The organism is Moritella sp. Urea-trap-13 (assembly GCF_002836355.1).
Classification (GTDB): Bacteria; Pseudomonadota; Gammaproteobacteria; order Enterobacterales; family Moritellaceae; genus Moritella.
The window spans coordinates 1-115,343 of sequence record NZ_PJCA01000030.1 but is presented as its reverse complement, the minus strand read 5'-3'; the positions used below and the strand labels follow the sequence as shown (position 1 = coordinate 115,343).

Genomic DNA, 115,343 nt, shown 5'->3' with positions numbered 1-115,343 from the left:
TATTAACGATGCACCAGCAATGAAAAGTGCGAGTTTAGGTATTGCGATGGGTGGTGGCACGGATGTGGCGCTAGAAGCGGCAGATGTTGCCTTGATGCATAATCGTTTAGTTGAATTACCACAAATGGTGGAATTAGGTCAGGCGACATTAACCAATATTAAGCAGAATATTACTTTGGCGGTTGGACTTAAAGCAGTGTTCTTGGTGACAACCTTATTAGGATTTACCGGACTGTGGGTGGCTATTTTAGCTGATTCAGGTGCGACAGCATTGGTAACAGCAAATGCATTAAGGCTATTACGTAAATAACACTCGATGCGACGGGAAGCTGTTCTATACTCAATGAAGCTCATCAAATTTGATTTGGTGAGCTTTTTTTATTTGATATTAAGTTTACTGTTATACAGGTCTTCATCAGCAAGTTTGAATAAACTATCTATTGTTTCACCAGCTCGCCACATTGCAGAACCAATCGCTGAGGTAATATTAAACTCGCTAAGTAACTCGTCATTTTGAATTGCACTATAAATTCGTTCGATGACTAAATTTGTTGACTGCGATGATGCAGGTTGCAAGATAATGGCAAATTCATCACCGCCTAGTCTAAACGCTACATCACTATTACGAATACTACGCTGTAATAGACGCGCATAATGTTTCAAGATGCGATCACCAAACTGATGACCATAAGTATCATTGATACGTTTGAAGTCATTTAAGTCAGTAATCAACAAAGCCATGTTGGATTTATGACGTTGGCACAGACTGTAAGAACGCAGAATGTTTTCATCAAAACTAGCGCGATTATCTAAACCAGTTAAATGATCTTTCATGATCCGAATTTGCATTTCTTGTAACATCAAAGCATGCATGAGGTTGGTTTCTAGTAGTTGATGTAACTCTTTTAATATACTTAGTTCATTAATCTTTAATGGTTTTACCGAGCTATATAACAAAGACCCTAGATCTTTACCCATTGTCGTTAAATGGTAGTTTTGTTGAAAAACAGCCGTGCAATCGGTCTCTAATTGGATATTGTTAGTCGCGTCAGTAAAGCTTAAACCGGTAAAGCGGACATGTTGTGCCGCTATAGCGGCAAAGTTAGATAACAAAGAATTGACATCTAGACAGGTCTGTAACTTTTTCAAGGTAGCAATGGTTTGTGCAGGTGTCAATTTCTGCTGCCGTTTGGGCGCAGTAAATACATAATTTGTATGTATTTTCGGGGTATTGATGATGCTCAAGTTATCCATTTTTACCTCTGTCAAAAAAATTACAGTATTGAGTGTAATTATAAAATATGCATATTGCGTACCATTTGTATATAAATGCACAGTTAAATTAACGATGATCTTTTTATTGATCCTCGGGTGAACTTGTTAAATCACCGCCTAGTACATATTCTTTAGTGACATTGTTTTTATGATCCTTGGTTACTGTATTGATAACGTCTATTTAGCTGCAGGGGAGGTAATAATTTGTTTATTGATATCATTCTATTACTTTCTATCGCGGTGGCTCTGGTTGCGTTATTTCAGCGTTTTCATCTACCGCCAATCCTCGCTTATCTTGCGACGGGGGTGATTGCTGGGCCTTATGGTTTTCAATTGATTGTCGAACAAGCGGATATTGAATTGTTTGCTGAGTTGGGCGTGGTTTTCCTGATGTTTTCCTTAGGGTTAGAGTTCTCACTGCCACGCTTATTGTCGATGCGGCATCTGGTATTAGGCCTTGGTGGCGGGCAGGTGATGAGTGTTGGTTTACTCTTTACTGCGCTGGGCATATTCGCGTCATTGTATTGGTCACAAGCATTTGTAGTTGCCTCGGCGATGTTAATGTCATCGACGGCGATCGTGATCAAGCAATTGGCAGAATCGAAACTACTTAATACCCGCATGTCTAAATTGTCGATCAGTGTGTTGTTATTCCAAGATATAGCCGTTGTGCCTTTCCTTATCATGATCCCCTTGCTGGCGCAGCAAAGTGGTGACGTCATGCTGATAGCGGAACAAATGGGCTGGGCATTGGTTAAGGGCTTGTTGGCAGTATTCCTGATCCTGTCGATAGGGCGTTGGATCTTACCGACGGTATTTAAAGAAATAGCATTAACTCGTTCGGATGAGTTGTTTGTGATGTCGACATTATTAGTGGCATTAATTGCCGGGTTGATGACCCATTGGTTAGGGTTGTCGATGGCTTTGGGGGCATTTTTAGCGGGTATGATGTTAGGTGAGGGGCCTTATCGACATCAACTCGAAGCTGATATCCGGCCGTTTCGTGATGTATTAATGGGGCTGTTCTTTATTACTATCGGCATGTTACTTAACTTACCTAGCTTGCTGGCAGATTGGCCGCGGTTGCTCATCGTACTCGCGGTGATGATGTTGAGTAAAATTGCGTTAGTGTTTGTATTAGCGAAACTGCTTGGTGAGAGTAGCAGTAATGCCCTTAGTACTGGCTTAGTCTTAGCGCAAATGGGTGAGTTTGGTTTTGTATTGTTGGCGCTTGCTGGCAAGTTAGAGTTATTGCCTCTGCCGCTAATCTCGACCCTTGTCGGTGTCGGGGTGGTGAGCATGGCAATGACACCTTGGTTAATCAATTGCCATGAGGAAGTTGTTCGGCGGTTATTGTTTCAGTCTAAACCAATATCGAAAAGCGGACTGTCCCCGCCCCTACCAGGGCAATACATTGACCATGTGATAGTTTGTGGTTATGGTCGCGGCGGCCAAACTATCGCTCGCTTCTTAAAAATTGAAGGCATTCCTTATACGGTTATCGATCGTGATCCAGTGCGTGTGCAAGAAGCCTTAAATGGTGGTGAAAAAATTGAGTTTGGCGATGCCAGTCGCCGCGAAATTCAAATGATGTTAGGGGTCGAGAAAGCTAAGTCGATTATTATTACCTTCAAAGATACCGAGAAAGCCATCGAGCTATTAAAGATCGTCAAGCCTTTAACCGACGCCAAAGTATTAGTGCGTACCACTGATGATTCGAATATGCAGCGGTTGCATGATGCGGGCGCGACAGACGTGGTGCCGGAATCGCTAGAAGGCAGCTTGATGATGGTATCGCATGTATTGGCTATATCTGGGGTGCCGATTAAGCGTATTTTGAAGCGCTTACAACACGAACGTCAAGGTCAGTATAACCATTTACATGGCTTTTATTTTGGTGGTGAAAGTAACGTGTCTTTTGAAGAAAACGAAATGCTGGAGCGGCTACATGCGATCCGGCTTGAATTTGGCGCTTACGCAATTGGTAGAACCGTGGCAGAAGTAAAACTAAAAGAAGTCAGTTACCGCGCAGTACGCCGGCAAGGAGTTGAGCTTACTCGTGTTCATCAAGATTTTATCTTTGAAGTGGGTGATGTAGTGCTGCTTTGTGGGCCTTCCCGTTATATAAAAAGGGCGGAACATTGCTTGTTAGGAGGCTGGGCTGGTTAGCTTATATATTTAAAAATATTCTTAACTCCTGCTCTTGTTTTAACACATCTTGATAGCCTAAGTTAATTAACTCGCGGGTATAGTTTTGTTCAAACATCAAATAAGAGGTGATGGAAGAATTACTGCCTTGATGAACGCCGATCGTATGTAATAGGGTGCGGATGGTGATCGGCAGATCGTGAAAATATTTATCGGCAATGGCATTAATATCATGCTCATTGGCTAAACGGAATAAACCGATTTGTTTCATTTTTAACGATGATTGTAGTGATGCTTGCTGCAAATCAGGTGTTAATGCCAGCGTATCATTGATGCGAGTTAAACGTTCGATGTCGGAGTTTAAGGTGTCGGTAAAAATAGTATCAAGTAGGTGTCCGGCAATGTCAGCGCCGGATGGGGTTTGACGTACTTCACCGGGCTTGAGTATCTGTGGTGGTTGTTCAGCCCCTATGACTAATAGCTTCTCTGCGCCAAGGTGGATAGCTGGGCTCAGTGGTGATAACTGATGCACCGATCCGTCACCGTAAAAATCTTGACCAATCTGGGTACAAGGAAAGACTAACGGGATCGCCGATGAGGCTAACAAATGACTAGGGTGTAAGCGTGTACGACGACCACTACGGCGGGCGCGTTGCCATTCTTGTAGCTGTGGATTGCCTTGAAAAAAACTAATGGAATCACCGTTGTTATAATCGGACGCGGTGATCGAAATAGCATCCAGATGTTGGCGTTGAATGTTGATGTCGATGCGGCGCATATCCAAATATCGATCGAGTAGGTGATGTAAGGGTTTGTTGTTAAACAGCGATACCGGTTGACGGGCCATGTGCGGCGATTGAAACTTGGATAAAAACGTCAGCAGCAAGTGCCTTGATATTTCATTAAAACTACAGTGAAATACTTGGTTGGCGTGGAAGTTATTCCAGATATACTCGAGCTTTTTCACTCCTAACCTGAAGCAACTGGCGTAGCAAGCTATGGCGCAACTGTTGATTGCGCCAGCTGATGTACCAGCGATGATCTTAAACGGGGTACCATGATTACGCGGATAGAATTCCGCTATAGCTTTTAACGCACCGACTTGATAGGCCGCTCTCGCGCCACCGCCAGTTAATAACAATCCTTGTTTAGTCCCAGTCATAAACCTCCAAACCCAGTGATAAAGCCCTGTTTAATCAAAGATGCTGTGCTATCTCTTAATTATTGTTAAATAGTAGCGGCTTCGCCAAATTAATACTGTGGAGTAGGGGGGAGTTTGAGGGATTAAAGGTTAATCAGTTATAAATCCGACCAGCATGTTTCAACCAGCCGTGCTGATGATGATTACCGGGGTCTTTATGGGTCCAGTGAATAACCCCACCTTTGCTATTCCACTCGTATTCACCGTAAAACTGCACGGTATCACCAACTTTCAGATTCTTAATGCGTGGTGCTAAATCAATATTATGAGCGATTAATATAGTCTGACGGCTTTTCAGCTGTAACAAGAATTTCTGATGGCGAGAGCCTTTATTATCATCGGCAAGTATACGGGTGACTTTTCCAGAGCCTTTAACTTGCACATCACTTTGTTGCGTATTATAAGCGCGTTTTAAGACGCCGTCATTTGCCCAAGCATTGAAAGATAATAGACTTAAAAGTATGAATAAGTGAGTGAAAACCCGTTGCATGTTTGATGACCTTTGACTGTAAATTGAAAGGATAAGTTTAAACTCTTTAAGACATCAATGTATTGATACTTATCGAGTTATTTGCAATGCTTAGCTTTATTGTATCGACATAAAACACACTATCTTTATTATTAGCTCGAAATGTGTTTAACGAACAAACCACCAGATATGAAAAAGCCAAGCAGATGCTTGGCTTTGATCTTTATTTAACAGAAGTCATTTAACTGCTGTCACTTAACCGAAGTTAGTTAATCGCGTATTAGCTTATGCTAGTAGGCTTTTAACGTGCTCAACGATGTCTGTAAGAGCGATCTCAGTCTTATCACCAGTCGTACGAAGTTTGTGGTCAACTAGACCATTCTTCAGACTACGATCACCAATGATGATGTTGTGTGGGATACCGATAAGTTCTGAATCCGCAAACATCACACCTGGACGTTCTTTACGATCATCGAACAATACTTCGATGCCAGCAGCTTGAAGGTCAGCGTAGATTTTCTCTGCTGCTTCTTTTACTTCTGCTGATTTGTGCATGTTCATTGGGATGATAGATACTTTGTATGGTGCGATTGACTCGTTCCAGATAATACCGTTTTCATCATGGTTCTGTTCGATTGCTGCTGCAACGATGCGAGAAACACCAACACCATAACAACCCATTGTCATAGTCTGCTGTTTACCTTGCATGTTCAGTACGCCAGCACCCATTGATTCTGCGTATTGAGTACCAAGTTGGAAGATATGACCAACTTCGATACCACGTTTAATCGAAAGTGTACCGTTACCACATGGGCTCGCTTCACCTTCAACAACGTTACGGATATCTGCAACTGTGTAATCGCTAATATCACGATCCCAGTTAGCGCCAGTAATGTGCTGACCATTAATGTTAGCACCACAAACAAAGTCTGCTAGGTGTGCAGCTGAATGATCAACAACAACAGGGCAGTTCAGACCTTGAGGACCGATAGAGCCTGCATCGCAGTTTGCAGCGGCTTGGATTTGTGCGTCGTTAGCAAATGTTAACGGCGAAGCAACGCCAGCAATTTTTTCTGCTTTCACTTCGTTTAGTACGTGATCGCCACGTAGAACGAGTGCGATAACGCCTTGTGCTTGGCCTTCTTCAGCTGCAACAAGCAGCGTTTTCACTGTTTGCGTTGCGTCAACTTCTAAGAATTTGCACACGTCTTCGATGCTGTGTGCATCAGGAGTTGCAACAACTGTAAATGCTTGTGTTGCTGCAGGACGGTCACCAGTAGGTGCTAGCGCTTCTGCTTTTTCAATGTTTGCTGCGTAATCGCTGCCGTCAGAGAAGACGATATCGTCTTCGCCGCTTTCTGCAAGTACGTGGAATTCGTGAGATACAGCACCACCAATTGAACCCGTATCAGCTAGTACCGGACGGTATTCTAGGCCAATGCGTTCGAAGATGTTGCAATATGCTGTATGCATTTTGTTGTACGTATCGTTTAGACATTCATCTGATATATGGAAAGAATAAGCATCTTTCATCAGGAATTCACGCGAACGCATCACACCGAAACGAGGACGAACTTCATCACGGAATTTAGTTTGGATCTGGTAAAGCGTCAACGGCAGTTGCTTGTAACTGTTGATTTCTTTACGCGCGATATCTGTGATCACTTCTTCGTGCGTTGGACCTAAAACAAAAGGACGGTTGTGGCGATCGTTAATACGTAACAACTCTGGACCGAATTTGTCGATACGACCTGTTTCTTGCCATAAATCAGCGGGCTGAACCATAGGCATTAGAGTTTCAACAGCACCTGCTTTATCCATCTCTTCACGTACGATGTTTTCTACTTTACGTAAAACTCGTAAGCCTGTCGGTAACCAAGTGTATAGACCTGATGCAAGACGACGAACCATACCTGCACGAAGCATTAGCTGGTGGCTAATTACTTCTGCGTCATTTGGAGTTTCTTTCAAAGTTGAAAGCAAGTAGTTGCTGCTGCGCATAACGTTCCTTTATTTACTAATAAAATCGATATAAGAGAGCGATTTTAACAGGGCGCAGCCAGAGTAAACAGTAAAAGTTAATGATTAGTTTTATTTATTTTTGACTGCTGTCCTTTTATTCGTTTCTCTGAGGTCCTATACTGGCGGTCAAAATTGGATTTGTGCTATTAAAAATGAATAAAATACTGAGATTTACTGCACTTATAATTGTCAGCAGTGGATTATTTGGTTGTGCTTCGCAACCGACTAATCCGGAAAATATTTGCGATATCTTTATTGAAAAATACGATTGGTATGAAGCTGCCATGGACAGTAATGAAAAATGGGGTGTGCCTGTACATGTGCCAATGGCAATGATGTATCAGGAAAGCTCATTTAAGCATAACGCCCAGCCGCCGATGCAGTATTGGTGGATCATACCCACTGGTCGTGCCAGCTCTGCTTATGGTTACGCACAAGCAAAAACCATGACCTGGGATGATTACGTTAAAGAAACCGGTAACAGCTGGTCAAGTCGTGCTGATTTCCACGATGCCATGGACTTTATGGGCTGGTTTATGAATAAAACCCAAAAAATCAATGGTGTATCTAAATGGAGTGCAGAGCAGCAATACTTGAATTATCACGAAGGTTGGGGCGGTTATAAGAATAAAAGCTATAACAAGAAACCTTGGCTGAAGAAAGTTGCCAAGACAGTAGATCAACGCTCGTTACGTTATGCGGGTCAGTATCGCGGTTGTAAAGACGATTTAGATTCGAACTGGTTATGGCGTTTGTTCTTCTTATAAGCACTCATATTTGCATAACATGAGTTTTAAAATCTTATTTTTAAAACATTATTTTGCAAGCATAGTGTTGAAATAAAAAGCCGATTGACTGCTATAAACAGTTAATCGGCTTTTTCGTATTCCAATTACACCTTCGCGAATCAGTCTGCTATTTTTGTGTCGATACGAGTGTTGTTGGAGTATCAGTTTTAATGACAGATACGACCGTGGTGATATCGCTTTCGACTACCCAACGTACGTTAAAGTCGTACAACTTAACTCCGTACTCTTGGCGTGTGGTTTTATTCTTTTTATAAGCAGGGCGTGGATCTTGAGCTAATACCTGCGCAATAAAGTCGCGTAATTCTGGGTGTTTTCTATGCTGCGCGGTAATTTGGGTTACCGCTTCATCGGCAAATAATACCGGCATATCTGCAATTGGAGCCGCACTGGCATAACCCGCTTGGGCATCCGCTAAACTATCGGCATAAGGCACATACGGTTTGATATCTAAAATGGGCGTGCCGTCGACCAAATCAATGCCGGATAAATTCAAAATACACTGATTATTTTTAATGCTGATGCCATCGAGTTTGGCTACCGATAAACCTAATGGATTCGGGCGAAATGTCGAACGGGTAGCAAAGACGCCCAAGCGTTCGTTACCACCTAAACGTGGCGGGCGTACGGTCGGGTTCCAACCTTTATCCATGGTTTCATGAAAAGCAAAAATCAGCCACACATGACTAAACTGTTCAATGCCGCGCAATGCATCCGCTTCATCATACGGCGGGCTTAAAATCAGTTGTGCTTTAGCAGCAGAAACCAAACCTGGTTGACGTGGTACAGCAAATTTTTCTTTATACGGGGTATGGATGATCCCAATAGTATCTAGTTCTAGTTTCATTATTGGCTATCGTCATTACTGCGAGTTAAAGGGGTTACTTTGATCGCATCGCCATAACACACATGACTGCTCAGGCAGGCTTTTGATGCGGGTGGTGCGATACATGAACGGATAATAATACCATTGGCATTGAGGGCTGCGGCTTTGCGCTTTGCAGCTATTTTCGCTTGTTGCTCTTCTGCTGGTGGCAGGTTGTCAGCCGTTTGACAGCTTTCGCCTTCGACTAAACCTAATTGTTCAACGCGGTCATTTTGCAGTGCACTGGTGGTGTAATACTCGACATCCGAAATAGCAAAGTAATCGGTAAAGTTGTCTTTATCTAGGTTTGTCTGTAGCGGGTATGTACTGCACCCGCTTAAGAGTATCGTCAGTAGTAATAAGTATTTCATGGCATGTCATCGAGTGAAATTATGCTGTAATTATAATTCTATCACTGACTTAAAGACATTTATTTTTAGCCTGATTTCCTGTCTAGGTTGCTTTGTTAGGGTGTTTATCAGTATTACAGATGAATAATTGCAGTTTTTACTAGATAGCTAGGGATTTATAGTCTTAACTTATATTGGATAAACGCAATATGAGGGAAGCAACACGATGACAAACACACGCTGTATGATCACGCTATTATGTTCACTAAGTTTAGCCAGTATTAGTCTATCTGCCCATTCTGGGATTGATAAAGTACGCCTCACCGCTGAAGAGCGTAATTATCTTACGAGTCGCGCGCCGATAAAACTTTGTATCGATCCTAATTGGATGCCTTATGAAGCGTGGGATCCTAAACTTGGTTACATTGGTATTGCGGCTGATTATGTTGCGGTATTTTCTCAGATGTTAGATGTTGAGTTTGAAGTACGAGAAACCAAGACTTGGCAGCAAAGCTTAGATGTTACCCGCAGTGGTGGCTGTGATGTACTGTCATTTATCAACCAAACCCCAAGGCGTTCGCAATGGCTAATTTTCACCGCGCCTTATGTTGAAGCTGAGGCGGCATTAGCGACCTTGAAAAACGTTTATGGTATCCGTAACTTAAAATCTCTGCGCGGTAAAACAGTGGCTGTCGTAGAAGGTTACGTGTATGAAGAATACTTACGTAACAACTACCCAAGAGTCATTGTTAGTCGTGTCGACAGTACCGACGATGCTTTACAGAAAACTGCCAATGGTGAGGTTGTCGCTACCATCGAATCCTTGTTTGTACTGCGTTATAAAATTGCCAAACTCGGGCTGAAGAATTTAACCGTATCGGGGCGTACTAAATACGTTAATCGCTATCGTTTCGGGGTGCGTAAAGATCAAGCTATGTTACGTAAGATATTAGATAAAGCGATAATGCAAATTGAGCCGAAAGTTGAAAACAAAATTTTACGAAAATGGAGCTTAGAGCATAACTATTGATTTTTAGCTAAAATTTATCCGTTATCCAAGGTAAACTAGTCGATTAACCCACAGGCTGGGTATTCATCTTGATATTTAACGAAGAGAATTTAGCATGATAGAACGTATGGAAACTAAACCAAGAATGAGCCGTATTGTAAAGCACAATGGCACTATCTACTTATGTGGCCAAGTATGCGCAGATGCAACGTATGGTATTAAAGAACAAACTGAAACTATGCTAGCAAAGGTAACTGAGTTATTAACGCAAGCAGGCAGTGATAAAAAACACATACTTTCAGCAACTATCTATATTAAAGACATGGCTGATTTTGCTGAAATGAACGCGGTGTGGGATGCGTGGGTACCAGCTGGCTATGCACCTGCACGCGCATGTGTACAAGCAAGTATGGCGCGTGAAGCGTTATTAGTTGAAATTTCTGTGGTAGCAGCTGAGATCGTATAAACGAGAATAGCGTGTACAGATGACATAAAGAACAGGCCTATATTGATGCTAATGAGTATTGGCCGTTCTTTTCATTTTTCCGTATTTCTATTATTTTTATATGCATTATTATTAGCTGCTATGATTTTGTATCACTTCAAGTCTGATTATCCTCACCTTTATTTCATAAAATACTCACTTCACAGTTTATTATTTTAATCTTGTCGACATTAGAATCCGTTGCATGTTTAGACTTAGATCAAATTTAGATTTTAGAATTACGCTAATATAGCTCCAAATGGGTATCTCTTGAGGCGGAATCGCTATGTTAGCGTTTAGATTTAAAACTGTGTTGCGATCGATAAACGTATCGTATTTATTATTAACCTTGGCGTGTGTGTTTTTAGGCTTTAGCGCGGTAATAGCAAATCATGGTGATGTGAACGGCTATGTATTAATTGCGGCGTGTATTGCGGCTTTTATTGGTCATGTGAGTATTTGTACATTCCATGAGTATTCAGATTTAAAAAATACTTGGGCATTTAAAGCCAACAGTAAAAAGCATCATGGCCATCCGCGTGCACGTGATCAAGTGAACTCTGCATTCTTGGCTGGTGTTATTGCTTTGGTCGCGAGCTTGTTGTGTGGTTTATTTTTGGTAATGCAATTTGGCTTAGGCATCTTGCCTGTGGGCATTGTCGGGCTCATGGTATTGCTCAGCTATAGCAGTATTATCAAGAAACACCCGATTTACTCATTACTTGCACCAGGTTTTGGTTTTGCATTATTAATCGCTTTAGCGACTGAGTTTGTGTTGGTCGGCCAATATACCCAGCTGGTTTGGGTGATTGCCTTGATCCCGTTCTTCTTGGTGAATAACTTATGGCTGTTGAACAATTATGGTGAGATGAATAAAGCGGCAATTGAGCAGAACGCGGAAGATTTTCCAATGGCGTATGGCATTAAGATCAGTAATTATGTCTATGCTGTATTTGCCACGTTAGCGACAGTATTGATTATTAGCTATGTAGTCATTGGCTATTTACCTGTATTGAGTTTGATTTCATTAATACCAATGCCGTTAGCATTTTATGCACTTTATGGTGGCATTAAATTTGGTCAGAATATTGCGCAGCAACCTAAGTTTTTACGTTCAAACTTAATTGCGACAGTCGCAACGCCGGTGTTATTGGGGTTAACGCTGATTTTAGATTAGATTAGATTGATCAGATAGGTCGTGCTTATTGTATTAAGTCGATAATGACCACCCGCACGCGTATTGATGTGGGTGGTATTCGTTAGCTATTAATCAATTTATGCATCAATTTATGAATAGTTGACTACGCAATTTGTGCGAATGCTAAGTATTTAGCATCGTCGTCACCGAAGATCTCTGCACCTTCTGCTTCGAATGCTTTTGCTAATTGTTCTTTAGCAGGTTCCATATTGCCTAGTTCAAAGTGTGCTTGACCTAAACGCAGGTGTAAATAAGGGTTTACTGCACCTTCAGGGCATAACATAGCAAAACCAGTCGCTTCTTCTAATGAAGCCCAGTCGCCTAGCATAAAGTGAGCATCACCTAACGCCGTTAGGATCCAGGTTGAAACGTTCCAATGGATCTTAGGTTCAGGAACAAGATCATAAGCTTGCATAAAGGTCTCGATTGCCGTTTCGTATTGTTCAGCTTCGAGTTGCCCTTCACCTTTCTCACAAATGATTTCAATTTTTTTAAATAGCGTAGGGTCAAGTGCTGTCTTGGTTGCTGTCATCTTATTTCCGTAATAAAAGCCTGATAGGGTCATCAGAGATATGTATTTTGTAAGTATATCGTATTGCAGCACATAAATTGTAAAAAAATGGCTAAAAATGAAATCAACGAGCTCAACGACTAAACTTGAAGAGTTAGTCGAACTTAATGAGGTGTTTCTATGGAAAGTACCAACAGTAAAGTTTTCATTCTCGATACCAATGTGTTGTTGCACGCCCCCTTGTCTATCTTCACCTTTCAAGAACATGATGTCATGATCCCCATGACTGTTTTAGAAGAGCTGGATAATATTAAAGATCGAGGAAGAGACGTCAGTCGTGATGCGCGTGTGGCTATTCGTGCGCTAGAAGATATTTTTTCAAATGCGACCCCCGAAGAAATAAGCCAAGGTGTGCCACTACAAAAAGTCGAAAGTAAAAATAAGTTGGGTAAGATCTCTATTTTTGCCGATCATAGTGTCATGAAGCAAGATGCTTTTTTTACTGATAACGAACCTGATAATCGCATTATCAACGCGGCGTTGTTTTTACAAGGCCAGTCAGAACGCGAAATTGTATTAGTGACCAAAGACATCAACATGCGCTTAAAAGCCAAAGGCGCAGGACTTAGGTACGTTGAAGATTATCGCTCTGATCAATTGATTGATGATATTAAATTTTTGGCCACTGGATTTCATAAATTCAGTGGTGATTTCTGGCAAGAGATTAGCGAATGCCACAGTGAAAGCATGAAAAGTGAAACCATGGGTTCTAAGACCATCCACACCGTCGAAACAGAACAGTTAAAAGACAGTTTTATTAACCAATATTTGATTGATGAAACCGATCACTTTGCGGCCCGTGTCGTTGGTAAAGATAAGGGCGAGATCAGCTTTGTTGATTTAGGCCGTGAACGTCTGATGTCGCAAAAAGCCTGGGGGATCCACCCAAAGAATATTTACCAAGGCATGGCGATGGAAGCGTTACTTAATCCGCACATCGATTTGGTGATCTTAACTGGACCTGCGGGCAGTGGTAAAACGATCTTAGCGATGGCAGCGGCGCTGGAACAAGTGATTGAACGGAAGATGTTTGATAAGATTATTGTCACTCGTAACACCCCAGAAATAGCCGAAAGTATTGGTTTTTTACCCGGTACCGAGGAAGAGAAAATGTTGCCTTGGTTAGCGGCGATCACCGATACCTTAGAGGTATTACATAAACACGATGAGTGCAAAGATGGCTCGGTGGAATATATTAAAGAAAAAGCCAATTTACAGTTTAAATCGGTTAACTTTATGCGTGGACGTTCAATTCAAAATGCCTTTGTATTATTGGATGAGTGTCAGAATCTCACTGCTGCGCAACTGAAAACCATTATTACTCGTTGTGGTGAAGGCACCAAGATTGTCTGCTCGGGTAATCTATCGCAAATTGATAGCAGTTATTTAACCGCGGTCACCTCGGGTCTTACCTATGTGGTGGAGCGTTTTAAAAACTTTGATGGTAGCGCTAATGTGTTCTTAAAAGGTGTGCAACGTAGCCGTCTGGCATCCTTCGCTGAACATAATATGTAGTTCATTATATAAAAGACGATGTCATACATTTATCCATAAATCGTCAATAGTACTAAGCACAGCCGATGTCTAAATTAGCTGTGCTTTTTTGTCTAACAAATTGATTATCTGTTTTTTTATTATTTATACTATGATGGTATTAATACGTCTCACTAATGGCATGACTAATGGCATGACTAATGGATCCGATTATGCGAATGAAACTACTAACCCCTTTACTATGTCTAGGTATAACAGCATGCAGTGCCACACAACCTGAAGTAATAGGTGGCGATCGTGATGCTCATGGTTGCTTGCCTGCTGCTGGGTACTTGTGGTGTGAACGCACGCAAACCTGTGAACGATCATGGGAGCTTGCTGATGCCGCCAAGATTGAACATAGTGAAGCTGAAGTTGAGGCCTACTGCGAGATCATTGATAGTGATTTGATTCATAATGAAGAAGAATGGTAAGCCGCTGGTTATAACGTATGTTGTGAATCATTTTAACGAAATAAGAATAAAGAATAAAGAATGGAGAACATAGTGTTCTCCATTTTTAGTTAAGTATTATCAGTTAAAGTTTGTTAAAGCGTTGCATTCACTTTAAAGCATTAGATACCGTCCGTGCGCCCCATTTCAGGTTGTGCGAAAGTTACCTTGGTTGCTGCTGGCGTCGGCGCAGCTGTTCCTGGCATCATCTCGAAAGTCGGGGTGAAGTTGATTAGCATTGCTTTAAGTTGATTGAGTAGCTTGATATCACCTTGATGCTGCACTTTTCCCGCTGCTATTTGTTCATCAAAGGTTTTTACACCCATCATAATAGGCTCAAGGTCGCTACGATTTAATGTCAGGGTTAAATTGGCTTCTTTAGCTTGTATCCCTTTGATATTAGTCAGTGTCGAGTTACTTAGTTCGACAATAAACTCTTCCTTAATATCCGGTAGTCTCAAGTTTATGGTGAAGGACTTGCCATCGGCTTTTTCGCTATCTAAACGTATGCCTAAGAAGTCTAACCAAAGTTCTGTCGCCATTGCTTTGGTGGTATCTGGTCCAGCTGTTTTCGGTATCGAACCTTGCGGGATGTTATTACGCAGTTCGTAGGCGGCGGCAAGGAAGCTGTTCCGTACACTCGGGCTTTCTTGTTGATAACCGATTTGTTCGAATGTGTCTGCGAGTAAATCTTTGCCCTGTTGATTATCCGGCTCACCGTAGACTAACTTGTTGAGGATCTCTTGTGCCATTCGATATTTACCTTGGTCGTATAGCGACTGGCCTTTGGCGATGATCTTTTCTGCGCCGCCCATCATTTCAACATAAAGTGGTCCCGAATCTCGTGGTGATAAAGGGATCAATGTCGCGGGGTTACCATCCCAATAACCCAAATAACGATTGATAACGGCGCGGCTATTGTGTTGCTCTGAACCGTGATAACTGTGTGCAGCCCATTTTTGTTGCAAGCTCTTCGGTGGTTTGTATTGATTATGGACTTCGTTAACCGTCACGCCTTGGTTAGCAAGGTGCAGTACTTCGTTGTTTAAGTTGGCGTATATATCACGTTGGGTGCGCATGATTTCTTGTACTCTGTCATTGTTCCAACGCGGCCAACTGTGCGAAGCAAACATCACATCGGCTTCTTGGCCATAGCGATACAATGCGTTATTAATTTGTTTTGACCATTCCAGTGCATCACGTACTAGCGCGCCCCGTAAGGTATAAATATTGTGTACTGTCCCGGTGATGTTTTCCGCCGCCCAGAATGCTTTTAGTTCGGGGAAATAGGTATTCATTTCTGATGGTGCTTCTGTGCCTGGGGTATTTTGGAATTCCATCTTTATACCGTCGATGGTCATCTCTGTGAAGTCACCGGTAATGGTGGTATTGGGGGCGATTAAACCCAGATTACCTGCAGCGGTATTCTTACCAATAGATTGATCAACGTGACCAAATGGACTGCGAGGCAATAATACCCCATATTGGAAAAACATACGGCGGTTCATCGCGTTACCCGCATAGACATTTTCTGAAACAGCGTGTTCCATGAAGCCTTCGGGGGCAATGACTTTTACTTTACCTGATTTAACATCGGCTTCATCGACGACACCGCGAACGCCACCATAGTGATCGGCATGAGAGTGAGAGTAAACCACGGCAACCACTGGGCGCTCACCGAGTTGCTCATTAACAAATTCTAACGCGGCTTGCGCAGTCTCTTTGGCGGTGAGGGGATCAAAGACAATCCAACCAGTATCACCTTTAATAAAAGTGATATTGGCAAGGTCAAAGCCACGTACTTGATATATCTTATCTGGGAGTACTTCATAGAGACCATAAGCCATATTTAAAATAGCTTGGCGTTGTAGCGAAGGATGAATACTGTCGAAGTCTTTACCCTCTTCAAGTAGCCATTCATAACTGCCCATATCCCACGCTACATGCCCAGCTTCCGCCATAATTTGTTTATATTTAGGCGCAGCAATAAAGCCTCTTTTGGCTTCTTCAAAATCTTGTTTATCAGTAAAAGGTAAGGTCTTTTGGTTTTTAACCCATATCGCTTTGGTAAATTCAGATGGGTATTTACCTTTTTCATCGAAATGTTTTCCGTCTTTAGCTCCGGCATCAGATAAGACACCACCACCGCCTGCTGCTATCGCGAAGTACGATGAGCATGAAAGTGTTAATGCAATGAGGTAACTGAGTTTATTTTTCTTCATTGTTATCATCCTTGGTTGCTTAATCTCGAGAGTCGACGCAATTAAGCATAGGCAACACGATGAAATATAGGCAACTTTGATAACAATATTCAGAATATAAAAATGTCAATAACATGACTTGAATAGCGATATAACCGTATTGGCTTCGTTAACGTAAATAATGTAAATTAAATGCCAATGAAAACGATTATCAATTACATTGGCTGTACTTTAATCCCATAAGCAGCAGTGTTATTACGATCATGTCTTCTATCAGTCAACAACTTCACCAGACTCTTGATCAGGCACCCAATCAGAAACAGGCAAGATCGAAATACCAAACTGAGGCGGCAAAAAACAAAACCTTTCTAAAGAATAAACAAGTGCAAGTATGGGCGCGTCGTCTGCATATCTATATTTCGATGGCGTTATTGCTGGTGGTATTATTTTTTTCGATTACCGGTATTACCTTAAACCGTCCTAGCCTGTTTGTTAGCAGTCAGGCTGATGTTGAAGAAACCATTCTTAGCTTACCTCAAGCCTTATTCAGCGATGCCAATGGCGCCGTTGCTGTCAATAAACCCGGTATCGTTACTTACCTGACCGAGCACGCTAACCTTTCTGGCCAACCTTCTGCCTTAGATGTTTTTACTGAAATTGAAGATGGTGAGCTAATCGAAGGTGAGATCGCTATGGATTACAAAGGCCCTGGTTATAACGTCGCTGTATTTATTGACATGACGACCACTGAAGCGGTTATTGAAAAGACCCATTACGGTGTTATCGCGGTATTAAACGATCTACATAAAGGGCGTAATAGCGGGGATGTATGGAAATTGTTTATCGATATTACCGCGCTGTTGATGGTGTTCTTTGTATTAACTGGCGTGTGCTTATTAGTACCAAAAAAGAAAACCTTCGCAACCTCATTAAAATGGACCTTGTTTGGTTCGCTCGTTACTTTGGCTATTTTTGTCGTGGCCGTTCCTTAAGGATCTTGTATGACTTTGTTATTTAAACGTCTTGGTCAGTGTATTGCACTATGCCTTGCATTATTAAGCTGCCTGTTCATTCCGACTTTTTCGGCAAGTGCTGCGCCAATCCCTGCGACTGCTGAACTCGCGGTTGAATTTAGCTTACCTAAGATTGATTCATCTATGTATGCACGTCCTTATGTGGCGGTATGGATCGAAAATTCGAAACGTAAATCAGTGCGTACAGTAGAGCTATGGGTTGGTAAAGATGAATGGCTAAAGGATTTACGTAGCTGGTGGCGCAAAGTCGGTCGTTATGATCGTGCATTGGTTGACGGCGTTACATCTGCAACACGTCCAGCCGGTGATTACCGTTTCACCTGGGATGGTTTAGATAATGATGGTAATAGCGTTGAAGCGGGTAATTATACATTTTATGTTGAAGTGGTACGTGAACACGGCGGTCGTAATTTCATCCGCCAAAAAATGACGTTAGCTGACAAGCCATTTAGTCACAGTATTGCGCCGACTGAAGAAACGGGCGATATCCGCATCAACTACCTCATTAAATAATATAGCGAGTAAAGATAATGTCTAAAATAAAAAAGTTAAAAGTATTAGGTTTAGCCTGCACCGTTATCGCAGGACTAGCTGCTACAACAACGGCTAACGCCCATCCACGTTGGGTATTGCCATCGCACTTTACTGTATCGAAGGAAGGCGGAGATTGGTTAACGTTTGATGTAACGGCATCACACGGTACCTTCGTGTTTGATAAACCTGCAGGCAGTGAATTTGCCCAAGTGATCATGCCGGATGGTCGTAAAGAACGCCCTAACTTTGTGATCCGCGGTAAACGTCGTTCTATCTTTGACTTCTACTTTGAAGAAGAAGGCACGCACAAGGTTGCTATTAACAATGTACCGTCTTACTACACGGCTTATAAAGCGGGTCGTCGCGATACCGTTAAATATGTAAAAGCTAACAAAGCTGAACGTGCAAAGCTACTGCCAGAGAAAGTGCGCGATGTCAGCACACAATTAAGCTACACCCGCGCAGAAAGTTATGTGACGGTTGGTATGCCAACAGAAAAAGCATTAGAAATCGAAGGTCAATACCTTGAAATGCGTCCACTGACTCACCCATCAGATATTGTTGAAGGCGAAGAGGTTAGCTTCCAGTTCTTCTTTAACGGTGAACCGCAAGCGGGCGTTATTGCTGATATTACCCGTGAAGGTACGCTATACCGCAACCATCAAGAGCAAATTAACGTAGAGAGTGACAAGAACGGTAAAGTAACATTTACGCCGAATGTTGCAGGTCGTTACTTGATGAAAGCTAACTATAAAGGTGAATTGAAAAATGATCCTATGGCTGACAAAGCAAATGTGAACGTGCACTTTACGTTTGAAGCGTTACTACAATAATCTTTCACGTTATTGCCAGTTAGTCAGTTTATAGCCTGTAATCGATACGATCTGATTACAGGCTTTTGCTTTTCATTACTTACTTATTTATCGATTAGCCATGAGTTATTAATAGAAAATTATTAATAGGGAATTGTTAATTTCGAATTGTTAATTGAGGTTTCCATGACAAAAATGCCAATCAAGCCAACGGTTTTAGCACTTTCATTAATGACGGGTTTATTTTCTGGTGCGGCAAGTGCCCATTTTCCACTAATGAGTTGCTGGTTCGAGTCTGAAAAAGTGGTTTGCGAAGCAGGCTATAGTGATGCCAGCACCGCAGTAGATTACGCTGTAAATATGTATGACTACGATGATAACTTAATTGCCAAAGGCGTGACTGATAAGCGTTCAATTGCTGAGTTTAGCAAGCCAGACACTGATTTCTATTTAGTATTCGATGCCGGTCATGAAAATCCAGTTGAAGTTGACGTTGTTGAGATTAGCGAAAAATGATCAGTCAATCAGTTCATCCAGATGATGGCGGGCGTGAAGGTAAATGGGTGGCATTAATCATCATTGCCATTCTTGCAACAGCAGCACTGCTGTTACCTTATCACCAAACTGCATCGAGCGAAAAACAGCTCGCGAGTCATCAAATATCGATTAAAGACCTACCCACTGTAGAACTGGCGATGATCGGCGAATTACGCTTAGCGCATGAAGAGATCCGTAACATCCATCAAGACCGTATTGAGTTTGAACATGTCGAATTAGAAAGTATTGAGTTTACAAATCCCGACTTAGAAAGTGCGGATGCTTGGCCAGATATGACTGAATTAGATGAGTTGTGGTTAGCGCCATTTATCATAGATAAAAGCTGGGAACGTAAGGGTAAGCATGCGTGGCGTAAAGTTGCTCCGGCGCTATATCAAGGCATTCCAGCGCTAACAACGGGTAGCGTTGCGGTGATATTGAATAGCCAAGCTGCAAGACCTGATGTGTGGTTAGCATTAGATATGCAGAAGCCTGCGCCAATGATGGGCAGCACGCTTAATACTGCCGAGCTTATCAGTGCAGGTTGGAAGCAAGTTGTATTTACGGGTGATGCTATTTCTGGTGTAGAGCAGGCTAATGTAGAGCATACAGATACAGACAGTCACTAACGCGTAACGCCAGTTAATAATGGAACGTAGCTATGTTAATTACAAGAATGCCAATTACAAGAATGAAAAATAAAACAATGAAAAATTTAATCGTCGCTGTTACTACAAGTGCTGTGCTGCTAATGAGCGTCGCTGCTCAAGCTGCAGAAAAACTCACTATCGGTATAACCCTACAACCTTATTACAGCTATGTGAAAGCGGTCGTGGGTGATAAAGCGAATGTACTGCCACTGGTCGATGAAGGTTTTAACCCGCACAACTACCAACCACAACCAAATGATTTACGTCGCCTTAAACAGATGGATGTGATCGTGGTGAACGGTATTGGTCATGATGACTTTGCCTTGAAAGTGATTAAAGCGGCAAACCGTGATGATCTTGTGGTGATCCAAGCCAATAAAGATGTGCCGTTATTACCAGCGATAGGTCAATCTGTTGGTGAAGGCGCAGTAAACCCACATACGTTTGTGGGTCTATCAACGACTATTCAAAAGGTCTACACCATCGCTACTGAACTATCCAAGATTGATCCTGATAACGCCCGTACTTACCGTAACAATGCGCGTAAATATGCGACTGAATTCCGCAAAATGAAACGCCAAGCGATGCTGACTTTAGGTGACCTAGATACCTCGGGCATGCTGGTGGCCACAACGCATAATGCGTACGGTTATATTCTGCAAGAGTTTGGCGTCGATGTTGCGGCGGTCATTGAACCTGCTCACGGTGTTGAGCCAAGCGCAAGTCAGTTACAAGAAACTATCGAGAAGATCCGCGCGTCGAAGATTGATGTGTTGTTTTACGAGTTAAACATGCCCAGCCGTTATGTTGAAACGATTGAAGCGGCGACAGGTGTAGAACTTTACCGTTTCTCACACATGACTCATGGCGCGTATGAAGAAAGTAAAGTGGCTGTTGAAATGAAAAGTAACCTTGATACCTTAGTTGAAGCAATGAAGTTTGCAGCGAAACGTTCATCGGCAGATGCAGCTGCAACGACTAATACCGCTATTAATACAGTTACCAATATCAAGCAAGGAAGTTAATCGTGGGTCCTGCAATTCGTTTACAAAATGTTGGTTTGCAATACGGTGATAATGTCATTTTAGAAGACATTTCACATTATTTAGAAGCAGGCCAATGCCATGTGATCATGGGACCCAATGGTGGTGGTAAAACATCGTTATTACGTTCTATTTTAGGCTTAACACCTTTCACGGGTAATATTGATATTCAATGGCCTGAACATAAAGGCAATATCGGTTATGTGCCGCAAAAGGCGACGTTTGAGTCGAGCTTACCGTTTACGGTGATGGATTTTATTCTGTTAAATCAGAGTCGTAATCCGCTGTTTTGGCGCAAGCGTAAAAAAGAACAAGATCATGCGTTAGCGCAATTAGATCGCGTTGGCATGGCGAACCGTACTGATCGCCGTATGGGACAGTTATCAGGTGGTGAACAACAAAGGGTGTTATTCGCGCAGTCATTATTGGATAACCCCGATCTATTAGTTCTTGATGAACCAACAACGGGGATGGATGAACAAGGCGTACGTTACCTTGAGTCGTTAATTCATGAATTAGTGCGTGAAAATAAGACCATATTAGCTGTGCATCATGACGTCAGTGCAGTGCGCCGTTTAGATGGTCAAGTGCATGTGGTTAATCGTCAGTTAGTTGATTCAGGACCCGTATCTGAGGTATTACGCGCAGACAAGATCGAGCGTTTATTCAATCATTATACTGGTGGTAATGTATCTGTTAGTGCATCAAGCGTTAACCCTGCACAAGGAGTTAAATAATGGATACTATCCGTCATTGGGCACAACTGGGTGTGGATGCTGGTTGGTTGAGTGAGAGTTTCTCTTATTCGTTTATGGTGAATGCGGTTGTTGCTGCCATCTTGCTTGGTCCGCTATTAGGTGGCCTTGGTACTTTGGTGATCGCCAAGCGTTTAGCGTTCTTTTCTGAAGCGGTTGGCCACGCGGCATTAACGGGTATTGCCTTAGGTGTATTACTGGGTGAACCTGCAGAAAACCCGATTATTGGTTTATTCAGTTTCTGCATGATCTTCGCATTGCTACTGCATTTTGTACGTAACCGTACCAATGTACCTTACGATACTTTGGTGGGCGTTTTCCTTGCCTTTGCATTGGCGGTCGGTGCGGCGTTACTCATGTATGTGGCGCGTAAGATTAACATTCACATGTTAGAGAATGTATTGTTTGGTTCGATCTTAACGATCACTGATTATGACCTGTTGATCTTGGCTGTGACCTGTGGGGTTATTTTACTGGTATTGATACCGACCTTTAACCGTATTTTGTTAACTTGCATTAGCCCTGACATTGCCAAAGTACGTGGTTACGCGACGAACTTTTATGACTACTTATTTGTCATGATGATCACGTTGGTGACGATTGCATCGGTGAAGATTGTCGGTGCGGTGTTAGTGGGCGCCTTGTTATTGATCCCGGGTGCAACAGCACGTTTGTTAACCAAAAATATGGGCAGCTTTGTACTGATGTCGGCATTATTAGCGACGATAAGTTGTTTGATTGGTACTATTTTACCAATGGAATTAAAACTACCAATCCCTTCTGGCGCGGCGATCATTATTGTATCGACGAGCTTCTTCTTAACGGCAACCTGCTACCGCATTGTGCGTAAAGGATAATTGATTATGACTTCTTCATTATTAAGCGTTAGCGCGGCAGTATTATTGCTGACATCAACATTGGGCTTTAGCCAAAAGGTGAGCGCGGCAGACATTCTTACCGCGACGCCTGTGACTTATATGTTAGCGACTGAGTTAACCAAAGGCACGGATATTACCACCCAGTACTTACCGCCAAAGCGTTACGGCATATTGCGTTTGCCGAACTGGTTTAGTTCGAAAGGTGCGGCGTTAACAGAAAAAGTGGCAATTGATGCGCAAGTAGCAATTACCTTAGGTGCTGTGTGGCCACTAGACCCATTATTTGTGCATGCCCGTAAAGGTAACATTCGGATGATCGAAGTGGATGCGTCACAAGCTATTTCACCACGTGCACAAGGGGTTGCAGCGCTGCGTTTAGACGATGGCAGTATCTCTCCCTACACTTGGCTTAATCCGACTAACTTGACCCGTATGACCGCGATTGTGAGTCAAGATTTGCAACAAGTATGGCCACAGCAAGCGGCTGTAATTGCCAGTAATCAACAAGCTTTGATGATGTCGGTGCGTCATTTGATTAACCAGCAGCAAGCTATGTTGTTAGACAATGAAATTGACTCTGTGGTGTTGTTATCAACAGAGCTAGAAGACTTTGCCTCGGGTAATCAGTTGTTTGTGGTTGAGCGTTTAACTAAACCTGAACTAGAATGGACGGCAGAAGATAAACTGGAATTGGTTGAGCTATTAACTGAAGACGATAGTTTATGGATCTTGACCTCGAAAAGAGCCAGTAAACAGCTTAAAGCATTAGTACCAAACCCGGCACGTATTTTAACCATTGATAGTATCGATCGCTGGGGTCGTGGAATTGAAGCTGATAAGCCATTACAACGCTGGCAGTTAGCGCTTTAACAAGTGGTTTAATGCGTAAAGCATTCGGCGGTATTATAAATAAAAGTCCTATGTCATTATTACTATTTTAGTAAGAAGACATGAGGATTTTTTGCTCTGAGTCTGTGTGCATTTCGGATATTCTGTTTAACTTGTGCCTAGTAGTAGGTATAATGTCCATAGCTTAAATGAGGAAATATAATAATATGAAATATCACCGCTTAAATGAAATCATCGAATTATTACAGCCAGAATGGCAGAAAGAACCTGATACTAATTTGCTGCAGTTACTTAGCACTTTGGCTGATGAGATGAAATTTGAAGGCGAGTTAGCCGAACTGAGTGATGATGCGCTTATTTATCACTTAAAAATGCGTAACAGTGCGAAAGACGAAATGATCCCTGGTTTAGCCAAAGATCACGAAGATGATTTTAAAACGGCTTTGCTTAAAGCCCGTGGTTTTGCGTAGTTATATTATCTACAGTATGTATGGCTATCATTTTTATTTATGATTGAAATTTTAGCCACTATTCCCCCTTTACTTGATTTATAGCGACCTCCGCATTTCCCCTAAAATTATGGTTGGTTAATTTATACCAATTAAGTTAATAAAAATTAATTAAGTAAATAAAAACTACTGTCCATATTTCAAACCCTTACATTGATCATTGGTTTTCCGGTTCGACCCTATATTGCAGCTGAAAATGGTGCTTGTTAGACTCATTTTTTTGAAATCTAATAATGGCTAAAATGATTAATAAGCAAATTTCTCGATATGTTTTAACTGGGTTATATCTGTCTATTATGTCATTTTCGGCAGTCTCAGCAGATTACAACAAACTAAAAAACATGTGCATGGCATGCCATGGTGATAACGGTGTTAATCCTTATCAATCCATTCCAGATCTGCAAGGCCAGAGTTTAATCTATCTCAGAAACCAGATGGCAGCTTTTAAAAGTGGTGAACGCCAAGACATCACCATGGGCAAGGTTGTACAGCTACTTTCTGATGATGACATTATCAAACTCACCAAATACTTCAGCGAACAGTAAGGTTTAATTAAGCATGAAACGTAGAGATTTTATTAAAGGAACATTTGCTGTTGGCGCAACGGCTATGCTACCGATTAATTGGGTATTTGCAGGCAACTTACCGAAAGGTCTTTCGCCATTAGAAGTTGAGTCGATAAAATGGACTTCGGTGACTGATTTACCTGATTATTACAAGGTACTCAACAGTACACCGCTAAATGCTTATGTTGCAGATCATATGTTAGATCCGACGGTTACACCTGCTAATGTTCCCTTTGTTCGTTGGAATGGTTTACTGCCAGACTTTAAAGCGATGGATCCTAAAATTTGGGAATTCACTGTCGATGGTGAGTCATGCGAAACGCCAAAAACATACACGATTGCAGATCTAAAAAGTAAATTTAAACAGCATACCTACGCGTTGACGTTAGAGTGTGGTGGTAATAGTCGTAAGAATTTCTACCCGTCAACCAAAGGTAACCAGTGGAGTGATGCTGCTGTTTATTGTTCTGAATGGACTGGTGTATTAGTAAGTGACGTATTAAAAGATTGTGGCGTTAAAGATGACGCTGTTTATACAGGACATCATAGTGTTGATCGCCATCTAAGTGGTAAAGGTGATGCTGTCTCTCGTGGTGTACCGATTAAATACGCATTGGAAGATAACGCCTTGATCGCATGGTCAATGAATGGCGAAGAGATCCCGTACTTACATGGTTACCCATTGCGTATCGTATTTGGTGGTCGTCCTGCATCTGTATCATCAAAAGCAGCAACGGGTATCAGTATCCGTAATGTTGAGCATGACGGTACTAAAATGGGCTCACCAGCTTACCGTGTACCTAAATATCCAGTTGCGCCGGGCGAGAAAGTAGCACTCGATGATTTCGATATCATTGAGCATATGATTGTTAAATCATTGATTACGCATCCGCAAACTGGCAGTGAATTGAAGCTAGGCGAAAAAACAGAAGTACGTGGACATGCGTGGGCTGGCCCGCTGGAAGTGGTAAAGATGGAAGTCAGCTATGACTATGGCGCGACTTGGCACCTAGCTAATTTGAAAAAGCAGCCGAACCAAATGGCATGGCAAGATTGGTCTATCGAGCTTAATTTACCGCAACATGGTTATTACGAAATATGGTCAAAAGCGACAGACAGTGAAGGTACGTCACAACCTGTTGTGCAACCGCAGTGGAATCCAAAGGGTTACATGTTTAATGGTTGTCATCGTATTGCGGTGCGGGTGCAAAAATGAATAAACTCCGCTATTTAATATTGGTACTTTTGCTTGGTATCAGCACCACAGCTACTGCAAAGGTTGAAAGTTATTTAGTCGATAAAAAATCGGGTTTGATCATGGCGCCAGGCTGGGAACTGGTTAATAAGCAATGTAACGCTTGCCACACTAGTTTAATTATTCCTCAAAACCGCGGCAATAAAGATGACTGGCGTGAGACACTGGAGTGGATGGTCGATAGCCAAGGTTTGTGGGATCTGAGTGATACTTGGGAACCTGTTCTAGATTATTTGTCGACGAATTATAACCAGCAAAAAATCGACTTAACCACATTTAGACGGCTACCGTTAGCGGTTGACGATATGCCGCCTGAGGCAAAATAGAGTGAGTATTTCTAACATGATAAAAAAAATAGTATTCGCTACTGCCTTAATGTTTGCTTCTGCCACGGTAATCGCAACTGATACAGATGTTGTTAAACCTAATTTTGCTAATGGTAAGCAGCTTTCTGAGCGTTGTTTAGCTTGCCATAATGAAAGCCGATTAGAAGAATTTAATTACTTTCCGTATCTGGAAGGGCAAAAATACAAATACATCGTTCGCCAATTAAATAATTTCAAATTGGATTTACGTAAGAGCCCGTTTATGGAAGGCGAAGTAGCGTATTTATCTGGGCAAGACATGATTGATGTTGCCTATTTCTTTAGTCAACAACCGAAGAAAAAGCATAAGTAATAATCGTAATTAAAAGCTCACATGCGGCGAGTCTATATAGTGTATATAGGCTCGTATCATCTCGTTTTACTTCCCTTTATTTCACGTCTCTATAAGCCTACTATAGCTCTCCCCTTAGTTCTTAATTTTTACTTTAATGCCTAACTGTTAGCTAGGTAATATTACCGATAGCCAACTATGGTTACTTGCCTAAGTAACGTTTCAACATGTCTGGTGCATTATTATCCGTCAAAATAGCGGTAGGTGCATGTAGTGCAATTTTACCATCCTCTACAAAGGCAATATTATCGGCTATCTGTAAGGCATCATCGGGATTATGAGTGACCATTAACACCGTAATGCCATGTTCTTTATTTAGCTTGGCGATCAAACGTAACATCTCTTGACGTAAGGCTGGGTCGAGGGCGCTAAACGGTTCATCGAGTAATAACAAAGGTTGTTTACGAGCGAGACAGCGGGCAATGCCAACGCGTTGACGCTGGCCACCACTCAAGTCACCGGGAAGGCGGTTGAGTAATTCGGTGATATCGACTTGTTGCGCCGCTTTCTCAAGTGCAGCTTGTTGGTTTGTATCAAGTTTCATACTCGGTGCTAAACCAATGGCAATATTCTGCTTCACCGTTAAATGATTAAACAGGTTATGCTCTTGAAATAGCGTGGTGATTGGGCGCTGCGCGGGTGCTTGTCTGATGATCGAGTCGGTTTGAAAACGAATATCACCAGACAGTGGTTGATTAAAACCAGCAATCAAGTTTAGCAAGGTCGATTTACCCGAACCACTGGCGCCGAGAATAGCTAAGGTTTCACCACGATTAACCTCGAGAGTAAACTGCATCTGCATTTGTTCATAAGCGAAGGTTACATTGTCTACTTGCAATAAAACACTATCTACCGGTAATAATGCGCTGACATTACTGCTCGGACTCGTGTTGGCATCGCTTAGAGGAATCGCACTTTTTAAGCTGGTGGCATTAGGCATTTTTGCCTCCAATAATTCGTTCGAACAAATAGAAAATAACACCGCAAAGCGTTAATAAGAAGATTGCCGTTACCGCAGCTGCATCAAGTTGATAGCTGCCGAGCTGACGATAGAGCACCAAGGGTAAGGTTTGCATATCTTGGCTACCAAATAACGCAATGACACTTAAATCTCCCAGAGATAACACACACGCTAGCCCTAATCCCATCGCAATCGGTTTACGTAATAATGGCCATTCGATAATCCGCAGGCGTTGCAGACGTGATAAACCTAAGCTGATGGCGAGTTTGTCGTATGAGGCGAAACTATCTTGGATCGGTTGGTTCAATACGCGCAGTAAGTAAGGTAATGCCATTAACGCATTGACCAGAATAACTAACCAAGCAGCGATACTAAAGACATCGACATAGGGACGTAATAATAAGAATAAACCAGTGCCCAGAACCAGCGCGGGAACCACTAAAATAATCGCGCCAATATTTTCGATACCATAGGCTAACGTCATTAATTTAAAGCGTACTTTCAATATACGGGTCGAGAACAAGATAGCGCAGGCGAGCAATAAACTTAATAAACCCGAGCTCAGGGCTATTTGTAATGATATGCCCGTTGCTTGCCATAACATTGGCTGGCTAAGCACGCTGAGGGTATTGCTATTGATACCACTGCTTAAAATTGCCAGCATTGGCGGCGCTAACAAACAACTGGCCACAATAAAGCTAAGTCCATCGCTGAGCTTACTGCTGAGGCTATGACAGTCAGGGCGACGGAAGTAATTGCCTGATGGCGCTGACATAGGTTGTGACTTTAGAAATATCGCGCTAAACAACATTAAGGCCACGGTGATCGCCACTTGGATAATCGCTAACGCCACTGCTTGCTCAATATCAAATTCAAACTTGAGAGCTTGATAGATAGCCACTTCAAGGGTGGCGTAATCAGGCCCACCACCGAGCGACATGACAATCGCGAAACTGGTAAAGCACAGCATGAAAATAAGGCTGATTAACGAGGGTAATTGCTGCTTTATCTTCGGCCATTCTAAGGTGATGAAAATGTGTCGAGATTGCATGTTTAGCTGACTAGCCAAGCGCCACGATTCACTGGGAATAGAGTCGAGGGTTTGTAGTAAAATACGCGTAGCTAACGGCACATTGAAAAATAAATGCGCCAGTAGAATACCAGTTAAGCCATAAATATAATGACCTGTTTCGATATGAAATAAAGCTAAAATTTGGTTCACCCAGCCATTTTTACCGTGCACGGCGACAATACCAAAGATGGCAATGATGATGGGCAGTACTAACGATAAGTTAAATAGTTTGATGATTAATTGCTTACCAACAAATTCTCGGCGTGAAAAAGCCCGTGCCAGTGGGATCGCCAAACCAATACTTAAGCCCGTAGATAAGGCTGCTTGGTAAAAACTAAAGGTAATGACATGTTGGGTGTAGGAGTCAGCAAGCACACTGCTAAAGTCTAACTCGGCTTGTGAAAAATTAAGCAGGGCAGTAAAACTACCGCCTACCAGAAGTAAAATGATGCTGATGGCGAGCAAAGCGCTACACCACCAGTATTTATGCGAATTCGCGATCATAATTTTGATTAATTATTTACTCATAATGGACTAATTACTGAGTAACAGCGTTACGCCATTCCTTCACCCAAGATTTACGTGATTGTGCTACTTCTTCAGGCGTGAATTCGATAGTTTTAGCTGGGCTAATCAGTTGTTCGAATTCGCTTGGCAGTGCAGATGCTTGTTTTGCTGGTAGCATCCAGTTACCTGTTGCGATCACGTCTTGGAACGCTGGGCTAAGCACAAATGCCATGAATTGATCGGCTAATTCAGGGTTTGCCGCATCTTTCAAACGCGCCACAACTTCGGTTTGTTGATAATGGCCTTCAGTGAATTCAACCGCTTTATATTTAAATTCGCTTTCTGCAATCATGTGGTAAGCCGGTGATGTGGTATAGCTTAATACCATATCTGATTCGCCTTTTAAGAACATACCGTAAGCTTGGCTCCAGCCTTTAGTAATAGTCACGGTTTTGTCTGCTATCTGTTGCCATGCTTGTGGTGCTTGATCGCCATAAACTGCTTTAACCCATAGCATGAAGCCTAGGCCAGGTGTGCTGGTGCGTGGATCTTGATAGATGATGCTCAGATCTTTACGTTCGATCAGTTCCGCTAAACTCTTTGGTGGATTAGCGAGTTTTTCACTGTCGTAGATAAAGGCAAAATGACCGTAATCAAATGGAATGAAGTATTCGTTAGTCCAAGCGTTTGGCAGAGATAATTTGCTGGTATCTTGTTGGTGTGGTGCTAGCAGGTTGGTTTTTACCGCTTCAGCCATCAAGTTGTTGTCTAGGCCTAATAGTACGTCAGCCTTAGTGTATTTACCTTCAAGTTTCACACGATTAAGAATGCTCACGCCATCTTCTAAAGCGACTAAGTTCAGGGTGCAATTACAATCCGCTTCAAATGCGGTTTTGACTTTTGGACCAGGGCCCCAATCAGATGCAAATGAATCGTAGGTATAGACATTCAATACTGGTTTTTCGGCAGCGTTAGCTACTGATAGCGAAGGTAATAGTAGGGTTGTGCAAAGTGCTAGTTTTTTGATCGTGTGCTTCACGTGTTCTCCTAGAATGTGAAGCATAGAACTTATGACTCGGTAATGCGTACTTATCTGCGTATTAATTCTTAACGCTGATATGAACCAGTCTGTCGAATCTCATTCCTATGCCAGCATTATCTGGTTCAAGTAATTACGGGTGTTATCTCAGCCACTGTGACTCTGTAATAAAAAGCCTGGTAGCACCCCGATGAGTGAGCGCCTATTGTATTTTTATTTGTTCTAAAGTGCTAGTCGCAATATTGCGATTAGCCGATATTTAATTATCCCTTAAGTAGTGCAGCTGGATTGTTTGTTGCACCAACAATAAACATACTCTTGATAGTGATTTTATTTTATAACTTCAAAGTCAATTTTAAGTCTATGTTTTAAAACTTTATTTCCTTTTTTCATAGCTATCTGAATATTATTTGGCATAGCATTTGCCTATTTAGAGTTAGGTTCATAATAAGGAAGTTAAATCATGGTTACAGTTAACAAAGCTAAATTTACTCATCTTGCAGTTACGATCGCGTTATCACTGAGTGCTGCTTCATTTAATGTGGTTGCAGCAGAAGACAGTATTAAAGTCGGTGTATTACATTCACTTTCCGGCACCATGGCGATCAGTGAAACCACATTAAAAGACACCATTTTAATGATGATTGAAGAGCAAAATAAACAAGGCGGAATTTTAGGTAAAAAACTAGAAGCCGTGGTGGTTGATCCTGCGTCAAACTGGCCACTGTTTGCTGAAAAAGCCCGAGAACTGATTGAGAAGGAAAAAGTAGACGTGGTATTTGGTGGTTGGACATCAGTATCACGTAAATCGATGTTACCTGTGTTTGAAGAACTCGATGGTTTGTTATTTTACCCTGTGCAGTATGAAGGTGAAGAGTCATCGAAAAACGTATTTTACACTGGTGCAGCGCCGAACCAACAAGCGATCCCGGCTGTTGATTACCTGATGAATGATATGGATGTAAAACGTTGGGTCTTAGCTGGTACGGATTATGTTTATCCACGCACGACGAATAAGATCTTAGCGGCATACCTTAAGTCTAAAGGCGTAGCTGATAGCGACATAATGGTGAACTACACCCCATTTGGTCATTCTGATTGGCAGTCTATTGTTGCTGATATTAAAAAATTCGGCTCAAAAGGCAAGAAAACTGCGGTTGTTTCGACCATTAATGGTGATGCTAATGTTCCCTTCTATAAAGAGTTAGGCTCGCAAGGTGTGTCTGCTGAAGATATTCCGGTGGTGGCCTTCTCTGTGGGGGAAGAAGAGTTATCGGGGATGGATACCTCGGCGTTGGTGGGTCACTTAGCGGCATGGAATTATTTCATGAGTGTTGAAACTCAAGCCAATGATGAGTTTATTGAGAAATGGCAGAAATTTACCAAGGATGAAAATCGAGTAACCAATGACCCAATGGAAGCCAGCTATATCGGCTTTCAGATGTGGGCGAAAGCGGTTGAAAAAGCCGGTACCACAGATGCGAGTGCTGTTCAGGATGCCATTATTGGCGTAACTGTGCCTAATTTAACAGGTGGTTACGCGACGATGATGCCAAATCACCACATTACCAAGCCGGTATTACTCGGTGAAATTCAAGCTGATGGTCAGTTTGAAACCGTGTGGGAAACCACAGGCGTTGTTGCAGGTGATGCTTGGTCTGATTATCTACCAAGTTCTAAACCACTGTATTCAAGTTGGTTAGCGCCATTATCTTGCGGTAGCTTTAACGTGACGACTGGCAAATGTACAGGTTCGTCAAAGTAATCACTGATTAGTCGTTAAACTCAGGGGGCTGATGATGGTCATTGGCTACCCTGCTGCTCAGTTATTCTTTTTAACAGGGAAAGTTATGAATAAATATGCCGGCATAATATCGCCATCGTCGACCTTATTATTCACTGCATTGATATTGCTACTATCAATGGGCAGTATTAATAAGAGTTGGGCTGCAGTGACGATAAATTCATTTTCAGACGTCGAGAAACAGCTTTCTCAGCGCAACTTTGATAATAAAATCGCGGCGGTTAATTGGTTAAGTCAAAAGGTATATCCAAACCCATCTCAAGCGAAGCTGTTATTCAATGATTTACTTGCAGGTCGCGTTTTCTATCATAAAAAACAACAGTCCTTATTTCTAATTGCTGATTATGCCACTGGCCAATCGGCAATTAAGTTAACGTCGACATTCTTCTTAGATGCCGATGCTACCCTTGTTTCTGGTACGCCAGAATCTGTGCTGATCGCCAAAAAACGTAATTTTAAGAAAGTGTCGCTTAACAATAAATTACGAAAAAGCATTCGCTTAGGTATCGCTACATTAGACTTAATGTCCAGAGATACAGTGTTACGTGGCCAAGCAATCCACCATTTATTGGGTGATGTTGATCCCGCGATCCAAACCTTATTACGTCAACGTCTAGCCGTTGAAGATGTTGAGGAAAACAAAACTTTGTTAACGTTAGCCTTAGCTATCGGCACGACAGCTACATCTGAAGATAAAACGGCATTGTTGGCCGCTGTTAATTTATTAGCTGATTCGATAGAACCTACTGCATTTACTGCCCTTGATCAAATTGTTAATAGTACTTCTGATGTTGTGTTACGCCAGGCTGCGCAACGTGGATTAGATCATTATGCACAAAGTCAGAAGATATATTCTGTAGTAGAAACCTTGTATTTTGGGCTGAGTCTTGGTTCTGTATTAGCGTTAGCGGGACTTGGTCTTGCTATAACCTTCGGGGTGATGGGCGTGATCAATATGGCGCACGGTGAGCTCATTATGCTCGGTGCTTATACCACTTATGTTATGCAGCAATTAATGCCGGACAATATTGGACTGTCGTTAGTATTTTCTATCCCTGCGGCGTTTATTGTTTCCGGTTTAGTCGGCATCGCCATTGAGCGTGGAGTGATACGTTTTCTTTATGGTCGCCCATTGGAAACATTGCTGGCAACCTTTGGTATCAGCCTTATTCTGCAGCAAGCAGTACGCAGTGTATTCTCGCCACTGAATCGCTCTGTGGTTACCCCGGATTGGATGAGTGGTATGTTGGAGTTTAATCCAATGTTGGCGCTGACTTATAACCGTTTATACATCATTATTTTCTGCTTATTAGTGTTCTGTACACTTATTTTTGTATTAAAGAAAACGCCATTGGGTTTACAGGTGCGTGCGGTATCGCAAAATCGTTCGATGGCGCGAGCGATGGGCGTGCGTTCGGAATGGGTTGATGCCATGACCTTCGGCTTAGGTTCTGGTGTGGCAGGTATTGCTGGTGTGGCCTTGTCGCAATTAACCAATGTTGGACCGAATATGGGCCAGAGTTACATTATTGATTCGTTTATGGTCGTGGTATTTGGTGGGGTAGGTAACCTGTGGGGTACCTTGGTTGCTGGTTTAAGCCTAGGTTTATTCAACAAATTATTAGAACCTTGGGCTGGTGCGGTACTGGCTAAGATCTTAGTACTGGTATTCATTATCCTATTTATTCAAAAACGCCCGCGTGGACTATTTCCACAACGTGGCCGTGCGGCCGAGGAATAACCCATGTTACACAAGCTATTCGCGAATTCAATACTAAAAACAGACCGTGGTGGTCAGCTATTAATGCTGCTACTGACGACGCTGTTAATTCTGGTGCCAGCACTTAACTTATTGGTGCCCCAAGGTCATTTTTTACATGTTGAAACTTACACTATTACCCTGTTAGGTAAATATCTTACCTATGCATTACTGGCGATGTCTGTGGACTTGGTATGGGGTTATTTAGGTATTTTAACCTTAGGTCACGGGGCATTCTTTGCCTTAGGTGGTTATGCCATGGGCATGTACTTGATGCGTCAAATCGGTGATCGTGGTGTTTACGGTAATCCTGAACTACCTGATTTCATGGTGTTCTTAGATTGGCAGGAATTACCGTGGTTTTGGCAAGGATTCGATATGTTCTGGTTTGCCTGTTTGATGGTGGTTTTAGTGCCTGCAGCACTGGCGTTAGTGTTTGGGTTTTTATCGTTTCGAGCCCGTGTTTCTGGGGTGTATTTATCTATCATGACCCAAGCCCTTACGTTTGCGCTGATGTTGGCATTTTTCCGTAATGAGATGGGTTTTGGTGGTAATAATGGTTTAACCGATTTTAAAGATATCCTCGGCTTTAGCTTGCAAGCCGATACCACCAAGGTGGGCTTATTTATGGCGTCAGTAGTAGCGTTAATATTGGGTTATCTTACTTGTCGTAAAGTGGTTTCAAGTCGCTTAGGTAAAGTGGCTGTGGCAATACGCGATGCCGAAACACGGGTGCGATTTATTGGTTATAACGTGGCTAACTTTAAACTGGGGATCTTTATTTTATCGGCAATGTTAGCTGGGATCGCCGGTGCTTTGTATGTACCGCAAGTCGGGATCATTAATCCGGGCGAATTCTCACCACTTAATTCGATTGAGATTGTGGTTTGGGTCGCTCTCGGTGGTCGTGCGACTTTATTTGGCGCGATCATTGGTGCGCTGTTAATTAATTATGCCAAAAGTTGGTTCACCATTGAACTACCGGAAGTGTGGTTATTTGCCCTTGGTAGTTTGTTTGTCTTGGCGACATTGTTTTTACCGAAAGGGGTGACTGGGTGGTTTACCGATCGATCTAACCGCAATAAGAAGTCTAACCGTAATAAGGAGTCTAACCGCAACAAAAGCTTGGCGACGAAGGAGAGTACCTCATGAGTAATTCTAATCAGGTAGATATGCAACAGGTGAACACCGCATCGGTATTAACTTCACAATTTACTGATCAGGCAATACCTGCTAGTTCACAAGATAATGAGCAAGGTTTTACCGCGCCTTTAGCCAAGCAGCTCCGTGACAACGTCAGTCAGTTAGCCCGTCGTGATCAGGTATTTGAATTTCTGAAACCGCCACATAATCCACTCATTGATACTCGTCATAATATCTTGCTGTATTTAGAAGGCGTATCTGTGTCTTTTGATGGTTTTAAAGCTATTAATGATCTTAATTTATACATTAAAGAAGGGGAGTTGCGCTGCATTATTGGTCCTAATGGTGCGGGTAAAACCACCATGATGGATATCATTACCGGTAAAACCCGTCCTGATAGCGGGCAAGTCTGGTTAGGCTCTAAACTGAATTTATTAAAAGTGGATGAGGCGCAGATTGCTAATGCGGGAGTGGGACGTAAATTTCAGAAACCTACGGTATTTGAATGTTTATCGGTCTGGCAGAACTTAGAGTTATCAATGGCGGGTAGCCGTAACGTTTGGTCGGTATTTCGTGCCAAATTATCCGGAGAGCAGCGCGATGAAATAGAACGGGTATTAGTTTTGATTGGCTTACCAGAACAAGCCGCAATGGACGCGGGTAGTTTGTCCCATGGTCAAAAACAGTGGCTGGAAATTGGCATGTTACTGATGCAAAAACCCAAGCTGTTGTTAGTCGATGAACCTGTTGCAGGGATGACACACCAAGAAATGGATCGCACCGCAGAGTTATTGAATTCGCTAGCAGGTGATCATTCAGTCGTCGTTGTCGAGCATGACATGGACTTTGTGCGCTCCATTGCCAGTACCGTGTCGGTATTGCATCAAGGCAGTGTCTTAGCTGAAGGTTCAATGACTGACATTCAAAATAACGCCAAAGTTAAACAAGTTTATCTGGGAGAGTAGCCATGTTATCGATTAAAGGTGTGAATCAGTTTTATGGTGAAAGCCATACCTTGTGGGATCTTGATATGCAGATACCAAAAGGTAAATGTACAGTATTAATGGGCCGTAATGGCGTGGGTAAAACCACCTTACTGCAATGCGTGATGGGATTATTACCGCTTAAAAGTGGCGAGATAGTATTGCAAGGTAAAAATATTGCCCCGCTGAGTGCGGAAAGCCGCGCGCGTCATGGCGTTGGTTATGTACCGCAAGGCCGACAAATATTCTCAGCTCTCACGGTTGAAGAAAATTTACAGATAGGTTTACCCATTCGTGCCAAAGGTGATCGCAAGATCCCGGAATTTATCTATCAGTTATTTCCGGTATTGAAAGAAATGCTGCACCGCCGTGGTGGTGATTTATCTGGTGGTCAGCAGCAACAGTTAGCCATTGGCCGAGCGCTGGTGATTAACCCGCAATTGCTGATTTTAGATGAGCCGACTGAAGGCATCCAACCTAATATCGTCCAAGAGATTGGTGACATTATCCGTAAGCTTAATCAAGAATTGGGCTTAACCGTCTTGTTGGTCGAGCAGAAATTACCTTTTGCCAGAAAGGTCGGTGATAACTTCTGTTTACTGGACCGAGGTCGTGCAGTCGCCAATGGTGATATGGCGATGTTAACTGATGAACTAATTCAGGAATACCTCACTGTGTAAATAATATGTTAAATCTACAACATCTATGTCACAGTAGTGTAAACAATCTAAAAAACAGAAAAGCATTGCTAATCTAATACTTAAACGGAGATGTAAATGGAATTAACGCCGAGAGAGAAAGATAAATTATTGTTGTTTACGGCGGCTTTAGTGGCTGAGCGTCGTTTGGCGCGAGGGTTAAAGTTGAATTATCCGGAATCCGTTGCCCTGATTAGTGCTGCCATTATGGAAGGCGCTCGTGATGGCCGTACTGTGGCTGAATTAATGGCGTTTGGTCGCACTGTGCTCACTGCCGAGCAAGTCATGGAAGGTATCCCTGAAATGATTTCTGATGTGCAAGTTGAAGCTACATTTCCTGACGGTACCAAACTTGTCACGGTACATGAACCAATCATATAGGGATGATGATGGCGAATAAAATACACACAGGATCAGGTATGATCCCAGGACAAATGCAGGTAGCGAGTGGTCATATTACCTTAAATGCGGATATGCCCACCGTGTCAGTAATCGTCGCAAACATTGGTGATCGTCCTATCCAGATCGGTTCACATTATCATTTTTACGAAGCCAATGATGCACTGACCTTTGAGCGTGAACTTACCTTAGGTTTTCGGCTTAATATTGCTGCCGGTACTGCTATTCGTTTCGAGCCGGGGCAAAGCCGTACTGTTGAATTAGTCGCTTTTGGTGGCAATCGTATGGTTTATGGTTTTCAGGGCAAGGTCATGGGCAGTATTGATGAATTTACGGCACAGCATGCTGTGACAGACAAGGAAGCATGCTGTGAAAACAAGGATGAGGGTAAATAGATGGCGAAAATTTCAAGGCAAGCCTACGCGGAGATGTTTGGCCCTACCACTGGCGATAGATTACGTCTAGCAGATACGGAACTGTGGTTAGAAGTAGAACATGACTATACCCGTTATGGTGATGAAGTTAAATTTGGCGGTGGCAAGGTTATTCGTGATGGCCAAGGTCAAAGCCAGCTAACGTCTAAATATACGCCAGATTTAGTGATAACCAATGCGGTTATTCTCGATCATTGGGGCATAGTTAAGGCCGATATCGGGGTTAAAAATGGCCGGATTATCGCGATAGGTAAGGCGGGGAATCCAGACGTTCAGTCAGGTGTTGATATTATCATTGGTCCTGGTACTGAGATCATCGCAGCAGAAGGCTCAATTATTACTGCTGGTGGTGTTGATTCACATATTCACTTTATCTGCCCACAGCAAATTGATGAAGCGCTGACTTCCGGTATTACCACTATGATCGGTGGTGGTACAGGGCCAGCGACCGGTACCAATGCCACAACGTGTACACCTGGACCGTGGAATATTCACCGTATGTTGGAATCGCTGGATAACTTTCCAATGAACTTTGGTTTGTTAGGTAAAGGTAATGCCAGTGTGCCAGCTCCTTTGCATGAGCAGGTCGCCGCAGGTGCGATAGGTTTAAAACTCCATGAAGATTGGGGCACAACGCCAGCGTCAATTGATAACTGTTTAACGGTAGCTGACGAAACCGATGTACAAGTAGCTATCCACACCGATACTCTAAATGAATCAGGCTTTGTCGAATCAACCTTAGATGCTATTGGCGATCGCGTTATTCATACTTACCATACTGAAGGTGCAGGTGGCGGTCATGCGCCAGATATTATTCGTGCTTGTGGTGAATCCAATATCTTACCGTCATCAACCAATCCAACCCGCCCTTATACCGTGAATACCATCGATGAACATTTAGATATGTTAATGGTTTGCCATCATTTATCACCGTCAATTGCTGAAGATGTGGCTTTTGCAGAATCGCGTATTCGTCGTGAAACCATTGCTGCCGAAGATATCTTGCATGATCTGGGCGCTTTTTCGATGATCGCGTCGGATTCGCAAGCAATGGGACGGGTAGGGGAAGTCATTTCACGTACTTGGCAAACCGCGCATAAGATGAAAGTACAACGTGGTAGTTTGCCACAAGATCCACCGCACCATGATAATTTCCGTATTAAGCGTTATGTTGCCAAATACACCATTAATCCTGCAATTACACACGGTATGAGTCATGAAGTTGGCTCAGTCGAAGTGGGGAAATTGGCTGATTTAGTATTATGGAAACCGGCATTTTTTGGTGTTAAACCGAGTTTAATTATCAAAGGTGGCATGATCGCATCTGCACCGATGGGCGATCCGAATGGCTCTATTCCCACGCCACAACCGGTTCACTATCGTCCTATGTTTGGTAGTTTTGGCCGGGCTTCGCAGAATACCTCTATGTTGTTTATTTCTCAGCAAGCGAAACAGGATGGCATTCCCGAGCAGTTACAGCTCAATAGTCTGATTGGTGTTGTTAAAGATTGCCGCCAGTTACGTAAAGCAGATATGGTACTCAATGATTGGCTGCCAACCATTGAAGTGGATTCACAAACCTATCAAGTACGCGCCAATGGCGAATTGTTAGTGTGCGAACCTGCAACGGTACTACCGATGGCGCAACGTTACTTTCTATTTTAGCGTGTCGGTATCATCAGTATTTCTAGGTATACATTTTGTAGCAAATTATTTTAAGGAAAAAATAATGTTTAAATCTCTATTTTCAGAACACGGTGTTTCAAAGCAAACTGTTTCAAAACCGATCTTTGCAAAACAGTTCGTTGCAAAAAAAAACGTCTCAAAAAAAGTCATGTCTCTTGCCGCATTATCAACTGCGCTATTTTCTGGTTCTGCATTGGCGCATACCGGTACTGAAACCTTCATGGCGAGTACGTTTGCCAATGGTTTGTTGCATCCATTAACGGGATTAGATCATTTGATCATGCTGTTGGGCGTGGGCTTTTTAGCAGCGCAAATGAAAGGTAAACAACTCAGTATTATTCTTGGCGCGTTAGTCACTATGTTAATAGGGACTGGTTTTGGCGCGTTAACTGGTTTGATAACGGGGATGGAAAGCTTAATTTTAGCGTCGGTATTTATTGTTGCAGTTGCGGTCTGGAAACAAAGTCAGCAAGTGACGGTAAAGGTTAACTTATTATCGAGCGCTGCAGTGGTAATGGTGTTGTTCCATGGTTGGGCACACGGTGTCGAAGCACCTGCTGCACAGTTAGTACAGTTTGTACCGGGTATGCTCATCAGTGCGGTTGTTTTACTGACGCTTGGCGCTGTTATTGGCCGTCAAGTCAGTGCTAAGTGGTTAAGCCCATCACTGGGAATTAGTGGAGTATTAGTCGCCTTTCTAGGGGCGTAGTTCGATGAGTATTCCGTCGACTATCCGTTTCTTACGCCCTGATGGTGATCAGGGCTGGCGCGCTGAAATTCGCCTTAAATATGGCAGTAAGGGTGGTAAAACACGGTTACTGGAACGCCAGCAAGTTGGTCCTTTGACAGTGCAAAAACCCTTTTATCCGGAAGGCGAAACTTGCCATACCTATCTGTTGCATCCACCGGGAGGTGTCGTAGGTGGAGATCAACTGCGCTTTGATATTCATGTCGATTCAGGGGCTCACGCGTTATTAACCACTCCTGGAGCGACTAAATTCTATCGTAGTAATGCTGATTCGGCTTGGCAGTCTCAGGAACTAGCTGTTGTGGATGGTGCTTTTCTTGAATGGTTGCCGATGGAGAATATTTTCTTTCCCGGTGCCCAAGTTAAACTTAGTACCGAGATTAATTTGGCCGGAGATGCCCGTTTTATCGGCTGGGAAATGCAGTGTTTTGGCCGCCCTGTATTAGCTGAAGACTTTACTCATGGTCAAATATTAGGGCAGACACATATCTTTCGTGACGGTAAGTTACTGCTTGCAGAGAGTCTACGATTGCAGAATAAAACCCAGCTTGAATACGCGGCTTCTTTACGCGGTTATCCCATGACGGGGAGTCTGTATATTAGCCCCGTGGATGATGCGTTGGTGTGTCGAATTAATCAGATAATTGATGAGCAACAAGCACGTTTCGGGGATGCGGTACTACTAGGGGCAAGTGAACTTGAAGGGTTGTTAGTGATCCGCGCTTTAGGGCAACACACTGAACCTATGATGGCCAGTTTTGTGCAGATTTGGTCTGCTGTCAGGGAAGCTTGGCTTGGTTATATCCCAGATGCCCCAAGGATCTGGTCTACGTAATTTTATAATAAAGGAATTGGAATGATCAAATTAACGCAAATATTAACCCTAGCAGCTAATCATGTTGATGCTTATGTGTGTTTGACCATGTTACAACGCACCAAGAGTCGTCTTAAAGTACAACTTGAAGATGGCCGCGATGCGGGGTTATTTTTACCGCGTGGTCAGCTATTAGAGCATGGTACACAACTCACCACGGATGATGATTTTATCGTCCAAGTGATCGCTGCAAAAGAACGCGTATCAACGGCACGTTGCAATGATCCGACATTATTCGCACGTGGCTGTTATCACTTGGGTAATCGCCATGTGCCGTTGCAAGTCGAAGCGGGTTGGTGTCGCTTTCTCCATGATCATGTACTCGATGAAATGTTGATTGGTTTAGGTTTAGATGTGACAGTTGAAGATGCCGCATTTCAGCCCGAACCCGGCGCATATGGCGGCACTACAGGTGGTCACTCCCATAGTAGTGAGGAAGAGTATGTGCACCCGCATAACCATGCGCATGAACATTAATCGTCGCAAACGAATAGGCAAGTCGTATGGATAATATGTTAGCTGAATTAAAGCTATATCAGTTGATCAGTCCATCGCTCCCTGTGGGCGGATTTACCTACTCTCAGGGGCTTGAGTGGGCAATTGAAAAAGGCTGGGTAACGGATGTGAATAGCTTAGACAATTGGTTGTCAGGACAAATGTCAGAAAGCTTAGCCAGTCTTGAATTACCCATTCTTATGCGTTTACAAACGTGCTTAGCCAATAATGATCATCAGCAGGCGCAGACTTGGTGTGACTATTTAGTGGCGAGCAGGGAAACCAAAGAGATGCGCTTAGAAGAACGCCAGCGTGGACTTGCATTTGTACGGTTATTACCAAGATTAGGGATATCACTGGATGATAGTGAACTGGCTAACATGGTTGAAACCACACAGCTTGCGGCGTTTGCTTTGGCGATTAATCAGTGGGCTATTCCATTAGAAAAAGCGCTAGGTGGTTATCTTTGGAGCTGGTTAGAAAATACTATCGTTGTGGGTATTAAATTAGTGCCCTTAGGGCAAAGTGATGGCCAGCAACTATTAATGAAATTAGCAGCGTCGATACCTGCCGCTGTGCAACAAGCATTAGTAACAGAAGATCAAAACATTGGCAGCTTTACGCCCGCTCAGGTGATGGCGAGTTGCCGACATGAACATCAATATACGCGATTGTTTCGCTCATAAGGATTTGCAATGACAGAATTTAAACAACCATTACGCATTGGCGTCGGTGGTCCGGTAGGCTCAGGTAAAACCGCATTATTAGAAGTCTTGTGTAAAGCTATTCGTGATACTTATAATATTGCTGTGGTAACCAATGATATTTATACCCAAGAAGATGCGAAGATCTTAACCCGAGCAGGTGCGCTGGATGCTGACCGTATTATTGGAGTAGAAACTGGTGGTTGTCCACATACCGCTATCCGTGAAGATGCGTCAATGAATTTGGCAGCAGTTGAGGAGTTAGCAAAGCTACACAAAACCCTCGATATCGTCTTTGTCGAAAGCGGTGGTGATAATTTAAGTGCGACTTTTAGCCCTGAATTAGCCGATTTAACCATTTATGTAATTGATGTCGCTGAAGGTGAAAAGATACCACGTAAAGGTGGCCCTGGTATTACTCGCTCTGACCTGCTGGTGATTAATAAAATGGATTTAGCCCCCTATGTAGGTGCCTCGTTGGAGGTGATGGAGCAAGATACCAAGCGTATGCGTGGTGATAAACCTTATGTGTTTACCAACATGAAAAAGCAAATAGGTTTGCAACGGATAATTGATTTTATTGTTGATAAAGGCATGTTAGATTGCGAGTAAACTGTAGTTTGATTGTAGGCAAATAGCTAACAAAATAGTTGTTTAGATCGCATTATTGACTTTGCTCTGTCCCGGCTGAATAAATGATGACTATACTCAAAAAATAAACTAATCATTCAGATTTGTGGATAATTTATAATTTGCTAAGCATTGATAAACCTTTGCTCGGCATGTAAAAACTATAGTAATAAGAGGGATATTGATGTGCTAAAAGCTAATTTAGAACGACGTAGTTATCACCGAATGTTAATCGACTCACCGGTGCAGGTGACGGATGAAGAGCGTAATATTACTGCTATTTGTCGTGATTTAAGTGCTAGCGGCATGTCGTTAGATGTACCTGAAAGTTACTTTTCATTAAACGACAACGTGAGTATTTTTCTACCAACGGGCGATAGCCGAGTGCCGCCGTTACAAGCCGAAGCAAAAGTAACACGCGTTGATAATGATGGCGATAATTACCAAATAGGTGTCGAGTTTACCAGTTTGACTTAAGTTATTTTGGTGACTTAAGTTATTTAGTGATAAGTCGATAGTCAGCAGATAAAAAAAGGCCGAAAGTGGAGTTCACTTTCGGCCTTTTTACTGATACGACTTAGATAAGTGCGACTTAAATAAGTTTAGCTACTGGCTTATGTGGGATTAATTAAGCGCCAACTTTAGCGGCAATTAAATCGCCCATTTGTGCCGTGCTTTGTACCGGTTTAGTATTGCTGTCACTGTGCAAATCGCCAGTTGCATAACCTTCTTCAAGTACAAATGAAACCGCTTGCTCAATTGCTTGTGCAGCGTCTTCTTGTTTGAGTGAATAACGTAGCATCATAGCTGCAGATAAGATCTGTGCAATTGGATTGGCAATGCCTTTACCGGCGATATCTGGTGCTGAACCACCTGCTGGTTCATATAAACCAAAGTCAGAATCGTTCATACTTGCAGACGGTAACATACCCATAGAGCCCGTGATCATTGCACATTCATCAGAGATGATGTCGCCGAATAAGTTGCCGCACAGTAGTACGTCAAATTGCGATGGGTCTTTGATTAGTTGCATTGCTGCGTTATCTACATAGATATGCTCAAGTTCAACTTCAGGGTAATCTTGTGCTACTTCAAGTACCACTTTACGCCATAAAACAGAGGTCGCTAGTACATTTGCTTTATCAACCGATGTTACTTTATTACCACGTAATTTTGCTGCTTCAAAGGCGATACGTGCAATCCGATCAACTTCCGCACGGCTATATAACATAGTATCAAAACCAGTTTCTTCAGCGCCTTCGCCTTTGTTACCTTTTGGTAGACCAAAGTAGATACCGCCAGTTAACTCACGCACTACAACAACGTCAAAACCATTATTGGAGATATCAGCACGTAGCGGTGAGAACTTTTCTAGACCCGCATAGATCTTAGCTGGACGTAGGTTACAGAATAGTTTGAAGTGACCGCGTAATGGTAATAGTGCACCACGTTCAGGTTGTTCTTGTGGTGGCAGACCTTCCCATTTTGGACCACCGACAGAGCCGAATAAGATCGCATCTGAATTTTCACAAGCAGCAAGTGTGCTTGATGGTAATGGTGTGCCGTGGTTATCAATCGCGATACCACCAACATCATTAAAATCATAAGTTAATTCTAAATTAAACTTACTTTGTACAGCAGCAAGTACTTTAATTGCTTCCGCCATTACTTCTGGACCGATACCGTCACCTGGTAATACAGCAATATTATGTTTTGTTACAGTCATCCTTAGCCGCCTTTTCTATATTATTGATTTTGTTTTTTAAGTTTTTGTTGTTCTACCGCATTTGCGCGATGGATATTATTCATTACGTGGATATAAGCCAGCGCCGAAGATTCAATGATATCTGTTGCTAAGCCGATACCGTGGAACTTTCGGCCTTCATACGTTGCGACTATATCCACTTGACCCAATGCGTCTTTACCTTCACCTTTTGCAGTAATGTGGTAATCGGCGATATCGATATCAAAGCCAGAAATACGGCTTAAACATTTATAAACGGCATCAACAGGACCATTTCCTATCGCTGCTTCCGTATCTGTACGTGGTTCATCAGCGGTTTCTAGTTGTGAGATCAAGCTAATAGTCGCGGTTGCTTTCACACCAGAACCAGACTGCACACTGAGATAATCTAATTTAAAGTGTTCTTTATCTTCGTGTAAATTATTAAAGAAGATTAATGCTTCTAGATCGTAATCGAATACTTGGCCTTTTTTATCGGCAAGTTGTAAGAAGCTTTCGTATAGCTCATCAAGGCTATAATCATTGTCAGCATAACCAAGTTCAGCCATACGATGCTTGATCACATGACGGCCTGAACGTGAAGTTAAATTTAACTTGTTTTGGGTTAGACCAATGCTTTCAGGAGTAATTATTTCATAGGTATTTTTGGCTTTTAACATGCCATCTTGATGAATACCAGATGAGTGTGAGAAGGCATTGGCACCGACAATCGCTTTATTACTCTGTACCGGCATGTTGCATAACTGGCTAACAAGCTGACTAGTACGGTAAATTTCTTGCGGATTGATATTCGTGGTTTTACCTAATAAATCCTGGCGAGTGTGCAAGATCATGGCAATTTCTTCTAGTGAGCAGTTACCTGCGCGTTCGCCAATACCATTAATAGTACATTCGATTTGACGTGCGCCTTGTTCTACTGCTGCAATTGAGTTTGCAACTGATAAGCCAAGATCATCATGACAATGTACTGATATGATCGCTTGATCAATATTGGGTACGCGATTAAATAAGTCAGTGATGATGCCGCCGAATTGCGATGGCACTGTATAACCAACTGTATCTGGGATATTAATTGTTGTTGCACCCGCTTTAATCGCTTCTTCAACCATACGACATAAGTTATCTATGGGTGTTCGGCCTGCATCTTCACAAGAAAACTCAACGTCGTCGGTATAGCGACGCGCATGCTTAATGGCATGGCGGCCCATATTGAGGACATCGTCAAAGCTACGCTTTAGTTTGCTTTTAACGTGAATATCGGATGTTGAAATAAAGGTATGAATACGGAAGTCTTTGGCGACGGAAAGCGCTTCGCCTGCAGCATCAATGTCTTTTTCTAGTGCGCGAGAAAGGGCACAAACACGGCTGTTTTTAATATTCCGTGCGATGGTCTGCACTGATTCGAAATCACCAGGTGATGAAATTGGGAAACCAACTTCCATTACATCAACACCTAAACGCTCAAGCGCAAAGGCGATTTGTAACTTTTCTTTTACGGTTAAGCTCGCAGATAATGCTTGCTCTCCATCCCTCAAGGTCGTATCAAAAATAATAACCTGGTCTGACATTATGAATCCTTCAATTTGCCGTTATATAGACACGCTTTAGGCATCTATATGTATAAATTAATTCTATGCCTTAATCATTACAGGCTTGGTTGTTTTTTGTCAATTAATTTATCCCTAGTTACAGTAACTGGCCTAATTAAATAGGCCGTAATACAGAGGGGAATCGTAGTTATTACATGGATAAACTCGACCTTTCTTTGATCTATGCCACACTTAAAATAGGCTTTTTATTGTGAGGTGCGATATGTTATTTAAAAATGAACAAGGTGAGATGGTTGAGCTTGCTGATGATTTAACATTAAAAGAATTAACCGAGATGGGAATTGATATATCCCTCGTTGAAAATACCCGTGATGAGCCATTGGATCATTGGTCACACTTAGCGAGTAACTAGCTATATTTAGCGTGTTATTAACCCATGTTTAGTAAGTCATTAGTTGTGTTAACGACTAAATATGTTATTTATTGCGGCGATAAACGCAATTTATCAATGTAAATGACGCTATTATTGGCTTTTTGAGTGTGAAATAGGTTATAAAATCTTCATTTATTTTACAAATGAAATTTTACAGGCTACCCTCTCTGGCTTACATCTGTAAGCCGAATTGAGTTTGCGCCCGAATTAACATGAGACATAGACATGAGCCAGCATTTCGTAAATCAGATCCTTGATAGGATCGAAAAATATCAAGACAAAACGGCCCTAAAAAGTAAAACGAAAACAGGCTGGGATTGTGTCAGCTGGAAACAGATGGGCGAGCGTATTGAAGGTCTTGCCAATAACTTACTTAATCGTGGGCTTAAAGTTCAAGATGCTGTGGGTATTTGGTCAAATAATTTACCAGAATGGACTATTGCCGATCTAGCTCTACAGCAATGTCGTGCCGTGTCTGTACCACTTTATCCAAGCAGTACCTCATCGCAAGCTGAATACATTATCAATGATGCCAAGATGACCTGTATGTTTATTGGTGATAAAGCCGAATTAAAACTCGCCTTACCTTTACTGGATAAATGTGAATCGCTGCAATCATTAATCGTGTTCTCTTCGACAGTGACCTTACCGGATGATCCACGTGTCGTTGCTTATACTGACCTGTTAGACTTTACCCCAGGTAGTTCATCATCGATGGCGCTTGCACATCGTATCGAACACGCTAAAACGGATGATCTGGTTACGTTAATTTATACTTCAGGCACCACAGGCGAACCGAAAGGTGTGATGCTAGATTATGCTAATATTCAAGCGGCGCTAGCCTTGAATGAACCAGAAACGCGTTTAGAAGAAAATGATGTGTCGTTAGCATTCTTACCGTTGAGCCATGTATTTGAACGTATTTGGACATTTAATGCCTTGTTTTGGGGTGCCGAAAATACCTACCTTAAAGATCCTGCTCGCATTCAAAAAGCCTTAACAGATACGCAACCAACAGTCATGTGCGCAGTGCCGCGTTTGTATGAAAAAATCCACACAACCATGATGAATAAAGTTGAAAATGCACCTGAAGCACGTAAAAAATTATTTCATTGGGCTATCGGTGTTGGTAAGAAACGCTTTGCTGCACAGCAAGCGGGTACGTCTGTTTCACCATTATTAAAACTGCAGCATATGCTTGCAGACAAGTTGGTATTCACTAAACTGCGCGCAGTATTTGGTGGCAAGGTACGTTTCTTCCCTTGTTCTGGCGCGAAGCTTGATGATGAAGTTAACTTATTTTTCCAAGCAATCGGTATTCATCTAAAATATGGCTACGGTATGACAGAAACAGTGGCGACTGTGAGTTGTTATTCAAAAGACTTTAAGCTTGGCTCTATTGGTTCGGTATTACCTGGTATTGAAGTTAAATTGGGTGCTGAAAACGAGATCTTGATTAAAAGCCCGACGGTTATGCGTGGTTACTTTAATAAACCAGAAGAAACGGCCAATACTTTTGATGGTGAATGGCTGAAAACCGGTGATGCCGGCGCGATTGATGAAAATGGCTACCTGTATATTACTGACCGTTTGAAAGATTTAATGAAAACTGAATGTGGTAAATATATTGCGCCACAACTAATTGAAGGTACGTTAGGTCGTGACCGTTTCATTGAACAGGTTGCGGTATTTGCTGATGCGAGAAAATATGCTTCAGCATTGATTGTACCTGCACAAGAAGCAATTGAAGAACATGCAAAAACGCTTAATCTAAAATACGAATCATACGTTGAATTACTTAAGCACACCAAGATCGTCGAACTGTTTGATGAGCGTGTGAAAGAGATGCAAAAAGAGTTAGCTAAATTTGAGCAAGTGAAGAAATTTAAGCTAATGGCATCACCGTTTACCAATGAAAAAGGTGAACTGACACCCACGCTTAAGTTAAAGCGTAAAGTGATTCAACAGCGCTATAGTAGTTTGATTGAAAGTATGTATAGCACTGTTAAAAAAGGAAAAAATATAAAGTCTTAAGGTTTTATTTAGCATATTTAATCCCGTTGCGCAGTTTTTAAGTGACTGACAGCGGGATTATTACGCCTAGATCGCATTTATGACTGAGGGATCTTTTACTGCACTAGCACTTTCTTCTATTTATTTCTAAGCCCCTTAAAATATTTAAGCCATTGTTATGTATCTGCACTAATCTTAATTTTATATGGATAAATAGATTGGTAACAATGGATAGTGCTAATTATGGACAAGCTCAACACTAGTAATTTGTCACGTCAACGGCGTAAAATAATACTGACCTTAATGGCCGTAGCTGGTTCATGTATGTTATTTTCGGCCGTCTATTTATTAGCATTTTCGAGTGATTCAATCTGGTTGTTTTTGTTGGCACTACGCCGTACCATTATCTTAACCCCTAACGCTGTCATCGTGACGATTATTGTCAGCATTATAGGTGTTATTTGTATCTATAAAGCAAGTTATTACAGGCGAGTTCTTCGCAAAACCAATCTGGAATTATCCCGCTTACAAGGAAGACTTGTAGAGTTGGACTTGTCGGTATATTTAGATAATTGTACTGGACTCGCTAATCGATTTAAATTTTTAGAAATACTTGATACCCGAATGGCAGAAGGCAAAGGCAAGACTGCATTATGCATTTTGGATCTCGATGATCTTAAAAATATTAATGATACTTTAGGGCATAATGTCGGTGATCAAGTTATCGCCATCATCGCGCAACGCATTAAGCTGTCGTTAGAATATTCTCTGCAACCTAGCCGGTATAAAACGGATGTCTTTCGAATTGGTGGTGATGAATTTGCCATTTTAATCATGGGGATATCAGATGAAAATGATATCGCGCCTATCTTGAACCAACTACTTAAAAATATCCGCCGTAAAATTGAATTGTCTGGTGAGCGTATCTCTGTCGGTGTCAGTATTGGCGTTAGTATTAGTCCTGAGCATGGCACCTGTAGTGACTCATTATTGAAAAAAGCCGATATGGCAATGTATAAAGTGAAAGATTCAGGTAAGCATGGCGTCGCCTTCTTTAAACCTGAGTACATGCGTGAACTGGAATATCGAGTTAATCTAGAGCAAGAGCTTAATCAGGCCATTATCAATGGTGAATTTGAAATTTATTATCAACCCGTTATTGATATATCAACAGAAAAAGAATTAGGTTTTGAAGCATTAATTCGTTGGAATCATCCTGTTCGTGGTTTAGTTCCCCCCGACGATTTTATTCCGGTGGCAGAACAAACGGGTCTTATTGTACCTATGGGGCAGTGGATCATTAAGCAGGTTTGCAGTGATTTATCTATTTTACAGGTAACCAATCCCGATTATTTTGTGGCTATTAATATCGCCCCTCAGCAGCTTGCAGATTATGGTTTTGTGCAAAATGTACGAGCCATTTTAGCCTGTTATTCATTAACACCTGCTCAGGTGCATTTTGAAATTACTGAAACGACATTGATGAATGCTGGCACCGATAATTTACGGGTATTACGCGAATTAAATAACTTAGGTATTAAGCTATGGATTGATGATTTTGGTACTGGTTATTCATCTTTTAGTTATCTGCATAAATTTCATTTTTATGGTATTAAGCTCGATCGTAGCTTTATTGAAGGGATAGTAGATTCAGAGCGTAGCCAAAATATTGTCAAAGGTATTTGTGCTATGGGAGAGGCTTTACAGTTAGAGTTGCTTGGTGAAGGTATTGAACACCCGGAGCAAGCTGAATTTTTGTTAAAACAAGGCTGTTCTAAAGTCCAAGGTTACTGGTATGCAAAACCTATGTCTTTACCCACGTTAAATATGTGGTTAGCAAGTCGAAATGAAAATGCGCAAGTAGAAACCATAGAACGGCCATCAGCATAACTAAATATCTTGGGTTATTTAGTGATTAGCTAATATGGAACATTTTTAAGTAAGAGTGTGTCATTACGCTGATAATTTTCTATAAATTAAATTTTTCATTTTAAATCAAAGCCTTGCTAGTAAATAAGTCTTCGTTGCTCTCATCTTTCAGGCCTAAATATATCGTTATAAGTGATGATAATGAATTTTTTTGATATTTAATTTCTTATATTGCTTTTAAAGATGATTTTATTTTGTTAATTTTAATAAATAAACCAATAAAAATAAAGTTAAATCTAATTCAATGGGAAGTTTAAACTTGTAACTAATTTGTTACAATGTGGACAGTTGTCAAACTAGAATTAGGAAATGGGCCGGGAGGGCCTGCTTATGGAAATGTTGTCTGGTGCCGAAATGGTAATCCGCTCACTGGAAGATGAGGGTATTGAGCATATCTTCGGTTATCCTGGTGGCTCTGTTCTTGATATTTATGATGCGTTATTCGAATCAAGTCAAATTGAACATTTTTTAGTGCGTCATGAGCAAGCTGCAGTACATGCTGCAGATGGTTATGCACGTTCAACAGGGAAAGTTGGTACGGTCTTAGTTACATCAGGACCTGGTGCAACAAACTGTATTACTGGTATTGCGACTGCGTATATGGATTCAATTCCGTTGGTTGTGTTATCAGGTCAGGTTCCTACTTCAATGATCGGTAACGATGCATTTCAAGAAACGGACATGATGGGTGTATCTCGCCCTATCGTAAAACACAGTTTTTTATGTAAAACAGCTTCTGAGATCCCAGAAGCTATCAAAAAAGCATTTTATATCGCGTCAACAGGTCGTCCTGGACCTGTGGTAATTGATTTACCAAAAGATACGCAAAACCCATTAGCTAAATATCCGTACAAATACCCTGAGAACGTGTCTATGCGTTCATATAACCCAGTTACATCGGGTCATAAAGGCCAAGTGCGTAAAGCTGTTAAAGCAATTGCAACGGCTACAAAACCAGTACTTTATGTCGGTGGCGGTGCAGTAATTGCAAACGCTGAAGCACAAGTGCTGAAGTTTGCTGAACAGTTAAATTTACCGGTTACCAATACCTTGATGGGGCTGGGTATTTTCCCTGGCACACACCCACAAAATATCGGTATGTTAGGTATGCATGGTACGTTTGAAGCGAATAAAACCATGCATAACTCAGACCTTATTATTTGTCTCGGTGCACGTTTTGATGATCGTGTGACCAATGCGATTGATAAATTCTGCCCAGAAGCAAAAATTATTCATGTTGATATCGATCCAACATCAATCTCTAAAACAGTCCATGCGGATATTCCAATTGTTGGTTCTATCGAAGTGGTTGTTGAGCAGATGCTGGAGATTATTGCAGAATTGGATGTTACCGCCAATGAAGAAGAGCGTGCTGCGTGGTGGAAACAAATTGATAGCTGGCGTACTAAGCAGTGCCTAAGCTATGAAACTGGTACATCGATTAAGCCACAAGCGGCAATTGAAGCCTTGTACAAACATACTGACGGTAAAGCCATCATTGCTTCGGACGTAGGTCAGCATCAAATGTTTGGTGCCTTGTATTATCCATATGATAAACCACGCCAGTGGATTAACTCCGGTGGACTAGGGACTATGGGCTTTGGTTTCCCTGCTGCAATGGGTGCTAAAATTGCAAACCCAGAAAAAGTAGTATGTTGTATTTCTGGTGATGGTTCTATTCAGATGAATATTCAAGAACTATCAACTTGCCTGCAGTATGGTATCGCAGTGAAGATTATTACCCTGAATAATGGTGCGTTAGGCATGGTTAAGCAGTGGCAGAAAATGTTTTACGATGGTCGTCACTCTCATTCTTATATGGAGTCTATGCCTGATTTTGTTAAATTAGCTGAAGCTTATCATCATGTTGGTATTCAGGTGAGTAAACCTGAAGATCTTGATAAAGCCTTTGCTGAATGTTTCTCGGAAGAAAATAAAAATCGTGTGGTATTCATGGATATTATTATTGATCCGGAAGAGCATGTATATCCGATGCAAATTAAATACGGGGCAATGGATGATATGTACCTAAGTAAGACGGAGAAAACCACCTCATGAGACGTATAATTTCAGTATTAACAGAAAATGAATCGGGTGCATTGTCGCGTATCGTTGGTTTGTTCTCACAACGTGGTTATAACATTGAGTCTTTGACTGTTTCTACGACAGATGATGAAACATTGTCGCGTTTAACCTTGGTTACCAACGGTGACCGCGCGGTTGTCGAACAGATCATGAAGCAATTAAACAAGCTGATTGACGTGCTAAAGGTGAGCGATCTTACTGAAGGTCCGCATATTGAACGTGAGCTGTTATTGATTAAAGTTAAAGCAGCTGGTTTTGTGCGTGCAGAAGTCAAACGTACATCGGATATCTTCCGTGGTCAAATCGTCGATATCACTGATTCTTTGTACACAGTACAACTTGCAGGTGATAGCGATAAGCTTGATGCCTTTATCCAAACATTAGCATCGAGCACTGAGATTGTAGAAGTTGTTCGAAGTGGTGTTTGTGGTATCGCTCGTGGCGAACGTTGTTTAAAAGCATAATCCCGCTTTTATGCGTATAAAAAAGCCAGCTCATGTTATGTGAGCTGGCTTTTTATTTTGCTTTAATTCATTATTTTCATCTAGCGTTTATACTAATTTAGATAATTCACTATCAAATAAATTTTTCATTAAACCAACAAATTCTTCGATAAATGCCATTTGCTCATGACTCGGTGAGATGTCCCAAGCACTTGATAATACTTCTTCTAAATCACCGACAATGGCGTCTATCTCGCGGATGACGATAAAACGGTGTTTTTCAGTAAGCTGTTGATGCTGATTGCATACCATCATTGTATTATTGGCAATATGTTCAGAAAAAATATCGCCAATTGTGTCTGTTGTAGACGCCGCTTGCTGATTATGGTGTTCAAAAATAGCTAAGTTATCCGCTAAAAAGTGGATTAGCTGAATATAACCATCACTGTTTGTTATCATTATTATTTACCGCTTCAAATATAAACATCACATGCTATTGCGTCGTTGCTAGCTAATAGTGGATTACACCGCTATGCGGATATAAACATGTATAAGGCTTAATTATGCGCTGACCGCTTTGATAGGTAAAGTAGAACAGAAAACAAAGCACTATTTTTTGTTCTACTTTGCGTCATATCAATAATTTCGTCAGTGAGTTTTCAATAGAAGCATATTGAGTAGCTATAAATAGGTACTTGGGATGCGGTTAATTAAATCGTGAAAAATCTGGCTTACGTTTTTGCATAAAAGCCGATACCGCTTCTTTAGATTCTTCGCTCTCAAGTGCCGCAGAGAAGTACTCAAGCTCAACGTGGATCACTTGTTCAATTTTGCTAATCAGTTCAGCTTTCATTAATTTTTTGGTATTACGCAGTGATGCTGGCGCTTTCGTGGCTAATTTTAATGCACTTTTTTCAGCCATCGCAAATAATTCATCTGCTGGCAGTACTTTATTGGCAAGGCCGATTTCCAATGCGGTTTGGGCATCAAATTTATCTGCTAGTAACATTAGTTCGGCGGCGCGTTGATGTCCAGCTAGGCGCGGTAATATCAGGCTAGCAGCATATTCAGGTACGGCAGCAAGATCAGTAAATGGCAAGCGTAGTACGGCGTTATCGGCTAGGTAGACTAAATCACAATGCATGAGCATCGTGGTGCCAATACCGACAGCAGGACCTGCGGCGGCGGCGATCACTGGTTTTGAGAAGTGTAATAATGCCAGCATATACTGCACCAGTGGCTGGTCTTTAGAAAAATCCATACCATTCATGAAGTCAGCCATGTCATTACCGGCACAGAAACAACTCTCTGAACCGCGTAATATCACCACACGTACCTCTGGGTTGTTATCTGCTTGGCGAAAAGCCTCGGCTAACTCGGTATAAAACGCCCCATTAAATGCATTGAGCTTATCTAAGCGATTGAGGGTTAACGTAAGTACGCCTTGTGCATTCAATTCAATGAGTAAGTAAGTAGCCATTTTGTCATCCTGATAATGGTGTTTTGAGAGCACTATTTTGCCATGTAAAGCACTTGAATTGAACTGCTAATGTTAATGGTAGGTAATAGTTATGTTAATCGTGTTTGTGGTTTATTTGTAATATAGGGACAAGTCAATCTGGCTCTATATAACTAAATGGAATAAAAAATCATTATTTATTCTTTGTGGTTATCCTTAACAGTGGTTAATCTTGAATTAATTCAGCACAGTGGAAGCCGTAATATGCTATTAAAGGAACTATCATCATTAACGAGTCCGTTGAGTGAGCCGCAGTTATCGAAATTGCAATTGGCACTTAACGATTTGTCTCCAACGCAAACCGCATGGGTAAGTGGATATTTGGCAGGGATCAGCCAAGCATCTGGAGAGCAAGTGCAGGCACAAGGCGCGGTATCTCAACCAGCCCAACGCGTGACTATTTTATTTGGTTCGCAAACCGGTAATGCCAAAGGTGTGGCAACGGAGCTTTTTGAGCAAGCACAAGCACAAGGCATTGCAGCCCGACTTGTGAATATGGGCGATTATAAAGCCAAAGAATTGAAAACAGAATCGCACTTATTAATTGTTGCGAGTACTAATGGTGAAGGCGAAGCACCAGATGATGCTGTTACCTTCCATGAATTTTTAGCCTCTAAAAAAGCCCCTAAAGTACCAGCACTTAAATACAGTGTTTGTGCATTAGGTGATTCAAGTTATGAATTCTATTGCCAAACTGGTTTAGAATTTGATGATCGTTTAGCGGCGCTAGGCGCAGAAGCGCTTGTCGTACGTGCTGACTGCGACGTTGATTATGATGACGCAGTGGCAACGTGGAGCGAACTTGCACTGGCAGCGGTTAAAGCAACGCTAAAAGAAGCCATAACGTCTGCAGCACCGATTGCAGCAGTAGCGTCAAATCACGTTGCTAATACCTATTCGAAAAAGAAGCCGTTTAAAACCGAGTTATTAATCAATCAAAAGATCACCGGCCGTTTTTCCGATAAAGACATCCGCCACGTTGAGATTGCATTAGAAGATACTGGTATTAGCTATCAAGCAGGTGATGCGTTAGGGATCTGGTTTAAGAATGATCCTGTGCTTGTCGATGCGATTCTAGACCAATTAGAATTAGATGGTGCCGAAATCGTTACGCTAGCCAATGAAACGCAAAGTTTACGTGATGCATTGATTAATCGTTTCGAGTTAACGCAGAGTTACCCAAGCTTTGTTCAGGCTTATGCTGAACTATCTGGCTCGAAAAAATTAGCTAAATTGCTCGATGATAAAACCGCGCTACGTAATTATTGTTATGGCCGCCAAATCTTAGATGTGATTGACGAGAAGAAAGCTAAATTAACTGCCACGCAGTTACTGAGTGGATTACGCAAGTTAACGCCACGTCTTTACTCAATCGCTTCAAGCCCTAATGAGGCTGAAGGTGAAGTGCATTTAACCGTTGCTGTAGTTGATTATCAGCAAAGTGGTGAGCAACGTATTGGTGGCGCTTCAGGCTTCCTCCAGCGTCTTGAAGAAGGTGCTGAGATTGAAGTATTTGTTGAACACAACGATAACTTCCGTCTACCAAGTAACGATGATACCCCTGTGATCATGGTTGGTCCTGGTACGGGTATTGCGCCATTCCGTGCATTTGTACAAGAACGTGATGTACGTGAAGCGACAGGTAATAATTGGCTATTTTTTGGTAACCAACATTTTACTGATGACTTCTTGTATCAAACCGAATGGCAGGATTATTTAAAATCAGGTCTATTAACTAAGATGGATGTAGCGTTCTCACGCGACCAAGCTGAAAAGATTTATGTACAAGATCGCTTACGTGAAAATGCTGCAGAGCTGTATGCCTGGTTAGAGCAAGGTGCACATGTTTATGTTTGTGGCGACGGCGATAGAATGGCGAAAGATGTCAATGAAGCATTGATCGAAATTGTAGCAGATCAAGGTAAATTAGCGCGTAGCGAAGCAGAAGAGTATGTTGCTGAACTACGTCGAAATAAACGTTATCAGAGGGATGTTTACTGATGAGCGACAAAAAATTAGCGGTTAACGAACGCATCAAAACCGAAAGTAATCTTTTACGCGGCACCATTGCTGAAGGTCTGGCAGATCAAATCACTGGCGGACTGTCAGATGATGATATGCAGTTGACTAAATTCCATGGTTTCTATCAGCAAGATGATCGTGATATTCGTGCCGAGCGTCAGAAACAAAAATTAGAACCTCGCCATAGCTTTATGCTACGTGCTCGTGTTCCCGGTGGTATTTGTACACCACAGCAATGGTTAGAGATAGATCGCATTGCTAGTGACCTTACTATTTATGGCAGCATTCGTTTAACGACGCGCCAAACGTTTCAGTATCACGGTATTTTAAAGCCGCAAGTGAAGCCACTGATCCAAGCGTTAGGCTCGGTTAATCTCGATTCGATTGCGGCTTGTGGTGATGTCAATCGTAATGTGATGTGTACACCGAACCCAGTTGAATCGGCATTACATCAAGAAGCTTATGCTTGGGCAATTCGTTTAAGTGATGACTTATTACCTAACACCAATGCGTATGCTGAATTATGGTTAGACGGTGAGAAAGTAACGAGTAATGAAGTTGAGCCTATGTATGGTCCGACTTATTTACCGCGTAAGTTTAAGATTGCGGTGGCGATCCCACCACACAATGACGTTGATATTCATGCTAATGATTTAAACTTTGTCGCAATTGGTGATAACGGTAAATTAGCTGGTTTCAATGTCTTAGTTGGCGGCGGCATGGGCACGACTCATGGCGATGTGAACACTTTCCCACGTTTAGCGGATGACTTAGGTTTTGTTAAACCTGAAGATGCAGTTGAAGTGGCGAAAGCGGTGCTAACAGTACAACGTGATTGGGGTTGCAGAACGGATCGTAAACGTGCACGTTTGAAATATACACTTGAAGATAACGGTGTTGATAAATTCCGTGCAGAAGTTGAATTACGTTCAGGTATTAAATTTGCCGTACCAAAAGAAATTGTCTTTACTACCCGTGGCGATCGTTTCGGTTGGATCAAAGGCGTAGATAATAAATGGCATTTAACCCTGTTTATTGAAAATGGCCGTATTATTGATACCGATACCCACCCGATTAAAACCGGGTTAGTTGAGATTGCTAAGATCCACCAAGGTGATTTTAGAATGACAGCCAACCAAAACTTAATCATTGCCGGTGTCGCAGAGCAAGATAAAGAACAAATAGAGCGTCTTGCACGTCTATATGGTTTGTATTCTGATGAGATAAGTCAGCAACGCCTAAATTCGATGGCATGTGTTGCCTTACCGACATGTGCGTTAGCAATGGCAGAAGCTGAGCGTTATTTACCATCATTAGTAACCAAAGTGGAAGGTCTGTTAACAAAACACGGTATTCCAGATGAACACTTTGTCATGCGTATGACGGGTTGTCCAAACGGTTGTGGTCGTCCATTCCTAGCGGAAGTTGGCTTTGTTGGTAAAGGCCCTGGTAAATATAATATGTATTTGGGCGCGAAGAATAACGGCATGCGTTTAAACAAGATGTACCGTGAGAATATTGGTGAAGCTGAAATTTTATCGATTCTTGATACCCTGATAGCTGAATGGGCAACTAATGGCTTAGCTGATGAACGCTTTGGTGATTTTGTGGTGCGTAGTGAAGTGATTCAACCTGTGATTATTGCGTCGAGAGATTTCCATGGCTAAATTGAACCTAGATGAATTATTAACGTTAGATAAGGCTAGTCAGAAAGCGGCTTTAACGGTGGTTAATGCTCAGCTAGAGGGAATGACTGCACAGCAACGTGTCGATTGGGCTGTGACTGAATTAGGTGACAAGCTAGTATTGTCATCGAGTTTCGGTATCCAAGCGGCAGTCTGCTTACATTTGTTAACCCAGTTTAAAGCTGATATTCCGGTTATTTTAACCGATACCGGGCACTTGTTTCCCGAGACATATCAGTTTATTGATGAGTTAACGGATCAGCTAAACCTTAATTTACAGATATATACCGCGCCCCAGTCTGCAGCTTGGCAGGAGTCGCGTTATGGTAAATTATGGGAACAAGGTGTCGAGGGTATTACTCAATACAATGTGCTGAATAAAGTTGAACCGATGAAACGCGCGCTGAAAGAATTAGGTGCGCAAGTGTGGTTCTCTGGTTTACGTCGCAGTCAGTCATCAAGTCGTGAAGCATTACCGGTATTGTCTATTCAAAATAGCTGTTTTAAATTTTTGCCTATTATTGATTGGACCAACAAAGAAATTCATTACTATTTGCAAGATAACGGTTTAAGTTACCATCCGTTGTGGGAGCAAAATTATGTATCAGTCGGCGATGTGCATACATCTCGACCATTGGAAGCTGGCATGACGGAAGAAGAGACACGCTTCTTTGGTCTAAAGCGTGAATGTGGTTTACATGAAGAGATCGATGAAGTGGGTGGCAGTGGTATTTAATCGCTAAGCCATCTCCAGTTTATCTCGTTGAGTTATTTCTTGGTTAATAAAGCTTAGTGCTAATTCGTTGGTACTAAGCTTTTTGCCATTCAGGAATAGCGTTATCAATCGGCGCTGCTTCAGGTGTCGATTGTTTTTGTTCTTTTTCATCTTCTGCTGTTGATTTCTTGGCTTCATCTAATTCTTTTTGCAACTCTTCAACTTTCTGTTTGGTTTTATCCCAGCCGGATTCAGCACCTTTTTTTAAGGATTCTAACCACTCATCGCTGTTATCCGCACTCTCTTCTAATAGCTCATCCGTTTTGCCTTTCGCGGCTTCCATGGCTTTATTTGTTGCTTCTTTGGTTTTATCCCATGCTTCTCCCATTGCGTCTTTAGATGCATCCCACGCATCATCAGCGCTAGTTGCTTGTACCGTAAATGTCGACAAGCAACTGGCTAGGCTGATTATTAAAATGGACATTCTTTTCATCATCACTCGCTTATTGTTTAAATAGGATTGGCTATATATAACTAAATTGTAGCAAATATTACTGTCTTGCGTCATCCCTCAATGGGTATACGCCTGATGTTAGTCTTATTGAATTAATCATAACGGTTAGGAGTGAGTAGTAGGTTTATGCCTGCAGTGCTATGTATGGAGTAAAAGTGCGATTGCATCAATTTTGTATTTAGCGGTGATAACTAACAACAGGGTGATGAGGGCGAGTAGGGTACCGCATATCCCAGCAACTTTCCCCTGTAACCAAGTGAGCATACCTATGGCGATAATGAATAAAAACAAGGCCGCGCTAGCTGACGTGGTACCAATCGCACGTACTTGACTGATTTGTTCTAATACTGCTGCAGAGAAGGTCGTAATTGTCGCCACTTCAATACTTAAACGTACGTCTATATACAGCGCCACAACAAAGAGTAAAGAAGTCAGGGTAAACATCAGTAGGGTGATGCTGCTGTAAAGACTTTTGCGGTGGCTACGTAAGATTTGAGCGGCGATAGATAAAGAAAAACCAGCCATTAAACCACTGATAAAAGACACTTGATTGGTCTGCAGTTCGAGAATTTCATTCATAGGTGATCACCATTTATGGACGTTGTAGCATTATAATCCTGAGGTTATATTAGTATTTTAGCTGCAAAAAAGCCAAGTACGAGACTTGGCTTTGTGATAACGATTAAAGACTCACCGCAAGTGAGGCAATCGGTATAGCGTGTTTTCGCTTACTTAGCTGGAATTGCTTTTAGGATCGCCAGTAAGTATTTCCAGAACATGCCTACTGTTTCGATTTTCACTTTCTCGTCTGGAGAATGTGGGAAACAGATCGTTGGGCCAAATGATGCCATGTCCATTGTTGGGTATGAAGTCTTGAATAAACCACATTCTAGACCGGCATGAATAACCATGATTTTTGGTACAGAACCAAATTCTTTTTCATATACATCACGCATGATCTGCATCACTGGTGAACTTGTATCTGGTTTCCAGCCTGGGTAAGCACCGTCAAATTTCACTTCGGCACCCGCAAGTTCAAATACCGATGCGATCATTTCTTGTGCATCAAGACGACAAGAGTCAGCTAAAGAACGGATCAAACATTGGATATGCACTGTTTTACCGCGTGATTGAATTACACCAAGGTTAGATGATGTTTCAACGACACCTTCAATCTCATCACTCATGCGCAGTACACCATTGAATACACCGTTAAGTGCAGCAATAAGGCGAGTCTGGCAATCTTGAGTAATCACTGTCGGTTCATTTGGAACGGGGATTAGTGAGATTGAAAAATCAGGTTCTGTCGCTATAAGCTCTTTTTTAACTGCTTTAGCAAAGAATTCTAAACACGCTTTAAATTCTTCACGCTGTGTTGGCGCAACCGTAATAACGGCAAAAGCTTCACGTGGAATGGCGTTACGTAGTGAACCGCCGTTAATCTCAACCAGGCGAACACCCATATCACGACCAGCTTCTTTTAACAGACGAGCCAGTAATTTGTTAGCATTACCGCGACCAAGGTGAATATCAACACCTGAGTGACCGCCTCTTAGGCCAGAAATAGATATTTCAAATGTTTGGTGATCTGCTGGGGTGTCTTCACGTTCGATAGGGAAAGATACGGTGGTATCGATACCGCCAGCACAACCCATGTAAACTTCGCCTTCGTCTTCTGAATCTGTGTTTAGTAGGATCTCACCTTCTAACCAACCCGCTTCAAGACCAAAGGCGCCAGTCATGCCAGCTTCTTCATCGATAGTCACGAGTACTTCAAGTGGACCATGTTCAATGTTGTCTGAGAAGATAACCGCAAGGCTTGCCGCTAGACCGATACCGTTATCAGCACCTAATGTGGTACCGCGGGCAGTAACCCATTCGCCGTCAACATAAGCATCGATCGGGTCTGTCACAAAGTTATGCTCAGTGTCAGAATTTTTCTGTGGAACCATGTCCATGTGCGCTTGTAAAACCACACCTTTGCGATCTTCCATACCCGCAGTGGCCGCTTTACGTAAGATAAGGTTACCAACTTTATCTTCTTTGCATTCGATATTATGATCTTTCGCTAATTGTTGGATCCACGCAGAGACTTTCTCTTCATGCTTTGAAGGACGTGGGTTTGCACACATTTGCTCAAAAATATTCCAGACAACTTGCGGTTCTAAATTACTTAAATTTGCCACTTGGGTAGCTCCTTAATTGGAATTAATCATTATATTTAGCATGATACAAAGGATGTTCCAGTTTATTACGATAGTAAAGAGGAATATTCCAAATGTACTGTGTTAATCTATAGTTCTGCGATACCGTAAACAAGTTGTCGCTTTATCCTGCTCCATAAGGGGTAAATGCTAGCGAATAACTTGTCCTGATGGTCAAGTACTGGTATCTTTATGGGTTACAAATTGAGTGTGCAAATTTGAATTTTTTGTGCATAAACCCGTCGTTGATGATTTTATATAGCTACACATTAGTTCGTTCGCTAAGTGTATATAGAGGTTGGTTAAATGAGTGATAAATTTATAGTATCTTGGGATGATTTACAGCGTGATACGCGTAAACTAGCTCGTAAACTGCTGCCAGCAACACAGTGGAAAGGTATTATTGCGGTTAGCCGTGGTGGTTTAGTACCTGCCGCTATTCTTGCGCGTGAATTAGAATTACGTCATGTTGATACAGTATGTATCTCAAGCTACGACCACGATCATCAGCGTGATATGACAGTATTAAAATCAGCACCGGGCGACGGCGAAGGTTTTATTATTATTGATGACTTAGTAGATAGCGGTGAAACGGCGAAGACAATTCGTAGCATGTATCCTAAAGCTAAATTTGTTACTGTTTATGCTAAGCCACTTGGTGAGCATTTAGTTGACGACTTTGTTACTCGAATTAGCCAAGACACTTGGATCGAGTTACCTTGGGATATGGCTATTGAGTTCGTAGAGCCAATCTGTAAACAAGGTTAATTAAATTATAGAGAATATACGTCAGTCTGTATTCTCGTTATTAAACAGTGTCGTAAATTACGACACTGTCATTTTTCAGTATTATATTCCGATAGACGGAGGTTATTTAGTCGTATAATTTGCCCATCCATTATTGTCAACTATACTTAGTAGTTATCCCCCGACATTTATAGTGAATTATTTATAACGCTTAACTCATCACGCCTCGCTCATCACGAACAACAAATGAGAGATAATCATTATGGCAATACCGACTGATCCCGATTTGATTTATTTTCGTAAACGTATTCGTATTTTGAATGCGCTTGGCCCTTATTTAAGAGAGAATAATTGCCAACCCACCTATTTTTATTTCGATTGTTTTAGTGTCTGTATTGATGCCAATGCAGAGCCTGAAGAACGCCAATTTTATGGTTGGTGGCTAGAGATGGAATTAGTGGGCAATACGTTTGAATATCACTATCAGTTTGGCACATATAATAAAGCTGGTGAGTGGATGGTAACGCCAATACCGAAAACGTTTCAGCAGGATGTCACACAATCGCTTAATGCATTTTATGAGAAGTTATTTGTTTGTTTGACCGAGCAATTGCACTGTAACCTTAAACCTTCCGCTATCTTGGCTAAAACGCTGATCTTGTCTGCTGCATAGCATCCTAATCATGTCGTTATTTTCATCAATTCGATTCGATCCTGTGGTTTGTTAATCAATGCCGCGTCAGATCTGATAAAAGTACAGTGTTTCGCTGTACTTTCCCCACCTATCAAGCTTTCCGCTATTGTATAAAAGTGTTTCTCAGGTCAAAATACTGATTAAGTTAGTAACGAGAATGAGTTAAATGGCTAAGAAAACCATCGTGGTGAAGTTAGGAACCAGTGTATTAACCAGTGGCACGGCTAAAATAGATCGTGCGCATATGGTTGAATTGGTTCGTCAGTGTGCACAGTTGTACAAACAAGGGCATGACATTATTGTTGTAACATCTGGCGCGATTGCTGCTGGACGTGAGCATTTAGGCGCCCCTGAATTAGCCCCCACCATGGCAAATAAGCAGATGTTGGCCGCTGTAGGTCAAAGTCAGCTTATTTTTATTTGGCAAAGCTTGTTTAATATCTATGGCTTGAATGTCGGTCAGATGTTGTTAACACGTGCAGATCTCGACGATCGTGAACGATTTTTAAATGCGCGCGATACCATGCGGGCATTGTTAGATAACCGCATTGTGCCGATTATTAATGAAAATGATGCGGTAGCAACCGCTGAAATTAAAGTCGGTGACAATGATAATTTATCAGCCCTGGCAGCAATTTTAGCTAATGCAGATACGCTTATGCTACTCACGGATCAAGAGGGTCTGTTTACCGCTGATCCTCGCAGTAATCCGGACGCAAAATTAATTGAAGTTGTTGATGTGATTGATGATGAATTACGTCAATTAGCCGGTGGCACTGTTGGTGGTTTAGGCACTGGCGGTATGGCAACAAAATTACAAGCGGCTGAAATAGCATGTCGTTCAGGCATTGATGTTGTTATTGCGGCGGGTATTGCTGAAGATGTGGTATTGCGTGTTGCCGAAGGTAAACGTGTGGGTACCTTATTCCCTTCACATATAACCCCATTAGAAAGTCGTAAGCAGTGGATCCTTGCTGGCCCACCGCCATCGGGTGTTATTGTCATTGATGACGGTGCTGTTAATGCGGTACGTCAAAAAGGCAGCAGTTTATTACCGAAAGGCATCTCTGAGGTGTTAGCTACTTTTAAACGTGGTGATATCGTGCAGTTACAAACATTACAAGGCAAACTCCTGGGGCGTGGTATTTGTCGCTATACCAGCGATGAGCTAAGAACGATTGCGGGTTGTCATTCGTGTGATATCGAAAGCAAGTTGGGTTATGGCTACGGTGCTGTTGCCATACATCGTGATGATTTAGTTTTATTTTAAGGAAGATACCGTGTTACAAGAATTAGGAAAGAAAGCCAAAATTGCGAGTTATGAATTAGCAACGCTAACAACCGCACAAAAAAATAATGCATTAGAATGTATTGCTTGTGAGCTTGAGAATCGCCAAGCAGACATTTTAGTCGCTAATGCTAAAGATATCGATGCTGGCAAACAAAACGGTTTAACCGCTGCGTTACTTGATCGTCTATTATTAACAGAAGCAAGACTTGCGGCAATTATCGCTGACGTACGCAGCGTTATCGCCTTACCTGATCCAGTAGGCGCAGAGTCTGAAGGTAAGGTATTGGAAAATGGTTTACGTTTATCCAAGCGTCGAATTCCGTTAGGCGTGATGGGCGTGATTTATGAAGCCCGCCCCAATGTAACGATTGATATTGCGGCATTAAGTTTAAAAACCGGTAACGCTGCTATTTTACGTGGTGGTAAAGAAACGGTGCATTCAAATGTCGTGTTAGTGAATGTTATTCAAGCGGCATTAGAAAAGGCGCAATTACCAAAAGATGCAATTCAGGTGATTGCGGATCCAAATCGTGAACTGGTGACGGCACTATTGAAAATGGATAAGTATGTCGACATGATCATCCCACGTGGTGGTCCTGGTTTGCATCGCTTATGCCAAGAGCAAAGCACTATCCCGGTGATCACTGGCGGTATGGGTATTTGCCATGCATTTGTTGATGCGTCTGCTAATGTTGAAGATGCATTAGCGATCATTGAAAATGCCAAGGTACAACGCCCTTCAGCTTGTAATGCATTGGATACAGTACTGGTACATAAAGACATTGCTGTCAGCTTCTTACCATTGTTAGCAGTACGCTTAGCAAAAAATGCAGTTGAATTACGTGCTGAGCCAAAAGCCCATATTGCATTATCAAACGTTAATGCCAAGAACTTGCATGTTGCGACAGCAGATTGTTTTGATCAAGAATGGCTAGCGTTAGTATTAGGTGTAAAGGTTGTTGACGATGTTGAGGACGCGATTGTTCATATCCGAGAGCATTCCACAGAGCACTCTGATGCGATTTTAACGGATAACCTAACCAATGCGACGCGTTTCTTGAATGCGGTTAACTCAGCGGCTGTTTACGTCAATGCAAGTACACGCTTTACCGATGGTAGCCAGTTTGGTTTAGGCGCTGAAGTAGCGGTATCAACACAAAAATTACATGCTCGTGGTCCGATGGGACTCGAAGAGTTAACCACCTATAAGTGGATTGCAATCGGTGATGGTTTAATTCGCCCATAAGTTTTGCAGTGCTAATTTGATTAGCCGTGTTAATTGATTAAATGCTAAGGCAGTCCCGTTATATGTGACTGCCTTTTTTATATTCGCTTAAGTAAAATGTGGGAGAATTTATGACTCAACAAAATGGAAATAAAGCGGCTACAAAGTTTAATACATCAGCGGTATTGGCGGCAGCCTTGATTGCCGCTAGCTTAAGTTATTTTTCCTATGCGGTGCTGAATTTAACCAAAGAAGTGACCGAAGTACGTAAGGCATTCCCGGATATATTAAAGCAAATTGATGATCTTTCGGTACAAATACCGGCGATAGTCGCACAAATAGACACGATTAATACACAAAACATCCCCAATATACTCGCTGAAGTCGAAGCTGTGCGTGATAGTGTGCCTGCCATTTTAGCTGAAACTGAAGCCATCCGTGTGGCGATACCAGCTATTTTACAAGAGGTTGAAGCTGTTCGCCTTGCCGTTCCGCCAATTTTGTCTGAAGTCGCCGCAGTACGCGCGGAATTACCTGCAATATTAAAGCAAGTTGATGCGGTTAATAAGCAAGTTCCGAGTATCTTGAGCCGTGTGGATGCGGTCAATAAGCGCGTAGATGATATTAACCTATTGATCCCACCTATTTTGACTCAGGTAGAGAAAATACGTGTGGATATACCGCCGACATTAACCCGCGTTGAAGCCTTGGTAGACGCCAGTGATCAGATTGGTGAAAATGCGTCGAAGGGCGCAACAAAAGGGGCTATTAGAGGTGTTTTAGAGTTACCGGTAGATGCGACGAAACGTTTATTTACGGCACCGGGTTCTTATTTTGAACAAGAGGCAACCAAGTCATCTGAATAAATTAAAGCTAACAGCGGATTAGAGTAATCATGTTAGCTTTAATTCGATTTAATGCAGGTTAATTCTTAATTCTTAATTCTTAATAAATAAGTAAAGAATTAAGAAACTGCTTTACCTTGTGCTTGCAAGTCAGCATGGTAAGACGAACGTACGAATGGACCGCAAGCTGCATGCTCAAAGCCAACTTCTTTTGCAAGTACGCCTAGCGCATCAAAGTCGTCTGGATGAACGTAACGCTTTACTGGTAAGTGATGACGGCTAGGTTGTAAATATTGGCCTAGTGTCAGCATCGTTACATCGTTTGCGGCAAGATCTTTAATTACTTCTGCAATCTCTTCGTTGGTTTCACCCAAGCCCATCATTAGACCTGACTTAGTTGGAACCGTTGGGTGCATTTCTTTAAAGCGTTTTAATAAACGTAAAGACCACTGGTAATCAGAACCTGGACGCGCCATTTTGTAATGCTGTGGTGCAGTTTCTAGGTTATGGTTAAATACATCTGGTGGTGTATCTTTAAAGATTTCTAATGCTTTATCCATACGACCTTTGAAATCTGGTACCAAAATTTCGATTTTGATTTCAGGGTTCAATAAACGAATTTCACGGATACAATCAGCAAAATGTTGGGCGCCACCATCACGTAAATCATCACGATCTACAGAGGTGATAACCACATATTTAAGCTTCATTTTAGCAATTGTTTGTGCCAGCTTAAGCGGTTCTTCTTGCACGAGTGGTAATGGCTTTCCATGGGCAACATCGCAGAATGGGCAACGACGTGTACAAATTGCACCCATGATCATAAAGGTTGCAGTACCGTGGTTAAAGCACTCAGAAAGATTTGGACATGATGCTTCTTCACAAACTGAATGTAGGTTGTTTTCACGCATCACGTTCTTAATTTCTTGGATGCGAGCAGAGCTTTTCGGTAGACGGATTTTCATCCACGATGGCTTACGCAGAATTTCATCAGTATCAGAAGCAATAATTTTCACTGGAATTTTAGCCATTTTATCTGCGTCGCGAAGTTTAACGCCAGGCTCTAATCGAACGGTTTTACTCATGCTCTGTTAATCCATCTTTGAAAGTTAATTGGGTGTAGTCTAGCAGGGAACATAGGTGTTCGACTAGCTTAGGTTGTATTTCTTCTAAGCTGGTAGCACCACCAAGATCACTTGTTTGGGTCATTTCCATACCCGCGTAACCACAAGGGTTAATACGCAAAAAAGGTGATAAGTCCATGTTTACATTCAATGCTAGACCATGAAATGAACGGCCTTTTCTGATCCTTAAACCGAGTGAAGCAACTTTTTTGTCAGCCACATAAACACCTGGTGCATCTGCGCGAGGGTAGGCTTCAATACCTGATTCTGCCAGAGTGGCAACAATACCGTTCTCGATATGCGTAACAAGAGCACGAACGCCAAGCTTACGACGCTTAATATCGAGTAAGAAGTACACCACTTGCTGACCAGGACCGTGATAAGTAACTTGACCACCACGATCGGCTTGCACGACTGGAATGTCGCCAGTGGCGAGGATATGTTCAGCTTTACCAGCCTGACCTTGGGTAAACACCGGGTCGTGCTCAACAAACCAAAGTTCATCTTCAGTACTGTCGTCTCTGTTCTCAGTAAACGCCTTCATCGCGTCAAATACAGTGCTGTAAGGTTGGCGATTAAGTTGACGAATTATAATGCTATGTTCTGACAAAATATGCTCTTCCATATGATTAACACCAACGCAAAAAATCTAATTAGTAACACTAATTAGATTTTTATTTTGACATTATTTATTATAAAACGCGGACCACACCTGGGATCGCACCAAAAGCGATATATAAGCTTTCTACTTGCTTGTTATCTTGTACTTTAACTTTGATAGTGACTGAGTTATAAGTACCTTTGCTGCTCATTCTAGAGCTAGGAGCATAGTTACCTACGACATGTTTTTGTGCCACAGCAACAATATTATCTTCGAGTTTAGGATCGCTATTACCGATAACTTTAAAGTTAAATAGACAAGGGAAATCAAGTAGTTCGTCGAATTTTGTATTTAAAGACATTAGTTTTCTCGTACCTTAAAAATAATGGCAAAGGAGGCAATTGCCTCCTTTGTATTGGTCATTATAATCGGGTAACGGTGTCAGGGAAAGGATTAACCAAACCAACCAGTAAATAATAATTTGAAATAATCAATTAATCGGCTAAACCAGCTACCCAATTCAACGTCTTCAAGCGCGATTAAATCAGCCTGAGCAATCTCTTCATCGTTAAGGTTATAGAATACTTTACCGACGATATCGCCTTTCGCAATCGGTGCGCTTAGCTCTTTTTGAATTTCAAAGTTAGCGGTTAGATTTTTTGCTTGGCCACGGGGTACTGTCAGCGTTAATTTATTTGCTAGACCTAGTTCAACTTGTTCTTGCTCACCCATCCAAACACGTTCTGCAACGATACTTGAGTTTGCTTCATGTAATGTTACTGTTTCGTAGAAACGGAAACCAAAGTTTAATAGTTTTTTACTTTCAGCTTTACGCGCATCACCGCTTTTAGTACCCAGTACCACTGCAACTAGACGCATGTTATCTTTGGTCGCTGAAGATACTAAGTTAAAACCAGCACCTGAGGTATGACCGGTTTTAATACCGTCTACGTTCATGCTTTTATCCCATAACAAGCCATTACGGTTGTATTGGGTGATGCCGTTGTAGGTAAATTTCTTTTGCGAATAAATGCGGTATTCTTCAGGTACATCACGGATTAGTGCAGCCCCTAATGTCGCCATATCACGCGCTGTGGTGTATTGTTCTTTGCTATCTAAACCGTGGCTATTAGCAAAGTGAGTTGCATCCATACCGAGCTGTTTGCTCCATGAATTCATTAACTGGGCAAATGCGCTTTCAGTGCCTGCGATGTGTTCAGCCATTGCTACGCAAGCATCATTACCAGATTGCACGATAATGCCTTGGTTCAATTTTTCTACCGTGATAGTTTTACCAACTTCGATAAACATTTTTGATGAGTCAGGGAAATTTTTAGCCCAGGCATTTTTACTGATGGTTACTTGATCATCTAAGTTGATATTACCGGCTTTGATTTCTTGACCAATCACATAACTGGTCATCATTTTAGTCAGGCTGGCAGGTTTTAATGATTCGTCAGCATTTTTTTGTGCGATAACTTTACCGGAATCAAAATCAACTAATATGAATGCCTTAGCTGCAACGACTGGGGTATCAGGAATAACGCTGGGTGCTGCACTTAATGAGAAACTCGCCATTGCTAGGCTCGTTAGGATAAGTTTTTTTAATTGATTGGCCACGTTTCACTTCGCTATAATTAAATTTGTGATTAAGTTTCTGATAACTTAAGTAAATAAACTTGATTAAATGGTTTTTAATTAAGTTTATTCGATAATGGCAGCTAGTTTATCAAACTAGCTGAATGATGTATTACTATTTAAAGTTTATTTATTAGATACCGTTTTACTGGAAAGTTCCTTCAAAATATAAGCATTTGTATATTCTTGCTTAACTTTAGCTAATAAACCCTGTGCTTGCTCTGACTCTGAGAGCGGCCCAAGTTGTACTCGATGAAACTTGCCACTGATGACTAAGCGATTTTCAGTACTGTATTTAGTCCCTAAACTGTCGGCAATTTTTTGTGCTTTCGCTTTATTACTTGAGGCTAACACTTGAATGAACCACTGCGGTTTCGGGGTAAATAAACTGCTGTTATCGGCAGTCGGAATGATTAATTCAACACGTACATTAGCTGTACCAGATTGCAGCATATCTAATTTATACGCCGCCGCATACGATAGATCAATAATACGTTCTGAATGAAAAGGTCCACGATCATTAACACGCACTACTACCGTCTTATCATTACCTAGGTTGGTTACTTTTACAAAGCTTGGTAGTGGTAAATTCTTGTGCGCAGCAGACATAGAAAACATGTCATAGACTTCACCGTTGGAAGTATCATGACCATGAAACTTATTGCCATACCAAGATGCTTTACCTTCTTGGGTTAAGGTTTTTATGTCTCGCCATACTTTATAGTCAATGCCACGCACTTGATAGTCGCGATTGGCATAACGACTATAGGTTTGCGGCGTCGGTACTGCATCTGCAATATCATCCAGTTGAGGAATATTCTCTGGCGCGTGATCATCACTATACTGATAACGCGAAGAAGAACATGCGGCCAATAGACCGCAGATACAAAGTAGGGTTAAGCGTTGTTTATTGCGCATTTTTAGCTTGTTTAATTTTTTCACTTAATTGAAATACAGCCATTGCGTATAATGGACTGTGGTTGTAACGGGTAATACTGTAGAAGTTATCTAGATAAACCCAGTATTCATCGCTATCAAGCTGCTGTAATTTAAGTAGCTTAACAGGGCTTGAGTCTTCGATAGTAATGGCTGGTACGCGATCATCAGATTCTTTCAATACCACACCCGCAGCTGTTAGGTCTGCCCATGTGTGTTTGATGCGTAATGATGAACTCAGTAATTCCGCTACTTTTTCACTGTCGGCTTTGACTGGATAAGCAACAGAACCATCAGTTTGCCAGTTATGCTTGTTAAAGTAGTTAGCAATACTACCAATCGCATCCACAGGATCGTTGATCATGTCCACTTTACCGTCACCAGAAAAATCCACGCCGTAGTGGCTGTAACTTGATGAGATAAATTGACCTAACCCCATAGCACCCGCATATGAACCTTGCGTTTCAGTTAGCTTCCAACCTTGTTGTTCGCTTAACTTGATGTATTGAGCGAACTCTTGACGGAAAAACTTACCACGTGATGGATAATTAAAGCCCAGAGTATAGAGCGAATCTAATACTGAAAGATTGCCTTTGTATTTACCGTAGAAGGTTTCAACGCCCATGATCGCGACGATCACTTGTGCTGGTACACCATATTCTTTTTCAGCCCTAGCAAAAACGTCTTCGTACTGGTTCCAGTACTCAACACCTTTGTTAATACGGCTTTCGGTAATAAAGATGGGCGCGTATTTATACCAAGGCTTTTTTTCCCAAGGTGTTTTGATCTTGGTTAATACATTTTCATCAAAATTAGCTTGCCCAATGGCGTCTGTCAGAACCTGTTCTGATATGTCATATTTACTACTTAATTCTTCGACCCAAGTCTTGTGCTCACTGGTTAACTCAGCACTATTAGCTTGAAACGCTGCTAAACCTAGCAGAAATAATACTTTTTTACCTAACATCTGAATTCCTCAACTTAAGCGACGGTGTGTTCTTACAGACATTAGAATGCCAAATCCGGCCATCAATGTCACCATCGAAGTGCCGCCATAACTAATTAAAGGCAGTGGTACGCCCACTACCGGTAATAATCCACTGACCATGCCTATATTTACGAACAAATAAATAAAGAATGTCAGGATGATACTGCCAGCAATAAGGCGCTCAAATATACGTTGGCCCTGCAATGCGATAATTAAACCGCGGCAGATCACAAATAAATACAGTGATAGTAATAAAATAACACCGAATAACCCGAATTCTTCACTAAATACCGCAAAAATAAAATCGGTATGGCGTTCGGGTAAAAAATCCAGCTGTGATTGGGTACCCGATAACCAACCTTTACCCCAGAAACCGCCAGAACCAATGGCAATTTTAGATTGAATAATATGATAACCAGAGCCAAGCGGATCTGTTTCTGGGTTTAGGAAGGTTAATACCCGTTGTTTTTGATAGGGGTGCATTAAAAAGAACCACAACACAGGTGCAAACCCAGACACGATCCCAAGTGCAATCATTACTAAGCGCCATGACATACCGGCCAAGAAGATCACAAATATCCCCGATGTAGCAACCAATAGCGACGTACCAAGATCAGGTTGCTTGGCAATTAGCAAGGTCGGGATGAGCACCATAATTACAGCGGTAATGATGGTTCTAAAACTCGGCGGTATTTGCTGGTTGCTCATGTAGCGGGCAACGGCTAATGGCATCACCACTTTCATTATTTCAGACGGCTGGAATTTTGTAAAACCAAGATCAATCCAACGCTGTGCGCCTTTACCTACATGGCCAAACAGTAATACCGCGATTAATAACAGGGTACCAATGATAAATATCGGGAATGCCCAGCGTCGATAGGTCGATGGTGATATTTGTGCTAAGGCAAACATAACCGCCAAGGCAAGGATCATTCGAATCACTTGTCTTTCCATTAATGCCATGTCAGCGCCGCCTGCGCTGTAAAGCACGACAAGGCTGACACCCATGAGGCTTAGTAGGCCAAATAATAACGGGAAATCGATATGTAATTTATACCAAATACTTTGATTATGGCGACGATCTGGCATTAATTTTCCTTTTTATTATCAAAGTAGACATCAAATAAACGACGTGCTGATGGCGCAGCTTGCGAGCTACCACCCCCGGCATTTTCGAGAATAATCGTGGCTGAAATTTCAGGTTCTTCAAACGGAGCATAAGCGACAAACATGGCATTATCACGTAATCGTTCGCGGATCTTGCTGGCATCGTATTTCTCTTCACCAAGTTGGTATAACTGTGCCGTACCTGATTTACCGGCTGCGCTATATTTGGCTTTGGCAAAGGCGCGACGTGCGGTACCGTTACTCTTCGTCACCACACCGTGCATACCATCTTTGGCTACTTGCCAGTGGCTTGGATCTTTTAATTTTAGTGGCGGTAACTCGACCACAGGTTTAAACACATCGCCATTGGTGTATTTTATATCTCTGATCAGTTGCGGCACGGGACGTAAACCTTTACTGGCGACAATACCGGTTGCTTTGGCCAGTTGGATTGGAGTCGAAGACCAGTAACCTTGGCCAATACCCACGGAAATCGTGTCACCTTGATACCAAGGTTCATTGTAACGTGCTCGTTTCCATTCTCGTGAGGGCAAAATTGCATTGGTTTCTTCTCTGACGTCAATGCCGGTGTAGTCTCCAAAGCCAAACTCGCTCATGAAGCTATTAATTTTATCAATACCGACATTATAAGCGAGGTTATAAAAGAAGGTGTCCGAGGATTGCTCGATAGCGGTATAGACATTAATTTTACCGTGTCCCCAACGCTTCCAGTCACGGAAACGACGTTTGGTATTTGGGATCTGAAACCAACCACGGTCATTGATAATAGTGCTCGGCGTGATAGCGCCATCTTCTAAACCTAAGATGGCCAGTTGTGGTTTAACGGTTGATGCCGGCGGATAACGACCTTGTGTGGCACGGTTAATCAACGGGCGATCTTTTGACTGTAATAGGCGGTTGTAGTTTTTACTGCTAATACCATGCACGAATAAGTTTGGATCGTAACTCGGGCTTGAGATCATCGCTAATACTTCACCGGTTTTTGGTGCTAGTAAGATGATGGCGCCACGACGACCAGCTAATTCTTGTTGCGCTTTAAGCTGCAAACGAATATCGATATTTAAATACAGGTCATTACCAGGTACGGGCTGGGTTATTTTCAGTGTGCGTACGATCTTACCGCGATTGTTGACTTCGACTTCTTTAAAGCCTGGCTCACCATGGAGGGTTTTTTCGTAATAACGCTCGATACCTTGTTTGCCAATATCATGGGTAGCGGCATAGATAGCGCGTGAACCACTTTTCTCTAAGCGTTTAAGGTCATTACTGTTAATTCTAGCAACGTAACCGAGTGCATGGGTAAGCGCATCGCCAAACGGATAATAACGTTTTAATCGTGCTGTGACCGAAATACCTGGGTAGTTATGGCGTTGCACTGAAAATAGGGCCACTTGAGATTCAGATAAATTGGTTAATATAGGCACTTGTTTAAAACGACGTTGGCGTTTTAAACGGATATGGAAATCATCAATATTATCTGCAGTGAGATTTAATAGCGTGGTTAATTGTGCAATTGTGGCATCAATATCGGTAATTTTTTCTGGTACCATATCTAGGCTGTAAACGGGTTTGTTTTCAGCTAAGAGGATGCCATTACGGTCATAGATAAGTCCACGATTGGGCGCGATAGGCACTAGCTTTACGCGGTTTTCGTTCGAGCGGGTTTTATAAGCTTGATATGAATCGACTTGTAAGTAATAAAGATTACTTAATAGCAAGCCAAGTACGCAGAAAACAAAAATAAATGAGACCATGATGCGACGGCTAAATAATGCTGTTTCCGCAGAATGGTCTCGTAAGGTTATACGCTTCCTTGCCACCAATATTACTCTCTATGATAAGGATGGTTTGTTGTAACACTCCAAGCGCGATATAACGCTTCGGCAACCACTACACGTACCATCGGATGTGGCAAGGTGAGTGGTGACAACGACCAGCGCTGTTCCGATGCTGCGATGCATTCTGGGGCAAGTCCTTCTGGGCCGCCTATTAATAGGCTAACGTCTCGACCATCATGCTTCCACTTATCTAGTTCAACGGCTAGTTGTTCAGTAGTCCAAGGTTTGCCGGTAACTTCCAGAGTGACGATGCGATTACCTTTCGGAATAGCTTGCATCGTTTTAATGCCTTCTTGTTCTAAAATCCGTTTGATGTCGGCGTTTTTACCACGCTTACCCGCACTGATTTCAAGTAATTCAAAAGGCATATCTTTAGGGAAGCGACGTGCATATTCTTTATACCCGATTTCTACCCATGCTGGCATCTTACTGCCAACTGCAACTAGCTGAATCTTCATTTGACTATGCCCCTACAGACTGCCAAAGTTGTTCTAGTTGGTAAAGATCACGCGTTTGTTGTTGCATGATGTGTACAACTACATCACCCATATCAACTAAAACCCATTCACTATCTTCCATACCTTCAATGCCCATCACGTATACTTCGTGACTTTTAGCTTCAAGGTAAAGGTGATTAGAAATCGATTTTACGTGAGTTTTTGATGTACCTGTACATACGATCATTACATCTGTTACAGGTGATCTACCTTTAACATCAACAACTTGGATGTCGCGGGCTTTCATGTCTTCAATTTTGTCTAGTACAAATGCTTGCAGTTCAGAAGTTTGCAAGGGTCCTCCAGAGGAACTTTATCGAGTTAACCGCGAATTATAACAGTGAATAATGTCTAAATATATACCTAGCTTGTACTTGAGCTAGTATCTGCTGTCGTTTTCGCATACAAATTGTTTTTATGTATATAAGACAACACATTATCGGGTAATAGATATTGAGGGTTTTGTTGGTTTTCAATTAACTGACGGATCCGTGTCGCCGATATTTCTAACTGTGTGCTGGGCCAGAGTAAAATACGCCCTTGCTTTTGTTGCTGTAGGACTTCGACATCGGTTGTTTGTACTTGTTCAAATAATTTTTGCACTTCAGGTGCTAATGTTAATGCATAGTTAGGACGATAGCTCACCACTAGATGACAGTAGTCGAGTAATTCTTGCCAGCGATACCAAGTGTGCAGACTATTGAGTGAATCAAGGCCAATTAAAAAGCACACCGGGGTGGTTGGGTTTTCAGCGGCAAGCTCAATTAAAGTATCAATGCTATAAGAAGGTGTTGTACGGTTTAATTCACGGGTATCAACAGTTAACTCTGCACAGTTTTCTACCGCTAATGACGTCATAGCCAAGCGATGTTCTGCATTTGAACCTGGCGCCGCACGATGCGGGGGGATGTGATTGGGCATCAATCTGACTTCAGCTAAATTAAGCTGTTGTAACAGATCCAAGCAAGGACGAAGATGACCATAATGGATCGGGTCAAATGTACCGCCTAAAATACCAATAGCGCGAGTCGGGGTAAAATCAGTCATAAGTAGCCGTTCGTTATGAATAAAGACACCAAATTATCTTGATCGGATAAAGTGATGTCCATAGGGTAAAGTTATTTAATTTCAGCATGATGAAAGTTAGGTAGTAAAGTCGAGTCGGTAAAGCTAATACTCAACATTTGTAATGATAACCAGGGATCAATACTGCTGCTGGTTTTGATCGCACTATCAACACTGGAGCACAGTATTAACATTTGCTCAATTTTGCTTAATGATAAGCGACTTAAGCAGGCATTAATAATTTGTTGGCGACCTGCCCATAAACGCTGTTTTTTCATTTCATCAATCACAGATAGCCCTTGCTGTTGCATCAAGCTGTAATGATAAAGCTGATTGATTTCTTTGTTTAGTGCCCAGTTAATGACAATCGGGTCGACACCTTCGGCCTGTAATTGTTGTAGGATCCGCTGCCCGCGATTTACTTTACCGGCAAGCAACGCATCAACCAGTTGAAAACTACTGAAGTGTGAATGTTGGGTAATTGCTGCCTGCAGTTGTGCCAAGGTGAGAGTCTGGCCTGGGTGGAGCAGGGATAATTTATCAATCTCTTGCTTGGCAGCTAATAAATTACCTTCAAAGCTACGGCAAAGCAGGGTTATCACATCTGCTTGGGCATCAAGGTTGGCGCGTTTAAGGCGATGGCGCATCCAGTTAGCAAAAAAACGCCCTTCGGGATGACCTACTGGAATGAACAGCGCATTTTTGAAGTACTGCAGGAACCATTTAGCGCTTTGCTGAGCTTTAGTCAGATATGGACCACTGATAATAATAATGAGATCAGGGTTAAGTAGCTTAAACAAATCATTCAGTTGGCTAATATCTTCTTTCGTTGGTCTTTTTTCAAAGATCAGTTCAACGGTTTGACGACTGGAAAATAGCGACATGGATTGGCAGGCATTAAACACCGCTGGCCAGTCCATGATTGGTTCAGCATGAAACTTATGATGTTCGTCAAAGCCGACTTTCTGCGCGGCGGCTTTAATCTGCTCAATCGCTTCCATCTTTAATAACGGTTCTTCACCGAATATTAAATAGCAGGGTTTGATTTCAGTTTTTAAGTACTGATCGAGTTGCTCTGGATAAACGCGCATTAGTTAGCTTCAAATGTGATATCTGATTCAGCATTCAGTTCGGTATTAAGCTCTGTATTGAGTTCGCTATTCTGCGCCGATTCTTCATCGCTATTGCCAGTTGTCTGTGGGTCAATAACAACTTGGCTTAGTGTGCGGACAACCTGTTGTGCTGCCGCTTCGCGTAATTCTCGAATTAATAATTCCGATTCACGTGAACGTGCTAATGCTTCTTGCGAGTTGTTTAATTGATCACGTTGCAGGGCGATAGTGAAATACTGAGGATCTTGATTAGGCAAGCGAACTTCCATTTCTAAGACGTAGCTAAGTTCATATTCCGCAGCTGTTGCATCTGAATACAGTGATACAGTTCGTGAACCAGTACTTTCTGACATAATTCTAAGTACAGGGGTTTGCGAGTTTAATAACGCTGGATCCATTGCGGTTATTTTAGTTTGGGTCGAATCTTCACCCATATCATCTGACGCGTTATCGCTTTCTGTTGTTAACGATTCCATGCTCGTAACAGTTGGTTTGACGAGATTGATTTGGTTGTAGCGTAATTCTCTTTTGATTAGGCGGGTTAGATCAGAGTACTTACTCGATACTAAGGTTAAATTACGTAATTCATTGGGAATACCACTGCCATTTTTTAAATGGAAGCCGCAGCCGCTAAGCACTGCTGTTACCAAGAAGATGCAAGTTAGTCGAATAAAACGTGGTGTCAGTGCCGATGCGTTCATAATGCCTACAAAATAGATAAGTTAATTGCCGCTAATTTTACACGTAATCGAAAAACAAAAAAGCCCTAGACTCTACTATAAAAATAAAAGCAGAATGCAGGGCCTATTATTTGCGTACTATTTACAGCTAAGTGGTTATAAATCGACTAATAACAGCGTTAATTGATCATCTAATTACGCTGTTATTAGTGCTGATAAATAGTCTTAGTTAGCAACAATATTCAGTAGTTTACCTGGTACGAAAATGACTTTACGTACTGTTTTACCGTCAGTGAACTTAGTCACGTTTTCATCTGCATTTGCTAATGCTTCAACAGATTCTCGTGTTGCGTCAGCTGGTACTGTTAATTTAGCTCGCAGTTTACCGTTCACTTGTACGATGATTAGTTTTTCAGATTCAACCATTGCAGCTTTATCAGCTACAGGCCAAAGTGCTTCATCTATGTTACCTTCTTGACCTAATTTGCCCCACAGTTCAAAACAGATGTGTGGAGTGATAGGTGCAAGTAGACGCACAACCGCCACTAATGCTTCTTGCAGTAGGGCGCGATCTTGCTCTGACTCTTGTGGCGCTTTAGCTAGCTTGTTCATTAGTTCCATAACAGATGCAATCGCCGTGTTGAACGTTTGACGACGTTCGATATCATCAGATACCTTAGCAATTGTTTTATGGATCTCACGACGTAGTTCTTTTTGCTTGCCGTTAAGTGCTGCAACATCTAACGCTACAACGTCACCTTTACTGATGTGGTTGTAAGCTAATGTCCAGATACGACGTAAGAAACGGTGTGCGCCTTCTACTGCCGAGTCTTGCCATTCTAGTGTTTGGTCAGCGGGTGCTGCGAACATCATGAATAGACGTACTGTATCAGCACCAAAACGTTCGATCATTGTTTGTGGGTCAATACCATTGTTTTTAGACTTAGACATTTTTGTCATGCCTGTATAAACAAGTTCATTGCCTTCATTGTCGATGTACTTAGTTGGTTGACCTTTGTCGTCACGCTCAACGGTTACATCTAATGGAGAAACCCAAACACGGCCGCCGTTGTCGTTAGTGTAGTAGTATGCATCTGCAAGTACCATACCTTGACAAAGTAGACGTTTGAACGGTTCGTTGCTATCAACCATTTGCTCATCACGTAGCAATTTATGGAAGAAACGAGCATATAGTAGGTGCATACATGCATGTTCAATACCACCAACATACTGATCTACTGGTAACCAGTGATTAGCATCTTCACGGTTAAGCATTTCAGTTTCTGATGTTGCGCTACAGTAACGTGCATAATACCAAGACGATTCCATGAAGGTATCGAAAGTATCTGTTTCACGTAGTGCAGGTTGACCATTGTATGTTGTTTTAGCCCATTCTAAATCAGCTTTAATTGGACTTTGAATGCCGTCCATTTTCACATCTTCAGGTAAGATCACTGGAAGTTGGTCTGCAGGTGTTGGTACAACTGAACCATCTTCAAGTGTCAACATTGGGATTGGCGCGCCCCAATAACGTTGACGAGAAACACCCCAGTCACGTAGACGGAAGTTAACTTTCTTGGTGCCTTGACCGTTCGCTTCTAATTTAGCGGCAATTGCATCAACTGCTGCGCCAAATTCTAAACCGTCGAATTCGCCTGAATTAAATAGCACACCTTTTTCAGTGAATGCTACTTCAGATACGTCTAATTCGCTACCGTCTACTGGTTTGATTACCGGTACGATATCGATGCCGTATTTAGTTGCGAATTCATAGTCACGTTGATCGTGAGCAGGAACCGCCATTACAGCGCCAGTGCCGTAGCCCATTAATACGAAGTTAGCTACGTATACAGGTACTTTACGACCGTTTAATGGATGAATAGCGTATAGGCCAGTAGCCATGCCTTTCTTTTCCATTTTCTCTAGATCAGCTTCAGCCACTTTCATGTTTTTACATTCAAGGTTGAATTCTGCTAGTGCTGGGTTTGTTAATGCTGCTTGCTCTGCAAGTGGGTGACCTGCTGCGATACCTACATACGTTACACCCATTACTGTGTCTGGGCGTGTTGTGTATACAGATAACTTGCTTAGTTCATCCGTTTGGTCTGCAACTGCAAAGTCTAGTTCGATGCCTTCACTGCGGCCGATCCAGTTACGTTGCATGGTTTTAACTTGCTCAGGCCAGCCGTCAAGGTCATCAATAGATGTCAGTAGCTCGTCTGCGTACTCTGTGATCTTAATAAACCACTGTGGAATTTCTTTTTGTTCTACAGGGGTATCACAACGCCAGCAGCAACCGTCATTTACTTGTTCGTTAGCCAATACAGTTTCATCGTTTGGACACCAGTTAACTGATGAGGTCTTCTTGTAAACTAAACCTTTGTTGAACAGTTTAGTGAAGAACTCTTGTTCCCAACGGTAGTATTCAGGAGTACAGGTTGCAATTTCACGACTCCAGTCATAACCAAAGCCTAAAGACGTTAGCTGACCTTTCATGTAATCGATGTTTTCATATGTCCAAGGCGCAGGTGCAGTGTTGTTCTTAATTGCTGCATTTTCAGCTGGTAGACCAAATGCATCCCAACCGATTGGTTGCAATACGTTTTTTCCTTGCATACGTTGGAAACGTGCGATCACGTCACCAATGGTGTAGTTACGTACATGGCCCATGTGTAGTCGACCACTTGGGTATGGGAACATAGACAAGCAGTAGAATTTTTCTTTAGTTTCGTCGTTTTTTACTTCGAATGTTTTATTTTCTTGCCAGTGTTGTTGAACCTGAGGTTCGATACTGCTTGGAGTATATTGTTCTTGCATGGGTAATATCCAGTCTGTTCTTGGTAGGATTTATAAACAAAATTTTGCCATAGAATACCTTAGCACAGTGAGGGCAACAAGTTTCATTTGCAGATAGCGATAAGTTTTCCTTAGTGATAATGCGGATTGGGCTCTTTTGCAAGGAAACTATGTGATGCAGACCGCTTGTTGGCTTGTGATTTTGGCATATACTTAAGCTATAGCAGTGGCTGTTTTTATGTTTACAAGGTGTTGGTTATTGCTGGGTGTGAATAGTTTTACTGATCAATATAGATGACGTGTTATTAATAAATACCAGTTAACTGTTATTACATTAATTCGGAGGTTTATATGGCTAAGCTCAATACTCAATATCGAAATACAGTACGGCACTTATCTGTACATCCTCTGAGCTATAAGGGGAGGGAACAATTTATGGGTAATGATTTTACGCAACGATTTGTACTGAAAGCTGAAGCTTACTTAGGTGCGGCGGGGGATTTGACTAAAAAAGAATTAACCGAAGCATCAGCCTATATTCGCCATGATGTTGGTGAATTAAATAAAGATTATCAAACCAGTGTTGCTGACTTTAAATTATCGGCGTGGTATCAAGCGTGGGATAAAATCACCTGGGGAACATTAGCGTCGATAACCGACAAGACTCAAGTAGAATGGACTGAAGTCGGTGATGACCTAGAGCATCAAGGACGTTATCAAGTTGGTGATGAAGTGGGATTTGGTGTGTTAACTTGTGTGCGCTGTGGTTACCAAAAAGAATTATTTCATCCTGCGCTGGTATTATCTTGTGCGAATTGTGATGGTAAAGAATTTATGCGTGAAGGTTTTGAACCGTAATCCATAACGATATATTTGATTATGTTAAAACGGTAATTAGATAAATGGTCAGCGTCATATCTGCTGACCATATCCTTGGTGGCTAGCTATTGGCTAGCTATTGGCTAGCTATTGGCTAGTTAAAATGATTCATCTATTCTGACGCTCGGAAAGCCAACTTGTTGTGCGGTGGCGGTGGCAATATCTAAGTTTCTATAACATTTCTCATGGCCACTAAAATCAGTAAGTGGAATAATATCGCCATTCTCGGATTTAAATTCTACTATCCACCCGTTAGCAACTAGCGATGGTTCGACAATCGCTTCGACTAACTCATGCCTGTGATACATGCTTTTGATATCGGAAAGTTGCATGGTAATACCTCTCGGAGCAGAATTTTGGGAATTATAATCTTAGTGTAGTTGATGGTTAAGTAAGTTCAAGAATATCGATGGGTAAATGTGCAGTGCAGATAAACTCAACTCTCGTCAATAAACCTCGTAAATAAGCCTCGTTAATACGCATTAATCGAGTCACTGATTTGTGATCAAGCTCGATTAACAGTACTTGAAAGTTACTCTCTTCGACGCTTCTGTATCTCGCAGTGAAATTAATCAGTGTACTTTTATTATCTTTATCATACTGAGTTATATCACCGTATTGTTTGGAACTCAGATGCTTATGCGCACTTACTCATTACTGTTACCATTATTCCTATCAAACACTCAGCAACTGCTAGCCGCAGATGTTATGCCGGCGTTATCAATCCATCTACCAGCTGAAACTATCGATACTACCGACACTCATTCCCGTTGCCCAAGTGTGCTTAATCAGCATCGTATCAGTTATTTAGAAACGCAAATCATTAAACATCGACAGATTTATTATGCTGGCAAAACACCATTATTACATGATGGTGAATTTGATTTATTAGTGGATGAACTGGCGGTGTTATCGCATTGTTTATCCCCGGCATTAACGCAGGTTGGGAGTAAGGTCGAACAATATAATGCTCGACAACCGCACCGAGAGCAGATGCTCAGTTTAAACTCTGTGCGGGAAAGAAGCCTTGTCGATAAGTTTTATCAACGCCATCACGACCAGCAATTATTAGTACAACCTAAAGTTGATGGGATGGCGGTTGAACTGGTTTATGAAAAAGGCATATTAGTGGCGGCATCGAGCAGAGGCAATGGTAAACAAGGTCGAGATTTATTAGCACTGATGCTACGCAGTCATGCGGTCGATAGTATTATCGCTTATCCACATACCTTGGTTATTCATGGGGAGTTATATGTTGAGCAAAAAGATTGGCAGCAGCGCGGTAAGTATGTGTCTTCTCGCCATATGACCGCGGGTATTACCAGTCAATTGTCTCCAAAACAAATCGATGTCATGAGTCTGCGCTTTATGCCTTGGCGTTGGGTTGATAGCCCTTATAAAGATGAAATCATGAGTTTAGTTCAGTTAGCCATGCTCGGGTTTGCGGATATGTCGAAAATGAGTCATGCCATCGACAGCCCTAAAGACATTGATTATTGGTTAGCGCATTATCAAAATACAGAGACATTATTGCTCGATGGTATTGTTATCAAATTGGCCAATAATGTCCAGCAACGTCAATATGGTCAAACTCAGCATGCTCCGCGTTGGGCGTTGGCGCTAAAATTCACTGGTCCGAAAGGCTTAAGTAATGTCATCGATATTACTTATCAGGTGGGTAAAAGTGGGCGAATTACCCCGGTTGTTCATGTGCAACCACTGGCGTTGTCGGGACATCAAGTAACACGTGTTTCAGGACGCTCCCAGCCGTGGTTATTACAGTCTAAGATTGAAGTTGGTAGCCAAGTCGAAATTGAGCTGGTAGGGAATGCAATACCGCAATTAACCAGGGTGGTGAGCAATCGTTAGCATCTTGCATATTTAGACATTTTGGGTATACTGCTGTCCAGCAACAGGAACGGGCTCATCTAAAGGTGCGCCCGTTTTTTTTATTTTGATTTAAGTTAATCGAATATATCAGCTAAACACCCAGCGCGATGAAATGCTGGGCCAACTGTTTGTTTGAACTATGATGTAGGCAAAACCATGAAATTTATTGTAAAGATATTCCCAGAAGTAATGATGAAAAGTAAATCCGTGCGTCAGCGTTTCAGTAAAATGCTGCAATCGAGTTTACGTAATATTTTACGTCGTGAAGATGAACATGCTCGCGTGATCCTTGAGTGGGATAAGATTGTTGTTCGTACTACCGACGACAGTGATAAAAACCGCGACTTCTATCGTGAAGTATTAAGAAATACTCCGGGTATTGCCCATTCATTAGAAGTACACGAATCTACTTTTACCGATCTGGATGATATTTTCCAACAAGCATTACCAGTTTATAAAGACTTGCTTGCGGGTAAAACATTCTGTGTACGTGCTAAACGTAACGGTAAACATGATTTTACTTCGATTGACGTAGAACGTTATGTTGGCGGTGGCTTAAATCAGCATACTGATGCAGCTGGTGTGAAATTAAGAAAACCACAAGAAACGATTAAAATCGAAGTTGAACACGAAAAGCTTTATTTAGTGACTGAACGCCACGAAGGCCTGGGTGGTTTCCCAATGGCTGGACAAGAAGATGTTCTATCATTAATGTCAGGCGGTTTTGACTCGGCAGTATCAAGCTACTTAACGATTAAACGTGGTAGTCGTACGCATTTCTGTTTCTTCAATCTTGGCGGTGATGCGCATGAGATTGGTGTGAAACAAATTTCATATTACTTGTGGAACAAATACAGCTCATCACACAAAGTTAAATTTATTAGTGTGCCGTTCGATCCCGTTGTTGCAGAGATCTTAGAAAAAGTAGATAACTCGCAAATGGGTGTAGTACTGAAACGTATGATGATGCGCGCAGCGTCTAAAGTTGCAGAACGTCTCGGTATTGAAGCGTTAGTAACGGGTGAAGCTGTAGGCCAAGTATCAAGCCAAACTATCCGTAACTTATCGTTAATCGATTCCGTTACTGATATGTTGATCTTACGCCCATTGATCGTGGCTGATAAGCAAGACATTATTGATACGGCGCGTAAAATTGGTACGGCTGAATTCTCTGAAACAATTCCTGAATACTGTGGTGTTATTTCAAATAAACCAACAGTAAAAGCAGTGAAAGAGAAGATTGAAGCGGAAGAAGCTAAATTCGACATGGCATTGATTGACCAAGTTGTTATGGATGCTAAAGTGATCGATATTCGTCAAATCGCAACCGAAACACAAGAACAAGTAAGCGATGTTGAAGCAGTAACTGAAATCGCAGCAAACGAAGTGATCTTAGACATTCGCAGTATCGATGAAGTTGAAGATTCACCACTTGATGTTGATGGACTTGAAGTGCAACACATGCCTTTCTTCAAGTTAGGTAATCAGTTCGGTGAATTAGATCAAGACAAGACTTACTTACTGTACTGTGATCGTGGCGTGATGAGTAAACTACAAGCGCTTTACCTGATTGAGAAAGGTTATGGTAACGTGAAAGTTTACCGTCCTTAACTTTTAATATCCTTAAGCAATAGCATTACTGAGGTTTCGGTCTTAGTGAGGTTATGAGTAAAAGCCAGCAAGTGATTGCTGGCTTTTTTGATCTTGGACTAAACTAAATCGCGCTAAACTAAATTGTGCTCTTGGATTAAGCGGAAGTCGTTTCTTGCGCTTTGATTTGCTCGAACAAAGCTTGGTTAGTCGGCATGGGAATACTATAGGCATTTGCTACTTTTAAAATATAACCGGTAATGAAGTCAATTTCAGAAGGTCGATTAAAGTGACGATCTTGGTGCATTGAAGAGTAGTTTTCAGCAGTGCGTGTTATGACGTTATCAACTTGTGCTTGTAGCTCCGCATAAGACCAGGGTAAGCGGGCTTTTTCACAGACTAATGCTAACTCTTGCACCACCTTCACCACCTGCGGATGTAACGCTGGATTAGCCAATTCACCATTGTTGCATTGATGGATCGCGGTTAATGGATTTATTGCACAATTAATCACGAGTTTAAGCCATAGTTTCTCACGAATATCATCACACCATGTTAATTCTTCCAGAGCCCATAGTTGACTGGCAATGTCTTTATAGCGCTTGGCTTGGTTGTTGAATGGCCCCAACCAAGTAACACCAGCGCCAGTGTGGCGAATATGCTCGTCAGAGACTTTCAATACCCCATTGGATGTGGTGCCGACCATGATGGCGTTACGCGGGAATAGTTTTTCGGTTTGCTCTGCAGTGCCCATGCCATTATGTAGCAGCACGATACAACAATGCTTATCGATTTGTGATTGGAGTAAGGTCAGCGCAGGCAGTACATTTTGGGCTTTGAGGGTGACCAGTAAAAAATCACATTTAGGCGTGAGCTTACCTTGTGCCATGACGGTATTACTGCTGTTTTCAGCCGCTAAGTTTTCAAAATTAAAACTGCGGATATGTGGTTCACTCTCGGGACGTAAAACAAAAGCGGCATGTTGGCCTGATTTCAATAACTTCTCTGCAAAGAAGTGCCCGATAGCACCGGCACCGAGAATGTTCCAATTAGCCATGTATTTTTGCTCGTAATGGTTGAAGAATTAAGTAACTGGTAATACCGATTAAATCGGCGAGAATATCCCAGTAACTGGTTGTGCGACTGGGTATCATACCTTGAATGAACTCAATAAAAATACCGAATCCAAGTAATGTCATAAACAGCGTAATGGTTCTGTTGGGGAAACTATAATCAAACAGTAAGGCTAATGACGCAAAGGCAATTAAGTGGTTTAATTTGTCGTAGCCTAATTGCGGGATATCAGTTGTTGCTTTGCCAAACGCAATAATGCAGATAGTGAATATGACCATGGCTAATAACAGTCTAAACCAAAATTTATATTTGTTTAATGCCATACCTATCTCAACAAAATGGAGCCTAATGCAATTATAGTCGTTTATTTATTGTATTTAGTTCGCCAGTTGTTAGCGACCATTTTTATTTATCCGGGTTCATATATCTGTCGGTGGCAGCGATGCTATACGTATAACGTCTAATAATCGTTACTTAATGCAATGGAGTGGCTTACTTCGGTAGTTAATGGTTGAACTACCGCTATCATCTATTAGATAATCAGATCATTATAAATGATAGGATATGATGATGCCGCAATTTGATATTATTTCTGAAGTTGACATGGTTGAAGTGAAAAACGCAACTGACAATGCAAACCGTGAATTAAGCACACGTTTTGATTTCCGTGGTGTTGAAGCAAGTTTTGAACTGATTAAAGAAAAAGTAAAAATGCGTACTGATGAAGATATGCAACTTCGCCAAATGGCTGATATTTTACGTAGTGCCTTAGTTAAGCGTAATATTGATTCATCTTCGATGAGCGTAGGTAAAACTGAATTTTCAGGTAAAACTTGCAGTGCAGACGTTGAGTTTATGCAAGGCGTTGAAGGCGCAGTCGCTAAAAAAGTTGTAAAAGCAATTAAAGACAGCAAGATCAAAGTACAAGTTTCTATTCAAGGTGACAAAGTGCGCGTTGTTGGTAAGAAGCGTGATGACTTGCAAGCGACAATGCAATTAATTCGTACTTCAGATTTGGGTCAACCATTCCAATTTGATAACCAAAGAGATTAGATCTGAAGGCTTTATTTTAAAGTGATTTAGTTCTTCATAGTCATAAAAAAGCCTAACGGGTTGATACGCGTTAGGCTTTTTTTATGGCTATGATTCAATCCATTTAAAACGCTTAGTAATCTGCATGTAAATTAATACGACAATAAAGCTCACTGGAATAATCCCTAAGAACGCAGTGCCAATGAAGAAGGCTGAATAATCCCACGCATCTACAATCACCCCTGAGAATCCGGCAATAAATTTCGGCAGTAATACCATGATGGATGAGAACAGAGCATATTGGGTTGCAGTAAACTGGGTATTGGTTAAGCGTGATAAAAACACCACAAAGGCGCAAGTGGCAATGCCGGCACTTAAATTATCAGCACTAATCACCAAGGTTAATAGCAGCAGGGCAGGGTCTTGCGCTTGTAACCAAGTCTCTGGCAATATCAAAGCCAATACTGCCATTAATTGACTGGTAGCCATGCTACCTGCCATCCAATGAAACAGCACATTGGTCAGCGCCGCTAAAACACCGCCGAGTAATAAGGTAGCAAGTAGGCCAAAACCATTAACTAATAATCCGCCTAAACCAGCGCCTACCAATGTCATGACTACACCAAATACTTTGGCAACGGTGGCCACTTCGGCTTTTGAGTAACCCATGTCGACATAAAAGGGGTTGGCCATAATGCCCATGACAATGTCACTGATACGATAAGTGATAACAATACCGAGCAACAGTAGACAGGTTTTGCCATAACGTTGGAATAGGTCTATAAGCGGTTTAACGATACCGGTAATAAGGAAATCACGGATGTTATGCACGGTTTGTACTTTATGTTTGGCGACGGGTTCTTTGGAAAGCAAGGTGGCAAACACCCCGAATAACATGAACAGCGCCATACAAGCATAAGCAAACTGCCAAGCCGCGGCATTATAGACAGCGCTATTATCGTAAAATGCAGCGATGGCTAATGAACCAGCACCAGCCACGATCATAGCAAGACGATAGCCGGTCATGTAAGTGGCCGCCATTGCGCCTTGTAGTCGGCTATCCGCACTTTCAATTCGAAACGCATCAACCACGATATCTTGGGTGGCAGAGAAAAGCGCTAAACCTAGTGATGCGATGATAAATAAGATCACGCTTTGTTGCGGATCTTGGGTCGCCATAATCATTAGCATAGCAATGATCATCAGCTGTGTGAACAGTAGCCAGCTGCGGCGGCGTCCCAGTTTATTGTGCAACCAAGGTAATTGGATCTGATCGACTAATGGCGACCAAGCCCATTTAAAGCCATAGGCAAGGGCTATCCAGCTAAAGAAACCAATACTGGCACGTTCAACGCCAGCTTCACGTAGCCAAAATGACAGTGTCGAGAACACCAACAGGATAGGTAACCCAGAAGAGAAGCCAAATAATCCCATAAACAGTACTCGGGGATTAAGGTAAATTGATAAGGTTTGAAGAATAGTCGGCAATGTCAGCAATCCATAACGTAAGTGTTTGCTGATACTACCGTATTTTTATCAATTAAATAAGCCCGACAGCAGACTGGGCTTAGTTTAGTCGATGTATTTAAGCGTGAATAATTAACAATCAATTATTCGTAATAGCGAACTTAGTCCAAGTATTCCGTTATAGGTCTAATACCAATACAGTTGTATGGCTTAACTCCTTGACCTTGTAAGAATAAAGCACCAGTGTGTAATTTTTGGCGCAATATACGGTTGGCAAAAATCTGTTGGCTAGACCAGCTTTTTAACTCAAATAGCAGGAACCAAAAAACTTGTTCCTTACAGCTATCTATCGACTCATCAAAAATATCCAAGTCATCCCATTCTCGTAATGTATCCCACAGAAAATGGTTTAGTTGTGAATAAGTAAGTTTCCTCATTAGAAAAAAGTCTAGGTATTCAGCTAAGATGCCAGATTTCTCGTCAATGAACTTTTTCGCTTCCATGCAAATCTCCTCATTTGTTAGTATCTTATTTCAATCCTAGACTAAAATATGTCGCTGTCATGAATAAGCGTATTGTTAATGCGGATTTATGAAAAAAGTGTGAATGATCTCAAAAGATTGGTTTTAATCGGCGCTCAACTTAAAAATGAAAAAACTTCATATTTATGTCATAAATTCGAACAACAATTGCTAAGCTATTGATAGTGGACTTTGAGGTTGCTTGGATAAATAGATCAAACATCTGATATAGTGCCTGTAATACGCTTATTCTTATAACTGAATGGAAGTTACATCATGCGAATAAATCATTTTTTTACCAAGTTATTGTTAATTTTGTGCTCAATATTTATGTTTAATACTGCCTTTGCAGCAGAGACAAAAGCCTTAATCAAAACCAACCTAGGTGATATTACGGTTGAGCTATATCCTGAACAAGCCCCTGTTTCGGTTGCCAACTTTATCAACTATGTTGAACGCGATTTTTACAAGGGCATTATTTTCCACCGAATTATCCCTGGTTTTATGGCGCAAACGGGTGGCTTTAAAGCCAATATGGACAAACAGACTTCCGGTAAGCCAATCATTAATGAAGCGAATAATGGTTTAAGTAATGAACGCGGTACGTTGGCCTTAGCACGCACCAATAACCCCAATTCAGCAACGTCACAATTTTTCATTAATTTGAAAGATAACAACTTCTTAAACCGTTCTGGTTCACAGCCTTCACAAGCAGGCTATGCGGTGTTTGGTCGTGTAATAAAAGGCATGGATGTGGTTGATAAAATGGCGATGCAACCAACGGGTAAGAAACAGCACTACAGTGATGTACCTGTGACTGATATCGTGATTGAAAGCGTGACGCTATTGAAATAATAACATGTAATATTGTTGTTCATTACAAACGTAAAAAAGCCTCGTTGATGATCTTATAATAAGTCACCAACGAGGCTTTTTACGTTATCTACTGCTTTACGCTATGTCGTGTGGTTAATTAGCGTGCTAGATAATCACGGATCTGTTGATCATTAAATATATCGTTCAGTAGTGATGACAATTGCTGTGAAAATTTAGCTTCCAGATCACTCATTGACGGGCTAAACGCGCCTGTTAATGTTGATGCACTGCGAAACTGCTTCGTCAGTGTTTGGCCGTTATTTGCAATTGAGATAATCAATACTAAAGCCGAGTCCGCTTGATGTTCAAAGCTATCTTGCTGAACATCAATTCTCGCCGTTTGCAATTCAAGGTTAATCGCGATATCTGCTTGTGGCGTAAACACTAATCCTTGTTGTTCCCAACCTTGTTGCAGTTTAGCGGTCGTCAGCTTCACCAGTGAGCCTTGATTATTCAGTAGCTGCGCTGGTTCACCGACTTTGTGCACGGCAATTAAGTAATTAGCATCACGAATATCTTTGCTTGTTAGCGTAACCTGAGTTTCGCTGTATTGCGTTGTTAACGGTGCTGGCTCTGCAGTGATATTCACTTGCTGAGGCGCACTGGCGCAGGCTGTTAATAATATGAGGCCGGCACTTAATAGCAATTTTTTCAGCATATTATTTCTGCGCCTTAATAATCACAAACTTAGCATTGGATGCAATAACTTCATGATTATCGAATAAACGATCAAGTTTCACGTGATAGTCAAGATGACGGTTACCAACAATGTAAAGTGCGCCGCGCCAAGCTAATGCTCGGTGTGCATCTTTAAACATTTGCCATGCGATATGGTCAGTAATGGCTTTTTCTTGGTGGAACGGAGGGTTACACAATACCAGATCCACACTGTGTGGTTCATAGTCGTATAAACAGTTATTCACTAAGAATTCCACGTCTGGTTCATGGTTAGCAATGTTCGCTGCCACATTTTCCTTTGCTGATGCGATAGCCATAAATGACTCATCAACAAAGGTGATTTTAGCTTGTGGGTTTAGTTTCGCTGCAGTAATACCGATAATACCGTTACCACAACCTAAGTCGATAATATGCTGATATTCACCTTTTGGTAAATGCTGCATAAAGAAGTTGCCGCCAATATCCAAATTGTTACGTGAGAATACATTGGCATGATTAGAGAGTGAGATATTTGTTTTTGCTACATCCCAAGTCACTGGCGCTGGCACTTCTAATGCTTTGGTTTCAGTGATTGTTGCAAAGATCAAACGTGCTTTTTTCTTTGCTAATGATGTCTTCGTTTCGCCGAGGTATTTTTCAAACAAGGCTAGCGTAGAATTATGAATATCTTTCGCTTTTGCACCAGCTATGATAGTTGTGTTTGGGGTAACAACATGACTCAGCATTGCAAGTTGGTGTTCTAATAAAGACAAAGTGCGTGGGATCTTGATTAATACTAAATCAATGTTTTCCGGTAACGCAGCAAGACAGTCTTGGACTTTTACCTGTTCTGTGCTTAACTCATTTTCATCTAGATTTTGCGCGATGGCCGCATGCGTGATCCATGAATCACTCACTGCTGTGACATTATGCTTATTATAAGCACACGTTAATGCACCAAAACTATCATTGAAGATAAGTACTGAAGATTGCTCAGCAAGCGTTAAATCTGCAACCGTATTAATAATATACTCATCGGCTGAGTCCCATGCTTGCAGTTGCTCAACGCTACGTTTAGGGTAGCGGTACAAAGATAATTCGGTACTTTCAAGAGATAGCTCAGTGTTCATAGTGTGTTCCAGTTAAGGTTGATCGTGCATTTTACACTGTTATTTTACTAAATATATAAAGAAGAGGTTTTAAATGTCATTAGGTAACGATATTCAACAGCAATTATTGGCTAGTTTTGATATTCAGCATTTAGAGGTGGTTTGTGATAGTCATAAACACAATGTACCACTGGGCACTGAAATTCATTTTTCGGTAGTGATCGTCGCCACCGAGTTTGACGGTAAAATGTTGATTGCGCGTCATCGTATGGTTAATACTGCGCTGGTGGCTCAATTTGAAGCGGGTATTCACGCGCTATCCATTCATGCTTACACATCAGAACAGTGGGCTAAAAAAAATGCTCAAGATCAAAAAATACCGGAGTCACCTGACTGCTTAGGCTAATTAACAGTTGAAGTAGAAATATGATTAATTAAATGTTACGGACGTGGTCATATGTTAACTTTTTAGAATTTTATTTCAATTAATAAAGATATCGTTATATATGATTAAAATCAGTGCAAAAAAACCACTGTTCTTGATTTAACATTTAATTTAATTTGATTTTTATTTTCTTAACTCACTGTTTTAATTTGATTATATTTTCATCTAAACAGGTATTAAAAAGTTTGATTTATTAGTGTCTGTTACTTGATGAAGAGCAAGCAATCATCTTAAATTAGTGCTAGAATAACCCCAAATTTTTTGTTAATGAAACCACTCCACTTTGTGAATACTCACTAATTGGTATTCTCGTGTGTGATTTTCACTGACGAAAGTGTTCTTTATCTTCCTAAAAAAAGTAGTGCATGTGAGTATGATTACGATAAAAAAAGGACTGGATCTACCTATCGCAGGTAAACCTGAGCAAGTAATTCATGATGGCCCTGCTATCACACGAGTTGCTGTTCTAGGTGAAGAGTATATTGGAATGCGCCCAACAATGAGTGTTAAAGTTGGTGATCGTGTTAAGAAAGGTCAGGTTATTTTTGAAGACAAAAAGACACCTGGCGTTAAATATACTGCCTTCGCTGCAGGAACAATTGCTGAAGTTAACCGTGGTGCTAAGCGGATCTTACAATCGGTAGTGATTGACGTAGATGGTGACGAGAGTGAGAAATTCGCTCAGGTTACATCAGCTGAAATCGCTAATCTTGACCGCGACGTCGTGGTTAACAATCTTGTAGACTCAGGTTTATGGACTGCATTACGCACTCGTCCATTTAGCCGTGTTCCTGCAATTGATAGTAATGCATCAGCAATCTTTATTACAGCAATGGACACAAATCCACTTGCTGCAGATGCTGCATTAATTATTAATCAAAACAGCGATGCATTTGTTGATGGTTTAAATGTGATCTCACACTTAACAAGCGGTAAAGTTTACGTTTGTAAAGGGCAAGGTCCATTACCTAAATCAACAGCATCAAATGTTGAAGAGCAAGCTTTTGCTGGCCCTCATCCTGCTGGTCTTGCTGGTACGCATATTCATTTATTAGAATCAGCTGGTACTAAGCGTACTGTTTGGTCTATTGGCTATCAAGACGTTATTGCTTTCGGTAAGTTATTCACTACAGGTGAACTACATACAGACCGCGTTATTTCATTAGCAGGCCCTGCTGTGAAAAAACCACGTTTGATTAGCACTCGTCTAGGCGCATCAATTACAGAATTAACTGCAAATGAACTTAATGCTGGTGAAAACCGTGTTATTTCTGGTTCTGTACTATCTGGTGTTCAAACTTACAGTGTAAATGCTTATCTTGGTCGTTATCACAACCAAATTAGTGCGTTGACTGAAGGCCGTGAGAAAGAGTTCCTTGGTTACATGAAACCAGGTAGCGATAAATTTTCTGTAGCGAACGTATTTGCTTCTGCATTCAACCGTGCACGTCAATTTAACTTTACTACAACCACTGGTGGTAGTGATCGTGCAATGATGCCAATTGGTAACTACGAACGTGTAATGCCATTAGACATCTTACCGACTATGTTACTGCGTTCTTTAGTAACGGGCGATACAGATGAAGCGATTACGTTAGGTTGTCTTGAATTAGACGAAGAAGATTTAGCGTTATGTACTTTTACTTGCCCAGGTAAGTACGACTTTGGTCCAATTCTACGTAATTGTCTAACGACAATTGAGAAGGAAGGTTAAGCATGGGTCTTAAGAATTATATCGAAGAGATGGAACATCACTTCGAACCAGGTGGTAAACACGCAAAATGGTTTGCCCTGTATGAAGCTATTGCAACTGGCTTATTTACACCTGGTTTTGTTACAAAAGGTAAAACACACGTACGTGATAATATCGATTTAAAACGTATTATGATCTTAGTGTGGATGTGTGCATTACCTATGGTTTTCTGGGGTATGTACAACATTGGTGCTCAAGCTAATACTGCTATTGCATCAGGTGCTGGTCTTGCATTTGACGATTGGCATGTTGCACTACTAAACATGTTTGGCGTTACGATTGGTGAGGGCGCAGGTGTTATAGCGAATATGCTATATGGTGCGGTTTATTTCCTACCTATCTACGCGACAGTGTTTGTGGTTGGTGGTTTCTGGGAAGTGTTATTTGCGGCAGTGCGTAAGCATGAAGTAAATGAAGGTTTCTTCGTCACATCGATCCTATTTGCACTTATCCTGCCTGCTAACATTCCATTATGGCAAGCGGCTATTGGTATTACTTTCGGTGTTGTAATGGCGAAAGAAGTATTCGGTGGTACAGGTAAGAACTTCTTAAATCCAGCACTTGCTGGTCGTGCGTTCTTGTTCTTCGCATACCCAGCTGATATTTCAGGTGATGCTGTTTGGACTGCGGTTGACGGTTTCTCTGGTGCAACAGCACTAAGCTCTGCAGCAGCTGGCGGTCTTGAAGGCCTAACTAGTTCATTGACTTGGGCTAATGCGTTCCTTGGTAACATGCAAGGTTCTACAGGTGAAGTATCGACGTTAATTATCTTATTAGCGGGTAGCGTATTAATTTTCGCTGGTATTGCATCTTGGAGAATCGTTACTGGCGTAATGATCGGTATGGTAGCGACAAGCTTACTATTCAACATGATTGGTTCTGACACTAATCCAATGTTCGAAGTACCATTCTACTGGCATCTAGTTCTAGGTGGCTTTGCGTTTGGTATGATGTTCATGGCGACTGATCCTGTATCTGCATCGTTTACTGACAACGGTAAATGGGCATACGGTATTCTTATCGGCTTAATGGTTGTACTAATTCGTGTGGTTAACCCTGCATTCCCAGAAGGTATGATGCTAGCAATCTTATTTGCTAACTTATTCGCACCTCTATTTGATCACTTTGTTGTTCAAGCTAACATTAAACGGAGACTTGCACGCAATGGCTAGTAAAGAAACTCCACTGAAAACTATCACAGTCGTTGCGGCGTTGTGTTTAGTATGTTCAATCATCGTATCTGGCGCAGCTGTAGGCTTACGTGATGCTCAAAATGCTAACAAAGCATTAGACAAGCAAACTAACCTACTTTCTGTTGCAGGCAAATTAGAAGCAAATGCGAACGTTGGCGAAATTTACGCTAAATTTGTTGAAGCTAAATTTGTAGATTTAACTACGGGTGAGTATGTTGAAGAAAATGCAGCGACATTTGATCAACTTCAAAACGTAAAAGATCTAACGAAAAGTACTGACTTATCGGGTAACGATGTTGCTGGTATTAAGCGTCGTTCAAATGTTGCTGATGTTTATCTTGTAAAAGATGCGCAAGGTAACATTGAATCTTACGTTTTACCTGTATACGGTCGTGGCTTATGGTCAACGATGTATGCATTCGTTGCAATTGATAAAGACGCTAAAACAGTAAAAAGCATTCAGTACTATGACCAAGGAGAAACTCCGGGTCTAGGTGGTGAAGTGTTAAACCCACTGTGGACAGCTAAATGGGAAGGCAAGCAACTATTCAATGCGAATGGCGACGTTGCAATCCGTGTAGTTAAAGGCGGCGGTCAAGATAAGACTCCTTCAGGTATTGATGGACTATCTGGTGCAACTCTAACTAGCCAAGGTGTTGAAAATACATTCCAGTTCTGGATTGGTGACAGCGGTTTTGGTCCTTTCTTGAAGAAATTGCAAAACGGAGGCTTAAACAATGGCTAAGTCTGACTTAAGAGAAGTAGTTACTTCCCCTATTGTTACGAACAACCCTATTGCATTACAAATCTTAGGTGTTTGTTCTGCTCTAGCTGTAACAACTAAGATGGAAACTGCGTTTGTAATGACAATCGCTGTGATGGTAGTAACTGCCTTCTCAAGTTTCTTCATCTCGTTAGTACGTAACATGATCCCGAACAGTGTGCGTATTATTGTGCAAATGGCAATTATTGCATCACTTGTAATCGTCGTTGATCAAGTACTTAAAGCGGTAGCCTTCCAGCTATCAAAAGAGCTTTCGGTATTCGTTGGTCTAATCATTACAAACTGTATCGTAATGGGTCGTGCTGAAGCATACGCAATGAAGAATAAACCTCTTCCAAGTTTCTTAGACGGTATCGGTAACGGTTTAGGTTACGGTGCTATCTTACTTGCTGTTGCGACAGTACGTGAAATATTTGGTTCAGGTACTTGGTTTGGTATTGAAATCTTACCACTTATCCAAAACGGTGGTTGGTACCAGTCAAATGGCCTACTACTACTTCCGCCAAGTGCATTCTTCATCATTGGTCTATTGATTTGGGGTCTACGTACGTGGAAACCAGAGCAAGTTGAGCCAAAGGGGTAAACGATGGAACATTATATTAGTTTATTCGTACGTGCTATTTTCATTGAAAACTTAGCATTATCATTCTTCTTAGGTATGTGTACATTCCTTGCTGTATCTAAGAAAGTGACAACAGCGATCGGTCTTGGTGTTGCAGTAACTGCAGTACTTACTATTTCGATTCCTGTTAACCAAGTTATCTATGGCAGTGTACTTGCTCCTGGTGCACTTGCATGGGCTGGTTTCCCTGAAGCTGATTTAAGCTTCCTAGGTTTCATCACGTTCATTGGTGTAATTGCGGCGTTAGTACAAATCTTAGAGATGGTGTTAGACAAATTCTTACCGGCTCTATATAACGCACTGGGTATTTTCCTACCGCTGATCACAGTTAACTGTGCAATCTTCGGTGGTGTATCTTTCATGGTACAACGTGACTATAACTTCACAGAATCAGTAGTATATGGTTTTGGTAGTGGTCTAGGTTGGATGTTAGCTATCGTTGCGATGGCTGGTCTTCGTGAGAAAATGAAATATTCAGATGTGCCAGATGGTCTACGTGGTTTAGGTATTACCTTTATTACAGCAGGTCTTATGGCGCTAGGTTTCATGTCATTTTCTGGTATTCAGTTATAACAAACAGCTGGCTTCGGTCAGCATGTTTCAAGAGCAAAGGATAAGTCGATGGAAATCATTCTCGGCGTAGTCATGTTCACAATTATCGTTTTAGCCCTGGTAACAGTAATTCTGTTTGCTAAGTCTAAATTGGTAAGTGAAGGTGATATTACAATTAGTATTAACGGTGACCCAGAGAAAACTGTGGTGACTGGTGCAGGTGGTAAACTTCTAGGTTCACTAGCTGCAAGCGGTATTTTCGTTTCTTCAGCTTGTGGTGGCGGTGGTACTTGTGGCCAATGTCGTGTGAAAGTTAAATCAGGCGGTGGTGATATTCTACCGACTGAACTTGACCACATATCTAAAGGTGAAGCACGTGAAGGCGAGCGTTTATCATGTCAAGTTAGCGTAAAAGTTGATATGGACATTGAGCTGCCAGAAGAAATCTTTGGTGTTAAAAAATGGGAATGTGAAGTTATCTCTAACGATAACAAAGCAACCTTCATTAAAGAGCTTAAAATGGCTATTCCAAACGGCGAAGTGGTACCTTTCCGCGCCGGTGGTTATATCCAAATTGAAGCGCCTGCTCACCATGTTAAATATTCAGACTATGATATTCCTGAAGAATACCGTGGCGACTGGAAACACTTTGGTTTCTTTGATGTTGAATCTAAAGTTGATGAAGACACTATCCGTGCTTACTCTATGGCTAACTGCCCAGAAGAAGCGGGTATTATTATGCTTAACGTGCGTATTGCTACGCCACCGCCGCGTGATTTGTCTTTACCTGCAGGTAAAATGTCGTCGTACATCTTCAGCTTAAAAGCTGGCGACAAAGTAACTATCTCAGGTCCATTTGGTGAGTTCTTTGCAAAAGAAACTGACAATGAAATGGTATTTGTTGGTGGTGGTGCTGGTATGGCGCCAATGCGTTCACACATCTTCGATCAGTTAAACCGTTTAGATACAAAACGTAAGGTTTCATTCTGGTACGGTGCGCGTTCTAAGCGTGAAATGTTCTATGTTGAAGATTTCGATATGCTTGCAAAAGAGAACGAAAACTTTGAATGGCATGTTGCACTGAGTGATCCACAACCAGAAGATAACTGGGAAGGTTACACAGGCTTCATCCATAACGTGATCCTTGAGAACTACTTAGGAAATCACGAAGCGCCAGAAGATTGTGAGTACTACATGTGTGGTCCACCAATGATGAATGCTGCTGTTATCGGTATGCTGAAAGACCTTGGTGTTGAAGATGAAAATATCATGCTAGATGACTTTGGCTAATATTTTTTGATTCAATTCAAATCGATGTATCGATGGCTAGCTCTGATGGGGCTAGCCATTTTCATTCTTGGTTGTAGTGAACAAAAAAGTACAGAAGAAGTGCTTTTTTCTGGTCCTACTATGGGTACAACTTATCACATGAAAGTCGTGGGTTTCCCACTGTCTGAACAAGATAAGCAAGATATCCAAATCGAGATTGATAAACGTTTAGAATTAGTGAACGACCAGATGTCGACTTATCGTCCTAATTCAGAGTTATCGCGCTTTAATCAAAGTGTGGCTGTTACTGGTTTTGAAGTATCAGCTGATACGGCAAAGGTAGTGCTAGAAGCTCTTCGTTTGAATAAACTGACGAATGGTGCATTAGATGTAACCGTAGGTCCGTTAGTTAATCTGTGGGGTTTTGGTCCGGATAATAAACCGGAAAAAATACCATCACAGCAACAACTAGATACGATTAAGCAACGTATTGGTATTCAGCATTTAGCTGCGACCGAGACGACGTTAAGTAAAGACATCGATGGTTTATACGTTGATTTGTCTTCGATTGCGAAAGGTTATGGCGTTGATGTTATCGCTGATTACTTTGCTTCTTTAGGTATTGAAAACTACCTTGTTGAAGTTGGTGGCGAGCTGCGTATTAATGGTGTTAATGCTCGTGGCATTGATTGGCAGGTTGCAGTTGAGAAACCGACTAGTGCCAATCAAAGTGTACAAGAAGTGATTGCCGTTGGTAACAATGCGATTGCAACATCAGGTGATTATCGTAATTATTACGAGTTAGATGGTGAGCGTTTTGCGCATACTATTGACCCGATAAGCGGTAAGCCGATTAAGCATAAACTCGTATCTGTTACGGTTATCCATACTTCATCAATGACTGCTGACGCATTAGCGACAGCATTAATGGTGATGGGTGAGAAAGACGGTCTTGAGTTCGCCAAGCAGCAAGGTTTAGCTGTATTGATGATCTCTAAGTCAGATTCAGGTTATAATGAAGTGTATACTAAACAGTTCGAACCTTATTTAAAATAGAGGCTAATATGGCTTATTTTGCTGCAACATTTGTTATTTTTGCGCTCGTTATTACTGGTATGTCTATCGGTTATATCGTGCAAAAAAAATCTATCACAGGCAGCTGTGGTGGTATTAGTGGTTTAGGTATGGAAAAGGCCTGTGATTGCCCAGATCCATGTGATAAACGCAAAGCTAAAATAGCAAAAGAAGAAGCTAAACAGAAGATGTTAAACGAAAATCGTATCATCTAGTTTATGCCAAGCATCTAGCTATAAAGTGCAATTTTGTACTTTATAGCTTTTTTAAACCTTACCTTATTTCTCCCTTGGTACAACTTTTTTACACGATCGATACTCGTTTTTTACAATGGTAAATCCTCCGCTTTATTCTATTCTTTATTCTATTCACTATGATTTATGTTATCTGACCCGCATAAAATTTATGCACTCACTATCTGTTATTTTATATATAATCCTGAGTTCGTTTAATCAATAAAAATCATAGCATTATGCTTGGAGGCGCTAATGAGCGTTATAACTGAACCTAAATTTGGTAAAGAGATTGGCCCTAATTGGTTTGCTTCAGTCATGGGCACTGGGATTATTGCCAATGCTGCGGTAGGTTTACCTTTGATTGGTATTTATCTTACTGACTTTGCTTTGGTTGTCTGGTTATTAGCTGCAACGCTACTAATCATAATGCTCGCGGTTAAGATCATACAGACGATCATACGCCCTGAGATTATTAAGCGACAATTTAACGATCCTGTTATGGCGCAATTCTTTGGCGCGCCGCCAATGGCGCTACTGACAATCGCAGGTGGGACTATATTGATGGGCAACCATATTTTTGCCGCTGAAACGGTATTAATAATTGCTTGGACTTTGTGGCTGATTGGTACTTTCGGTGGTTTACTCAGTGCGGTTATCATTCCTTTTCGTCTGTTTACTCATTATGAAGTTAATAGTCACGCCGCTTTTGGTGGTTGGTTAATGCCGGTTGTGCCACCTATGGTATCAGCAACTATAGGCGCTATGCTTATTCCGCATGCCCAAGGTATCGTGTTGCAGCAAACCCTTTTATATGCCTGCTATGCGATGTTTGGGGTCAGTTTGATCGCGGCTATGATTATTATTACGCTGATCTGGAATCGCTTAGCCCATGCTGGTAGTTCTGGTGGGGCGCGCGTGCCAACATTGTGGATAGTATTAGGACCGCTTGGCCAATCTATCACCGCTATTGGCGCCTTAGGGACGGTGGCGCTGACTGTTGTTGATGAACCGATTGCGAACAGTTTAAATACCATGGCAATACTATATGGGGTACCAGTTTGGGGGTTTGCATTATTCTGGTCATGTATCGCAGGGTTACTGACTTTGCGGGCGATGCGCAGAAAAATGCCTTTCGCACTGACTTGGTGGGCTTTTACATTCCCCGTCGGTACTTGTGTTACAGGGACGACTCAACTCGCGTTGCATACTGGTTTACCTGTGTTTCAATGGGCTGCGATCATATTATTTTCTGCGCTTATTTGTGCTTGGGTTATTGCTGCAATCGGTACCGTAAAAGGTTTTAAAGGTGGACACATTTTGAAACCCGCAATTAACTCGCCTGCAGTGCAGGTTTCTAAAGGTCGCGACAAAGATAACAATTAATCCTTAATTTTCAATGTTAAAAGAATAGTTCCATTTAATTGGTACTCACTAGTGAGTAACTACAAAGTGGTTGATCTATATCAATGTAGTGTTTTCTGTATATGGCAAAGTACACCCAAGTTAATTGTTTGTTACTAAATGATGCAAAAGAACATCAACTGTAATCAAACTGTATTTGAAATGAAAACATACCACATTGATGGAGCTCTACATGAACAAGAAAATATTATCAGGATTAATCACCGCCTCTTTATTATCAGCAACGCTTGCAGCCCCAGCATTTGCTCACCAACAAGGTGATTTCATTGTTCGTGCAGGTGCCATGATGGTTGTACCAAATGAGTCAAGTGGTGAGGTATTAGAGACATTAGGTGAATTCCAAGTTAATGACAATACTCAGTTAGGTCTTAACTTTACTTATATGGCAACTGATAATATTGGTATTGAATTGGTAGCAGCAACGCCATTTACTCATGAAGTAGGACTTGGCGCTACAGGCGTAATTGCTGAAGTTAAACACTTACCGCCAACGCTATTAGCACAATACTATTTTGGTGATGCAAGTTCTAAATTCCGTCCTTATGTGGGAGCGGGTGTTAACTTTACTATATTTTTTGACACTGAGTTTAATGATACAGGCACTGCAGCTAAGTTGACGGATTTAGATATGAGCAACTCTGTAGGTTTAGCGGCGCAAGTTGGTATGGATTATAAAATCAACGATAAATGGTTAGTTAACGCATCAGTTATGTATGCAGATATCAGCACAGATGTGACTTTTAAAGCAGATGGTGTTGAGCAGAAGGTTAAAACAGACCTTGATCCATTGGTATACATGGTTAGCCTAGGTTATGTATTTTAATTAGCTTTTACAGTTTCTATTAGCTAAATATACAAGGTGCATTGGCACCTTGTTTTGTTTGTGATTGCTTTTTATTCTCCCAATATCCCTGTTTAATCCTTCCTGTGTTATCTTTTATTTCCGCTATTTTTCATTTAATTATTTGTTCTTAGCATTAATTTTATTTATAATTAACTGGCCTTTTATACAGTGCTTTTTGTGCTGTATTATTTATGTTGTACAACTTAGTTGGTTATGATTCGTTAAGCTATGAAAAAAATTATCCATATCGACATGGACGCGTACTTTGCTAACGTCGAAGTACGCGATAATCCAGCGTACAAAGATATTCCTATTGCGATTGGTGGCATGAGTGACCGTCGCGGGGTGATAGCAACGTGTAACTATATAGCCCGTCAATATGGGGTGCGCTCTGCTATGTCTTCTTATAAAGCGTTGCAACTCTGTCCTGACTTAACATTAGTACCGTCACGTATGCAGGTGTATAAAGAAGTCTCAGCTCAGATCCATGAAATATTTTCTCGTTATACCGATTTGATCGAACCGCTATCGTTAGATGAAGCTTATTTAGACGTTACCGACTGTAAGTTATTCTCTGGTAGTGCGACGTTAATTGCCGAAGATATTCGTAAAGTCATTGAGTCTGAGTTAGCACTTACTGCGTCAGCGGGTGTTGCTCCTGTTAAGTTTTTAGCTAAAGTAGCATCCGATATTAATAAACCTAATGGACAGTTCGTTATCACCCCATCACAGGTGAAATCCTTCGTTGCTGACTTATCCTTGAATAAGATCCCTGGGGTGGGTAAAGTGACTTGGCAAAAACTCAATCGCGTTGGTCTGTATACTTGTGCGGATGTACTTAAATTTCCCGCTGAAGATATTATTGAGAGCTTTGGTAAGCTCGGCCATAGCTTGTTAGAACGCTGTCAGGGCATTGATAATCGACCAGTTTGTAATGAACGAAATCGTAAATCGGTAGGGGTTGAAATCACCTTACCTGAAGATATTGTCACGCTAGCACAATGCATGACTTTATTTCCGCAGTTATACCAAACTCTGTTACAACGGCTGCAAAAAGCATCACCAGATATGCGCATCACCAAGCAAGGTGTGAAGTTGAAGTTCAATGATTTTACCCTCACCAGTGCCGAACAAAGCATCACCACGCTCGACGAGCATCTGTTTACTGATTTATATGCACAAGCACTGACAAAACAAGAAGAACGTAGTATTCGTTTAATTGGTTTATATGTCGGCCTTGCTGGTGACAATGACAGTGAACAATATAACCTACTGTTCTAGCAATGAATTTGTTCCACTCAATAATTCCTTTTAGCTTTCTATAATCATTCCGTCATCCTCCTATATTCCTAAAAGTTATTAAGAATCAGTTTATGTTCTTTGGCGGTTATAAGTAAAGAGGCTATATTGATCCAAACGATATGAAATTATCCAATTTGGTCTGATGGAGTAGAAGATGAATCAACAGAGGTTGACCCACCTTAAACAGCTGGAAGCTGAAAGTATCCACATAATCAGGGAAGTTGCTGCAGAGTTTGATAATCCGGTAATGATGTATTCAATCGGTAAAGACTCATCTGTAATGTTACACCTAGCACGCAAGGCTTTTTACCCAGGTAAGATCCCATTTCCATTATTGCATGTTGATACTAACTGGAAGTTTCGCGAAATGATCGAGTTTCGTGACAAGACTGTTGAAAAATACGGTTTTGACCTGTTAGTACACCAAAACCCTGAAGGGTTGGCGATGGGTTGTAGCCCATTTGATCATGGCAGCTCAAAGCATACCGATATTATGAAAACCCAAGGTCTGAAACAGGCGCTGGACAAATACGGTTTTGATGCGGCATTTGGTGGCGCACGACGTGATGAAGAAAAATCACGTGCTAAAGAACGTGTGTATTCATTCCGCGATAAACATCACCGCTGGGATCCGAAAAACCAACGTCCTGAATTATGGCGTACTTACAACGGTCAAGTGAATAAAGGTGAAAGCATTCGTGTATTCCCATTGTCAAACTGGACTGAACTGGATATTTGGCAATATATTTATCAAGAACAAATTGAAATTGTACCACTTTATCTTGCTGCCAAACGCCCTGTTGTCGAACGAGATGGCGCGTTGATCATGGTTGATGATGATCGCATGAAGTTACAAGCGGGTGAGAAAATCGAAGAGAAAATGGTACGTTTTAGAACGCTCGGTTGTTACCCATTAACAGGTGCTGTGGAATCTGAAGCTTTAACATTGCCTGAGATTATTGAAGAAATGTTACTGGCTACAAGCAGTGAACGACAAGGACGTATGATTGACCACGATTCTTCAGCTTCGATGGAGCAGAAGAAACGTCAAGGTTATTTCTAGGTAGGAGCAGGGTAGATGAACAGTCAAATAGCAAATGAATTAGCACAAACAGATATCGAAACCTACTTACAGCAGCAACAACACAAAAGCCTATTGCGTTTTTTAACGTGCGGTAGTGTTGATGATGGTAAAAGTAGCCTTATTGGTCGTTTATTACATGACTCACACCAGATCTATGAAGATCAATTAGCGGCGCTACATGTTGATAGCCAAAAGTCAGGCACAACTGGCGAAGCGATTGATTTAGCGTTATTAGTTGATGGTCTTGCTGCCGAACGTGAGCAAGGTATTACCATTGATGTGGCATATCGTTATTTCTCGACCGCAACACGTAAATTTATTATTGCCGATACGCCAGGACATGAAGAGTATACGCGTAATATGGCGACTGGTGCTTCAACGTGTGATCTCGCAGTGATCTTGATTGATGCACGTAAAGGGGTGTTAACTCAAACCAAACGTCATTCTTATATCGCCTCACTACTGGGTATTAAACATTTTGTTGTCGCTATTAATAAGATGGATCTTGTTGATTTCTCTGAGCAACGTTTTGAAGAGATCAAAGAAGAATACTTAGGTTTCACTGAAAAATTAAATGATATCACTATCGAATTTACGCCATTGTCGGCATTACTCGGTGATAACGTTGTTGATCGTTCGACACTCACGCCTTGGTTTAATGGTCGTACATTATTAGAGTGTTTAGAAGCGGTTGATACATCAGATGAGACACTTGATAAACCGTTCCGATTACCAGTGCAATACGTCAATCGTCCTAATCTCGATTTTCGTGGTTTTGCTGGTACTATCGCTGCAGGCCAAATCAGTGTCGGTGATGAAGTTGTGGTATTACCATCAGGTAAATCAAGTACGGTTAAATCGATTGTTACTTTTGATGGTGAACTTGCGTCAGCACATCAAGACCAAGCAATTACGTTAACCCTTACTGATGAAATTGATGTGAGCCGTGGTGATATTTTGGTTTCGGCTGCACAGCAACCAATTATCTCTGATTCACTTGTGGCCAATGTGGTATGGATGTCAGATCAAGCACTTGAAATTGGTCGTCAATACGATATCAAATTAGCGAGTAAGCAGACCACGGGACAATTTACAGCGATCCGCAATAAGGTTGATGTGAATACGCTGGAAGAATCGGCGGCCACAGAACTGGCATTGAATGAAATCGGTCTATGTGAGTTAACATTAACTGAAGCCGTTCCAGCTGACAACTATCAAGACGTTGCTGACACGGGTAGCTTTATTGTGATTGATCGTTTAACCAATGTAACTGTTGGTGCGGGCATGATTGAGCAAGTCCTAGATACCAAAGGAAGCACTCACTCACATGAGTTTAGTGGGTTTGAAGTTGAGTTGAATGCGTTAGTGCGCAAACACTTCCCAAAATGGCAAGCTATCGATATTAGCAAGCTGTAGGATATTGTTATGAATGTGATACAGGGAAGCATTTTAGGCGCACTGGTGATCTTTATAGGTTTACTTATTTCCGGTAAATTTCGACCTTCGAGTTTATTTGGTGCGATGGTTATTTTAGCTTACTTGTCAGGCTCTATTGAGATGCCACAAGTGATGGCTGGGTTTACCAATCCTTCTCTGATCACATTAATTTTATTATTATTGATTTCGATTACCATTGAAAAAACCCGTTTAATCAGTTGGATTGGACGACAATTATCCACTGGTCATTTTACTGTTGTGGTGGCTAAGTTAGGCTTTTCTACCGCACTATTATCTTCTTTTACCAACAATACCGCTGTCGTTGCATCTCTTATTGGCGCGGTGAAGCGTAATAATACCCATGCACCTACTAAACTACTTATCCCACTTTCTTATGCTGCTATCTTTGGCGGTACTTTGACCTTGATTGGTACATCGACCAATCTTATTGTGAATAGTTTTGTGGTTGATGCGGGGCTTCCTCCATTAGGTTTTTTTGAATTTTCTATTATTGGTTTAGCCGGTTTTCTTGCTGGTATGGTTGTGCTTATTACCATGAGCCATCGATTACCTGACCACAGCCAAGATGACAGCGAAGAATTAGTTTATTTTTTAGAAGCGCATGTAAAACCGAATTCAGCGCTGGTCGGTAGAACCATTGCTGAAAATAACTTACGTGCGTTAAAACAGTTATACCTTGCTGAAATACTGCGAAATGATGAGGTTATTTGTCCTGTCTGCCCAGAAGAAATATTGCAAGCGAACGATCAACTATTGTTTTGTGGTGACGTTGACTCCGTTGGTGTGCTGCAAGATATTAAGGGGCTAAAATTATTTGGCCAAGGCGAGCTTAATGGCCAACATCTGGTGGAAGTGATAGTCAGTCATTCCTCAAAATTAAACGGCTTAACCCTCAAAGAAAGTAAATTTAGAGCGCATTTTGATTCTGTGGTGGTGGCCATTCGCCGTGGTCACAGCCCGTTACGTGGTGGATTGGGTAATGTACGTTTACGTGCCGGTGATACATTATTGTTGGCGCCAGGAGCTGAATTTAAAAACAATAAAGATCTGAATCGTGATTTTGTTGTCGTCAGTGGCTTAGATGCGGCAACCCGCTTAAGCGATCATCGAAGCATTGGCGTTTTAGCTGGTTTTGTAACGACGATTGCGTTAGCGCTTACTGGTACTTTACCATTATTGAAAGGTCTGGTCATATTCGTGTTGTTATTGTGTATGAGTGGCACATTGTCATTACAAGAGATCCGTCGACGCTTACCTATTGATTTATGGGTTGTGGTTGGCAGTGCGCTGGCGCTATCTAATATGCTGCAGACGACAGGCGTATCTGACGTGTTAGCCAATTCTTTATTAGAGGCTTTTAATGGTTGGGGTGTATTGGCTGCTTTTATTGCCACTTATTTCGCCACATTATTATTAAGTGAATTAATCACCAATAACGCGGCCGCAGCGCTGGCATTTCCAATCGCGTTTAGTTTAGCGCAAAGTTATGGCGTGAGTGAATTACCTTTTATTATGGCGGTTATCTTCGGTGCCAGTGCGAGCTTTATCTCGCCTTATGGTTATCAAACAAATTTAATGGTTTATAGTGCCGGCAATTATGCATTATCAGACTACCTTAAGCTCGGTATACCGACATCGATTGTCTATTCCACTGTGGTATTAGTAATGATCCCATATGTATTCCCATTTTATCTGTGAGAGTGTAATGACTACAATTATCAAGGACAAAGAGGCTGAAATAGCAGCCACTGACAATATCGTATGGCATCAACACAGTGTTGATAAAGCAGCAAGATCAGCGAACAAACAGCAGCAACCTTGCGTACTCTGGTTTACTGGTTTAAGTGGTTCGGGTAAATCGACAGTCGCTGGTGCGCTTGAAAATGAATTGCATAAAGCGGGCTACCACACTTATTTATTAGATGGCGATAATGTACGCTTTGGTTTATGTGGTGATCTGGGCTTTAGCGATGACGACCGTAAAGAAAATATTCGCAGAGTGGGAGAAGTGGCAAAGTTAATGGTTGATGCGGGTGTTATTGTATTAACAGCATTTATTTCTCCACATCGCCAAGAACGCGAATTAGTGCGTTCATTACTCGGTGACAGTGAATTTATTGAAATACATGTGGATGCCGATCTTGCGACTTGTGAGCTGCGCGATCCGAAGGGGCTTTATAAAAAAGCCCGCGCAGGTGAAATCAAGAATTTTACCGGTATTGATTCTGTTTATGAAGCACCAGAAAAACCTGAATTATATTTAGATAACGGTAATAATCCTGTGTCTATGTCAGTTCAACAGATCATGATGTATCTTGCTCAGCAAGGTCATATAAAGTAACCGTTTTGTAAGTGCCATATTAAGGCATAGTTTGTGAGCAAGGGAGTAGTAGCGAACACATGGATATATCAATCGATCATTTAGTCAGTAAGATTAATGATATTGCTGTTGCAGCGGGACAAGAAATTTTAGATATTTATCAGCGTGATTTTCATGTGGATATGAAAGATGATAACTCTCCGGTAACGGAAGCTGATATTGCTGCCAATGATATTATTGTTGCAAGTTTACGCACTATTACCCCGGATATTCCGATTTTATCTGAAGAAGGTAGCAGTATACCTTGGGATGAAAGAAAGCAATGGCAGACGTTTTGGCTTGTGGATCCGCTTGATGGCACTAAGGAGTTCATTAAACGTAATGGTGAGTTCACCGTTAATATCGCTTTGATCCATAATCAGCAACCGATATTAGGTGTCGTTTATGCGCCGGTCTTAGATAAACTTTATTATACTACGACGCAAGGTGCATTCTTATTGCATGACGGTAACACCACTCAGTTAAGCGCATTAGCTATACCTGAGAATGAAACGGTTAAAGTAGTTGGCTCGCGTTCTCATGCAAGTCCTGAAATGGCATTGTATTTAACGCGTTACAAAGATACCGATATAATACCAGTTGGCAGTTCGCTGAAGTTTTGTTTGATTGCTGAAGGCAGCGCACATTGCTATCCACGGTTAGGCCCTACTTGTTGGTGGGATACTGGCGCTGGACATGCGGTTGCTTGTGCTGCAGGGGCTAAGGTCGTACAACTTGATGGCTCACCGTTATTGTATAACCATCAAGAGTCGGTATTAAATCCATTTTTTGTTGTTGCTAAGTAATTTGGGTATAAATTTAAAAATGGAAAGCGTTATGTAAATGACTAGTTAACTCAGCGAAATATTCACCCTTACTTTCGTGAGGGATGAGTTTAGCCAGTTCATCGCCGATATTAGTAAAGCGGTAATATTTCATACGTGATGAACGGTTTTTAACTTTCATTGTTAATGTCTCCTTCCCATAGCTTATCGGTAAATCTTTATCTAAAGGTAAGTTAACCATTTCTAATTCATTGTGATGAATTAATCCCAGATCGGATAATGTTAAAAAGCTACTATAAGGCAGTTTATGTCGGCCTAAGTTAATCGATTTAAATTGTGGTTTATTGAATAATAAGAAGCTTTTGCTGTTATTTTGGCAATTTAATACAATCTTACGATTAGAGTCATGACCGACCTGCGAGCTTAAGTTGCAAGCGACCTGAAACATTTGTGCTTCGCGTTGGGTCATTTGATTGAGCGTGCGCAATGATTTTACCGAGAAGCTACCGGAGTGACTTAATTCTAATGCAAAGATTTGTCCCCACAAGGTTTGCATATGTAAGCCGGAAATATCTTTTGCCATAGACATGAATGCACCGAGCCAATCAGGATCAATATTCTCGCTGGTTACGTCATCACAGAAGTTATTAGCACGCATAACAATACTTTCTAGGTTTTGTTGTTGTTTTATTTTCTCTTGGTTAACACGCTGAATGGCCCTGTGTTCGAATGTAGTATGCTTATTTACCGTCAACATACCATCGATACCCCGTTCTTTGGCAACTTTACGTAGTTGTTGAATACTGTTTAAAATATTCGATTCAATTTTATTTATACTGGTATCATTTACGGACATATCAAAACCTAACAGCGCATTCAAATGGAGTGGGAGTAAGCCTTTATTTATACCTGATATGGCAATAAAAGTATTGTTTTGGTCCGTGGAATTGTTAGATAACGAAGAATATTTTATGCTGGATTATATCTGTAAGTCATTAAAGCGAGTCAGGAGATAATAAATCGACCTTGACTCGCCCATTGTGCTTATTGCAGTCACTTAGATATATAGGCTATATATTAGCGTTGATAAGTCCTATCACGTTATTAATCTCTGTTGGATTCATTTCACCATCTTTGACGAATAGGATCTTACCTGCGGGATCTAATAAGATGATCGCTGAGCTTTCTTCTGTGAGTCCCCATTGATTGCGGAGATCACCTTCTTCATCGACGACGAAAATAGCATCAGGGAATTCTTCTTTGTTTGATTTAAGTTGGCTGGCGACGATTGCGCCAGTGCCCCAAATCGCATCATCTAAATTAACCAGTGTTGCAGTATTGTATTTTTCGAATGGGAAATCAGCTTGCTTTAAGGCATCTATCATAGGTTCGTTTAATTCTTTTGCCGATGTGCGACCTGCAATGTGTTGAACTACAATAACTTTATTTTTTAATTCACCTGTAGACCACTGACGGTAGTCAAATTCGCCTTCCACTAACTCAACATAACCTTTATCTGCAATGGTTACTTGCGGTAAGTTCTCTCCGATAGTCAAATTATGGCTTAAAGTAACAAATGAAGTGAGAGATAAGGTGATAGCGGTCAGTATTCTTTTCATTATTTTTATCCTTATAAATATGAAAGTGAGGTGAAAATTCGTCTATTTAATAGCAAGATAACTTACTACTTTGGCTTAGATAATTTCACATATCATTCTATTTACCAAGATAATCTGACCAAAAATCCTAAATATGTGGTTAATATAATGATTCACTAATTAATTCTGTGTTTGAAGATAGCATTTTATCTAGTTTTATTTTAGAACCAGAAATTACTGTATATTGATTTTGGTTGATCATTATTCGTTGTCCCTCTATGCCACTTTTACTATCGATCGTTAACCAGACTGGAGATACACTACCAATACTGTTGGATGGATAAAGCATGAAAAGCTCATACTTGGGGGCTAGCTGACTAATTAACGTTGCCAGTAGTAGCGCTTTTTCATCACTATCAGCTTCATTGGTTTTTAACACACTAATAGGTGAGAAAAAACTGTTGTCATGTTCTTCTCGATCTGGGATCGCATAGACCCAATGCCGTGCATTATCCACGGCAGTGATGAATGATTGCTGTTTAGCTAACTGTGTCGCGATATCTTTTAGATATGCTCTATATTCATAAAAAAGTTGAGAATAATTAGGCCTAACGCAAGGTAGTTCTTTATTATCTGGATGTACGCAAGGGCTTATTTTAAGGTGATAAAAGGCATCATTTTGGTATTGGTTATAGGCTTGCCAAAATAGCTGTGATGCATTGCTATCGGCTTTGTTGGTAAATGCGTATCTTATGTCTGTTATTTTATCCTGATCATCAGGAGTATAAAAATTAATACGCTCAATCGCAAATTCGAGTCTTGGGGTTAAGTAGGTATGAATGGCTTTGATTGGGTTACTTAATGAAAATGAAAGCTTATAACTGTCTTGTAACGAGGTTTCGACAAGCTCGGTATCAAAGAATGATTTTACTTTTAAATCTTTGCCCTCGCGATCTGTCCACTGCCAATTAATCGAAAATGAATTTGTTTCACTATTAGGTAAGCTTATTTGCTTGGAAGATGAAAGCTTGTTGCGCTCATCTGTATCACTAGAAAGAGAGGCCATCACAGGGATAGAAAGAAACATCATTATACTTGTGGCGATAGATGACCACAAAGGAGCTTTACACAATGAAGAGTGGGGCATTTAATGAATCTCAGGTAATGAGCGATTCACTAAGCTTGGTATAAAGTGTGACCAATATCAAAAAATACAGATTATTTTTTGTTGCCAACCACACCTTATACTCATCATTATTGTAATTACGCTAATTTCATTGGCGTAATTAACTACTAATTACCAGCCTTTTACGATAGCATTATTGAATAATTTGTTCGCTTCATCATAGACTTCTTGCGTTTGGAATGCGGCGATGAATTGCTTCACTTTTTCTGAATCTTTATTGTCATTACGTGCAACGATCAAGTTTACGTATGGTGATTCCTTATCTTCAACGAATACGCCATCTTTTGTTGGCGATAAACCAATCTTAGTCGCAAACGTTGTGTTGATAACAGCAAGAGTTACATCTTGTAAGTTACGTGCAAGTAATGCAGCTTCTAACTTGATTATTTCAACACCGAATGGGTTTGCTGTAATATCTAACTCTGTTGCTTTAATGCCCACACCAGGTTTCAGTGCAATGATACCTTGCTGTTCCAATAATAATAATGAACGGCCTAGGTTTGTTGGATCGTTTGGTACTGCAACCTTGTCACCTTCTTTTAACTCGTCAATGGTTTTGATTGATGCTGAGTAAGCGGCAATTGGGTAAACAAATGTGTTTGCTACTGCTGTAATATCGTAACCACGTTGCTCGATCTGTGCATCTAAGTAAGGCTTATGTTGAAAAGCATTTACATCAATACTACCTTCTTCTAATGCGCGGTTTGGTGTTACATAATCAGTAAAGGTTACAATTTCAATATCAAGATTGTATTTTTCTTTAGCAATTTTCTTGGCAATCTCAACAACTTCTGCTTCAGGGCCGGCCATTGCCCCCACTTTTAATACCGTCGACTCTTTATCACCACTACACGCACTCAATAATACACTTGATGCGATTGCTGTTACTGATACTAATTTCTTTAGTGAAAATTCCATGATTATTACTTCCTTTAGTTTTTAAGATTTATTATCTGTGGTCGACTTTACTTACTAAACGTTCACCGATTGATTGAATAATCTGTACGATGATCACTAGCAAAATAACGGTAATTAAAATAATTGTGGGGTTAAAACCAATATAGCCATGCTGAATACCGACATCACCAAGACCACCGCCGCCAACTGTCCCAGCCATTGCTGAATAGTTTACTAAGGTCACTAACGTGATGGTGATGCTGTTGATAATACCTGGCATTGCTTCAGGGATAAGTACTTTCATTACAATCTGTAGTGGTGTTGCACCCATTGTTTGTGCTGCTTCGACTAGGCCTGTCGGTACATCTAATAATGCACCTTCAATTAATCGCGCAATAAATGGGATTGAAGCGACGGTTAATGGCACTATCATCGCGCCAGTTCCGATTGATGAGCCAACAACGAGACGAGTGAACGGAATTATCGCCACAAGTAAAATAATGAAGGGCACTGAACGACCAATATTCACTATGATACTTAATACATTATTTAATTTATTGTTTTCTAAAATGCCATCTGTTTTTGTTACATGTAACAGGATCCCTGTTGGCATGCCAAGTAAACACGCAATTGCGGCTGCGATGCCAACCATCACCAGCGTCTCAATGGTCGCGGTGAAAAGTAAATTAATCATTTGCTCAGTCGACATAACCGATAACCTCTACGTTAACTGCGTGTTGTTGGAAAAATGCTTTAGCTGCAATTGTGTTTTCTTTAGTACCCATAAGCTCGGCAAGCATATAACCAAATTTAATGCCGCCAGCAAATTCAATATCGGCACTTAAAATGTTTACATCAACATTTAAAGTACGGCTTACTTCTGAAATAACCGCAGAATCAACACTATTACCAGTGAAACCAAGGCGTACCAAGGGCATTGAGTTAGCTTTTCTATGTAATGACAGACGCTGTTTGTATTCATCTGGAATTTCAAGGTTAATCGTTGCTTCAATAAATGTTTGTGCCAGTTCTGTTTGAGGGTTGGCGAAAAAGTTAGCAACGGTATTTTGTTCAATGAGTTCGCCTTTATCGATGATCGCAACGTTATGACAAATGTTCTTTACTACTTCCATCTCGTGGGTAATCAGTAGAATAGTGAGACCGAGTCGTTCATTGATATCTTTTAATAAAGCTAAAATAGATTTTGTTGTGCTTGGATCAAGTGCTGATGTTGCTTCATCGCAAAGTAACACTTTAGGTTCAGACGCTAATGCGCGGGCAATTGCAACTCGTTGCTTTTGACCGCCACTTAATTCAGCAGGGTAGGCATTATGCTTTGTCGTTAAACCAACAAGATCAAGAAGAGGTGTGATCTTATCTGTAATTTCGCTTTTAGATATGCCAGCTAATTCAAGTGGCAGTGCAACGTTATCAAATACAGTACGTGATGATAATAAATTGAAGTGTTGAAATATCATGCCTATTTGACGTCTTGCAGTACACAGGTCTGCTTTGTTTAATTGTGTTAACTCAACGCCATCGAGCTGAATTGAACCAGACGTTGGTGTTTCAAGTAAATTAACACAACGTATCAGTGTACTTTTACCAGCACCTGACGAACCTATTACACCGAATATTTCACCGCTTTTAACGTTTAAGTTAACGTCTTTCAGGGCGTACACAGGCTTTTCTGTAGTTTCAAATATTTTATTGATATTTGTTAATTTGATCATTTCAACGCCTAAAACAAAAAGTAAGAATTATTCTATAAAGTTAGATATTAATTCTTCATATATAAGTAACAACTGGATACATATGCTAATTAGTTAGTTGATTAAAGTCAATGGACTTTTTTACATCTAGACGTCTAAACGTTCTTTTATATCATTTTAGGTAGAGTGAAAGCGTAACAAAGATTGCTGCGGTATCGATTGCGAAATTTTGATTGCATGAAATAATGGTCGATTGTATGTCATAGATAACTAAAGGTGAAAATAGTGGCAACTCCAGCTGTGTTTCTAGATCGCGATGGTGTGATTAATAAAGATAAAGGTTATGTTTCAAAAATTGATGATTTTGAATTCATCGAAGGTAGCATTGAAGCAATGCAGCTATTAAAGCTGCATGGTTATCTCCTTGTTGTTATCACCAATCAGTCGGGTATTGCACGCGGCTATTATAGCGAAGATGAATTCATGACCTTAACGGAGTGGATGAATTGCTCACTTGCTGATCGTGGCGTTAAACTTGATGGTGTTTATTATTGCCCTCATCATCCAGACAAAGGTATTGGTGATTATAAGCAAGACTGTTTATGTCGTAAGCCAAATACAGGGATGTTAGATAGCGCAGCACAAGAGTTAGATATTGACTTTAAACAGTCGTTTTTAGTGGGTGATAAGTTATCTGATATTCAAGCAGGTCAAAAATCACAGCTTAAAGGCAATTATTTAGTTTCGACAGGCAAAGTGCTGTGTGAGAAAGGCGCTGAAGTTGCCGATGGTGTATTTGCAGACCTATTATCTGTGGCTAAGATGATAGTTAAAGGTTAAATAGATACGATTTGATTACTATTTGAGCGTTTACATTTTTTTTAATAAAACTACTTGCCAATAAAATGCAGTTCTCTATAATCGCTCCCACTGACACGGCAACAGCCGTTCAG

117 protein-coding genes and 1 riboswitch (1 of these 118 running past the window's edge) are annotated in these 115,343 nt (G+C 41.4%); of the genes, 72 read left to right on the top strand and 45 right to left on the bottom strand.

Annotated features, from left to right (window positions below; translation table 11 throughout):
- Positions 1–310, top strand: partial view of a zinc/cadmium/mercury/lead-transporting ATPase gene (locus CXF93_RS08030; protein ID WP_101061904.1) — the 3' portion only. 2,036 nt of this gene lie to the left of the window's left edge; the window shows 310 of its 2,346 coding nt (coding positions 2,037–2,346); its start codon lies off the left edge, out of view; the stop codon is at positions 308–310.
- Between the two features lie 68 nt (positions 311–378).
- On the opposite strand, the gene CXF93_RS08025 is transcribed toward CXF93_RS08030, so the two are convergent.
- Positions 379–1,254 carry a GGDEF domain-containing protein gene (locus CXF93_RS08025; RefSeq protein ID WP_101061903.1) on the bottom strand — a complete coding sequence of 292 codons (876 nt, stop codon included), beginning with the start codon at positions 1,252–1,254 and terminating at the stop codon, positions 379–381.
- Between the two features lie 225 nt (positions 1,255–1,479).
- Here CXF93_RS08025 and CXF93_RS08020 point away from each other — a divergent pair, with 225 nt between their 5' ends.
- Entirely contained in the window at positions 1,480–3,444 is a 1,965-nt protein-coding gene (locus CXF93_RS08020) for a cation:proton antiporter (protein WP_101061902.1), read from the top strand.
- A 1-nt stretch (position 3,445) separates the two neighbouring features.
- Here CXF93_RS08020 and CXF93_RS08015 read toward each other — a convergent pair whose 3' ends face one another.
- From CXF93_RS08015 to CXF93_RS08005, 3 genes are all read right to left on the bottom strand, one after another.
- Positions 3,446–4,585, bottom strand: coding sequence for a patatin-like phospholipase family protein (locus CXF93_RS08015; protein ID WP_101061901.1), 1,140 nt, complete (start codon positions 4,583–4,585; stop codon positions 3,446–3,448).
- A gap of 133 nt (positions 4,586–4,718) precedes the next feature.
- Entirely contained in the window at positions 4,719–5,114 is a 396-nt protein-coding gene (locus CXF93_RS08010; RefSeq protein WP_101061900.1) for a DUF3465 domain-containing protein, read from the bottom strand.
- Positions 5,115–5,378: 264 nt separating this feature from the next.
- Positions 5,379–7,094, bottom strand: a complete 1,716-nt coding sequence (locus CXF93_RS08005) for a proline--tRNA ligase (RefSeq protein WP_101061899.1) — start codon at positions 7,092–7,094, stop codon at positions 5,379–5,381.
- Positions 7,095–7,267: 173 nt separating this feature from the next.
- Between CXF93_RS08005 and CXF93_RS08000 the strand changes: the two genes are divergently transcribed.
- On the top strand, positions 7,268–7,882 hold the full coding sequence (locus tag CXF93_RS08000) for a hypothetical protein (RefSeq protein WP_101061898.1): 615 nt from the start codon (positions 7,268–7,270) through the stop codon (positions 7,880–7,882).
- 148 nt (positions 7,883–8,030) lie between these two features.
- Here the strand turns inward: CXF93_RS08000 and tsaA are convergent, their stop codons facing one another.
- A complete protein-coding gene (gene tsaA / locus CXF93_RS07995) occupies positions 8,031–8,768 on the bottom strand; it encodes a tRNA (N6-threonylcarbamoyladenosine(37)-N6)-methyltransferase TrmO (protein WP_101061897.1) in 738 nt (245 codons plus the stop codon).
- Entirely contained in the window at positions 8,768–9,157 is a 390-nt protein-coding gene (rcsF, locus tag CXF93_RS07990) for an Rcs stress response system protein RcsF (protein WP_101061896.1), read from the bottom strand. The genes tsaA and rcsF overlap by 1 nt, the downstream gene beginning before the upstream one ends.
- 205 nt (positions 9,158–9,362) lie before the next feature.
- Between rcsF and CXF93_RS07985 the strand changes: the two genes are divergently transcribed.
- From CXF93_RS07985 to CXF93_RS07975, 3 genes are all read left to right on the top strand, one after another.
- Entirely contained in the window at positions 9,363–10,166 is an 804-nt protein-coding gene (locus CXF93_RS07985; protein WP_101061895.1) for a transporter substrate-binding domain-containing protein, read from the top strand.
- A gap of 94 nt (positions 10,167–10,260) precedes the next feature.
- Positions 10,261–10,611 carry a RidA family protein gene (locus CXF93_RS07980; protein ID WP_101061894.1) on the top strand — a complete coding sequence of 117 codons (351 nt, stop codon included), beginning with the start codon at positions 10,261–10,263 and terminating at the stop codon, positions 10,609–10,611.
- 304 nt (positions 10,612–10,915) lie between these two features.
- Complete coding sequence (locus tag CXF93_RS07975) at positions 10,916–11,806, top strand: prenyltransferase (protein ID WP_101061893.1); 891 nt, start codon at positions 10,916–10,918, stop codon at positions 11,804–11,806.
- A gap of 124 nt (positions 11,807–11,930) precedes the next feature.
- On the opposite strand, the gene CXF93_RS07970 is transcribed toward CXF93_RS07975, so the two are convergent.
- Positions 11,931–12,359, bottom strand: coding sequence for a tol-pal system YbgF family protein (locus CXF93_RS07970; protein ID WP_101061892.1), 429 nt, complete (start codon positions 12,357–12,359; stop codon positions 11,931–11,933).
- A 159-nt stretch (positions 12,360–12,518) separates the two neighbouring features.
- Here CXF93_RS07970 and CXF93_RS07965 point away from each other — a divergent pair, with 159 nt between their 5' ends.
- On the top strand, positions 12,519–13,913 hold the full coding sequence (locus tag CXF93_RS07965; protein WP_101061891.1) for a PhoH family protein: 1,395 nt from the start codon (positions 12,519–12,521) through the stop codon (positions 13,911–13,913).
- A gap of 191 nt (positions 13,914–14,104) precedes the next feature.
- Complete coding sequence (locus CXF93_RS07960) at positions 14,105–14,365, top strand: hypothetical protein (RefSeq protein ID WP_101061922.1); 261 nt, start codon at positions 14,105–14,107, stop codon at positions 14,363–14,365.
- A 140-nt stretch (positions 14,366–14,505) separates the two neighbouring features.
- On the opposite strand, the gene CXF93_RS07955 is transcribed toward CXF93_RS07960, so the two are convergent.
- Positions 14,506–16,605, bottom strand: coding sequence for an alkyl/aryl-sulfatase (locus tag CXF93_RS07955; RefSeq protein WP_101061890.1), 2,100 nt, complete (start codon positions 16,603–16,605; stop codon positions 14,506–14,508).
- A gap of 242 nt (positions 16,606–16,847) precedes the next feature.
- On the opposite strand from CXF93_RS07955, the gene CXF93_RS07950 reads away from it, so the two are divergent.
- From CXF93_RS07950 to CXF93_RS07885, 14 genes are all read left to right on the top strand, one after another.
- The gene (locus tag CXF93_RS07950; RefSeq protein ID WP_232784145.1) at positions 16,848–17,576 is read left to right on the top strand and encodes a PepSY-associated TM helix domain-containing protein; all 729 of its coding nucleotides are present in this window, start codon (positions 16,848–16,850) and stop codon (positions 17,574–17,576) included.
- Positions 17,577–17,585: 9 nt separating this feature from the next.
- Positions 17,586–18,131 carry a DUF2271 domain-containing protein gene (locus tag CXF93_RS07945; RefSeq protein ID WP_101061889.1) on the top strand — a complete coding sequence of 182 codons (546 nt, stop codon included), beginning with the start codon at positions 17,586–17,588 and terminating at the stop codon, positions 18,129–18,131.
- Positions 18,132–18,148: 17 nt separating this feature from the next.
- Positions 18,149–18,985, top strand: coding sequence for a DUF4198 domain-containing protein (locus CXF93_RS07940; protein WP_101061888.1), 837 nt, complete (start codon positions 18,149–18,151; stop codon positions 18,983–18,985).
- Positions 18,986–19,150: 165 nt separating this feature from the next.
- Complete coding sequence (locus CXF93_RS07935; RefSeq protein WP_101061887.1) at positions 19,151–19,480, top strand: hypothetical protein; 330 nt, start codon at positions 19,151–19,153, stop codon at positions 19,478–19,480.
- Positions 19,477–20,130: a hypothetical protein gene (locus CXF93_RS07930; RefSeq protein ID WP_101061886.1), complete on the top strand. Its 654-nt coding sequence runs from the start codon at positions 19,477–19,479 to the stop codon at positions 20,128–20,130. Before CXF93_RS07935 ends, CXF93_RS07930 begins: the two co-directional genes overlap by 4 nt.
- Before the next feature lie 32 nt (positions 20,131–20,162).
- Positions 20,163–21,176, top strand: a complete 1,014-nt coding sequence (locus CXF93_RS07925) for a metal ABC transporter solute-binding protein, Zn/Mn family (RefSeq protein ID WP_101061885.1) — start codon at positions 20,163–20,165, stop codon at positions 21,174–21,176.
- A gap of 2 nt (positions 21,177–21,178) precedes the next feature.
- A complete protein-coding gene (locus CXF93_RS07920) occupies positions 21,179–21,931 on the top strand; it encodes a metal ABC transporter ATP-binding protein (protein ID WP_101061884.1) in 753 nt (250 codons plus the stop codon).
- The gene (locus CXF93_RS07915; RefSeq protein ID WP_017223454.1) at positions 21,931–22,806 is read left to right on the top strand and encodes a metal ABC transporter permease; all 876 of its coding nucleotides are present in this window, start codon (positions 21,931–21,933) and stop codon (positions 22,804–22,806) included. The genes CXF93_RS07920 and CXF93_RS07915 overlap by 1 nt, the downstream gene beginning before the upstream one ends.
- 6 nt (positions 22,807–22,812) lie before the next feature.
- Positions 22,813–23,697 carry an ABC transporter substrate-binding protein gene (locus tag CXF93_RS07910; RefSeq protein WP_101061883.1) on the top strand — a complete coding sequence of 295 codons (885 nt, stop codon included), beginning with the start codon at positions 22,813–22,815 and terminating at the stop codon, positions 23,695–23,697.
- Positions 23,698–23,882: 185 nt separating this feature from the next.
- Positions 23,883–24,146 (top strand): YihD family protein, encoded by a 264-nt coding sequence (locus tag CXF93_RS07905; protein ID WP_101061882.1) that lies wholly within the window; start codon positions 23,883–23,885, stop codon positions 24,144–24,146.
- A gap of 281 nt (positions 24,147–24,427) precedes the next feature.
- On the top strand, positions 24,428–24,730 hold the full coding sequence (locus CXF93_RS07900) for a c-type cytochrome (protein ID WP_232784144.1): 303 nt from the start codon (positions 24,428–24,430) through the stop codon (positions 24,728–24,730).
- Positions 24,731–24,743: 13 nt separating this feature from the next.
- Positions 24,744–25,967, top strand: coding sequence for a molybdopterin-dependent oxidoreductase (locus CXF93_RS07895; protein WP_101061880.1), 1,224 nt, complete (start codon positions 24,744–24,746; stop codon positions 25,965–25,967).
- Positions 25,964–26,332 carry a cytochrome C gene (locus CXF93_RS07890; RefSeq protein WP_101061879.1) on the top strand — a complete coding sequence of 123 codons (369 nt, stop codon included), beginning with the start codon at positions 25,964–25,966 and terminating at the stop codon, positions 26,330–26,332. Before CXF93_RS07895 ends, CXF93_RS07890 begins: the two co-directional genes overlap by 4 nt.
- Positions 26,333–26,348: 16 nt before the next feature.
- Positions 26,349–26,684 (top strand): hypothetical protein, encoded by a 336-nt coding sequence (locus CXF93_RS07885; protein WP_101061920.1) that lies wholly within the window; start codon positions 26,349–26,351, stop codon positions 26,682–26,684.
- 181 nt (positions 26,685–26,865) lie between these two features.
- Here CXF93_RS07885 and thiQ read toward each other — a convergent pair whose 3' ends face one another.
- Genes thiQ through thiB form a run of 3 tightly spaced genes read right to left on the bottom strand, consistent with a single transcriptional unit; the run spans position 26,866 to position 30,302 of the window.
- Complete coding sequence (gene thiQ / locus CXF93_RS07880; RefSeq protein ID WP_101061878.1) at positions 26,866–27,663, bottom strand: thiamine ABC transporter ATP-binding protein ThiQ; 798 nt, start codon at positions 27,661–27,663, stop codon at positions 26,866–26,868.
- Positions 27,656–29,260: a thiamine/thiamine pyrophosphate ABC transporter permease gene (gene thiP / locus CXF93_RS07875; protein WP_101061877.1), complete on the bottom strand. Its 1,605-nt coding sequence runs from the start codon at positions 29,258–29,260 to the stop codon at positions 27,656–27,658. The genes thiQ and thiP overlap by 8 nt, the downstream gene beginning before the upstream one ends.
- A gap of 34 nt (positions 29,261–29,294) precedes the next feature.
- The gene (gene thiB, locus CXF93_RS07870) at positions 29,295–30,302 is read right to left on the bottom strand and encodes a thiamine ABC transporter substrate binding subunit (protein WP_101061876.1); all 1,008 of its coding nucleotides are present in this window, start codon (positions 30,300–30,302) and stop codon (positions 29,295–29,297) included.
- A gap of 86 nt (positions 30,303–30,388) precedes the next feature.
- Positions 30,389–30,502: riboswitch (TPP riboswitch) on the bottom strand.
- A 263-nt stretch (positions 30,503–30,765) separates the two neighbouring features.
- On the opposite strand from thiB, the gene urtA reads away from it, so the two are divergent.
- The 14 genes from urtA to CXF93_RS07800 all read left to right on the top strand — a co-directional run bounded on the left by urtA (position 30,766) and on the right by CXF93_RS07800 (position 43,136).
- Entirely contained in the window at positions 30,766–32,067 is a 1,302-nt protein-coding gene (urtA, locus tag CXF93_RS07865) for an urea ABC transporter substrate-binding protein (protein ID WP_101061875.1), read from the top strand.
- 85 nt (positions 32,068–32,152) lie between these two features.
- Positions 32,153–33,847 carry an urea ABC transporter permease subunit UrtB gene (gene urtB, locus CXF93_RS07860; RefSeq protein WP_101061919.1) on the top strand — a complete coding sequence of 565 codons (1,695 nt, stop codon included), beginning with the start codon at positions 32,153–32,155 and terminating at the stop codon, positions 33,845–33,847.
- Positions 33,848–33,850: 3 nt separating this feature from the next.
- Positions 33,851–35,017 carry an urea ABC transporter permease subunit UrtC gene (gene urtC, locus CXF93_RS07855; protein WP_101061874.1) on the top strand — a complete coding sequence of 389 codons (1,167 nt, stop codon included), beginning with the start codon at positions 33,851–33,853 and terminating at the stop codon, positions 35,015–35,017.
- The gene (gene urtD, locus CXF93_RS07850; protein ID WP_101061873.1) at positions 35,014–35,973 is read left to right on the top strand and encodes an urea ABC transporter ATP-binding protein UrtD; all 960 of its coding nucleotides are present in this window, start codon (positions 35,014–35,016) and stop codon (positions 35,971–35,973) included. The genes urtC and urtD overlap by 4 nt, the downstream gene beginning before the upstream one ends.
- A gap of 2 nt (positions 35,974–35,975) precedes the next feature.
- Complete coding sequence (gene urtE / locus CXF93_RS07845) at positions 35,976–36,671, top strand: urea ABC transporter ATP-binding subunit UrtE (protein WP_101061872.1); 696 nt, start codon at positions 35,976–35,978, stop codon at positions 36,669–36,671.
- A 96-nt stretch (positions 36,672–36,767) separates the two neighbouring features.
- Entirely contained in the window at positions 36,768–37,070 is a 303-nt protein-coding gene (locus tag CXF93_RS07840) for an urease subunit gamma (RefSeq protein ID WP_101061871.1), read from the top strand.
- A 38-nt stretch (positions 37,071–37,108) separates the two neighbouring features.
- A complete protein-coding gene (locus CXF93_RS07835) occupies positions 37,109–37,483 on the top strand; it encodes an urease subunit beta (RefSeq protein ID WP_232784143.1) in 375 nt (124 codons plus the stop codon).
- On the top strand, positions 37,484–39,187 hold the full coding sequence (gene ureC, locus CXF93_RS07830; RefSeq protein WP_101061869.1) for an urease subunit alpha: 1,704 nt from the start codon (positions 37,484–37,486) through the stop codon (positions 39,185–39,187).
- Between the two features lie 64 nt (positions 39,188–39,251).
- Positions 39,252–39,917: a HupE/UreJ family protein gene (locus CXF93_RS07825; protein WP_198551623.1), complete on the top strand. Its 666-nt coding sequence runs from the start codon at positions 39,252–39,254 to the stop codon at positions 39,915–39,917.
- 4 nt (positions 39,918–39,921) lie between these two features.
- Complete coding sequence (locus CXF93_RS07820; RefSeq protein WP_101061868.1) at positions 39,922–40,791, top strand: urease accessory protein UreD; 870 nt, start codon at positions 39,922–39,924, stop codon at positions 40,789–40,791.
- Between the two features lie 21 nt (positions 40,792–40,812).
- A complete protein-coding gene (ureE, locus tag CXF93_RS07815; RefSeq protein ID WP_101061867.1) occupies positions 40,813–41,307 on the top strand; it encodes an urease accessory protein UreE in 495 nt (164 codons plus the stop codon).
- Between the two features lie 26 nt (positions 41,308–41,333).
- A complete protein-coding gene (locus tag CXF93_RS07810; protein WP_101061866.1) occupies positions 41,334–42,011 on the top strand; it encodes an urease accessory protein UreF in 678 nt (225 codons plus the stop codon).
- A 9-nt stretch (positions 42,012–42,020) separates the two neighbouring features.
- Positions 42,021–42,641, top strand: coding sequence for an urease accessory protein UreG (ureG, locus tag CXF93_RS07805; RefSeq protein WP_101061865.1), 621 nt, complete (start codon positions 42,021–42,023; stop codon positions 42,639–42,641).
- A gap of 204 nt (positions 42,642–42,845) precedes the next feature.
- The gene (locus CXF93_RS07800; RefSeq protein ID WP_101061864.1) at positions 42,846–43,136 is read left to right on the top strand and encodes a PilZ domain-containing protein; all 291 of its coding nucleotides are present in this window, start codon (positions 42,846–42,848) and stop codon (positions 43,134–43,136) included.
- A gap of 151 nt (positions 43,137–43,287) precedes the next feature.
- On the opposite strand, the gene leuB is transcribed toward CXF93_RS07800, so the two are convergent.
- Positions 43,288–44,385 (bottom strand): 3-isopropylmalate dehydrogenase, encoded by a 1,098-nt coding sequence (gene leuB, locus CXF93_RS07795; RefSeq protein WP_101061863.1) that lies wholly within the window; start codon positions 44,383–44,385, stop codon positions 43,288–43,290.
- Positions 44,386–44,405: 20 nt separating this feature from the next.
- The gene (leuA, locus tag CXF93_RS07790; RefSeq protein WP_101061862.1) at positions 44,406–45,971 is read right to left on the bottom strand and encodes a 2-isopropylmalate synthase; all 1,566 of its coding nucleotides are present in this window, start codon (positions 45,969–45,971) and stop codon (positions 44,406–44,408) included.
- 244 nt (positions 45,972–46,215) lie between these two features.
- Between leuA and CXF93_RS07785 the strand changes: the two genes are divergently transcribed.
- The 5 genes from CXF93_RS07785 (at position 46,216) to ilvN (ending at position 52,877) form a co-directional block, all read left to right on the top strand.
- Complete coding sequence (locus CXF93_RS07785) at positions 46,216–46,365, top strand: 2-isopropylmalate synthase (protein ID WP_101061861.1); 150 nt, start codon at positions 46,216–46,218, stop codon at positions 46,363–46,365.
- A 246-nt stretch (positions 46,366–46,611) separates the two neighbouring features.
- Positions 46,612–48,420 (top strand): long-chain fatty acid--CoA ligase, encoded by a 1,809-nt coding sequence (locus CXF93_RS07780; RefSeq protein ID WP_101061860.1) that lies wholly within the window; start codon positions 46,612–46,614, stop codon positions 48,418–48,420.
- A 222-nt stretch (positions 48,421–48,642) separates the two neighbouring features.
- A complete protein-coding gene (locus tag CXF93_RS07775; protein WP_232784142.1) occupies positions 48,643–50,289 on the top strand; it encodes a bifunctional diguanylate cyclase/phosphodiesterase in 1,647 nt (548 codons plus the stop codon).
- Positions 50,290–50,658: 369 nt separating this feature from the next.
- Positions 50,659–52,386, top strand: a complete 1,728-nt coding sequence (locus tag CXF93_RS07770) for an acetolactate synthase 3 large subunit (RefSeq protein WP_101061859.1) — start codon at positions 50,659–50,661, stop codon at positions 52,384–52,386.
- Positions 52,383–52,877 (top strand): acetolactate synthase small subunit, encoded by a 495-nt coding sequence (gene ilvN / locus CXF93_RS07765; RefSeq protein WP_019441678.1) that lies wholly within the window; start codon positions 52,383–52,385, stop codon positions 52,875–52,877. The genes CXF93_RS07770 and ilvN overlap by 4 nt, the downstream gene beginning before the upstream one ends.
- A gap of 87 nt (positions 52,878–52,964) precedes the next feature.
- Here ilvN and CXF93_RS07760 read toward each other — a convergent pair whose 3' ends face one another.
- Positions 52,965–53,315, bottom strand: a complete 351-nt coding sequence (locus CXF93_RS07760) for a DUF3802 family protein (RefSeq protein ID WP_101061858.1) — start codon at positions 53,313–53,315, stop codon at positions 52,965–52,967.
- A gap of 247 nt (positions 53,316–53,562) precedes the next feature.
- The gene (locus CXF93_RS07755; RefSeq protein WP_101061857.1) at positions 53,563–54,336 is read right to left on the bottom strand and encodes an enoyl-CoA hydratase; all 774 of its coding nucleotides are present in this window, start codon (positions 54,334–54,336) and stop codon (positions 53,563–53,565) included.
- Between the two features lie 243 nt (positions 54,337–54,579).
- Here CXF93_RS07755 and CXF93_RS07750 point away from each other — a divergent pair, with 243 nt between their 5' ends.
- The 3 genes from CXF93_RS07750 to CXF93_RS07740 are packed head-to-tail and all read left to right on the top strand — an operon-like array spanning position 54,580 to position 58,818.
- A complete protein-coding gene (locus CXF93_RS07750; RefSeq protein WP_101061856.1) occupies positions 54,580–56,376 on the top strand; it encodes an assimilatory sulfite reductase (NADPH) flavoprotein subunit in 1,797 nt (598 codons plus the stop codon).
- Positions 56,376–58,064, top strand: coding sequence for an assimilatory sulfite reductase (NADPH) hemoprotein subunit (gene cysI / locus CXF93_RS07745; protein ID WP_101061855.1), 1,689 nt, complete (start codon positions 56,376–56,378; stop codon positions 58,062–58,064). The genes CXF93_RS07750 and cysI overlap by 1 nt, the downstream gene beginning before the upstream one ends.
- Positions 58,057–58,818 carry a phosphoadenylyl-sulfate reductase gene (locus CXF93_RS07740; protein ID WP_101061854.1) on the top strand — a complete coding sequence of 254 codons (762 nt, stop codon included), beginning with the start codon at positions 58,057–58,059 and terminating at the stop codon, positions 58,816–58,818. Before cysI ends, CXF93_RS07740 begins: the two co-directional genes overlap by 8 nt.
- 73 nt (positions 58,819–58,891) lie before the next feature.
- Here CXF93_RS07740 and CXF93_RS07735 read toward each other — a convergent pair whose 3' ends face one another.
- The 3 genes from CXF93_RS07735 to CXF93_RS07725 form a co-directional block, all read right to left on the bottom strand.
- Positions 58,892–59,281, bottom strand: a complete 390-nt coding sequence (locus CXF93_RS07735) for a hypothetical protein (RefSeq protein WP_232784141.1) — start codon at positions 59,279–59,281, stop codon at positions 58,892–58,894.
- Between the two features lie 168 nt (positions 59,282–59,449).
- Positions 59,450–59,890 (bottom strand): phosphoadenosine phosphosulfate reductase, encoded by a 441-nt coding sequence (locus CXF93_RS07730; RefSeq protein WP_101061852.1) that lies wholly within the window; start codon positions 59,888–59,890, stop codon positions 59,450–59,452.
- A 149-nt stretch (positions 59,891–60,039) separates the two neighbouring features.
- Positions 60,040–61,497: an aminoacyl-histidine dipeptidase gene (locus CXF93_RS07725; RefSeq protein ID WP_101061851.1), complete on the bottom strand. Its 1,458-nt coding sequence runs from the start codon at positions 61,495–61,497 to the stop codon at positions 60,040–60,042.
- A gap of 324 nt (positions 61,498–61,821) precedes the next feature.
- On the opposite strand from CXF93_RS07725, the gene gpt reads away from it, so the two are divergent.
- The 5 genes from gpt to CXF93_RS07700 all read left to right on the top strand — a co-directional run bounded on the left by gpt (position 61,822) and on the right by CXF93_RS07700 (position 66,338).
- Positions 61,822–62,283, top strand: a complete 462-nt coding sequence (gene gpt / locus CXF93_RS07720; RefSeq protein ID WP_101061850.1) for a xanthine phosphoribosyltransferase — start codon at positions 61,822–61,824, stop codon at positions 62,281–62,283.
- 241 nt (positions 62,284–62,524) lie between these two features.
- Positions 62,525–62,935 carry a sigma factor-binding protein Crl gene (gene crl / locus CXF93_RS07715; RefSeq protein WP_101061849.1) on the top strand — a complete coding sequence of 137 codons (411 nt, stop codon included), beginning with the start codon at positions 62,525–62,527 and terminating at the stop codon, positions 62,933–62,935.
- 187 nt (positions 62,936–63,122) lie between these two features.
- Entirely contained in the window at positions 63,123–64,226 is a 1,104-nt protein-coding gene (proB, locus tag CXF93_RS07710; protein WP_101061848.1) for a glutamate 5-kinase, read from the top strand.
- Between the two features lie 10 nt (positions 64,227–64,236).
- The gene (locus CXF93_RS07705) at positions 64,237–65,493 is read left to right on the top strand and encodes a glutamate-5-semialdehyde dehydrogenase (protein WP_101061847.1); all 1,257 of its coding nucleotides are present in this window, start codon (positions 64,237–64,239) and stop codon (positions 65,491–65,493) included.
- Between the two features lie 110 nt (positions 65,494–65,603).
- Entirely contained in the window at positions 65,604–66,338 is a 735-nt protein-coding gene (locus CXF93_RS07700) for a hypothetical protein (RefSeq protein WP_101061846.1), read from the top strand.
- 98 nt (positions 66,339–66,436) lie between these two features.
- Here the strand turns inward: CXF93_RS07700 and lipA are convergent, their stop codons facing one another.
- The 14 genes from lipA to leuS form a co-directional block, all read right to left on the bottom strand.
- Positions 66,437–67,402 (bottom strand): lipoyl synthase, encoded by a 966-nt coding sequence (lipA, locus tag CXF93_RS07695; RefSeq protein WP_017222748.1) that lies wholly within the window; start codon positions 67,400–67,402, stop codon positions 66,437–66,439.
- A complete protein-coding gene (gene lipB / locus CXF93_RS07690; RefSeq protein ID WP_101061845.1) occupies positions 67,395–68,066 on the bottom strand; it encodes a lipoyl(octanoyl) transferase LipB in 672 nt (223 codons plus the stop codon). The genes lipA and lipB overlap by 8 nt, the downstream gene beginning before the upstream one ends.
- A gap of 67 nt (positions 68,067–68,133) precedes the next feature.
- A complete protein-coding gene (gene ybeD, locus CXF93_RS07685; protein WP_101061844.1) occupies positions 68,134–68,403 on the bottom strand; it encodes a DUF493 family protein YbeD in 270 nt (89 codons plus the stop codon).
- Between the two features lie 92 nt (positions 68,404–68,495).
- Positions 68,496–69,662 carry a D-alanyl-D-alanine carboxypeptidase family protein gene (locus tag CXF93_RS07680; protein WP_101061843.1) on the bottom strand — a complete coding sequence of 389 codons (1,167 nt, stop codon included), beginning with the start codon at positions 69,660–69,662 and terminating at the stop codon, positions 68,496–68,498.
- 144 nt (positions 69,663–69,806) lie between these two features.
- Positions 69,807–70,598, bottom strand: a complete 792-nt coding sequence (locus CXF93_RS07675) for a septal ring lytic transglycosylase RlpA family protein (RefSeq protein WP_101061842.1) — start codon at positions 70,596–70,598, stop codon at positions 69,807–69,809.
- Positions 70,588–71,583, bottom strand: coding sequence for a lytic murein transglycosylase B (gene mltB, locus CXF93_RS07670; protein WP_101061841.1), 996 nt, complete (start codon positions 71,581–71,583; stop codon positions 70,588–70,590). The genes CXF93_RS07675 and mltB overlap by 11 nt, the downstream gene beginning before the upstream one ends.
- Positions 71,584–71,592: 9 nt before the next feature.
- Positions 71,593–72,693, bottom strand: a complete 1,101-nt coding sequence (gene rodA, locus CXF93_RS07665) for a rod shape-determining protein RodA (protein WP_101061840.1) — start codon at positions 72,691–72,693, stop codon at positions 71,593–71,595.
- Positions 72,693–74,552 (bottom strand): penicillin-binding protein 2, encoded by a 1,860-nt coding sequence (gene mrdA, locus CXF93_RS07660; protein ID WP_101061916.1) that lies wholly within the window; start codon positions 74,550–74,552, stop codon positions 72,693–72,695. Before mrdA ends, rodA begins: the two co-directional genes overlap by 1 nt.
- Before the next feature lie 5 nt (positions 74,553–74,557).
- Complete coding sequence (rlmH, locus tag CXF93_RS07655) at positions 74,558–75,028, bottom strand: 23S rRNA (pseudouridine(1915)-N(3))-methyltransferase RlmH (protein ID WP_101061839.1); 471 nt, start codon at positions 75,026–75,028, stop codon at positions 74,558–74,560.
- A 4-nt stretch (positions 75,029–75,032) separates the two neighbouring features.
- The gene (gene rsfS, locus CXF93_RS07650; protein ID WP_101061838.1) at positions 75,033–75,362 is read right to left on the bottom strand and encodes a ribosome silencing factor; all 330 of its coding nucleotides are present in this window, start codon (positions 75,360–75,362) and stop codon (positions 75,033–75,035) included.
- Positions 75,363–75,430: 68 nt separating this feature from the next.
- Positions 75,431–76,114 carry a nicotinate-nucleotide adenylyltransferase gene (gene nadD, locus CXF93_RS07645; RefSeq protein ID WP_101061837.1) on the bottom strand — a complete coding sequence of 228 codons (684 nt, stop codon included), beginning with the start codon at positions 76,112–76,114 and terminating at the stop codon, positions 75,431–75,433.
- 71 nt (positions 76,115–76,185) lie between these two features.
- A complete protein-coding gene (gene holA / locus CXF93_RS07640) occupies positions 76,186–77,223 on the bottom strand; it encodes a DNA polymerase III subunit delta (protein WP_101061836.1) in 1,038 nt (345 codons plus the stop codon).
- Entirely contained in the window at positions 77,223–77,945 is a 723-nt protein-coding gene (gene lptE, locus CXF93_RS07635) for an LPS assembly lipoprotein LptE (protein ID WP_101061835.1), read from the bottom strand. Before lptE ends, holA begins: the two co-directional genes overlap by 1 nt.
- Positions 77,946–78,149: 204 nt before the next feature.
- Positions 78,150–80,741: a leucine--tRNA ligase gene (leuS, locus tag CXF93_RS07630; RefSeq protein ID WP_101061834.1), complete on the bottom strand. Its 2,592-nt coding sequence runs from the start codon at positions 80,739–80,741 to the stop codon at positions 78,150–78,152.
- Between the two features lie 414 nt (positions 80,742–81,155).
- Between leuS and CXF93_RS07625 the strand changes: the two genes are divergently transcribed.
- Positions 81,156–81,578 (top strand): hypothetical protein, encoded by a 423-nt coding sequence (locus CXF93_RS07625; RefSeq protein ID WP_101061833.1) that lies wholly within the window; start codon positions 81,156–81,158, stop codon positions 81,576–81,578.
- Between the two features lie 119 nt (positions 81,579–81,697).
- On the opposite strand, the gene CXF93_RS07620 is transcribed toward CXF93_RS07625, so the two are convergent.
- Positions 81,698–81,931, bottom strand: a complete 234-nt coding sequence (locus tag CXF93_RS07620; protein ID WP_017222733.1) for a hypothetical protein — start codon at positions 81,929–81,931, stop codon at positions 81,698–81,700.
- A gap of 307 nt (positions 81,932–82,238) precedes the next feature.
- On the opposite strand from CXF93_RS07620, the gene CXF93_RS07615 reads away from it, so the two are divergent.
- Together CXF93_RS07615 and thiI are read left to right on the top strand one after the other, a co-directional pair.
- Positions 82,239–83,468: a DNA ligase gene (locus CXF93_RS07615; RefSeq protein ID WP_232784140.1), complete on the top strand. Its 1,230-nt coding sequence runs from the start codon at positions 82,239–82,241 to the stop codon at positions 83,466–83,468.
- A 177-nt stretch (positions 83,469–83,645) separates the two neighbouring features.
- Positions 83,646–85,100, top strand: coding sequence for a tRNA uracil 4-sulfurtransferase ThiI (gene thiI / locus CXF93_RS07610; protein WP_101061831.1), 1,455 nt, complete (start codon positions 83,646–83,648; stop codon positions 85,098–85,100).
- Positions 85,101–85,236: 136 nt separating this feature from the next.
- On the opposite strand, the gene CXF93_RS07605 is transcribed toward thiI, so the two are convergent.
- The gene (locus CXF93_RS07605; RefSeq protein ID WP_101061830.1) at positions 85,237–86,136 is read right to left on the bottom strand and encodes a ketopantoate reductase family protein; all 900 of its coding nucleotides are present in this window, start codon (positions 86,134–86,136) and stop codon (positions 85,237–85,239) included.
- A complete protein-coding gene (locus CXF93_RS07600; RefSeq protein WP_101061829.1) occupies positions 86,129–86,476 on the bottom strand; it encodes a VanZ family protein in 348 nt (115 codons plus the stop codon). Before CXF93_RS07600 ends, CXF93_RS07605 begins: the two co-directional genes overlap by 8 nt.
- Positions 86,477–86,723: 247 nt before the next feature.
- On the opposite strand from CXF93_RS07600, the gene CXF93_RS07595 reads away from it, so the two are divergent.
- Entirely contained in the window at positions 86,724–87,206 is a 483-nt protein-coding gene (locus CXF93_RS07595; RefSeq protein ID WP_101061828.1) for a YajQ family cyclic di-GMP-binding protein, read from the top strand.
- A gap of 87 nt (positions 87,207–87,293) precedes the next feature.
- Here CXF93_RS07595 and CXF93_RS07590 read toward each other — a convergent pair whose 3' ends face one another.
- Both CXF93_RS07590 and CXF93_RS07585 read right to left on the bottom strand, forming a co-directional pair.
- Positions 87,294–88,673: an AmpG family muropeptide MFS transporter gene (locus CXF93_RS07590; protein WP_232784139.1), complete on the bottom strand. Its 1,380-nt coding sequence runs from the start codon at positions 88,671–88,673 to the stop codon at positions 87,294–87,296.
- 140 nt (positions 88,674–88,813) lie between these two features.
- Positions 88,814–89,155, bottom strand: coding sequence for a hypothetical protein (locus tag CXF93_RS07585; RefSeq protein ID WP_101061827.1), 342 nt, complete (start codon positions 89,153–89,155; stop codon positions 88,814–88,816).
- A gap of 348 nt (positions 89,156–89,503) precedes the next feature.
- Here CXF93_RS07585 and CXF93_RS07580 point away from each other — a divergent pair, with 348 nt between their 5' ends.
- On the top strand, positions 89,504–90,028 hold the full coding sequence (locus tag CXF93_RS07580; RefSeq protein ID WP_198551621.1) for a peptidylprolyl isomerase: 525 nt from the start codon (positions 89,504–89,506) through the stop codon (positions 90,026–90,028).
- Between the two features lie 118 nt (positions 90,029–90,146).
- On the opposite strand, the gene CXF93_RS07575 is transcribed toward CXF93_RS07580, so the two are convergent.
- The gene (locus CXF93_RS07575; RefSeq protein WP_101061825.1) at positions 90,147–90,707 is read right to left on the bottom strand and encodes a YajG family lipoprotein; all 561 of its coding nucleotides are present in this window, start codon (positions 90,705–90,707) and stop codon (positions 90,147–90,149) included.
- 1 nt (position 90,708) lies between these two features.
- Positions 90,709–91,836: a methyltransferase gene (locus CXF93_RS07570; protein WP_101061824.1), complete on the bottom strand. Its 1,128-nt coding sequence runs from the start codon at positions 91,834–91,836 to the stop codon at positions 90,709–90,711.
- A 73-nt stretch (positions 91,837–91,909) separates the two neighbouring features.
- Here CXF93_RS07570 and CXF93_RS07565 point away from each other — a divergent pair, with 73 nt between their 5' ends.
- The 17 genes from CXF93_RS07565 to cysQ all read left to right on the top strand — a co-directional run bounded on the left by CXF93_RS07565 (position 91,910) and on the right by cysQ (position 109,018).
- Complete coding sequence (locus CXF93_RS07565) at positions 91,910–92,221, top strand: BolA family transcriptional regulator (protein ID WP_101061823.1); 312 nt, start codon at positions 91,910–91,912, stop codon at positions 92,219–92,221.
- A gap of 412 nt (positions 92,222–92,633) precedes the next feature.
- A complete protein-coding gene (locus CXF93_RS07560) occupies positions 92,634–93,974 on the top strand; it encodes a Na(+)-translocating NADH-quinone reductase subunit A (protein WP_101061822.1) in 1,341 nt (446 codons plus the stop codon).
- A gap of 2 nt (positions 93,975–93,976) precedes the next feature.
- Entirely contained in the window at positions 93,977–95,185 is a 1,209-nt protein-coding gene (locus tag CXF93_RS07555) for an NADH:ubiquinone reductase (Na(+)-transporting) subunit B (RefSeq protein WP_101061821.1), read from the top strand.
- A complete protein-coding gene (locus CXF93_RS07550) occupies positions 95,178–95,951 on the top strand; it encodes a Na(+)-translocating NADH-quinone reductase subunit C (protein WP_101061820.1) in 774 nt (257 codons plus the stop codon). Before CXF93_RS07555 ends, CXF93_RS07550 begins: the two co-directional genes overlap by 8 nt.
- Entirely contained in the window at positions 95,944–96,573 is a 630-nt protein-coding gene (locus CXF93_RS07545; RefSeq protein ID WP_101061819.1) for an NADH:ubiquinone reductase (Na(+)-transporting) subunit D, read from the top strand. Before CXF93_RS07550 ends, CXF93_RS07545 begins: the two co-directional genes overlap by 8 nt.
- A 3-nt stretch (positions 96,574–96,576) precedes the next feature.
- Complete coding sequence (nqrE, locus tag CXF93_RS07540; RefSeq protein ID WP_019441632.1) at positions 96,577–97,185, top strand: NADH:ubiquinone reductase (Na(+)-transporting) subunit E; 609 nt, start codon at positions 96,577–96,579, stop codon at positions 97,183–97,185.
- A gap of 48 nt (positions 97,186–97,233) precedes the next feature.
- Positions 97,234–98,454 (top strand): NADH:ubiquinone reductase (Na(+)-transporting) subunit F, encoded by a 1,221-nt coding sequence (nqrF, locus tag CXF93_RS07535; protein WP_101061818.1) that lies wholly within the window; start codon positions 97,234–97,236, stop codon positions 98,452–98,454.
- 45 nt (positions 98,455–98,499) lie between these two features.
- A complete protein-coding gene (locus CXF93_RS07530; RefSeq protein WP_232784138.1) occupies positions 98,500–99,489 on the top strand; it encodes an FAD:protein FMN transferase in 990 nt (329 codons plus the stop codon).
- A gap of 8 nt (positions 99,490–99,497) precedes the next feature.
- Positions 99,498–99,722: a (Na+)-NQR maturation NqrM gene (gene nqrM, locus CXF93_RS07525; RefSeq protein ID WP_101061816.1), complete on the top strand. Its 225-nt coding sequence runs from the start codon at positions 99,498–99,500 to the stop codon at positions 99,720–99,722.
- Between the two features lie 273 nt (positions 99,723–99,995).
- Entirely contained in the window at positions 99,996–101,126 is a 1,131-nt protein-coding gene (locus tag CXF93_RS07520) for a TDT family transporter (protein ID WP_101061815.1), read from the top strand.
- Positions 101,127–101,337: 211 nt separating this feature from the next.
- Complete coding sequence (ompW, locus tag CXF93_RS07515) at positions 101,338–101,988, top strand: outer membrane protein OmpW (protein WP_101061814.1); 651 nt, start codon at positions 101,338–101,340, stop codon at positions 101,986–101,988.
- 249 nt (positions 101,989–102,237) lie between these two features.
- Complete coding sequence (dinB, locus tag CXF93_RS07510; RefSeq protein ID WP_101061813.1) at positions 102,238–103,290, top strand: DNA polymerase IV; 1,053 nt, start codon at positions 102,238–102,240, stop codon at positions 103,288–103,290.
- 175 nt (positions 103,291–103,465) lie between these two features.
- Positions 103,466–104,374: a sulfate adenylyltransferase subunit CysD gene (cysD, locus tag CXF93_RS07505; RefSeq protein ID WP_101061812.1), complete on the top strand. Its 909-nt coding sequence runs from the start codon at positions 103,466–103,468 to the stop codon at positions 104,372–104,374.
- A 15-nt stretch (positions 104,375–104,389) separates the two neighbouring features.
- Entirely contained in the window at positions 104,390–105,811 is a 1,422-nt protein-coding gene (gene cysN / locus CXF93_RS07500) for a sulfate adenylyltransferase subunit CysN (protein WP_101061811.1), read from the top strand.
- A gap of 9 nt (positions 105,812–105,820) precedes the next feature.
- Positions 105,821–107,551, top strand: coding sequence for an SLC13 family permease (locus CXF93_RS07495; RefSeq protein ID WP_101061810.1), 1,731 nt, complete (start codon positions 105,821–105,823; stop codon positions 107,549–107,551).
- A gap of 7 nt (positions 107,552–107,558) precedes the next feature.
- Positions 107,559–108,194: an adenylyl-sulfate kinase gene (gene cysC / locus CXF93_RS07490; protein ID WP_101061809.1), complete on the top strand. Its 636-nt coding sequence runs from the start codon at positions 107,559–107,561 to the stop codon at positions 108,192–108,194.
- A gap of 59 nt (positions 108,195–108,253) precedes the next feature.
- Entirely contained in the window at positions 108,254–109,018 is a 765-nt protein-coding gene (cysQ, locus tag CXF93_RS07485) for a 3'(2'),5'-bisphosphate nucleotidase CysQ (protein WP_101061808.1), read from the top strand.
- A gap of 13 nt (positions 109,019–109,031) precedes the next feature.
- Here the strand turns inward: cysQ and CXF93_RS07480 are convergent, their stop codons facing one another.
- From CXF93_RS07480 to metN, 6 genes are all read right to left on the bottom strand, one after another.
- Positions 109,032–109,853 (bottom strand): TIGR03899 family protein, encoded by an 822-nt coding sequence (locus CXF93_RS07480; protein ID WP_101061807.1) that lies wholly within the window; start codon positions 109,851–109,853, stop codon positions 109,032–109,034.
- A gap of 214 nt (positions 109,854–110,067) precedes the next feature.
- Positions 110,068–110,616, bottom strand: coding sequence for a YtfJ family protein (locus tag CXF93_RS07475; RefSeq protein WP_101061806.1), 549 nt, complete (start codon positions 110,614–110,616; stop codon positions 110,068–110,070).
- A gap of 139 nt (positions 110,617–110,755) precedes the next feature.
- Positions 110,756–111,742: a hypothetical protein gene (locus CXF93_RS07470; protein ID WP_101061805.1), complete on the bottom strand. Its 987-nt coding sequence runs from the start codon at positions 111,740–111,742 to the stop codon at positions 110,756–110,758.
- 150 nt (positions 111,743–111,892) lie between these two features.
- Entirely contained in the window at positions 111,893–112,699 is an 807-nt protein-coding gene (metQ, locus tag CXF93_RS07465; RefSeq protein ID WP_101061804.1) for a methionine ABC transporter substrate-binding lipoprotein MetQ, read from the bottom strand.
- Between the two features lie 31 nt (positions 112,700–112,730).
- Positions 112,731–113,387: a methionine ABC transporter permease gene (locus CXF93_RS07460; protein ID WP_101061803.1), complete on the bottom strand. Its 657-nt coding sequence runs from the start codon at positions 113,385–113,387 to the stop codon at positions 112,731–112,733.
- Positions 113,377–114,411 (bottom strand): methionine ABC transporter ATP-binding protein MetN, encoded by a 1,035-nt coding sequence (gene metN, locus CXF93_RS07455; RefSeq protein ID WP_101061802.1) that lies wholly within the window; start codon positions 114,409–114,411, stop codon positions 113,377–113,379. The genes CXF93_RS07460 and metN overlap by 11 nt, the downstream gene beginning before the upstream one ends.
- A gap of 264 nt (positions 114,412–114,675) precedes the next feature.
- On the opposite strand from metN, the gene gmhB reads away from it, so the two are divergent.
- Positions 114,676–115,230, top strand: a complete 555-nt coding sequence (gene gmhB / locus CXF93_RS07450) for a D-glycero-beta-D-manno-heptose 1,7-bisphosphate 7-phosphatase (protein WP_101061801.1) — start codon at positions 114,676–114,678, stop codon at positions 115,228–115,230.
- Positions 115,231–115,343: the final 113 nt, after the last annotated feature.

Bases quoted from the DNA above. Each gene is read 5' to 3' on its own strand.
- CXF93_RS08025 (WP_101061903.1), bottom strand. From the start codon at position 1,254: ATGGATAACTTGAGCATCATCAATACCCCGAAAATACATACAAATTAT.
- CXF93_RS08015 (WP_101061901.1), bottom strand. From the start codon at position 4,585: ATGACTGGGACTAAACAAGGATTGTTATTAACTGGCGGTGGCGCGAGA.
- CXF93_RS08010 (WP_101061900.1), bottom strand. From the start codon at position 5,114: ATGCAACGGGTTTTCACTCACTTATTCATACTTTTAAGTCTATTATCT.
- CXF93_RS08005 (WP_101061899.1), bottom strand. From the start codon at position 7,094: ATGCGCAGCAGCAACTACTTGCTTTCAACTTTGAAAGAAACTCCAAAT.
- CXF93_RS08000 (WP_101061898.1), top strand. From the start codon at position 7,268: ATGAATAAAATACTGAGATTTACTGCACTTATAATTGTCAGCAGTGGA.
- tsaA (WP_101061897.1), bottom strand. From the start codon at position 8,768: ATGAAACTAGAACTAGATACTATTGGGATCATCCATACCCCGTATAAA.
- rcsF (WP_101061896.1), bottom strand. From the start codon at position 9,157: ATGAAATACTTATTACTACTGACGATACTCTTAAGCGGGTGCAGTACA.
- CXF93_RS07985 (WP_101061895.1), top strand. From the start codon at position 9,363: ATGACAAACACACGCTGTATGATCACGCTATTATGTTCACTAAGTTTA.
- CXF93_RS07980 (WP_101061894.1), top strand. From the start codon at position 10,261: ATGATAGAACGTATGGAAACTAAACCAAGAATGAGCCGTATTGTAAAG.
- CXF93_RS07975 (WP_101061893.1), top strand. From the start codon at position 10,916: ATGTTAGCGTTTAGATTTAAAACTGTGTTGCGATCGATAAACGTATCG.
- CXF93_RS07970 (WP_101061892.1), bottom strand. From the start codon at position 12,359: ATGACAGCAACCAAGACAGCACTTGACCCTACGCTATTTAAAAAAATT.
- CXF93_RS07965 (WP_101061891.1), top strand. From the start codon at position 12,519: ATGGAAAGTACCAACAGTAAAGTTTTCATTCTCGATACCAATGTGTTG.
- CXF93_RS07960 (WP_101061922.1), top strand. From the start codon at position 14,105: ATGCGAATGAAACTACTAACCCCTTTACTATGTCTAGGTATAACAGCA.
- CXF93_RS07955 (WP_101061890.1), bottom strand. From the start codon at position 16,605: ATGAAGAAAAATAAACTCAGTTACCTCATTGCATTAACACTTTCATGC.
- CXF93_RS07950 (WP_232784145.1), top strand. From the start codon at position 16,848: ATGTCTTCTATCAGTCAACAACTTCACCAGACTCTTGATCAGGCACCC.
- CXF93_RS07945 (WP_101061889.1), top strand. From the start codon at position 17,586: ATGACTTTGTTATTTAAACGTCTTGGTCAGTGTATTGCACTATGCCTT.
- CXF93_RS07940 (WP_101061888.1), top strand. From the start codon at position 18,149: ATGTCTAAAATAAAAAAGTTAAAAGTATTAGGTTTAGCCTGCACCGTT.
- CXF93_RS07935 (WP_101061887.1), top strand. From the start codon at position 19,151: ATGACAAAAATGCCAATCAAGCCAACGGTTTTAGCACTTTCATTAATG.
- CXF93_RS07930 (WP_101061886.1), top strand. From the start codon at position 19,477: ATGATCAGTCAATCAGTTCATCCAGATGATGGCGGGCGTGAAGGTAAA.
- CXF93_RS07925 (WP_101061885.1), top strand. From the start codon at position 20,163: ATGTTAATTACAAGAATGCCAATTACAAGAATGAAAAATAAAACAATG.
- CXF93_RS07915 (WP_017223454.1), top strand. From the start codon at position 21,931: ATGGATACTATCCGTCATTGGGCACAACTGGGTGTGGATGCTGGTTGG.
- CXF93_RS07910 (WP_101061883.1), top strand. From the start codon at position 22,813: ATGACTTCTTCATTATTAAGCGTTAGCGCGGCAGTATTATTGCTGACA.
- CXF93_RS07905 (WP_101061882.1), top strand. From the start codon at position 23,883: ATGAAATATCACCGCTTAAATGAAATCATCGAATTATTACAGCCAGAA.
- CXF93_RS07900 (WP_232784144.1), top strand. From the start codon at position 24,428: ATGATTAATAAGCAAATTTCTCGATATGTTTTAACTGGGTTATATCTG.
- CXF93_RS07895 (WP_101061880.1), top strand. From the start codon at position 24,744: ATGAAACGTAGAGATTTTATTAAAGGAACATTTGCTGTTGGCGCAACG.
- CXF93_RS07890 (WP_101061879.1), top strand. From the start codon at position 25,964: ATGAATAAACTCCGCTATTTAATATTGGTACTTTTGCTTGGTATCAGC.
- CXF93_RS07885 (WP_101061920.1), top strand. From the start codon at position 26,349: ATGATAAAAAAAATAGTATTCGCTACTGCCTTAATGTTTGCTTCTGCC.
- thiQ (WP_101061878.1), bottom strand. From the start codon at position 27,663: ATGCCTAATGCCACCAGCTTAAAAAGTGCGATTCCTCTAAGCGATGCC.
- thiP (WP_101061877.1), bottom strand. From the start codon at position 29,260: ATGATCGCGAATTCGCATAAATACTGGTGGTGTAGCGCTTTGCTCGCC.
- urtA (WP_101061875.1), top strand. From the start codon at position 30,766: ATGGTTACAGTTAACAAAGCTAAATTTACTCATCTTGCAGTTACGATC.
- urtB (WP_101061919.1), top strand. From the start codon at position 32,153: ATGAATAAATATGCCGGCATAATATCGCCATCGTCGACCTTATTATTC.
- urtC (WP_101061874.1), top strand. From the start codon at position 33,851: ATGTTACACAAGCTATTCGCGAATTCAATACTAAAAACAGACCGTGGT.
- urtD (WP_101061873.1), top strand. From the start codon at position 35,014: ATGAGTAATTCTAATCAGGTAGATATGCAACAGGTGAACACCGCATCG.
- urtE (WP_101061872.1), top strand. From the start codon at position 35,976: ATGTTATCGATTAAAGGTGTGAATCAGTTTTATGGTGAAAGCCATACC.
- CXF93_RS07840 (WP_101061871.1), top strand. From the start codon at position 36,768: ATGGAATTAACGCCGAGAGAGAAAGATAAATTATTGTTGTTTACGGCG.
- CXF93_RS07835 (WP_232784143.1), top strand. From the start codon at position 37,109: ATGATCCCAGGACAAATGCAGGTAGCGAGTGGTCATATTACCTTAAAT.
- ureC (WP_101061869.1), top strand. From the start codon at position 37,484: ATGGCGAAAATTTCAAGGCAAGCCTACGCGGAGATGTTTGGCCCTACC.
- CXF93_RS07825 (WP_198551623.1), top strand. From the start codon at position 39,252: ATGTTTAAATCTCTATTTTCAGAACACGGTGTTTCAAAGCAAACTGTT.
- CXF93_RS07820 (WP_101061868.1), top strand. From the start codon at position 39,922: ATGAGTATTCCGTCGACTATCCGTTTCTTACGCCCTGATGGTGATCAG.
- ureE (WP_101061867.1), top strand. From the start codon at position 40,813: ATGATCAAATTAACGCAAATATTAACCCTAGCAGCTAATCATGTTGAT.
- CXF93_RS07810 (WP_101061866.1), top strand. From the start codon at position 41,334: ATGGATAATATGTTAGCTGAATTAAAGCTATATCAGTTGATCAGTCCA.
- ureG (WP_101061865.1), top strand. From the start codon at position 42,021: ATGACAGAATTTAAACAACCATTACGCATTGGCGTCGGTGGTCCGGTA.
- leuB (WP_101061863.1), bottom strand. From the start codon at position 44,385: ATGACTGTAACAAAACATAATATTGCTGTATTACCAGGTGACGGTATC.
- leuA (WP_101061862.1), bottom strand. From the start codon at position 45,971: ATGTCAGACCAGGTTATTATTTTTGATACGACCTTGAGGGATGGAGAG.
- CXF93_RS07785 (WP_101061861.1), top strand. From the start codon at position 46,216: ATGTTATTTAAAAATGAACAAGGTGAGATGGTTGAGCTTGCTGATGAT.
- CXF93_RS07780 (WP_101061860.1), top strand. From the start codon at position 46,612: ATGAGCCAGCATTTCGTAAATCAGATCCTTGATAGGATCGAAAAATAT.
- CXF93_RS07775 (WP_232784142.1), top strand. From the start codon at position 48,643: ATGGACAAGCTCAACACTAGTAATTTGTCACGTCAACGGCGTAAAATA.
- CXF93_RS07770 (WP_101061859.1), top strand. From the start codon at position 50,659: ATGGAAATGTTGTCTGGTGCCGAAATGGTAATCCGCTCACTGGAAGAT.
- ilvN (WP_019441678.1), top strand. From the start codon at position 52,383: ATGAGACGTATAATTTCAGTATTAACAGAAAATGAATCGGGTGCATTG.
- CXF93_RS07760 (WP_101061858.1), bottom strand. From the start codon at position 53,315: ATGATAACAAACAGTGATGGTTATATTCAGCTAATCCACTTTTTAGCG.
- CXF93_RS07755 (WP_101061857.1), bottom strand. From the start codon at position 54,336: ATGGCTACTTACTTACTCATTGAATTGAATGCACAAGGCGTACTTACG.
- CXF93_RS07750 (WP_101061856.1), top strand. From the start codon at position 54,580: ATGCTATTAAAGGAACTATCATCATTAACGAGTCCGTTGAGTGAGCCG.
- cysI (WP_101061855.1), top strand. From the start codon at position 56,376: ATGAGCGACAAAAAATTAGCGGTTAACGAACGCATCAAAACCGAAAGT.
- CXF93_RS07740 (WP_101061854.1), top strand. From the start codon at position 58,057: ATGGCTAAATTGAACCTAGATGAATTATTAACGTTAGATAAGGCTAGT.
- CXF93_RS07735 (WP_232784141.1), bottom strand. From the start codon at position 59,281: ATGTCCATTTTAATAATCAGCCTAGCCAGTTGCTTGTCGACATTTACG.
- CXF93_RS07730 (WP_101061852.1), bottom strand. From the start codon at position 59,890: ATGAATGAAATTCTCGAACTGCAGACCAATCAAGTGTCTTTTATCAGT.
- gpt (WP_101061850.1), top strand. From the start codon at position 61,822: ATGAGTGATAAATTTATAGTATCTTGGGATGATTTACAGCGTGATACG.
- crl (WP_101061849.1), top strand. From the start codon at position 62,525: ATGGCAATACCGACTGATCCCGATTTGATTTATTTTCGTAAACGTATT.
- proB (WP_101061848.1), top strand. From the start codon at position 63,123: ATGGCTAAGAAAACCATCGTGGTGAAGTTAGGAACCAGTGTATTAACC.
- CXF93_RS07700 (WP_101061846.1), top strand. From the start codon at position 65,604: ATGACTCAACAAAATGGAAATAAAGCGGCTACAAAGTTTAATACATCA.
- lipA (WP_017222748.1), bottom strand. From the start codon at position 67,402: ATGAGTAAAACCGTTCGATTAGAGCCTGGCGTTAAACTTCGCGACGCA.
- lipB (WP_101061845.1), bottom strand. From the start codon at position 68,066: ATGGAAGAGCATATTTTGTCAGAACATAGCATTATAATTCGTCAACTT.
- ybeD (WP_101061844.1), bottom strand. From the start codon at position 68,403: ATGTCTTTAAATACAAAATTCGACGAACTACTTGATTTCCCTTGTCTA.
- CXF93_RS07675 (WP_101061842.1), bottom strand. From the start codon at position 70,598: ATGCGCAATAAACAACGCTTAACCCTACTTTGTATCTGCGGTCTATTG.
- mltB (WP_101061841.1), bottom strand. From the start codon at position 71,583: ATGTTAGGTAAAAAAGTATTATTTCTGCTAGGTTTAGCAGCGTTTCAA.
- rodA (WP_101061840.1), bottom strand. From the start codon at position 72,693: ATGCCAGATCGTCGCCATAATCAAAGTATTTGGTATAAATTACATATC.
- rlmH (WP_101061839.1), bottom strand. From the start codon at position 75,028: ATGAAGATTCAGCTAGTTGCAGTTGGCAGTAAGATGCCAGCATGGGTA.
- nadD (WP_101061837.1), bottom strand. From the start codon at position 76,114: ATGACTGATTTTACCCCGACTCGCGCTATTGGTATTTTAGGCGGTACA.
- holA (WP_101061836.1), bottom strand. From the start codon at position 77,223: ATGCGCGTTTATCCAGAGCAACTCGATCAGTACTTAAAAACTGAAATC.
- lptE (WP_101061835.1), bottom strand. From the start codon at position 77,945: ATGAACGCATCGGCACTGACACCACGTTTTATTCGACTAACTTGCATC.
- leuS (WP_101061834.1), bottom strand. From the start codon at position 80,741: ATGCAAGAACAATATACTCCAAGCAGTATCGAACCTCAGGTTCAACAA.
- CXF93_RS07625 (WP_101061833.1), top strand. From the start codon at position 81,156: ATGGGTAATGATTTTACGCAACGATTTGTACTGAAAGCTGAAGCTTAC.
- CXF93_RS07620 (WP_017222733.1), bottom strand. From the start codon at position 81,931: ATGCAACTTTCCGATATCAAAAGCATGTATCACAGGCATGAGTTAGTC.
- CXF93_RS07615 (WP_232784140.1), top strand. From the start codon at position 82,239: ATGCGCACTTACTCATTACTGTTACCATTATTCCTATCAAACACTCAG.
- thiI (WP_101061831.1), top strand. From the start codon at position 83,646: ATGAAATTTATTGTAAAGATATTCCCAGAAGTAATGATGAAAAGTAAA.
- CXF93_RS07605 (WP_101061830.1), bottom strand. From the start codon at position 86,136: ATGGCTAATTGGAACATTCTCGGTGCCGGTGCTATCGGGCACTTCTTT.
- CXF93_RS07600 (WP_101061829.1), bottom strand. From the start codon at position 86,476: ATGGCATTAAACAAATATAAATTTTGGTTTAGACTGTTATTAGCCATG.
- CXF93_RS07595 (WP_101061828.1), top strand. From the start codon at position 86,724: ATGCCGCAATTTGATATTATTTCTGAAGTTGACATGGTTGAAGTGAAA.
- CXF93_RS07585 (WP_101061827.1), bottom strand. From the start codon at position 89,155: ATGGAAGCGAAAAAGTTCATTGACGAGAAATCTGGCATCTTAGCTGAA.
- CXF93_RS07580 (WP_198551621.1), top strand. From the start codon at position 89,504: ATGTTTAATACTGCCTTTGCAGCAGAGACAAAAGCCTTAATCAAAACC.
- CXF93_RS07575 (WP_101061825.1), bottom strand. From the start codon at position 90,707: ATGCTGAAAAAATTGCTATTAAGTGCCGGCCTCATATTATTAACAGCC.
- CXF93_RS07570 (WP_101061824.1), bottom strand. From the start codon at position 91,836: ATGAACACTGAGCTATCTCTTGAAAGTACCGAATTATCTTTGTACCGC.
- CXF93_RS07565 (WP_101061823.1), top strand. From the start codon at position 91,910: ATGTCATTAGGTAACGATATTCAACAGCAATTATTGGCTAGTTTTGAT.
- CXF93_RS07560 (WP_101061822.1), top strand. From the start codon at position 92,634: ATGATTACGATAAAAAAAGGACTGGATCTACCTATCGCAGGTAAACCT.
- CXF93_RS07555 (WP_101061821.1), top strand. From the start codon at position 93,977: ATGGGTCTTAAGAATTATATCGAAGAGATGGAACATCACTTCGAACCA.
- CXF93_RS07550 (WP_101061820.1), top strand. From the start codon at position 95,178: ATGGCTAGTAAAGAAACTCCACTGAAAACTATCACAGTCGTTGCGGCG.
- CXF93_RS07545 (WP_101061819.1), top strand. From the start codon at position 95,944: ATGGCTAAGTCTGACTTAAGAGAAGTAGTTACTTCCCCTATTGTTACG.
- nqrE (WP_019441632.1), top strand. From the start codon at position 96,577: ATGGAACATTATATTAGTTTATTCGTACGTGCTATTTTCATTGAAAAC.
- nqrF (WP_101061818.1), top strand. From the start codon at position 97,234: ATGGAAATCATTCTCGGCGTAGTCATGTTCACAATTATCGTTTTAGCC.
- CXF93_RS07530 (WP_232784138.1), top strand. From the start codon at position 98,500: ATGGGGCTAGCCATTTTCATTCTTGGTTGTAGTGAACAAAAAAGTACA.
- nqrM (WP_101061816.1), top strand. From the start codon at position 99,498: ATGGCTTATTTTGCTGCAACATTTGTTATTTTTGCGCTCGTTATTACT.
- CXF93_RS07520 (WP_101061815.1), top strand. From the start codon at position 99,996: ATGAGCGTTATAACTGAACCTAAATTTGGTAAAGAGATTGGCCCTAAT.
- ompW (WP_101061814.1), top strand. From the start codon at position 101,338: ATGAACAAGAAAATATTATCAGGATTAATCACCGCCTCTTTATTATCA.
- dinB (WP_101061813.1), top strand. From the start codon at position 102,238: ATGAAAAAAATTATCCATATCGACATGGACGCGTACTTTGCTAACGTC.
- cysD (WP_101061812.1), top strand. From the start codon at position 103,466: ATGAATCAACAGAGGTTGACCCACCTTAAACAGCTGGAAGCTGAAAGT.
- cysN (WP_101061811.1), top strand. From the start codon at position 104,390: ATGAACAGTCAAATAGCAAATGAATTAGCACAAACAGATATCGAAACC.
- CXF93_RS07495 (WP_101061810.1), top strand. From the start codon at position 105,821: ATGAATGTGATACAGGGAAGCATTTTAGGCGCACTGGTGATCTTTATA.
- cysC (WP_101061809.1), top strand. From the start codon at position 107,559: ATGACTACAATTATCAAGGACAAAGAGGCTGAAATAGCAGCCACTGAC.
- cysQ (WP_101061808.1), top strand. From the start codon at position 108,254: ATGGATATATCAATCGATCATTTAGTCAGTAAGATTAATGATATTGCT.
- CXF93_RS07480 (WP_101061807.1), bottom strand. From the start codon at position 109,853: ATGTCCGTAAATGATACCAGTATAAATAAAATTGAATCGAATATTTTA.
- CXF93_RS07475 (WP_101061806.1), bottom strand. From the start codon at position 110,616: ATGAAAAGAATACTGACCGCTATCACCTTATCTCTCACTTCATTTGTT.
- CXF93_RS07470 (WP_101061805.1), bottom strand. From the start codon at position 111,742: ATGCCCCACTCTTCATTGTGTAAAGCTCCTTTGTGGTCATCTATCGCC.
- metQ (WP_101061804.1), bottom strand. From the start codon at position 112,699: ATGGAATTTTCACTAAAGAAATTAGTATCAGTAACAGCAATCGCATCA.
- CXF93_RS07460 (WP_101061803.1), bottom strand. From the start codon at position 113,387: ATGTCGACTGAGCAAATGATTAATTTACTTTTCACCGCGACCATTGAG.
- metN (WP_101061802.1), bottom strand. From the start codon at position 114,411: ATGATCAAATTAACAAATATCAATAAAATATTTGAAACTACAGAAAAG.